Consider the following 115,343-nt stretch of genomic DNA (forward strand, 5'->3'; position numbering starts at 1 on the left):
AATAGATTGCCCGTGGGTGGGGAATTGCAGGAGAAGAACACGAGAAGGAATGCCTATACTTTGAGGGGACAGTTGAATTTTAACAAGTATTTGGATGTTGCCCGGAATCACATGATCGTGGCGGCTGTAGGTGGGGAAATGTCTTCTAACAAGTACAAGGGGCTGGAGCAGACTTATCGCGGTTTTTTGAAGGAACGCGGGTTGCAGATGGCGGAGATTGATTTGAAAAAGTACGTGAAGTACGCGGAGTGGTTGCAAACGGCAGAGGCGAAGGGGATTCGTACGGATCAGTTGACGAATATGATTTCGGGGTATTTCACGTTATCGTATAGTTACAAGGATTACTATACGTTGAATTTTAATACCCGCGTGGATGCCTCGAACAAGTTTGGTTCCCGCGCGAATGATAAGTTTTTGCCAATATGGTCGGTTTCCGGGAGGCTTAATTTGAAGGAGGCGTTTATGGAGCGTGCCAATTGGGTGAACACGTTGGCTTTGAGGGCTTCGTTCGGTTATCAGGGAAATATGCTGGATTCGGAAACGGTGGAAACTGTAATAAAGCGGGGAACGCATGACAAGTATTTTAACGAGTACGCTTCTACGATTTACAAGTATCCCAATCCTTTGTTGAAGTGGGAGAAAATTTCCAGCGTGAATACGACTTTGGATTTTGCTTTTTTGAAAAATAAGATCCGGGGTTCTGTTTCTTATTATTACAAGAAGACGAGGGATGCTTTTTTGAGCAAGAAGGTTTCGGAGGTTAACGGAATAGATGCTTACGTGGTGAACAAGGGTACGTTGACGAATCGGGGGATGGAGCTCGCGTTGAATTTTATCCCGGTGAACACGTTTGGCGGTGGTTCGAAAAACGGTTTTCGTTGGAGTTTTGATCCCCAGTTCGGTCAGGTGATTAATAAGTTGCTTAACAAAGCTATAAATAACGGCAAGAAGCAGAGTTTGCGCGACGAGGATAATATTACTTACACGGATTATTTGAATGGAAGGGTAGAAGTTGCCGGTCGACCGTTGAATAGTTTCTTCTCTTACCGTTTTGCGGGTTTGGACCCGGCGGATGGCCGCCCGATGTTCAGTGGCACAGAGGTTAATTACACGGTGAATGGAGAGGAAGTGCTGGGAGAAGATGGCGAGGTGATCACGAACAAGAGTCGTTACGCTGAGATGACGAAGGAGCAGGTGTTCCTGGAAGTGATGGATTATTCCGGTTGCCGTGTGCCGAAGTTGCAGGGAGGTGTACGTAATACATTTTCTTATAGAGGGTTTGCGTTGGCGTTGAATTTGAGTTATAGTATAGGTTCTAAGGTGCGTTTGTTGAGAATGTACCCGAATATTGCCAAGGAGAACGGAACGTTGGCTCCACAGCCGATGGAGAACGTTCGCCGGGAGTTTTTAAGGCGTTGGAAGAGCCCGGGGGATGAGGCGTACACGAATGTGCCGGGGATTATATCGGATGATGAGTTCGTGAAGTCTTTGTCTAACGGTTGGTGGCGTAAAGAAACGTATTCGTTCGGGACGAATATCTGGCAAATGTATGATTACTCGGATATTCGTGTCGTGAGCGGGAATTATCTTAAAATACAATCGGTGTCGTTGCGTTATAATGTGCCGACGAGATGGTGTAACCGGTTGTTTTTGAAAAGTGCTTACGTGAGTTTGTCGGGTACAAACCTGTACACTTGGGGGGCTAAGGCGTTGAAAGGGCAGGATCCTTCCACGCAAACGGGTAGTTCGACGAAAATTGCGCAGTCCGTGCGTCCCACGTATTCGTTTAGTTTGAATGTAACTTTTTAATCGAGTATGGTTATGAGAAAGATGATTTATGTTTTGTGGCTGTGTTGCTTGGGTGGTCTTTTTTCCGCTTGTAGCGGTTTTTTGGAAGAGTACTCGCAGGATTTGACTTATATACAGACCGTGGATGATTTGAACGAGCTTTTGGTGGGAAGCGGTTATATTTCAAACACGTCGGATTTTTTGCCTATGTTGCACGTGATGGATGATGACACGGAGTACGTGAGAAAACCCACGACGCCGGGATATTGGGGGTTCCATTATTGGTTGGCTAATCCTTTCGTGTCGAGTGCCGGGGTGGAGCAGAAGGACGGGGTGTGGTCGACGTTTTATAAATATCTGGCGGCGATTAACGTGGTGATGACTAAAGCGGAGGATTTCGCGTCGGAAGGCGAGGCGTATAGAAAAGTGAAGGGTGAAGCTTATTTCTTGAGGGGGATGGATTATTTTTATCTGGTGAATTTGTACGCGAAGCCGTATTCCGCCAAGACGGCGGCGAGTGAACCCGGTGTGCCGTTGAAGTTGACGGAGTATGTCGAGGATAAGCATTACGTGCGGGCTTCGCTGGCTGAGGTGTACGCTTCGATTGTTTCCGATTTGAAGAGTGCTGCCGTTTATCTGGAGGGAACGACACAAACGACGAAGAGAAGGGCGAACGTGGATGCGGCACGTGCTATGTTGAGCCGGGTGTACCTGTACATGGCGGGAGAGGAGAATTGGGAGAATTGTGTGGCGATGTGCGATTCCGTTTTGAAGAGTAAACGGTACGATTTGTATGATATTAACGAGCATGAGCTCAAGAAGGATTTCATTTTTTTGGATTCCCCGGAAACGATATTCACGCAGGGAAAGTGTAGTGCCCGAAACCCGATATTCATGGGACAATCTCAAGTAGCTACTTATATGCTGACACAGGATTTGCTGGGGAGGTATGATGCGGATGTCGATTTGAGGTATTCTCATTGGTTTAATAACGTGAGGAATATCGGGTGGATTTGGATGAAGTATTCGCCTTTAACGCCGGTTGTTTCGACGATGGTTTCGAGCGAGTTTTTGCTTCGGTTGCCGGAGGTGTATTTGAATAAGGCGGAGGCATTGATTATGTTGGGACGCACGGAGGAGGCGGTAGAGGTGTTGAGGGCGTTGAGAGAAAAACGTTTGGTGGAGGGGACAATGGATGTTATTCCCTCGAATCAGAAGGATTTGGTGGATTTCGTGCGGCTGGAACGCCGTTTGGAGTTGTGTGGGGAGGGGCACCGTTGGTTTGATTTGCGGCGTTACGCTGTTCACCCGACTTTCCCGGAAGAGAAGGAGATTATACACGAGTATGTGAATCAATCGGCACGTATCGGTTATTACAGGTTGGCTCCTTATTCCGAGAATAGCGGGAATTGGGTATGGCCGATACCGGAGTACGCAATTACTTTTAATGACGGTACGTTGGTCGCTAACGAGAGGGATGGTGCGCCTTTGGTTGAATATTAAAAAAGAGAGAGATGAAAAAGATTTTATTTGTATGGATGCTGTGTTGCGGGCTGATGGCTTGTAACCGGGATGATAAGGATACTCATGTTTCTTATAAGGATATGGAGTGGTACGTGGTGGAGGATAGCGACGACGAGTTAGACCATTTGATTTACGAGGTTTATAAATCTACGGGGATTCCTCTTTTTTACAAGGACACGATTCGGAGCCGTACGGAGGTGAATGAATGGGGGGGAGTGTACACGCTTTACCAGATATTGAACCCGAATTACATGATAGAGGGTATGTCTAAATTGTGGACATTCACGAAGTCGACGGACCGGGAAAAATTGAAGAAGGGGGTGGAGTTGTTTCGGGATGAGGTGTATCCCAAGCTCCCGAAAGGATATCGCTCGGCGTGTTATCTTTTGGTGGATCAGTTGCGTCAAAAGGAGTTTTATACGGATGTCGTGGGGGCTCGTAAGGGGATGAATACGACGGTTATCGGTCGGGTGGCAGAAGTGGACGAAATGTCCGAGGAGGAGCGGGAGCGTTTGGCTTGGGAGGTTGTCGCGGAGGAAGTGTATGATAGTATCCAGTTGAATTATTCCAAGGAGGTGGATGCGTTTTTTCAAGTGAGTTTCGTGCTGTGCAAGAAAAAAGACGTGTATTCGGATATTATCACGAAGTTCAAGAGTAATATTCCGAATTATAATGCCGGATCGAATGGGGCGGCGACAGACCCGAGGGAGGCCGGTTTCTTGCGCTGGTGGCAGAGTAAAAGGTATACACCGGAGTATAAGGATGATGTGTGCAGTTATCTGATAGAGGTGTTGATGGGTGATGACGAGGGGTTTGCAGAAAGGAACGCGGGGTTTAAAGGATGTCTCGAGAAATATGATATTATAAAAAGTATCGCCGTGGAGATGGGGCTTAGGAAATAAGTTTTTGTGTGGTGCATTTTGATGATGGTAAGGAGGTGTGTTTGTACACACCGCCTTACCCCTAGAATATATTATGTTGTATGTAAATGAATTGTATGAAAAATCCAATTGTAAGAGTGGAACATTTATCTCATCGTTACACGGTGCAGTGGGCGATAGAAGATATTAATTTTGAGATTGAAGCGGGAGGAATCGTGGGATTGCTGGGATCTAACGGTGCGGGTAAGTCAACGACCATGAATATTATTTGCGGGGTGTTGAATCAGACTCGCGGGGAGGTGTTTATTGATGGGGTTAATTTGAGGGAACATCCCGTGGAAGCAAAAAGGAATATCGGTTTTTTACCCCAAAAGCCACCGATTTATCCGGATTTGAATGTCGAGGAGTATTTACGGTTTTGTGCGGACTTGAGGTTTGTCGCTAAAAAAGATATTCAGTCGGCGGTGAACCGGGCAATGGCACGTTGCGGTATCACGCATTTCAAGGATCGTTTGATACGGAATTTATCCGGGGGATACCAGCAACGCGTGGGAATAGCCCAAGCTATCGTGCATGACCCTAAGTTCGTGATATTGGATGAACCGACTAATGGTTTGGACCCGAATCAGATCGTGGAGGTTCGTAATTTGATTCGAGAGATAGCCTCGGATCGTACGGTTTTGCTTTCCACTCATATTTTGTCGGAAGTGCAGGCTACATGTCGGGATATAAAGATGATCGAGTGCGGGCGTGTTGTTTTCTCCGGTACGGTGGATGATTTTGACAATTATATCAAACCTAACACGTTGTTGGCATGTTTTGAACGCCCTCCGCTGGAAGATGAATTGTTGGCCGTGGAGGGAATCACCAAGGTGAAAAAAGTGAACGAGAAGAATTATCGCCTGTGGTTTGACGGTGGACGGGATGTGTCAAAGGATGTGGTGAAGTGCAGTGTGAAGAATGGTTGGGAGTTGGAAGAGATTCGTTTCGAGAAGAGTTCTTTGGATGCCGTGTTCGCAAAATTGTCAAATAAAGAGATTCGTGAATTATAAAACGTGGAATGATGAAAACAATATATAAGATAGCGAAATTAGAGTTAGCTAACCTTTTTTATTCTCCGATCGCGTGGTTTATATTGATAATATTCATGTTGCAGATGGGTATTAATTTCGGGGAGATGATGGGGTCGTTGGGACGGTTCCAAGAGTTGGGACGGAATTTAATGAATTTGACGGCGAGGGTGTATTACGGGGGAATGGGTGGTTTGTTGCGCGGGGTGTCAAGTTCTTTGTATCTTTATATTCCTTTGTTGACGATGGGGTTGTTGAGTCAGGAGTTTAGCCGGGGATCGGTGAAATTACTTTTCTCTGCCCCGATTACCAGTTGGCAGATTGTGCTTGGAAAGTATGTCGGTATTATGATATACGGGTTCTGTTTGATGCTCGTTATCGGGGTGTATGTTGCTATCGGTTGGGTGACGATTGAAAATTTTGACTGGCGACCGGTGCTGATCGGGATGTTGGGGTTGTATTTTTTGCTGGGAGCTTACGCGGCTATCGGGCTTTTCATGTCTTCGTTGACTTCGTACCAGATTGTTGCCGCTTTGGGGACTTTTGTCGTGTTCGCGTTGTTGAATCTGGTCGGAAGGGTCGGGCAAGATATTGAATTCGTGCGGGATATCACGTACTGGCTTTCTTTGGGAGGGAGAGTGAACACGTTTTTGCAGGGCATGGTTTGTAGCGAGGACGTGTTGTATTTTATTATCGTGATCGCGATGTTTCTTTCATTCTGTTTTTTGAAGATCCAGCTGGGGCGTGCCCGTTATTCCGGTTTGTCCAAGATGATGCGTTACGGGGGAGTGTTCGCGGTGGCGATGCTTGCCGGTTACGTGACTTCTCGTCCGGTGTTGAAAGTGTATTATGACGGGACTTACACGAAGGCGAATACTATTTCCGAGGCTAGTCAGGATATCGTGAAACGACTGGACGGGGGAATGACGATCACGACTTACGTGAATCTCTTGGATAATGTTTATTCTTTTTCCCGAAAGGGTGTTTTGAGTGATATGGCTTTCTTCGAGAAATACGTGCGCTTTAAGCCGGATATTAAGATGAAGTATGTTTTTTATTATGATGAGGTGGATAATCCGAAATTGGAGCAGATGTATCCCGGTTTGAGTGCCGAGGAGAAAGCGAAAAAGGTGGTGAAGGCTGCCAATTTGAATTTGGATGATTATTTGTCCCCGGAGCAGATCCGTGAGCGTGTGGATCTCTCGGGGGAAGGGAATCATTTTGTTCGTATATTGGAAAGGGATAACGGTCAGACCGCCCGCTTGAGGATATTTACCGATATGCAGAAGCATCCTTCGGAAACGGAGGTTTCTGCAACGTTGAAACGTATGGTTATGAAGTTGCCTAAGGTCGGTTTTTTGAAAGGGCATGGGGAACGTTCTATCACGAGAAATAAGAATCGGGATTATTCTTTGTTCGCTTATGGCAGATATTTCAGGCATTCGTTGTTAAATCAAGGGTTTGATGTGGTGGAGTCCGAATTGGAACCGGAAAAGGATAATTTGCAGGATATTGATATTCTGGTGATAGCAGATCCGTTGGAAGCGTTTGAGGATTGGGAACTAGGGCAGTTGTCTGATTATATTGACCGGGGAAATAATTTGATTATAGCCGGAGAACCGAAGAACGATGAGTATTTAGCTCCTGTGTTGGAAAAGTTCGGGATTCGGTATGTTCCGGGGACATTGGTGCAACCGATGGAAGAGTTTCCTGCCGATTTGCTGGTGGTTCGTTCGACGTTGGCGGGAGCGAGATTAAGCAGGGTGAGTGCCGGTTGGCGGCGTTCGATTTTTACCATGCCGGGGGCTATGGGAATTGATTCGGTGGCAGACAAGGGATTCAGGATGATTCCTTTGTTGGTATCTCGGGATTCCGGTTGTTGGAATGAGGTGGAAACGACGGATTTCGTGAATGGAACCGTGAAGTTGAATCCCGCGGCAGGAGAGAGGGAAGCCCGGATGGTAACGGCGATGGCTCTTGAAAGGGAATGTAACGGGCGAAATCAACGGGTGTTGGTGCTGGGGGATGCCGATTGCATTAGTATGGGCGAGCTTTCTGCAGTCCGGAGAGGTATACGGGCTTCGAATTTTTCGTTGATTCAAGGGGCATTTTGTTGGTTGTCCGATGAGGAATTGCCGGTAGATATACGACACCCGAACCCGATTGACAATAAAATCTTTTTGGGAATATCTTCGGGAACATGGGTGAAAGTGTTCGTGAAATGGATTCTTCCTTCTGTTTTGTTGTTGTTGGGGATGATTTTGCTTTTGCGCAGGCAAAGGAAATAGAATAATTGATTTATACTAACAACCGGTACATTTGACTTTACGATATTATGGACTTTTAGACCTTATGGACAAGAGGGCGTGTTGCGACACGCCCTCTTGGATTTTAGGCATATTATTCGAGTTTTATTAAATAAAATTCATGTAAAAAGCTGCAACTTCATAGGTACTTTCCTCGTATTTAACAATGTTTACGTTACTATTTTCTCTAAATGAATGAAAATTGGTCTGAAAGTTATAGATTTTTATTTAAGAAGGGTGTTTAGTTTCGTTTTGTAAGTAAAATAATTAATTCATGTTAAATATTAAGTTAAAATCGAGTTTTGAGTCACCCTTTTTGCCCTTTTAGGTGTTATAAGGGTGTAAGTTGAAATTAATGTATCAAGCAGTATGTTGAAAATTGTATTAATCGTAGGAGTATTATTATTCAATCTTGTTGGAGTGGAAGCTCACGAGAAGGAGATGGATTCATTGGATAATTTAGTGAAGAGGTTCGAAGCGAATCCTGCGGACCCACAGACCACCATCAAGTTGTTGAAGGAGTTGAAGAGTCAAGGCAAACCTAGTGGTGATGTCGTGAACAAGTATTTTCAGACGCAGCAGGAAGCTGATTATCTGAAAGATTACAACTGGTCGATTATCCGTGATTTTGTGGATGACGTGAATGCGCCACAAATTAAATACGTGTTTAACAATCAATCCAAGTTCATACAGCGTTTTTCTAAAGACGATGTGTTCCAGAAATTGGATAACGTGTTCGTGGGACACTTGGAGCGGTATTATAACTCGAACCGGACGGAGTATAACAAGTACTTGGATTTCTTGAGAAATACGGGGTACGAGCATTACGACGTGGTTTCGGATTATTTTTACATCAAGCAGTTGCGCGCGGAACGGAAGTCTGAGGACTATTTCTACAAGGCTCGTAAGTTGTTCCGTTATTTCCCGGAAAACCGGAAAATGATCAAGGAGATCACCGATGGTGCGTTGGAGATCATGAATGATGTTTCCCGTTTGAAGGTTATCCAATTGTGGGCAGGCAAGACCGTAGAATCCAAAAAAGATTTTGATGCGCTTTATAATTATGTGCTGATTTCTAACAAATGTGGTTTCGGTGACGTGGCCAAGAAATATGCCCAGATCGCGACTTCTGTTGCAGAGCAGTCATCTAACCAGATGTTGCTGGAGAAAGCAAAGAAATTGAATCAGTTGATTAACTAGGTATAAATTGAAATGAATTTGAAGGGGCTGTCCGTTAGTTTCGGACAGCTTTTTTCGTGTAAGTATTATATTTTTCCTTTTAATATTTGTTTTAATAATTGCTCTTTGCTTATCTTGTCTTGTTTATTTACCTTTTCCATTTTGTTTATTTTTTCCCACTTGATGGCGTCTGCGACAACTAGATGTTCCGGATTGGCTCCTTTGTTGTTCAGAATGACTTTTACTTCCCCTTTAGGTAAATTGAATTCTCCAATGGAGAACCACCCTCTGGGTTGTAATTCCATATCAATTTCGATGTTTTCTTTCTGGTTCCCGTGGATAACGGTGTAATGGTAACGTGTATCTTTGGCATGGGTATTTATTTGTCCTATGGTCTTTTCTACTACATAGGCTTGTAGAAGATAGAGCCCCGAATCCGGGATGTTTGCATTCCATTCGGCTTCGTAATTGCCTTTGCCACAGAATTTGTAAAAAGCACTTTTAATGGTATCCCCGTAGAGTATGTCGGAAATGAGTTTGCCCCAACCTGTTATTCCCGGTTGAATATGATTACTTTCTTGCCTGATTTCCGTACGTCCCCATAATTGTTGTAGCCAACCTATCGTGGCTCCCTTCAAATGAAAATTCGAGTTTTCGTTATCTACTATAATTATCTCTTTTTCGGGGTTGAATTCGTCTGGTGAAATATCGAAAATACCACAAATACTATCTTGGGTCTTTTCGTGTGCGGTTCTCATGGAAGAGCTCCAACGGGCAGGAGTGATTATTCTTGGACGGTTGAGCGAAAGTCCCATGTGAATTTGACATTCGTCGTCCAAAAGTAATTGGATTTTTTTACTTGTCTTGGGAGGAATGTAATACGTGTACATGTTATAAAAGTCGCCAAGGGAGATGAAACCTCCGCAAGCAGACGGGTTGTATATTTTCACGGAACTTTTTATTCTTGGTCTTCCTTGGATTTTAACGAGTTTGTTACTGATATCTTTTACTAGAAATACGGGTAGTTGTTTGGAGGTGTACCATTCCTCCAGATAGCCGGATAAATCGGCATGGAGGGTTAATTTTAGGTCTTGGTTGAATTCTTCAAAAGAGACTTCATGCGGAAAACGAAGGTAGAAATCTTCCATGTAGTTGGAAAAAATAGTCCACGTGATTCCTTGTGACATAATATAGTTCCCTAATTCAAATCCTTTTTGCTTGATAATTTCGTTTAATAACCATGGGTCTAACCGGGTGTCTTTCACGGCATCTTCCAGGCTTCGTGTCGAGAGGTATTCGCATACTTCTTCGTGTTCGTAGCTGTTCATGGAAGCGGACCCTTCCTTTAGGAGTCTTTTCAAAGCAATGTTCAACACGGGGTAGTGCGGGGAGTAGATACAACCTGTAGGTTCTCTGAAAATGGGGTTGGAAGAAAGTAAGTTTCCTTCGATTTTTCGGTTATGCGTTCGAAATAATGTTTGAATGAAGGGATTGCTTTGTGGAAATTCCCACACGTCATCCAGGTTGTCCACGAGTGATGCCAAATATCGCATTTCCAAATCGGTAATGCCTTGTTGGCTTTTGTCGTGTTTTTTTAAAAAGATAAAGTCAGATAGCCAGGGTAAATAACAACCGTATTCGGGATAAAACAATATTTCAGGTTGCACGTATTCGCTTTTCCCGCGAGCGACTCTGAAGTAAGAAGCGAAGGTTAAGGGTGTTTCTACAACGAGTAGTTTGTTTGCGGGGTAAAAAAAACTACCGCCTATACCCACTTGTTTTTCTATGGTTTCCCGAACAAGTGATGTGTCAAGATGCGAGAATGACGTCGTGAAAAAATCATGCCCTTTAAAATAGTATAGTTCGATTTGGAAAGGAGATGTGATTTTTGTCTGGTCGTTGCTATACATGTTTATTTGTCTATTTTTGAAAATGGTGAAGTCACTTACTTGGATAGATTTTTTTTCGTAATGACCTATACATACCGAGAGTCCTTCTATGTTTTTATCACTGGAGAACGACCATTTGTTTCCTGCGTGTGAACACTCGCCTCGCGAAAGGGCAATTTGTTCATTTTGGGTTTCTACTTCCAGGTGAAATCGGGTGTAATCTCGATGAGGCATGATTGTTTCTGCGAGATTTACGGGAGGGATGAGAACGGGGTACCATAGGCATTCGGGGAGCAATAAGGTGAATTCTTCATCAGTAAAGATGTAGCGGCGTCCGTAGCGATAGACGTCATCTCCTCTGGTCATATTGTAGTACTCGTCGTCGGTGATGTCTAGGTAACAAATGCGTTCATCAATGTTGCCGGAATAGTCGATATTCAAGACGAGGGAATCACCGGGAAGGATTTGTCGGTCAATCACGATAGCTTGGTGATCTCTGGTAAATGGTACGGGGATGTTGTTCACGGTTAGCCGAGTGACCTGCAAATCAGGGTTCAGGTATAGTGTATAGCGTGGGATGGTATGTTTTTTTTCGTTTAGTAGTACCAGGCGATTGGAAAATTTTAGCGTGTTTTTTTCCCGGGTGAAGGTGATGTCGTGGGTTGGTATTTTTAATTCGTGTGTTTGGGTATGGTATTTTTGGTAAATAGAACGATAGGTTGCACGAACGGACTGCTCTTGTCTGAAAGGAATTGCCCGTGTATTAAGAATACCTATTGCTGCAACAATGAATAAGAGTCCGATAAGGCTGTACGAACGGTGGTCAGATAATGTATTGGAAAGACGCTTGTGAACTCGTGTCGCGAGGAATAAGCAACCTCCGGCTAATAGAATGTAGGCTAACCGATGTAAAAGATAAGCGTACAAATCTGCGTGTCCATACGTGGGTGAAAAAATATTGGCTTGATTTATAGCTAGATAGTCAAAAGTGTCCCAACGTATCCCGGGTAAATATTTGATTGTGCCGAAAAGAAAAATTAGTAAAAGAACAAGAGCCGGGAAATGGTGGCGGAAAATGTGTAGAATTAATATGGAAAAAGCCGTGATAAAAGCTATAGAAGGGATGATCCATGTAAAGTAGTAAAATATATAGAGGAAGAAGTTGAACGGGGCATTGCTTGAAAATAGATTGATACATCCTCCCACGATGATACCTAACAAACTGAGCCTGAAGAATCCAAGGCATATTCCCAGGTATTTGCCGAGCAGGTATTCCAGGTTACTTTCTGGGCGCACGAGCACAACCTCCTTGGTATCGTGTATTTTTCTCTGCACACGTTCCGGCATCACGAATATTACGGTAAAAGATAAAACCAGACAGAGGAGAAAGGCGTTTACCCATGGGATGGATGAAGCGAGGGCAACCATGCTCCAACTATAAACTCCATATGTGCTCTGTGTTGTTATGTGGAATAAAAATATGCTGCATATTACAATGAACGCTAATACCCGAAACGTCCAACTTCGACTTAATAATTTGAGTTCGTAATTCGCAATGTGAAATATGTAATGCCAGTTCATCTTCTTCCTTTTAGATTAAGTGAGAGTTGTTAAAGAGGGTTTTAATGCGTCTCCGATATTTAAGCAAAGTAAATGATTGTATTGCGTGGAGGAAGCGGGGGTTTCCTGTGCATCCCAAGATATCCTATTTATTTGGATCGGTTCGTGTGGTATAATTTTACCATTATCATTTACTGATGCATGGAAGTCAATATGTTTTGATTCATAACCAATGCCATAGAACGTGACCGTGTATAATCCCGGTTGATCGCATTCCATTTCAAAAGTTCCATTTCCGAAAGTGATAGTGGCGTTCGCTCCCGGGGGAATATTCATAAATATTGTAGCTTGAATACCGGAAGGTGGTGTGATGGATGCCGTAAATTTGACCCAGTATCCAGCCGCTGCCAAACATAAATTTGTTGTTCCGATAAAAACTACCAGAAGTAATAATGATTTTATTCGAATTTGTTTCATAAATGTAAATTTAAAATGATAAATAAATAAACCTAATGCCACTCGCGCTTATTGTTGTTTGAGGGCATGATAGAGATTGTTTTCGGGTATTATTCTTTTAAGACGACGTATTCGAAATATCGCCTGAATTCGTCATCTAATAATTTTTTGATGGCGAGTATTTTGTCCAGTTCTAATTGGCGGAATTGTAATTCAGCTGCAACGAATTGGGTGATGAATTGCTCTTGCCCGAGATTTTCGATTAGCCGGAGTTTGCCGTCAAGTTCTTGGTTATAGATTTCTCTTAATTGATTTGTTCCCTGGGCATCTAATTTTAGAAGAATGGTTTGTGCTTTGACAATACTGTCCAGGTTTGCCTTGGTTTCCTTGATGTTTGCCAGCATCATTTCTCGTACGGTGGCATCGTCTCCCAGTTGTTCTTTCAGGCTATTGATTTTTTTTAGTTGTTCTTCCGCGGGTATCTCTTTTTTGGATGCCATGGCTTCTTTCTCTTTGTTTAGTCTCTGGAGGTATCTCATGAAAGATTCCGCTATTATCGGATCCCGAGGAAGATATACCCCGTCAGGTTTACCAGCATACCTGACTCCCTGTATTTTTTTGAAACGGACAGGTTTTCCGTTTATCATAGCAGGTTCCCACTTGGGATAATTTTTGACGGCATTGAACAATAGTGAATCTAATTTCGGGTAAAAAGATTCAATAAATGTGACATTCGAAACCGAGCCATCTTTTTCTATAATGAAAGAGACTGTTACATTGCCTTTGAGGTCTTTTCCTGTTAAGTCACTAGGGTACATCGTGCGTTTACTGATCCAGCTTCGGTCGCCTGTGAAGCGAGGTTCCCGATCAGCTTTCTCGTACACGGTGGTGTCTTCTGTCGAGAATAGTTTATGGCAATTGATTGTTTTTGTCGAGCCGGATAATAAATTTGCAACTAATAGCAAGCCGAGTGTAGTTGCTGTTTTTAGTGGTAATGTCGAGGTTAATAAATATTTAATCATAGGTTTTCTTTATTTGAAATTTAACACGCACGCAATATTTTGTTCTTGTTATTTATATTAAAAACAACGCTTAAAATAACTTGTTTCTGTAAAATTAAATAAAAATGGAATAATTGTATTTTCGAGAAAGAAATAATTATATATATTTAACAAATTAATAAAATTGGAATGAATAGTATGAACGAATGTAGACGAGAATACTAAATAATATTGAAACAGATTGGATTGTAGATTTGTTTTTTGTTATCTTTGTATGAAATCAAAAAGGGATGCTTATGAAAAAAAATCTACTATTAGCAGTTTACTTGCTGACGTTGGGGAGTTTGACGGGATTGAAAGCTCAAGCAAAAGAGACGTTGGTGAAAGTAGGGGATGATGTTCCGGAGTTCGTGGTTGAGATGTTTGACGGGAAGAAAATCGATATCAAGGATTTGAAAGGGAAGATCGTGTTGATTAATTTTTGGGCGACTTGGTGTCCGCCTTGTCAGGAAGAGTTGAAACGGGTTCAGAAAGAAATTATAGACAAGTTTAAAGGGAAGGATTTCGTTTTTTTAGCGATTTCGCGGGAGGAAACGAAGGAACAGGTAGCTAAATTCCGGGAGAAGAACGGGTATACTTTTCCCATGGGATTAGATCCGGAACGTAAGATTTTCGAGAAGTTTGCCACGGCATCAATCCCGCGTAGTTTTCTTGTTGACAAGAAGGGAAAGATTGTGGCTATCGAGATCGGTTACTCGGAGAAGTCTTTTAATGAGTTAATCAAGAAGATAGAGAAGTTACTGGAAAAGGAATAACGAACAGGAAAGAGGATTTTGGAGGGTGTGTTGATCCATAAGGTCGTAAGGCCAAATGTGTAGAAATTGATAATCACGAGAGTAATTGGTATTCGGAAAAATATAATATCTTTGTGTTGCAAGATATGAATAAAGGATCGTTTATTGATATATAATGTTGGGTGATAGGAAAATAAATATACGTCAAAAAGAGGTGTTTGATAAATGCTTTCGTGGTTATTATCAGACACTTTGTTATTTTGCGTATAATTATTTAAAGGGGCAGGAAGAGGCGGAAGATGTTGTACAAGAAGTTTTTGTTAAATTGCTTGACGCGACAGAGAGTTTTGATGACGAGGAGCACTTGAAACATTACCTTTATAAAGCGGTTCGGAATGCATGTCTGAATCAAATAAAACTCTCGGGCATTCGGTCTGAAATCCTGAATAATATACAAAAAAATACCCTTCCTGACGAAAATGATTTTTTTTGTAGTGTGGTTCGGGCTGAGGTCTATGGTGAGATTATGGCTGCCATTAGTGAATTACCGAACGAGTGTGGACGTGTTTTTAAGTTGGCATATGTGGAGGGTTTTAGTAACGAGGAGGTTGCCGAGCAATTGTCTATCAGCGTGAACACGGTAAAATCCCAGAAGAATAAGGCAAAGATTCAATTGCGGGAGAAGTTGAAAGGGTTGTATCCGGTATTGTTGCTTATCTTGAATATATAGATTTTTTTTTTTTTTTGTGTGTGAGTTATTTTCTTGAAAAATAGTTGTTTGTAGAAAAAGATTGCTTTTTTACGAAAAAAACGAGTTTCGCGTAATCCTTTTTCCCGAGTTATTTGTATTAGGGTAAATTTAGAAAAAGTGATGAAGAATCCATTTAAGTTTGCAAAGGAATTATTACGGTATAGCCGGGGAGAACTTTCAGGACGAGAGAGGGAAGAGATGGAGAATGTGCTAGAGGAAACAGAGGGATTGAATGAATTAGTGCGGGAGCTGGGGGACAAGGAGCGTATCAAGGAGGAGTTGAGGGTAATCCGGACTTTTGACACGGAAAAAGCGTTGAAAGAAATAAACCGGAAGCGTGGAAAAGGACGGCGTTTATTTATACCGTGGGTGGCAGCGGCTTCTGTCGTGGTTGTTGCCGGAATAACAGCCTTGTTTTTGTTGAATCGTGTTCCGGAAAAGGCAGCGAACGTACCTGTTGTGGCAAGAGTGGAACCCGGGAAAGCGAAGGTTACTTTTGAAATGGCTTCCGGGGCTAGATTCGTGTTGGATACATTGACCTCGACGATTCGTAATGATAGGGCTAACGTGGCTTTTGAAAACAGTGACGGTACTCTTCGGGTTGAAGAGCAGGTTGATACCGTGGGGGATAATGTTCCCGAGGTAGGGAGGAATAAGATATTAGTTCCTTATGGTGGTACTTATTCATTAATTCTTGCCGATGGAACGAAGGTATATTTGAATTCGGGGACGGAGTTGGAGTTTCCCTCTCGTTTTAGTAAAGAAAAACGGCAGGTAACTTTGAAGGGTGAGGCTTATTTTGAAGTGGCCAGAAATGAGAATAAACCTTTTATAGTGCAGGTCAACGAGATGGCGGTAAAGGTGTTAGGCACATCTTTTAACGTGAAATCTTACGTTGACGAACCGGGTGTATACACGACGTTGGTAGAGGGTAGTGTTGCTATTGTTCGCGATGGGCAACCGGACAAAGTGATTGTTCCGGGCGAACAGGCTTACTATAACAAGGGCGTTGGTACATTGAGTGTTAACCCGGTAGATGTGGTTGAATTTATTGCTTGGAAGGATGGTTTCTTCTTGTTTAAGGATCTGCCTTTGGAGGAAATCCTGCGTATCGTGTCGAGGTGGTATGACGTGGATGTGTTTTACGTGAATCAGGGAGCGAGAAGCGTGGTGTACAGTGGTAAATTGCCGATGTATTCTTCTATCGAAGACGTGTTGAGGAAGTTCGAAATCTCGGGAGAGGTTAGGTTTGACTTAAAAGGAAGAGTTTTAATGGTTTATGACAAATAACAAACGGGATTGGGCAATCCCGTTTGCGATTACTCACTCGTTGGGCAACGAGTAGAATAAATGTTTAATTTAAATGTGATACAAATCTATGAAAAAAAATTGGGACTTGTTGCCAATAATATGGCAATACAGGAAAACTAAATTCTTTTTGTGTATGAGAATCTTGATGATTTTATTGCTGATCGGGTCTTTGCACCTCTCGGCAAACAGCTTTTCGCAGACAAGGGTGTCTTTAAATATGAAAGACGCTACGGTGCAGGAGGTCTTTTCCAACTTGGAGAAGATGACGGATTACACGTTCCTGTACAAGTTGGATTTGGTAGGCAAGTGTGGAAAAGTGAACGTGGAAGCCACGAATAAAGATTTCAGTCAATTATTGGAGGATTTATTGAGTCCGCTTGGTTTATCTTTCAAGATTGATGATCGGGTGGTGGTGATTACTGCTGCTAGGGTGAAGGATGAGAAGAAAGATGAAAAGAAAATGATCACAATCAAGGGACGTTTGTTCATGGCGGATAGTACCACGGTGCCGGGGGCGACGGTTATCTTGAAAGGTACGTCTACTGGTGTAATCACGGATATGGCGGGTGAATTTACTATTACCATCCCGGAAATGGAGGCTCCCGTGTTGGTGTTCTCGTTTATGGGGTTAAAAACGAAAGAGGTGAAGTACACCGGACAGAAGATTATGATGGTGTTGATGGAAGAGGACTCGAAGGCGATGGATGAGGTGGTGGTTACCGGGTATCAAAGTGTGAATCGCCGGGATATGGTGGGTGCGTATACGACGGTGAAGGCATCGGATATAATTATGCCTGCTTATAATTCTATTGACCAAATGTTACAGGGACGTGTCGCTGGTATGGTGGTTATGAATACCAGTTCCCGTGTGGGTACGAGTCCGAAAATTAAAATTCGGGGAACCACGACATTGCTGGGAAATCAGGCTCCTTTGTGGGTTGTAGATGGTATCATTCAGGAAGATCCCCTAGAACTGGAATCATCAGCTATGTTAACACAAGATTTGAAAGATATTATCGGTAGTCAGGTATCTTGGTTGAATCCTATGGATATTGAAACAATTACAATATTGAAAGATGCTTCGGCTACAGCTATTTATGGTTCAAAGGCTTCTAATGGTGTAATAGTGATTACAACAAAAAAAGGGAAAATGGATCGAATGACTATAAATTATTCAGGTAATATGTCCATTAATACCAAACCTAATTATGGTATGTTTAATTATATGAATTCTAAAGAGAGAACAATCTTTGCACAAGATATGTTTAATGCTGGGGCTTCATATCATATTGAACCAATAAAGCAACCATACACTTATGAAGGGGTGATGAAAATGTATCTTGAGGGAGAGATGAGTTATGATGATTTAGTAAAGAAAAAACATTATTTTGAAACAGTAAATACGGATTGGTTCGATTTGTTGACTCAGACAGCCGTTAGTCACAATCATAACTTGAGTCTTTCCGGGGGTACAGAAAAAGTAACGTATAATGTTTCTTTGGGATATAGTAATTCTTTGGGGCAAGAAATTGGAAATTCCAGTGAGAAGATGACAGGAAGAGTAGGGGTTGGTATACAATTGCATGAAAAGGTACGGCTAGATGCTAGTTTTAATGGAACTATCACAACGAATAAAGGGTTTGGACAAGAGGTGAATCCAATGTCATATGCCACTACGATGAATCGGGCTGTACCTGCTTATGATGAAAATGGAGAGCCAGTTTTTTATCAAAAATCATCCGGATATTATTATTCTAATATTACTTCGTTAGGGTATAATTTTATTAATGAACGGGATAATAGTGGATCGCAAGTAGAATCTTCCCATTTTGCTACTAGTTTGAATTTTAGCTGGGAGTTTCTCGATTGGTTAAAATATGAGTTCACTGGAGGATATTCTCGTTCGGATAATAATAATGAAACATGGAGTTTGGAGAAGACTCATTATATTGCAGCTAAATATCGTGGGTATGATTATGGGGCGGTGGAGCCGGGAAGTGCGGCTTTTAAAGCGGCGCAATTGCCTTTTGGCGGAGTATTATATACTTCAGATGCAATGACAACTGCTTATAATATTCAAAATAAATTATTGATATCTAAAAGTTTTAATGAAGATCATCGTTTGAATGTGATGTTGGGATTAGAGGTTCGTTCCTCGTCGGTGAAAAACAACGTGAATACTGTTTACGGGTATGTTCCCGAGCGGGGAGAGAAGTTAATTAGACCGACAATACCGGGAAATTTTGAGCCATTAAAGAATTCGAAGCCGACGGATTGGGGGATTTTAGAAGATTTGTATAGGACATCTTGGAATCGTACGAAAAATACGGATAATTTTCTTTCATTTTTTACAACGATAGCTTATTCGTTGAAAAATAGATATGTATTCAATTTTTCTCTTCGGAATGATGCCTCCAATCGCTTTGGACAAGACGTGAATAATCGTTTGGACCCAACTTATTCGTTTGGCGTGTCGTGGAGAATGATGGAAGAACCTTGGCTTGCCAACATTACGAGTTTCTTGAACTCTTTGAATTTCCGAGCAACTTATGGAATACAGGGGAATGCGATGAAAAAGTTAGGACCAGATTTGGTTCTTACTCAAGGCGATATAGCTCAAGTGTATAATCAATATCAATCTAAGATTAGTAGATTGCCTAATCCAAATTTATCTTGGGAACGGACGAAATCCTGGGATTTCGGATTGGATATGCAATTGTTTGATATGTTTAATTTAGTATTTGATTATTATTGGAGGACTTCAAATGCCGTTGTTACTCAGGATATATCGTATGAATATGGTGTAACAACGATGGATATGAATGGAGGGAGAATAAAAAATAGTGGAGTAGAGTTTACGGTTAGTTTTACTCCGATACAAAAGAAAGATTGGGCGTTAAGTATTTCTTTGAACTCATCGAAAAACTGGAATAAAGCAGGGAAAGAGCAGTATGCGGCTACAAGACAGGATTTGTTGAATGGGAGAGGAGATAAAGTGTTGAAGAAAGGTTATCCTATTTCCGGTTTTTGGTCTTATTCTTTTGCCGGATTGAGTGCGGAGGATGGGCACCCATTGTTTAACTATATTGATGTGCCGGAGGAAAATAGAGATTCTAAAATAGACCCGACCACGTTCTTGGTATACTCGGGTGAAACAGAACCAGCGTTTACGGGGGGATTAAATTTAGGTATGCGTTGGAAGAGTTTGTCGCTATCAACTAACTTCTCTTTATTGATTGGGGCTAAAAAACGTTTGCCTTCTCCTTATAAAAATTTTCCTGGCGGGGGCCAATATGTCCCTGGAGAGTTGGATAATTTGAGTCGAGATTTGAATAAGCGCTGGAAAAAGGCAGGTGATGAGGAAAGGACAAATATTCCCGGGGTAGTTCTACCCGGAATGGCTGCTTCTTCAAACTTACCGGATAATGCCACGGTAGATTGGATGACAATGTGGGAGATGTCTGATGTGATGGTAGCAAATGCTTCATTTTTTCGTTGCAATCAATTGTCATTAAGCTGGAATGTAAATCGTGAATGGTGTAAGAAAGTGGGCTTGAAAACACTTTCTTTAAGTGCGGGTGTATCAAATTTATTTTTTATTGCCAGCAAGCGTTTTAACGGTTTTGATCCAGAGTTAGGTGATAGTGTACATCCTAAGAATTATTCTTTTGGGGTTAATATTGGATTTTAATAATGAAAGAGATGAAAAAGATATTGATTATTTTAATTATAGGCATACTTGCAGCATGTTCCGATTTTTTAGAGCCGAAATCACAAAGTGAGTATATTCCCAAGGAGGCTGCAGCATTGAATGAAATGTTGTTGGGAAATGCTTATCCGGTGGCTTCTAATGGTAAACATCTTTTAGATATTGTTTCTTTATTAGATGATGATGTTATGTGTACGGATTCGGAAGGCGAAATAAGTAAAACTGCTCAGTCTAATAGTTTTATAGCATTAAAGGCATTGTTTTCCTGGCAACCGAATATCTTTAAACTATTGAAAGATAATATGATGGAAATTAATCCATGGGGAGATTATTATGCACTGATATTGGGAACTAATGCTGCCTTGGATTATATAGATGATGTGTCCGGTAGCGTAGAGGAGAAGAGTTTGGTAAAAGCACAGGCTTTGGCTTTGCGGGCGTTTTATTACTTCCAAATGGTGAATATTTTTGGAGAATCTTACAATTATAATAAAAAAGGGTTGGGGGTTCCGTTAAAAATGACGAGTGAGTTAGAAAAGCGAGATATACCTAGAAATACAGTAGAAGAGGTGTATAATCAAATTTTGGAAGATTTGGGAGAAGCTGAAAAATTGTATATTTCTTTACCAAAAACCGTGCAATTCAAAAAAGATTATAGAACGAGTTTACCTATGGTGCAATTGTTGAAATCTCGAGTGTATTTGTACATGGAGGATTGGGAGAATGCAGCTATTTATGCTAAAAAAGTGATTGATGATTGGGATTTCTCCTTGACAGATCTGAATGCTTTGCCAGAGAAATCAATCGCTAATCCATATTATAATTTTATTTCAATGGATTGTACGGAAACAATTTGGGTATTTGGAGAAATTAGTAAATACACAAATTTTTTGACAACAATCGTGGTTATTGATGATTATTGGAAGGATGATGCAACTATTGGAATTAAATTTTTTAATGTGTCAGATGATTTGTATCGTTTATATGTAGATGGAGATTTAAGGAAGGAAAATTATATAGTGCGTTCTATGTTTAAGGATTCGAAGGGGGAACGATATGATGGAGATAATATGGCATTAGGAAAATTTGCAATTAGTTCAGAACGAGAGCCGAGAAATGGAGAGAATTTTGCTCATGCTTTCAGGTTACCGGAAGCTTATTTGAATTTGGCGGAAGCCGCAGCTAAAGGTGGAGATGATGAAATTGCACTTAAAGCTCTGAATGATTTAAGAAGAAAACGTTTTTCGAATGAAGGAGAGTACAAGGATATTTCAGGCATTAGCGGTGAGAAATTGGTTGAAAGGATACGTTTGGAAAGGCGTTTGGAACTTTGTTTTGAAGGACACCGTTGGTTTGATTTGAAGCGTTATGGAATGCCTTCTATCGTACATGTGTGGAAAGATAACGGAACCCCAATACAATCTTATACTTTATCGGAAAAAGATCCGTTTTATGTTATACCTATACCGGATGATGTATTAGATAAGAACAAAAATTTGGAGCAAAATAAATTGCCCAATCCGAGATAATGAAAGTTGAATATAAAGATGAATGCTATGAAATGGATATATTATATTTTATGTTGTGTTGGGATTGTAGGAGTTTTTACGTCGTGTTATGATGAAAAAGCGTTAACTCCTACGGAGGATGGTGAAGGAATGAGCCGATATGAATTTCCTCAAGGAACAAATTCTTGGGATAAAGATATAGAAGAGATTGCGGAAGAATTTAACGTATATCTGATATATAAGAATTTTAAACCGGCAGATTTTAATCGTTCGTGGACGGGAGTTGCTGGGTCCGATTATAAAGCTCAAGATTTGACGGATGAGCAGGCAGAGTTTGCAACAAATTTTATGAAGAATCATATTTTTGCTTATCTGAATAAAGAGGTAACCAAGAAAGTTTTGCCAATGTATTACTATATGGCATCTGATTATCATTATGTGTGGAGATTGGATTTAGGTTTTATGGTAATGGAACAGAAAGTTATGATGCCAGATGTTTTTGATGGGATGGATTTCTGGGCTATTTGTTTGTTTGCGGATGATGATTCTGAAATGGACGTGAGTGAAATAATAGAAGCACCGGTGACGAAAGAAGATTATTATTACAGGAGGAGAGGAATTTTATTGCATATTCTAAGGACTGCTTATGAAAAAAGAAATATAGAAATTCCGGCAGGTTTTGAAAATGGTTTTGATTATCAATCTGATGTTAAGTATGAATATGGGCAAGAAGGAGATAAAGATTATTATGTGAGGAGAGGATTCCCTGGTATTTCCAATGGAGATGATTTAAATTCTGTAAAAAATATAGGGGAAATGAATAACGAGAAGAATTTTCAAGCATACATACATCTATGTGCATATTATACAGCAGAAGCATTGGAAGAAATGTGGCCACAAGCAGAATATCCTTTCCTATGGGAAAAAAGAAGTTTTATTTTGAATTATATGAAGACCAAATATAATCTTGATTTGGAAGCAATGGCTGAAGGACCAGAGATATAAAAATATTAATCGGGAGGAATTTTCCTCCCGATAAAAAACGAATGGTATGTTTAAAATCGGATATATACTTGTTATTTCGTTATTGTTGAGTGTTACAACTTTTGCTCAATCAGGATTGAAGATTTCCGGAAAGGTGAGGTTGTTGAAATCAACAGAAATAGAATTGAGGACGATTGAGGGAGAAAGTTTGTTGGCGGTTTTGGCAAAGAATGGGGAGGAGTTTGTTATGGGACCTTTGGAGATAGTGCCGGATGTTTACCTAATTTGTTTCGGGGAAACGAGGCAGCCGATTTATTTGACGAATACCGAAGTGACGATAAAAGGATTTTACGATTGTCAGAATGTGGGGAATAGTTCGTTGGATTTCACGGGGATTGACAAGTATTATGAATTGTTGAAGTGGTTGCCGAAGGAGCAGTTTGCGCAAGATAAGACGATAGATATGGGTGTGAAAGGGAAGTTGGAGGGGAATATGTATAGTGCCTTGGCGTATATTGCGGATATGTCAACTTATGAGCCGAATAAGTTGTTGTTGGACTGTATGGCGGGGAGAGCGTTGGAAACGGCTTCCGGGAAGTGGTTGAAGCATCGGGCGGATAGTTTGTATCATTATTCGATAGGTGCCCCGGCGTACGATTTCACATTTCAGGATGCTAACGGGAAAAAGGTGAGGTTGAGTGATTTTCGCGGAAAGTTTGTTCTCGTGGATTTTTGGGCTTCATGGTGCGGACCGTGTCGTGGGGAGATGAAGAAGTTGGTACCGATATACAACGAGTTGAAGGGGGATGATTTGGAATTTATCAGTATATCGTTGGACTCGAAAGAGAAGAATTGGAGAAAGGCATTGGAAGAGGAGAAATTGCCTTGGGTGACGTTGTGGGATGAAGAAGGTTTTGTTATAGGTAACAAGCCGAACACGATTCAACGGGCGTATGGTTTTTATAGTATCCCGTTCATTGTTTTGATTGACAAGGAAGGACGTTTGCTGGCAAAGGATTTGAGGGGAGAGCGGGTGAAGGAGGAGATTCTGAAAGCCAGAAGGGGGTGGTAATTTTAGATTTATGATTTATGATTTACGATTTTAAATTTTAGATTTTAGATTTACGATTAGAGGTTTTGATTTTGGATTAACGATTGGTGAGAACGAGTCGTATTGATATTGTATTGTAAAAAAGTAAAACTGTAAGAGATGAAAAAGTATTTTCTGTTATTAATGGCAAGTGCATGTATCAGTGTTGCTGATGCACAGTTGGTGAAACAGAATGATCAGGGTGAAAAGAAGCAGGCTGATCTGGATTGGTATAATTGTTCGTTTGAAAAGGACGGGGTGTACGGTGCGGAAATAAACAAGGCGTACGATTTTTTGAAAGGGAAAAAGATTAAAAAAAGACCGGTGGTTGCTTTGATTGTGACGGGAATGGATGTGGAACATGAAGATTTGAAGCAGGCGATTTGGTTTAACCCGAAAGAAAAGGCTAATGGAAAGGATAACGATAAAAACGGTTTGGTAGGGGATATCAACGGTTGGAATTTCTTGGGCGGTAAAGACGGTCAAGTGATGGAGAGTACGATGCGGGAAGGTGACCGGGAGTTTTTACGGTTGAAAGATAAGTATGCTGATTATATATTCGACGGGAAGGATTATTACAAGGTTATTAACGAGAAGATGACGAAGGTGGCTGCCCCGGAAAATATAGAAGAATATAATTATTTCCGTAATAAGGTGTTACCGGAATCTCCGATGGCAGGTAGTTATGCCGGGTGGCAATTGACTTATTTGATAAGGGATTATGCCGCTAAGTTTGACCGGATGATGAAAGAGCGTTTTCCGGGAAAAGAGTTGACCCAAGAAGAATTCGGGATTTGTTATGACCCGAAAGCACCTCGCGATTCTTTGTCTGAAGTGGCGTTTATGATGTGTGCTTATGCTTTTAGTGTTTATCAGTCAGATAAATGGGAAGATGTTTATAAAGGGATAAAAAGTGGTGCCCAGATTGAATTGTCTGGAAAAGAATACAGGGAGAAAGTAGAGCGTTTCGGGTCGGATGGGCGTGCTGAAATCATAGGAGATAATTATCTGGATATAAATGATAATAAATACGGGAATAATGTATTGTTGACGACAGATGCTGCGCTTGGTACTATGGTTGCCGGTATTGTTGCCGGTAAGAGAGATAATGGTTTAGGGGGAAACGGTATTATGGATGAGGCAGAGATTATGGCATTGCGGGTTATGGCAGAGGGAGAACCTTATTTGAAAGATATTGCGTTGGCCATTCGTTATGCCGTGGACCACAACGCTGATGTTATCATGTTGCCGGTTCAGAACACGCTTTACCCGGAGGAGCAGAAAAAATGGGTTAGTGATGCTTTGGAATACGCGGAGAGTAAAGGTGTTTTCGTTGTTTCTCAAGTGTGGGATGCGGCGCAGGATTTGGCAGAGGAAACTTATTTCCCGAATCGTTGGATGACGGGTAAAAAGGAATTGACGAATTTGATGATAGTTGCTTCTTCTGATAAAGCGGGGAATCCGTCCATGGATTCGAATTATGGAGCCAAAGAGGTGGATTTGTTTGCCCCGGGTAGAGATATTTATTCTACCTACACGGGAGATACCTATCAAACAGGAAACGCTATCGGTTTTGCTGCCGCAACCACGGTGGGGGTCGCTGCTTTGATGAAAGCGTATTACCCGGAGTTGACCGGAACGCAGATTCGAAATATCTTGTTAGAGTCCGTAACATCCAGAAAAGACGCGGAGGTTGAAAAGGCTATTGTCGTGAATGGGCAACATACACAAGATTTATTCTTGTTTGGAGATTTGTGCCTTTCCGGTGGGATTATTAATGCTTATCAGGCAGTAGTGGCTGCTGATAAGGTGTCTAAATAATGAGTGATGAGAATAGGAATTAAGATTATTCTCGGATTGTTGTTGTGTTTGATTGTTGTGCCGCTTTCGGCACAACAAGTCAAAAGCGTGATACCGTACCGGATGGTGGGGGGAAAGATGATTGTGGATATGAGTGTGAATGGCAAGGTGCGTTCGTTTATATTCGACACGGGGGGACAGATGGCTTTGACCGGGGAGCTTTGTGATGAGTTGAATATTCCGGTGGTGGATTCGGTGAAGGTGACGGATGTAAACGGAAAAGAGGTGGGACTTCCCCGGGTGCTAGTGTCTAGCCTGTTGACCCCGGATGAGCGAATTAATTTCTCCGGAGTTCCGGCAATGAAGTTATCAACACCTTCTCCTTTCGAATGCTTCCACGCGGATGGATTGATTGGGAGTGATTTGCTTAAGAATCTGATTGTCGAGATTGATGGTAAAACTAAAACGATAACGGTAACTTCTGCCGAGAAAGCATCGACCGTTTCTTTGCGTAAAATGCTTCCGTTTTCGGGGAAAGGATATATGCCGATTATCACGTTGCAAGCCGGAGCGGGAAATAGTTTGGTTGCCTTATTTGACACGGGGTGTCCTAGTTTTTTGTCCTTGAAGGACACGGACTACGAGGGGCTGAGTGCTAAAAGTGCTTTTGAGGTGAAGAGTGAAGGAGTCGGGGGAGGCTCTATAGGTGTCGGGGGGATGACTGAGTCAAAAGTCGCGTATCGAGTGGAGTTCCCGCTTTTGTCGGTGGGAGCGACTAAATTCAAGAATGTGACGGCAGAAACTTCAACGCCGCCTTACACGTTGTTGGGGGTGAAGTTGTTGGAATACGGTAAGGTGACGATTGATTATTCTCGTAAACGCTGGTATTTTGAGCCTTACGAGCAAGAGTTTGACATGGCAAGTAAGCATTATAACGTGAATTTGCAAGTGAAGGATGGAGATTTAGTGGTTGCTACGGTATGGACGGCTATGAAAGAAGTGGTAGAACCCGGTGATAAAGTGCTAAAGATAAATGGCAAACCCACGGGGAAATATGATTTTTGCGAGAGTATTATCACGGGAATACCGGAATTGAAAGCGAAGAAAAAGACGAAATTGACAATTCTCACGAAGGAGGGGGAGAAGGTGATAGTGTATCAAAAAGAATGAGGGGATTGGCTATTTATGATTTACGATTTATGATTTTGGATTTATGATTATGAGGAAATTGGCGATGATAGTCGGGATGTGTCTGTTGGGGATGACTACATGGGCACAATCGACGAAACGGGTGTGTGACACGATACATTACGAGTTCGTGCAGGATAAGATTATTATTCCGGTGACGGTGAACGGGGTGGCAGTGAAATATATCGTGGACACGGGAGGGCAGACCGGGACGGATTGGGAGAACGTGCAGAAGATGGAAGGTGTTGCCACGGGAGCCTCGAATCCTATTTCTGATTTGAACGGGATGAAACAATTGTATCAGGTGGCGGAAGTGAAAGACGTGCAGTTGAGCCCGAATTATAAGTTGTCAAAGATGAAAACCATGGTTTTCCCCGTGGGCGGATTGTTTCAGGCGTTGGGGGTAGCCGGAATCCTTGGAGGAGATGCGTTTGCCCAATCGGTGGTGACGTTTGACGCGAGGGAGCAAATTATGGTGATTAATTACCCGTATCGTCCCGAGCGTTTGAAGATTACAGACGGGGTGGAGATGTTCGGGGGGACGACTCACCACTCTATCGTGAAAATGGAGTTGGGGGGAGTAGAAAAAGAAGTGTTGTTTGACACGGGTGCGGGAGGCTTTTTGTTGTTGAATGATGCTGTTTTTAAAGAGATTGAGGAGAATGGAAATGGGGAAAGAGTGGCACGAGGTTGCGGAATTAATGGAATAGGATTGGAAGGATTGTGCGACCCGGTGGAGATAGAGAAAGTCAACGTGAAAGAAATGGTTGTTTTAGGGAAGAAATTCACGAATGTCGGGAGCGTGATTTCAGGGCGTAACTCTATCCTTGTTGGGGTTGATTTGTTGAAATACGGGAAAGTGGTGATTGATTATATGCGGAATCGCTTGTATTTTTTCCCTTTTGATTCAGGAGCTTCGGATATGGGCGGTGCGCCTAAAACATGGAACGTGGGTATTTTGCCCGCTAACGAGCGTTTCGAGATTACCACGATATGGGATAGCATGAAAGACGTGGTGGCTTTGGGTGAGCAAGTGGTTGATATTAACGGTACGGATATCACGGGATTCCCGATGAGTCAGGCGGTGATTGATGATTTGATGAATGCTATCGTGGAGGATACAGCCTATATTATTGTGTTGCGGGACGGAAAGAAGGAAAAGATAGAGATTAGGAGGGAGTGATTTTATTTATGATTTTGGATTTACGATTTATGATTATGAGAAAGTTAATGATGATATTGGGGTTGAGTTTGTTGAGTATAATGACATGGGCTCAATCGAAGAATACGTCCGTGGAGGTAAAGGATTACCGGGAGGTGGACGGAAAGATTATTTTGGAAATGGTGGTGAACGGGGTGATGGCTGATTTCGTTTTGGATTTGGCGGGGCATAATGCAATATTGCCGGAATACGTGGAAAAGTTGAATATTGATGCGAACGTGAAGGGAGATTTCCGTTACGATACATTTCAATACAAACGGGTTCCGGTGGAGAAATCGGTAAATATAGAAACAATTTCCTTTGGGAATAGCGTGTTCGGTAACGGGGTTGCGGCATTTGTGTTGAAAGATGAACCATATTTGCGAAAATTGGGTGTCGCTGGTATTGTCGGGGGAACGTTGTTTCGGAATGTCGTGTTGACGATAGATTCGAGAAGAAAGAAAATCACGATGAGTAATCCTTATCGTCCTGCTTATATGAAATTGGACCATCGTTCTAATATAGAAGTGGTCACGGGTTCCGGGATAGTTTGTCCCGTGGAATTGGATGGGGTATCTTACTCTTTGTTGCTGGATACGTGGAGTGATGGAATGATTGTTTTGAACTCGGCTGACTTTGCCGGATTCAGCGGGAAGGACGGGAATGGAATGAAGAAAAGCGTCGGGTATGCTGGTACTGACGTGGCAGCCTCGAGTAAGATTGCCGGGAAATGTCGTTTCGTGAAAAGCGATTTCACGGATGTGGCTGTTGTCGAGAACGAGTCTTTGCCTCGGTCGGTACTGGGAAACGGTATCTTGAAGCAAGGGTTGGTTTCCATTGATTACGGGAAACAGAAAGTGTATTTCCAACCGTTTGATTTGGCAGAGGTGAAAGATGAAGTGACGGGAAGCAATGAAGTAAAGGTGGAAGCCGGTAAATTGAACCCGATAACACGGGAGTATTTTTTGGAGCATGTTTACGATTACCGGAAGAGCAAGGAGTTTGTGTTCAAGGGAGATAAACCTGTCGTGATTGATTTCTGGGCAACTTGGTGCGGACCGTGTATGCGCTTGATTCCGGAGTTGGAAAAAATGGCGGAAAAGTATAAAGACCAAGTGATATTCCTGAAGGTGAATGCCGATAAAGAGAAGGAGTTGTGCGGTATGTTTAATGTTGTGGCGTTGCCTACATTGTTCTTTATTCCTGTCGGGGGCAAGCCGATAATAGACGTGGGGGCGACTCCGGAAAAGTACGTGGAGATTATTGAGAACCAGTTGTTGAAGAAGTAGAATTAATTGATAGATTATGAGATTAATAGGAATTGTATTCTTGTTGTTCGTGTCTTTGAGCGGGATGGCACAGCAGGCCGAAACGTTGAAAGAATACGTGACGAAGAGATGGGAAGATTTCAAGGTGCCGGAAAAAGAGGTTGCTAAAGCGATTCTGGCTGAACGGGAACAAATAGCAAGATATATAAAAGCGAATGGCGCTTCGAGGGAGGCAGTACAGGAGAACGGGGCTCAAGCTATTCGTCGGGTGGCTGATTTGTATGACGAGGGAAAAGATGCCCGGTTAAAGGCTTCCGTGATTAAGAAAGTATTGAAAGGTGTTGACTTGTCATCTAAGGAATTCGTGAAATGTTCCGGTTTAGAGTTTGTCGTGGAGGATTATTACGGCTTGAAAGCAGTCATGGAAGGTGCCCCGGCAGAAGAGGCTTGGGGAAGTATGTGGTTTAATACCACGGTAGAAACGATAGGAAATGACTATGATTACCGGAGGTATCGTCAGATACTTGAATTGAATAACCCGGAGTTGTCATTGGCTTATTTGTCTTGTTTGAGGTCTGTTTTCAGGTATAACGGGTACACGAAGGGATTGGACGAGCTCCGTCCGTTGTTCGAGAAGAATATGCCGGAAGGGGATTTGAAGGATGAAATCAATAAATTGTACGAGGGGTACGAGCATCTGAAAGAGGGAAATGTTGCTCCGGCATTCACGCTGAAGGACTTTAAGGGGAAAGAGCATTCTTTGGCGGATTATAAAGGGAAGGTGTTGGTCATTGACGTGTGGGCTACGTGGTGCGGGGGATGTATTGCCAAGTTGCCGACATATATGGCTATGAGTCAGAAGTATAAAGAACGGGATGATATTGAATTTATCACGATATCGATAGATGATAAAGGGGCTTTCAATAGTTGGAAGTATGCCTTACCTCGTTTGAAGTTAATGGGAGTGACTAATTTATTGGCATCCAAGGGTGAGTGTACTTTCCAGAAAGATTATAACATAACAGGTATTCCTCGTTATTTTCTGATTGATAAGGAAGGGAAAATCGTATCGGTTTATGCCCCGACACCCGGAAAGGCTTTTGAAGCATTGATTGATAAGACATTGGAAAAATACGTAAGAGAGTAGTGTATGAAAATAACTGTTTGGTGCGTGCTTTTGTGTATGCTGGCAACCGGGCAACGGGTAAATGCCCAAGGTAAGGTGACGGAACAACAAAAGAGTGAATACGCGAAAGGAAATCAGGACCCGAAGTTTTTAAAGGGGTATATTGATGCCTTGAAGGCTGACGGGCGGACAGACGAGTTGAATGATGCTGTCGACCGTTATCTGATGGTGCTCCCGTTGAATGAACGTTATTCGGGGGAAAACTTGCATTATTTTATAGAGGATATAAATAGTTTGAATGCGAAGTCTTTCACGGGTATTATTGAACATTGGAAAGATATTCCTCTGGCAGCGAATCAGGTGGAAGAGGTCGTGAAGAAGATTAATGACGTGTGTAAGACGACATTTTTTCAGACCTTTTTTCAAGAAGGGGACGCCAAGGGAATGCCGACCGTGGATTGTTCCTCGTTGCTGGCAGCTTTGAAAGGGGCGAAAATCCCGGTGCCGGAAACCCGTCGCCGATTGATAGAGATGTGGCAGAATTGGCGGGAGAAAAAGGTTGATAGTATGATTCGTGCTTTTGAACAATTTGTTACCGCATATGCGAACGAGGATAAGGAGGGGGCTTTGCAACTTGACCTGATGTTGGACGGTGTCGTTTTGGGGAATATATTGAATTATATATTGGAAGAATGTAATTTTGAGCAATGTTCGAAGATGTTTGAAGTTATGGAGCATGCCATCGAGAAAAACGGGCGTACCGGACTCTGGGATTTGATAGGAAAGTCAAGAGATAATTTTGAGGGGAAGAAGATGATGTTGGAACTGGGAGAGGAATGATTACGAGGATATATTAAATGAACAAGATATGAGATACTTCATTGCTTTTTTAGTGGTTTGTTGTGTAGGATGTACACGATCATCACGTTACGCTTTTACCCTGAAAGGTGATCTGGACGGGATGAAATACGGGAAGGCTTTTTTGATAGCCCCCGGGGATAGTGCAAAGATTCTGTATACGGCAGAGATTGACGGCGGGAAGTTTGAAATCAAGGGTGAGTTGGACGAACCGGGGTCGTATATATTGAAGGTGAATCGTAGGCAGTTCTATTTTTTCATGGATGGAAAGAATATGGAGGTGACAGGCGATTATTCAAAGTTGGGGAATCGTAGCGTGAAAGGCTCTCCTGCCAATGACTTGAACGAGGAATACGATAAGATTGCTCAAGAACAATTCTATACCGTGAGAAACGCACTGATAAGCGAGTACAAGGAGGCTTTGGACGCGGGGGAACAAAAGTTGGCGGACGAGAAGATGACGGAAGCGTTGAAAGCGGAAGAAATTCAATATCGTTTGACGAAAGAGTTTGTCAAGAAATACCCGGACAATATGTTTTCCGCTTATATTGCGGATAATGTAAAAGGGGAGAGCCATGAGAAGGGGAAGGCGTTGTACGACTTGCTTTCGGAAAGGAATAAATCGTCCTATTACGGGCGTTTGTTGAAGAAACACACGGATGAATTGGCGGTTTCGGCTTTGGGGGTTCCTTGTCCTAACTTCACGGCAACGGATGAGTCTGGGAATAAGGTATCTTTGGATTCCCAGAAAGGGAATATTCTGATATTGGATTTTTGGGCATCTTGGTGCGGACCGTGTCGGCAGGAGATGAAAAACCTGCGGGAGCAGTACGCTGAATTTAAAGACCAAGGGGTGCGTATCATGAGTATTTCTTTGGATGATTCCGTGGAGAAATGGAAGAAAGCTTGTGATGAGGAGCAGATACCGTGGATTAGCGTGAGGGATGACAACGGGTGGTCGAAGTCGGAGATACGGAAATTGTTCGGGATACAGGCCATTCCTTTTATCGTGTTGTTGGATAAAGACGGAAATATCGTGGCAAAGAATATCCGTCGGAATAGTTTACGGGAGAAGATTGTCGAATTGTTGCAAAAATAGTAGGTTATGAAGGCAAGAAATATTTTACTGGTTTGTATCATCTTGTGTGGTGCTTTTGGCAGTTATGCCCAACAACAGAAATCGAAGGATGAGGTTTTGCTTGAAAAGATATACGCTATTTATAATCGTATCCCTAGGGGATTGGGTAAAGATGAACTTGTCCGGAAGGTGAATGATGCGGAAAGGGAGGTGCGGCAGGCTATGGATTCTCTTTCAGGCAAGGATGCCAAGCGGAAGGCGGAGTTACTTTGTTATAACGGGATATTGTGGAGTCTGGGTGCGCAAGTTGTTGAGATGAAAGATAAGACATTACAAAATGAAGTCGCGGAACGAGTGAAAGGACTGGATTTGGATTCTCCGGTATTGGAGGTGTTGACAGACGTGGAGAGAACCAATTTGTTGAACGGGTATTTCCGTTTTTTTATGCCGGAATTGTCTGAATTGGCACGTGCTACTTATGTTTTGTATAATATCAAGAGTGAAGAGGTACGCAATCCTTACGTGTTGTCCGCTTTGGTTTCCGAGTTGAAGCGGCACGGCTACACGGATGAGGTGAAAGGTCTGATGGAGGATATAGAAATTTGTTCCAAGACCGAGTCAACCCGTCAGGCGGCGTTGGAATTGAAGGAGAGGTATTATCCCGTGCGCGTGGGGGCTATGGTTCCGGATTTCGAAATGGAAGACGAGAACGGGAAAATGATAAAACTTTCGGATTTCAAGGGAAAAGTTGTGTTTATTGATGTCTGGGCGACTTGGTGCGGGGGATGCGTGGCAGGATTGCCCGCGTTTATAGAACTCAAAAAGCAATATAAGAATCGGGATGATATTGTATTTCTGACTATTTCCGACGACGGGGTGGAAGCAAAAGCCCGTTGGAAGAACTTTCTGCAAGAGAAAAAGTATTCCGGGATTATGCCGCATCTGATTATTAATAAAGAAAAGGATAATTTCACGGGGGATTATTGTATCACGGGTATTCCCCGGTATATCCTGATTGATAAAAGTGGAAAAATCGTGAATGCATGGCATGTCGGGGCGAATCACGAGTATTTCCCGTTCTTTTTCTCCATGGAACTGGAGGGGATGAATAGGGAATAAAGGATGTTTTTCGGGTAATTTCGGTGTAATTCTAAAGTAATCCTGTTTCAGCTTCTTTATCGTATAAGTGTATTATATGTGGTTTATAATTGGAACGAGGTTGTATTACTTTAGAATTCCTTTGGGATTACCCGAAAAATATCTTGTATTGAAAAAAGATGAATGATATGTGAATTTTGTTTGTTTTCTGATTTTTAATACATATTTTTGTTTTTACTTTATAGGTCAATTGTATTATGGAGAAGGCAAACAATAATAATGGCTCATTGTTAGAACGTCTACAACGGGGAGATGAGCAGGCTTTTCAAGTATTATTTGAAGAGTTTTATGCTTCCTTATGTTTGTTTGCAACTCATTACTTGGGGGATCGGGAGGAGGCGGCTGATGTTGTACAAGAAGCATTCTTGAAGTATTGGTATCGGCATACTGATTTCGATGATTTTCGAAGAATTAAGTCTTTTCTGTACGTGGTGGTGCGCCATGCTTGTTTTAATTTACTTCGGAACAGAAATTTGCGTTTTCGTCTTTCGGATGAGTTGATTCGGGATTCGGAACAAGACTTTCAGAACCGGGTGATGGAGGAAGAGGTACATCGTGTTTTTAATCGGGCAATAGATGCTCTACCAATGCAAATGCGGACGGTTATTAATTATTCCTTGGACGGCTTGAAAAATGCGGAGATTGCTGAGAAGATGCAAATATCCGAAGGTACTGTGCATGCTTATAAAAAAGAAGCTTACAAGAAGTTGAGAGTCAGTTTAAAAGAGTATTATTATCTATTGCCTGTTATTTTATTTCTCTCGAGTGAGTGTTAATAAAAATTAAATATTTAAAGTCCAACACTCCCTAAAATAGGCTTTTTGTGTTCTAGTTGAAAATTACAGAAAAACGTATAACTGGAATACAATATGAATGACGATTTCTTTGATATAGCCGAGTTGGTTAGTAAATATCTGACGGGAGATTTGACTGTTACCGAACAGGTATATTTGGATGAATGGTTGAGTCTTGCAGAAGAGAATCGAGAGTGGTTCCGTTTGGTAACCAGTGACGAATTTGTCGTTCGTAAACGACAGGAATTGAAATCGATAGATGTTCAAGCCGGGTGGAGGGCTCTTTCTCGGAAACGAGCCCGGGAGCGTAAGCGATATTTGTGGATTGATTTCTTGAGATATGCTTGTATTTTTATCCTTGTAGTATCTCCGGTGATTTACTTTTTTATGCAACATACAAGGGAGTGCGTGGATATTAATGCTATGCGGGTGGAAATCCAGCCGGGTACTCCTAAAGCCATGTTGCATATGGCAGACGGTACTATCGTGGATTTAGCTACTCGTTCACGTGATACCTTGAAAGAGTTGGATGGTACGTTGATTGGTTTACACGGGGAGAGTATTGTTTATAAAAATACGGGTATGGCTGAAAATATAGATACGGTTGGCAAGGCAAATTTGTACAATGAGCTTGTCGTACCCCACGGAGGTGAGTTCGTGTTGACTCTTTCGGATGGAACTTTAGTATGCTTGAATGCGGGTTCCAAGTTAAAGTTTCCGGTAAGGTTTAATGGGGATACAAGACATGTTGAATTGGAAGGTGAGGGATATTTTCAGGTAGTCCGGAACGAGAAAATGCCTTTTGTTGTAAGGGCTTCCGGTATGGATGTAGCCGTGTTGGGTACGGAATTTAATATATCTAATTATCCGGAAAATGCAGAGGTCCAAGCAACTTTGATTAAAGGAGCTGTGAAAGTAATTAATTTGAAGGATGAAAATAGTTTTGTGTTGAAGCCGGGTGAACAAGCGGTGCTTGACAAGCAAAACGGAAAGATGACAGTGGCAGAAGTAGATGTCTCTTATGCCATAGCCTGGAAGGAAGGATGTCTTCGATTCCGGGATCGTCCATTGAAGGAGATCATGGATTTTATTGCCCGTTGGTATGATGTTGACGTGGTGTATGAAGATGAAGAGGTGAAAGACTATCTTTTCGGGTGTAATTTTGATCGGCATGAAACGATTGAACCTTTGCTGGGATTCTTTGAACGTACCGGGACGGTACATTTCAGAATCAAAGGTAGGAAAATTGTAGTAAGTAAATAAGTTGAACTACATAAAAATAGCGAAGAATATGCGACTATCCTTCGCTAGTTGATAAGAGCCTCTTGCCGGAGGCATAACTTAAACTTAAATCAATTTCAAAAGTATGAAAAAAAAACGTAGGTGTACTCATTTATGGGTGACAAAAGTGAAAAATTTGTTGCTTGGTGTGCAAGTAGCAGTTTGCTTATTCCTATCAGGAGGTCGAGTTGCACAAGCAATGACGGATGAGCCGTTGATTAATCTTTCGATGAAAGATGTGTCGGTAAAGGATGTCATTTGGGCAATCGAGAAACAGTCGAAGCTCGTGTTCGTGTATAACACGAGAGATTTGGATCAAGCGGGTAAAATTGATGTAGAAATCAAGGACAAAACGGTGCGAGAGGCTCTTGATATTTGTTTGAAAGGCACGGGACTGGAGTATGAAATACAACAGAATACCGTGATCGTTAAACGTAAACAGGAGAAAGCCCCGGAGATAGAGAAACTTGTGGTCAAAGGAAAGGTGGTTGACCGGGATAGCGTTCCTTTGCCGGGGGTAACAATTGTTTTGAAAGGAACTGCTTTGGGCGTTGTTTCTGATAAGGATGGAAAATTTAACTTCGAGATCCCGAAGATGGAACATCCGGTACTTGTTTTTTCGTTTGTCGGGATGCAGACACAGGAACATCAATATACGGGTAAGTCGGAGATTCGGATCATGATGGTCGAGGATGTAAAGAGTATGGAAGAGGTAGTGGTGACCGGAATCTTTACTCGGAAAGCAGAAAGTTTTACCGGGGCGGCAAAAACATTCCGAAAAGATGAGTTGAAACGGGTAGGGAATACCAATATATTTCAAAGTTTGAAAAACTTGGACCCTTCTCTTAAAATTCTGGACAATAGAACAATGGGGTCAGACCCGAATACTTTGCCGGATATGAGGTTGCGAGGAACTTCATCTTTTCCGGCAGAAGGGAGTGATATTAATCTGAAAGGGAATTATCAGTCGCAGCCTAATCAGCCTTTGTTTATTTTGGATGGTTTTGAAACAACCGTGGAAACTGTGTTTGACTTGGATATGAACCGTGTCGAGAGTATTACGATATTGAAAGATGCTGCTTCTAAAGCAATTTATGGTTCAAAAGCCGCTAATGGAGTGGTGGTTATTGAAACGGTAGGGCTCGGAGTGGAAGGTGTGCGGGTAACTTACACGGGGAATTTGGATTTGGAAATGCCCGATCTGACCAGTTATAATTTGTGTAATGCGGCAGAGAAGCTGGAAGCCGAGAGACTTGAGGGGAGTGTATATCAGGATTCGTATAACGGGATGAGCAAGTATTACGAACGATTGAAGCTCGTTAAGGACGGTTTGGACGAGTATTGGCTGTCTAAGCCTTTGCGTGTTGGGGTTGGACAGAAACATGCGCTCACGTTCGAAATGGGGAACAAGGAGATGAAAACGCTTTTCAACGTGGCGTATAGTAACGTGGAAGGTGTCATGAAAGAATCCTATCGTAATACTTTTTCGGGAACGGCACAAATATCTTATCGTAAATCGAATTTTTTGTTTCGGGATATAGCCACAATTACCCGAAATAAAACACAGGATTCTCCTTACGGTACTTTCAGTGAATACGCGAAGGCTAATCCTTATTCCCCGGCATATGATGAAAAGGGTAAACCGATGGAATATTATGCCCGGGGTACTTATTCGGAAAAGTCTCCTTTGTATAATGCTAACACGAATACTAAAGATCAGACTTCTTATTTGAATTTCACGAATAATTTCTATATCGAGTGGACAATTATTGAAGGGCTTAAAGCGACGGGACGTGTGAGTTTTACGACAAAACGGAGTGATGCTGACGAGTATTATCCTTATAATCATACCAGTCAAAGCAATTACAGTCGGGACGTGTATTACAAAAGAGGTGCTTATACTCTGAACACGGGGAAAAGTAACTCGGTATCAAGTGATATTTACTTGAATTTTTCTAGAACATGGGGAAAACATACTTTGTTTGCCAATGTGGGATGGAATATTTCGGAGAATGAATATATGGAGATTGTAAATGAGGCTCAGGGATACAAGACTGACAGTATGGACGAGTATATCTTCGGAATGATGTATAAAGAAGACGGTAAACCTTCCGGCAGCAGTTCTAAAAACAGGAATGTCGGGGTGTTGGGAGTATTTGCCTATACTTATGACGATCGATTTTTATTGGATGCTACTTTGCGTGGAAGTGCGGCGTCTGTGTTTGGGACTGATAATCCTTGGGCTACATTCTGGAGTGTCGGATTAGGCTGGAACTTGCATAACGAGAAGTTTATTCGGGATTGGGGTTTTTTGGAGCAATTTAAAGTAAGAGGTTCTATCGGTTACACGGGTAACCAGAATTTTCAATCCAATAAAGCGGTGGCAACTTATAAATATTATATGAAGGAAAATTACAATTATTATTGGAGTGGTGCTTATTTGAGTAATATGGAGAATCCGGCACTTCAATGGGAGTTGAAAAAAGATTATAACGTGGGGCTTGATTTGAGAATAAAGGGTGTTACGCTGACTTTTGATTGGTATACTTCCAACACGGAAAATCTCGTGTCACAGATCACGATACCTGCCTCAACCGGATTTACTTCTGTCAGCGAGAACCTTGGGTTGGTGCAGAACCGGGGTGTGGAGGTTTCGTTAGGGGTAAATATATTCAATCGTAGGAATTTCTTTTTGAACGTGAATGGTAATATAACAACGAATAATAATAAATTGAAGAAATTGTCAGATGCGATGAATACTTTCAACGAGAATCAGAGGGCTTTGGCTGCAAAGGAGAATCGAGTTACACCGGTGGTGATGTATTATGACGGGATGCACATGAATACGATTTGGGCTGTACCTTCTTTAGGTATTGATCCGTCTGACGGTTATGAAATTTATTTGAACCGGGACGGACAGATGACAAAGCAATGGAAAGCTGAAGATATGGTTGCCGCCGGAGTTGAGGATTCTAAATATAACGGTAATTTTGGTTTGAATGGCGAGTATAAAGGGATTGGTTTGAGTGTCGTGTTCACTTTTCTCGGAGGTGGAGAACTTTACAATCAAACGCTGGTAGATAGAGTTGAAAATGTCAATATTACTTATAATGTGGATAAACGGGTTTTATCGGGGAGATGGAAACAACGGGGGGATCAAACACAATTCCGGAGGATTAAGAATTTAGGTGATACATATATCATGGGAAATATGCAGGAATCGGATTATACGCGGGCAACGACTCGTTTTGTGCAGAAGGATAACGAGTTGAATTTGTCAGCCTTGAGCGTGTATTATGATTTTCCGCGTGCATGGATGAAGCATATCGGATTCGAGAGAGTGAGATTACAAGCAAACATGAATGATGTTTACAAGTGGTCGTCTATCAAGATCGAACGGGGAACATCCTATCCGTTTGCTCGGACGTTGAGTTTTTCTTTAACAGCAACTTTTTAACGGGTAACCTTTATGAAAACGAGATTATTAATTTTATTGACAGTGTTCAGCCTTGTCTTTATTTCTTGCGAGGACTGGTTGAAAGTAGATTCCTCAACAGAAGTATCACAGGATGATATATTTTCTTCGGATGAAGGTTTCCATGCGGCATTAACAGGGGTGTATATCGGAATGACTTCGACGGATTTGTACGGTATGCATTTAAGCTGGCATATGTTGGATTATTTAGCACATTATTATTGTATGATTTCGGGAAGTAATGATATATATCTGCATAGTCACCAATACAAGAATGCCAGGGTGTACTCGTACGTTAAGAATGCGTGGAACGGTTTGTATAATTTGATAGCGAATTGTAATAATATTTTAGCCAAATTAGAAGAGCATAAATCAGAGTTAGACCCGGTTAATTACCAGTTGGTAAAAGGTGAAGCCTTGACACTGAGAGCCTTCTTCCACTTCGATTTGATGCGGATGTTCGGGTACGGCAATTTGAGAAATCGGGATGTGTCCTCTAAGAAGGCAATCCCGTATGTGACTACGTTTAGTAAAAATGTTACGCCTCAATTGTCTTATGCCGAAACGTTTAAGTTGCTCAAAAATGATTTGTTGGAAGCTATTGAGTTACTTTATGGGGAAGATGGGAAAAATTGTTACCGGATTACAGGGGATGATGATTTTTTTGATAACGGTCCGAATGGGGATGACTACGGTTTCTTTAGTTATTTTAGTTACCAAAACTCTCCTCGGGTGGATTATTATGTGGCAAAAGCTCTTTTAGCTCGTGTTTATATGTGGGAAGGAACAGACGAGGGATATGCCAAAGCTGTGGAGATTGCTGAAGAGTGGTTCCTGACAGAGGACGATTCGGGACAGGATGCTTGGGATTGGGTTTCCCGTTCTCGGGTGACGAATTCAAATGTGCTTTATCGGGACAGAACGTTTTCACAGGAACATATTTGGCATCTTGCCGTGAGAAAGTTGAATGATATTATGGGTAAATGGTTGGATGCATCTAACCCGAATGCGACATATGAACGAGTGTTTTTAACTGAGAATGTAGCATTTACTATTTTTGAAGTGGGGCAAGGGAATGATGTCGGCGTGGATGATTATCGTTATTCTTATTTATTGCAACCCCAGGGAAGCGGTTTGAATAATTACGCTACGTTGAAGCTGGATCAATGTGACGGAGAAACGCAGTACGGGGAAATAATACCTCTGATTAGCACTCCGGAAATGTATTATATATGTGCTGAGGTATATGCAGAACAAGGCAACTTGAAAAAAGCTATTGGTTATTTAAATACGGTACGGCAGGCTCGGGGAATTACGCAGGAACTAGATGAAAATTTGGGTTATCTGGAGGTGAAAGATGAAATACTGAAAGAGTACCGAAAAGAATTCGTGAGTTTGGGACAGCTTTTCTATTTCTATAAACGTTGGGGCATGGAGAATATTGTTGGGTATGCTGGTTCGATGGGAGATGCCGAGTATATTTTGCCCTATCCGGATGAAGAAGTGGTATCGGGAAATAGAGTACAGTTTTAACATTAAAAACGTATGGTTATGAGATATTCGATAAAACAATATTTAGCCTTATTCGTTATTGCGTGCATAGGAATCTATGGATGCTCCGATAGTGACATTATGTATTACGAGGGAGGGAATGCATTGCATTTTATGAAACTTCGGCAAGGATTGTCGTTCATGACAAATATGGAAGCCGAGAAAGATACGATGTTTATTAAAGTGTTACTTGTGGGGGATCCTGTGGAGGTCGAACGGGAGTTTGCCGTGGAGGTAGTTAATGATTCTAACACGACGGCTACATCAGATCAGTATCGTATCGTGAAAGCGACGGTGCCGGCAAATGATACCATTGGGATTCTCGCTTTGGAAGTGCGTAATCCGGAATTTCTGAATATTGAAGAGTCTACTTTGATGTTGAAATTGGCTGTGAAAGATAACGAGTATTTTAAAGCTGGGGGATGGTTGAATTATGTCACGATCCAATTGACATGGACCACAGATCTAGTACAACCTGAAACATGGAATGCGATGCGTTTTTTCTTTACATCGAAATACTCTTCGAATGTTTATCGGGCGATTATTGCATCTACGGGTTTGACGGAATTCTGGTATTACGATCCGGATCCGGAAACAGGTTACAGGTTAGATCAATACGAAGGATGGGTATATGGGAAAAAATTTGCCGATTGGGTTCGGGAATATAATAGAACTCATGATGACGTGTATCGGCATGATGATGGTGCATATAAAGGTGAGGAAATTATACCTATATATTAATCTAAAAAATAGATGGATATGAAAAGATATTTATTATATATGCTGTTGACTCTTTGGAATGTGAGTTTCTTTACAGCGTGCTTTGATGATAAAAGTACGGATGCAGATCATCCGATTCCAGATATTGTGATAGATACTACTGGAATACCGGAAACATTAAAAGTCGTGCAAAATGGTCGTTTGAGTATTCCACCGAAAGTTACACGGGATAATGGGGATAATTCAGATTTGTCATATAAATGGATGTTGAACACTATCGCAGATGATAATCCGAATTCGGGTGCAAAATCTCATTATATATGTATAGGGGAGAAGCAAGCACTGGATACTACCATATTTTTGCCTCCTAACGAAACGTCTTATTTTTTATGGTACCAAGTTACGGATAATAAAACACAGTATCGGCGGGATATATTGTGGAATGTACTCGTGCAATCTGCTTATAACGAGGGAATATTAATTGTGGAAACGAAAGACGGGAGAAATACAGATTTCTCTTTGATCGAGGGAAAACAATTTACCGAGGGGTGGACTGTAGCGGATAGAATCAGCTATGGTTTATACAGTTCCGTAAACGGTAGTGCTATGGAAGGTTTGGTTAAACAAGTGTGCCATTCGTATAATTCAAATTCTCAAGTGAAATCAAAACGGTTTTATTGTATCGGGGATGATTTTTATACTTTGGTGGATGGTTTGGAATATGAATTTGTGGGACGGAATTTTGAAGTGATTTATGATAATACGCTCACTATGAAACCGGAGCAGGTATTTTATAGTGGCTCTAATGTGGTTTGGGTAAATGATGGAAATATTTATCCTTTTTCGGTTAGTTTGGCTCGGGATTATCCGAATATCCAGATTCCGATGAAGTACGCGGTGCAAGAAGGGGAGGTGCAAGTGACGAAAACTTCCAAGGTGGATAAATGTGTGGCATTTACACACCAATCTACTAATTCCAGTTCGGCTTGGGGTGTGTGGTATGATAAAGAGGGAGGGCGTTTCTTGTGCCAAAAGAGTGGTCCTTATGTAAAAAGTAATATAGAGACTTTAATATCTGATGCAGAAAGACCTTTTGATCCGAATAATGTACCGGGATTGGAAACCGTGTATGCAGCCATTGGAATGGATGATAATTTCTTTATGGTGATGAGAAATACGACCACTGGTGCTTATCAGATTTACGTGATTGAGCGAACTACTTCCAAGGCAAAATATCTCTATGATATTCCGGGAAAGGAGATGGATGATGCTGTGGGCTATGTGGTGAGTGAAGATGGAAACGTGGTATATTTTGCCACATCAACACAGATTTATGCTATTGTGTTGGGGGGAGTGTCACCCAAAGTAAATCCGCTTCATGCGATAACTTCCGGGCAAATTACTCATTTTTCGATGTTCCGGCAGGCATGGTACTTGATGAATCCTCAATTATATGTTTCCGGAGTTGGGTATAAGACGCCGATTAATACGCACGAGCATTTGTTGTTGGTGGGTGTGTGGGACGGTAACGAAGGGACTCTTTATTCGATTCCGATCGTGAGTCCTAGTGGTGGAACGATAGATGTGAATGGTATTAAACCTTATACTGGGTTTGGAAAAATTTTAACGGTCGTTTCTCAACAGTAGAATTTGTAGTGTGTTTGATTTAGAATGAATTCCCGTCGGTGTTGACGGAAGGTGTTTTTGGGACTTTCCCGAAAGACCGACGGGGTTCTTTATTTATACTCGTATCGGTTTTGACCGGTATGATATGGATGTATTGTGTTTGTGAATTACTAAAAAAATTATGGAAAAAGCAATTGTAAAAGTAGAACATTTATCCCATCGCTATAGTGCGCAGTGGGCAATTCGGGACATTAATTTCGAAATTAATCAAAAGGGTGTAGTCGGGCTGTTAGGCTCTAACGGTGCAGGAAAATCGACCACGATGAATATTATTTGTGGCGTGTTGAATCAGACGGAAGGAGAGGTGTATATTAACGGAATCAGCTTGAGTGAACATCCGGTAGAGGCGAAACAAAATATTGGTTTCTTGCCGCAAAAGCCGCCTTTGTACGGGGATCTGAATGTTGATGAATATTTGACGTATTGTGCTAATTTGAGGTTAATGGACGAAAAGCAGGTAAAGACAGCCGTGGAAGAAGCGAAACGAAGATGCGGGATCGCTCATTTTAGTCATCGTTTGATACGTAATTTATCCGGAGGGTATCAGCAACGCGTGGGAATAGCACAGGCTATCGTGCATAATCCTGCCTTTGTTGTGTTGGATGAGCCCACGAATGGATTGGACCCGAATCAGATTGTCGAGATCCGTGAGTTGGTTAAAGAGATAGCGAAAGACCGTTCTGTTTTATTGTCCACGCATATTCTTTCTGAAGTACAGGCGACTTGTGATTATATCCGCATGATTGAGAACGGGCAAGTCGTGTTCAGCGGAACAATAGATGAATTTGATAATTATATCGAACCCGATACGTTTGTGGCAGAGTTTGAAAATAAGCCTATTGCGGAAGAATTAGCTAGAGTGCGGGGAATAATTCAGGTAATTCCATTGACAGAGAGCAGATTCCGGTTCCGCTTTGAAGGGGGGCGTGATGTGATGCAGCGGGTAATTGAAACAAGCGTGGCTAATGGATGGGGATTGAGTGAGATTACCTTGGAGAAGATTTCTTTAGACGAGATTTTTGCCCAGCTTTCCGGGAAAAGAGAAAATAAATAATTTAGAAAGGAAGCGTATGAAAGTAATATTTAAAATAGCCAAGTCGGAATTGAGTATGTTGTTTTATTCTCCCGTGGCTTGGTTGATTCTGGTGATTTTTACTTTTCAGGCCAGTATGGCTTTTTCCAATTTGTTTAGTGATCTGGTGGTAGATCAGGCTATCGGGAATCGCCTTTGGGATGTGACGGAAAAAGTGTTTTCCAGTTATCGTGGGCTTTTGTCCCAAGTGCAACAATACTTGTATCTTTATATTCCTTTGTTGACGATGGGGTTGATGAGTAAGGAACGTAATAACGGGTCTATTAAACTTTTGTTTTCTTCCCCGATCACGAACACCCAGATTATACTCGGGAAGTATTTTGCCATGATGATTTATGCCTTGGTATTGATTGCAATTTTGTTCGTGTACGCCATTTTCGGGATGTGTACGATAAAGGATATGGATGTGCCTTACGTTTTATCCGGTTTATTTGGGCTTTATTTGTTGACTTGTGCTTATGCTGCTATCGGGCTTTTTATGTCGAATCTGACTTCTTATCAGGTTGTGGCGGCAATGTGTACATTAGGGTTATTAGCCGTGTTGAATTTTATCGGAGGGGTAGGACAGGATATTCCTTTCTTGCGGGATGTAACGTATTGGTTGTCTATCCGGGGACGTTCCAATGAATTGATCGGTGGTTTGATTTGTAGTGAAGACGTGCTGTACTTTATCATTGTAGTGGTTCTTTTCTTGATGCTTTCTATATTGAAATTAATGGGGGAGCGGAAAAAGACTTCCCAGAAGATTGCCATCAGCCGTTATGTCGGGGTGGTTGTGTTTGCCATGTTTTTAGGATATTTATCTTCACTTCCGGCATTGATGGGCTTTTATGATGCGACGGTTACAAAACAGAGAACGTTGACGCCTAATAGTCAGGATGTGATGAGGCAATTGAAAGGGGGATTGAAAATAACGACTTATGTCAATTTGCTGGAACCCAATTATGCAACAGGGTTGCCGCAGAATATAAACAAAGATAAACGGCTTTTCCGACAATATCTTCGTTTTAAACCTGAGATGAAGATGAAGTATGTTTATTATTACGATAAAACGGAAAATGAATCTCTGGATCAACGTTATCCTTTATTGAATGACCGGGAAAGAGCCCAAGAGATCGCGAGTGGGTTGGAGTTGAATTTTAAAATGTTTCTATCCCCGGAAGAAATAAAGAAACAGGTTGATTTGTCCGAAGAGAGGAATCGTTTTGTTCGTCTTATAGAACATGAAAACGGGCAGAAATCTTTTTTACGGATATTTGACGATATGTCTCGCCAACCGAATGAGAAGGAGATAACTGCCGCCATGAAACGTATGGTGGTTCCGGCGATGCAGGTGGCATTTCTCAGCGGTCACGGGGAAAGGGATATCGACCGGAAAGGCGACCGGGGGTATTATGTGATTTCACAGGATATTACTTATCGGGAAGCGTTGATAAATAATGGTTTTGATAGTTATAAATTATTTTTGAATGACGGGCAGAAGATACCGGAGAACACGGGTATTCTGATTATTGCAGATGTGAGGCAACCCTTCGAGCAAGAGGAGTTAGATGAGATCCAGCGTTATATCGATAGGGGTGGAAATTTGATTATAGCCGGGGAGCCTGATAAACAGGAAATAATGAATCCTTTATTAGCTTCTTTGGGAGTACGGTTCATGCCGGGGCGGTTGGTACAGGAGAGCGAGGATTTCACTCAGAATCTGGTTTTCGGGAAAATTACTCGGGAAGCGGCGGATATATATTCTCGGTTTCGTTGGATGTTGCGCTGGAATTATCGGGTGCCGATGCCTGATGTCGTGGGTTTGGAATACTCTACGGATGCTGGTTTTGACGTGATGCCGATATTGGAAACGGATTCAACCGGGTGTTGGAATGAGTTGGAAACGACTGATTTCACGGAAGGTAAAGCGGTTCTCCATGCAGAAGCGGGAGAGAAAGAGCAAACGTATGCTTTGGCTCTTGCGTTGAGCCGGAAAGTAGGAGAAAAGGAACAACGGATATTCGTTATGGGAGATGCAGATTGCTTTAGTAACGGAGAATTTTTCATGAAGCGGAGAGGTGTGAACACAGAGAATCAAATTTTACCGAATTATGTGTTCTTTTGGTTATCCGGTGGAGAATATCCGATAGATACAGCTCGTCCCAATTCTCCAGATACGAAAATTTATATGGGATTGGAGGGAATCACTTGGATGAATATCGGACTCATGGGATTGTTCCCGCTTGCGTTGGCAGTTTGTGGTATTGTAATATGGGCAAAAAGAAGGAGAAAATAATATGAAAACAATCTATAAAATAGCGAAGAACGAGCTGAGTATGCTGTTCTGTTCGCCGATAGCCTGGTTAATACTTGTGATCTTTATTTTTCAAGTCGGCATGGAGTATGCGGATGTGTTGACCTCGGACTTGCAGGCTAAGGCTACCGGGTATAGTTTGATGGATGAAACAGCCAGTGTATTTTCTGGTATATGGGGGTTGTATTCTAGGGTACAAGGCTATCTTTACTTGTATATTCCTTTACTGACGATGGGTATTATGAGCCGGGAATTCAGCACGGGGTCAATAAAATTGTTGTTTTCTTCGCCTATCACGAATAAACAGATTGTATTGGGAAAGTTTTATGCCTTGATGGTTTATGCTTTATTTTTGATCGGGGGATTGATATTAACGGTACTTTTCAGTTGTATTATTATAAAATCGATTGATTTTCCGTTGGTATTATCCGGGTTGTTAGGATTGTATTTGTTGACTTGTGCCTATATTGCCATTGGGCTTTTCATGTCGAGCTTGACATCTTATCAGGTTGTTGCGGCGATGGGAACGCTTGCCGTGCTCGCTGTGTTGAATTTTATAGGTGGGGTAGGACAGGATATTGCATTGGTGCGGGATATTACCTATTGGTTGTCTATTTCCGGACGTTCAAGGGAAATGATTAACGGTTTGATATGTAGTGAGGATGTTTTATATTTTCTGATCGTGATCGTATTGTTTATCATGTTGACAATTCTACGATTGCGTTTTGACCGGAAAAAAGGTTCTCACGCCATGCGTGTCGGATGGTATACATTGGTGGTCGGTGGTGCTATGTTACTGGGATACGTGAGTTCTCGTCCGGCTTGTATGACATACTATGATACAACGGCGATGAAGTCGCAGACTTTGACCCCGAATAGTCAGGCGGTTATGGAGAAAATGAAAGGGGGATTAACGATCACGACTTACGTGAATTTGTTAGATGATAATTATTGGAATGCTTTGCCCCGTTCCGTGAATGACGATTTCAAGCGATTTAAGCAATACGTGCGGTTTAAGCCGGAGATAAAGATGAAATACGTTTATTATTACGATAAGACGGATAATCCGACTTTAGATAAACGTTTTCCGGGATTAAGCGATAAGGAACGGGCACAGGAGATTGCCAAAGGAATTAGAATGAAGTTTGATAGATTGTTATCCCCGGAAGAGGTACGAAAACAGGTGGATTTGTCTTCTGAAGGAAACCGTTTCGTGAGGTTGATAGAAAGAGAGAACGGGCAAAAGACCTTCTTGCGGATTTTTAATGATATGTCAAAACATCCTTCCGAAAGCGAGATTACTGCCGCCTTAAAAAGGTTAGTTGAAGTTTCTCCCAAGGTTGCTTTTTTGACTGGTCATGGCGAACGGGATATTTACCGGGGTGGAGATGCCGATTATTCTACTTTCACGAAAAATCCGGCATTCCGTCATGCGTTGATCAATCAAGGGTTTGACACGGAATCTCTTTCTTTAGCAGATGGCAGAACGATACCCGAGGAGATCAGTATATTGGTTATAGCTGATCCACGAGAAAAATTGACCGAATGGGAAAAGAGCGAAATTAACCGTTATATTGCTTCTGGACGGCATTTGTTAATTGCGGCTAAACCGGGCAGACAAGCGATACTGAATGAAATAACGGAATCGCTTGGTGTTCATTTTACGGACGGCATTTTGGTTCATCCCAGTGAGGATTTTGCCCCGGATTTAATACAGGGACGTTTTACTCTTGATGCAGAGAGTTTTTCCGGTAATTTAGCTTATTTGAGCCGGAATAATTATAAAATTACCGCTCCGGGGACGGCGGGGATTGTTTGTCGTCTGCCAGAAGGTTTCGGAATGCTTCCTTTGGTTTCAACCGATAGTGTCGGGAGTTGGAATGAAAAAGAAACAACCGATTTCGTGAATGAGGTTCTTGAATTCAGTCCGGAAAAGGGAGATGAGGAATGGAATGGACAACCCATTGTGTTAGCCATGGGGCGCCATATCGGAGGAAAGGAACAGAAAATCATGATATTGGGGAATGCGGATTGTTTGAGTAATGGGGAACTGGTAAGAGCAAGAAAAGACGTGAAGTCTGCTAATTTTAATTTGATTCTTGAAACGTTCCGGTGGTTCACGAACGGGGAGTACCCTGTTAATACGAACCGTTCTTACGGAGCGGACAATGATCTTCGCATGGAATACAAGGATTTGATCTGGGTAAAGGTCGGTTTTATGGGAGTATTGCCTTTGTTGCTGGTAGCGGCGGGGATTGTCGTTTGGCTCAGACGTCGGGAAAAATAAAGAAGTATAAGGGATGTATCATATAAATCATGTAAATTTATGAAAGAACCAATCGTGAAAGTCGAGAATTTATCTCATCGCTACAGTATTCAGTGGGCGATACGAGATATAAATTTTGAGATAAATCACCACGGGGTATATGGTTTGCTTGGGTCAAACGGGGCGGGTAAATCAACCACCATGAATATCATGTGTGGCGTGTTGAAACAGACTAGCGGAAATGTTTTCATCAAAGGTATCGATTTGCGGAAAGATCCCGTGAAAGCTAAAATGCACGTGGGATTCCTTCCGCAACAACCGCCTTTGCACACCGATCTAACCGTGGAAGAATATCTGGTGCATTGTGCTTTCTTGCGTCGTCTGTCGGGAAAAGAGGTTGATCATGCCGTGCGGGAGGTCATGGGGAAATGTGGTATCTCCCACTTTAGACGTCGTTTGGTGCGTAACCTTTCCGGGGGATATCAGCAACGTCTTGGAATAGCTCAGGCAATCATTCATAATCCGGATTTTGTCGTGTTGGATGAGCCTACGAATGGGTTGGACCCGAACCAGATTGTGGAGATCCGTCACTTGGTGAAGGAGATTGCGCAAGATCGAACTGTGGTACTGTCGACACATATCTTGCCGGAAGTGCAGGCGACCTGTGATTATATTCAGATGATCGAGGAGGGGCAGATGGTATTTAGCGGAACGGTTGACGATTTCGATAACTACATTACTCCGAATTCTTTGATTGTGTCTTTGGTTGCTCCTCCGGTTTTGGATGAATTGAAGAATATTCCGGGTATTTGTGGGGCGGAAGAGTTAGGAGGACATCGTTTCCGGCTTCAGTTTATTGATGCGCAGGATATTACTGAACGAGTCGTAGAAACCAGTATGGCAAGAGGATGGCGATTGACGGAGATCAATATTGAACGTAGTTCCTTGAATGCCATATTTGCCGAGTTATCCAAAAAGTAGAACTTATAAGAAAAAAATATGAAGATGATATATAGGATTGCCCGGACGGAGATGCAAACTTTGTTTTATTCGCCCGTGGCGTGGTTGATTATTGTGATTTTCACGTTTCAAGTGGGAATGTATTTTTCCGATATATTCGGGGGAATGGTTCGGAATCAGGAATTAGGATATACATTGCGGAGTGTAACGTTGAACGTGTTCTCCGGTCGGTTCGGGCTGTTCACGGAAGTACAGCAATATCTCTATTTCTATATTCCTTTGTTGACCATGGGGTTGATGAGCCGGGAGTTGGGGAGTGGTTCCATTAAATTACTGTATTCTTCTCCGGTGACGAATATACAAATCATTTTGGGTAAATTTTTGTCCATGATGTTTTATGGTTTGATATTGATGTTCGTCCTGTTTATTTTTGGTATTTATGGCGTTTTCACGATTAAGATGATAGATTTCCCGGTAGTTCTATCCGGTTTACTGGGATTATATTTGTTGACGTGTGCTTATGCTGCTATCGGGCTTTTTATGTCGAGTTTAACTTCTTATCAAGTCGTTGCGGCAATGGGGACGTTAGCGGTATTAGCTGTGTTGAATTTTGTCGGGGGAATGTGGCAGGAGATGGAGTTCGTGCGTGATATTACTTATTGGCTGTCTATTAACGGTCGTGCGGCGGAATTTATCAATGGGTTGATTTGTAGTGAAGATGTTCTTTACTTTTTAATTGTAATCGCTCTTTTTCTCTCGTTGGCTGTATTGAGATTGAAATCCATTCGTCAAAAAAGTTCTGCAGTTATTTCTTTCGGGAAATATATGGGGGTAATTTGTCTTGCCATGTTTTTTGGGTATTTGAGTTCTCGTCCGAACTTGATGGGATTTTATGATACGACCCGTACTAAGGTGAGAACATTGACGCCTAACAGTCAGGAGATCGTGAATAAAATGGAAGGTGGGTTGACGATCACGACTTATACCAATTTGTTGGATGAGTATTACACGGTTGCTTTACCTCGTTATGTGAATCAAGATCTGGATCGTTTCAAGCAATACCGGAGATTTAAGCCTGAAATTAGAATGAAATACGTGTATTATTACGATAAGGCGAATAACCCGCAATTGGACAGGCGTTTCCCGGAACTGAACGATCGGGAACGGATGGTAAAGACGGCTAATTCATGGGATCTGGATACGAATATGTTTTTAACGCCGGAGCAGATTCGGGAACAAATAGATTTGAGTCCCGAGGGGAATCGGTTCGTGCGTCAGTTGAAGCGGGATAACGGACAGCAAACTTTCTTGCGGATATTTGATGATATGTATCGCCATCCTTTTGAGAGTGAAATCACGGCTGCTTTCAAGCGGCTAGTGATGCAACTTCCGGTTGTCGGGTTCATTAAGGGACACGGGGAACGGGATTGTGTTCGGGAAGGTGACAGGGATTATAATCGTTTTGCCCAAGATAAACCGTTCCGGTATTCACTGATTAATCAAGGATTTGATTTTGAGGAAATAACTCTTGATAAAGATATTCCGGAACATTTGGCGATATTGGTGCTTGCCGATGTAAGGACTCCTTTCTCCGGGGAAGAAATGCAGCGACTGAACCGGTATATCGAGAAAGGTGGTAATATTTTGATTGCAGGGGAACCCCGCAGGCAGGAAATCATGAATCCGATTATCCGGTCACTAGGGGTGCAATTTATGCCGGGACGATTGGTTCACCCGAGTGAAAATTTCCAAGCTGATTTTATTATCGCCAGGCCGACTTCCGAGGCGGGAGAGTTGTCTTATATTTTTAAAGATATGATCGATCGGGAAAGAGTGTTGACAATGCCCGGTTGCACGGGCTTGGAATACATGGAGGACAAAGGGTTTCATGTAACACCGCTTTTTGCCAGCGATACCGTGGGGTGTTGGAATGAAGTGGAAACAACGGATTTTGTTGATGACACGGTACGGCTTAATCCTGCTGTTGGAGAAGTGGAACGGACGTACGTCACTGCTTTGGCTCTTTCTCGGAAAGTGGGAGATAAAGAGCAAAAGATTGTCATTCTAGGCGATGCGGATTGTATCAGTAACGGGGAGATCAGTATCAGTCGTAAAAACGTCAGGGCGGCAAATTACTCGTTGGTCAGTGGGTCATTCTTCTGGATGTCCGATGAAGAAGTGCCTATTGATGTCCGGCGCCCGACGGCACCCGATAATGCTGTGAATATCGGGGATACGGGAATGTATATTTCTAAGATTGGTTTCATGGGATGTTTACCGGTAGCCTTGGCGATCTGGGCTATTTTTATCTGGGTGAGAAGACGGGGACGCTAGAGTAAACAGAAGCGAAATATTATTGTAGTGTGTTATTAAGTCTAGTGTTGCGTATAGACTTGCTTCTTGATAAGAATCGTATAAATATAAATTATTTATGCGATTCTTTTTTTGCTTATTATCACTTGATGATTTTTTCTATCTTTGTAAGCATATTAGTATTTTATAAAAGGAACATTATGGAGAAATCCTTGAGAGCATTGCAGAATGGTGACGAGAAAGCCTTTCGATTGCTATTCGATGAATTCTATACTGCACTTTGTTTGTTTGCCGAACGTTATCTTGGAGAACGGGAGGCGGCGGCAGATGTGGTACAGGAAGCTTTTGTAAAATACTGGGACCGTCACGCTGATTTTGACAATTACTATAAAATAAAGTCGTTCCTTTATGTGGTCGTTCGTCATGCTTGTTTAAATCAACTTCGAGATAGGCTCGAGAGAGTTGAGATAGAAGAGGGGATGGCTATTGAATCGGATGAATTTTTTCAAGAGCAAATGATGGAGGAAGAGGCGTATAGAGTATTTTATCGTTCTATAGAGGAATTGCCCCCGCAAATGCGGAGTGTCATTCATTATGCTCTGGAAGGATTGAAGAATTCTGAGATTGCTGAAAAAATGGGCGTATCCGGTCATGCCGTTCACGCGTATAAAAAGGAAGCGTATAAAAAACTGAAGGAGAGCATGAAAGGGCATTATTACTTGTTGGAAACTATTTTCTTTATTCTCCTGAATAGTTAATAAATAATAAAATTTCAAAGACCGACATACCCTATATCTTGTTTCTTGTGTTGTAAGGGAAAGAGTGAGATAAAAATCTTTACACGAGAAATGGATAAAATTTATTTTGATATCGCGATTTTAGTTGGGAAGTATCTGGCAGGAAATTTGACAGAGGAGGAACACGTGCGTTTGAATGATTGGCTGGTTGCTTCCGAGCGGCATAGGGAATGGTTTAGGAAAGTGACTTCAGAGGCTTACAAGCGGGAGAAAGGAAAAGTTTCCCGTGCTATAGACATAGATGCCGGGTGGAAAGGTTTACAAGCGAAACGTTTTTCCGGGCGGCGTAGGATGCGATGGATTCGCTTGGGGAAATATGCCGCTGTATTGTTGCTTCCTCTACTTGTGATTGGGGTGATGTACTTGCAGCTGTACGAGAGTGGTTCTGGAATGGAGAGTGTGGAAACAATCGCATCCGGAACTCGCAAAGCTTATTTGATAATGGGCGACGGTACTTCCGTGTTCATGGAGAATCAGCAACAGCGCCTGTTGGAAGAGAAAGACGGAACTAAAATTAATGTGCAGAAAGAGCATATCACGTATGAAAATGCGATTGATAATAAAAAGAGTGCTCTAATCTATAATGAATTGGTTATCCCGCGGGGAGGGGAGTTTTCATTGACACTGTCTGATGGTACCGTCGTTTATTTAAATGCGGAGTCAAAACTTCGTTTCCCCGTGCAATTTGATGGTAATAATCGAATCGTGGAACTCGAGGGAGAAGGGTACTTTCAAGTAGTTCATGACGAGAATGCCCCGTTTGTCGTGAAAACTGCCGGGATGAATGTACAGGTATTAGGAACGGAATTTAATGTTTCCGCTTATACTGAAGATACTGTAATTCAAACTACTCTAGTGAGTGGTTCTGTGCGGGTTTCCTCGAATGATAGTGATAAAACAGTCGTGCTGAAACCGGGAGAACAAGTTGAATGTAGTCGTCAGGGAAATGGTTTACAAGTGAGAGATGTCGACGTGAGTAGCGTGATTGCATGGAAAGACGGGCGGCTTCGTTTTGAAGAAAAACCTTTGTGCGAGGTGATGAAGAGCGTGGCTCGTTGGTATGATGTGGAGGTCGTGTATTTGGATGAAGAGGTAAAATGGTATCCTTTCGGGTGTAATTTTAATCGTCATTCTACCATAGAGCCTTTGCTGAAAGTGTTTGAAGCCACGGGAACGGTGGAAACCCGTGTCGAGGGACGAAAGATATTCATAAAGAAACAAAAATAAAACGGAAGGTGGTGGCACACCTTCCGCTCACGGCACTTCATGTTGAAGTACTGTAATTTAAATAATAAACGTTCAAAGCTATGAAAAAAAATCATTGGTTTCCCTATCCTTGGGGAATAAAAATGAAGTATGTGTTACTGTTTTGTCGAGTAACCTTATTTCTATGTTTGTTTTGTCCCGGATTGATAATGGCACAAGAGCAGAAAAGTGTTATTAATCTCTCCATGAAGGATGCTACCTTGAAAGAGGTCATCTGGAATATCGAGAAGCAATCCGGCTTCGTGTTCGCTTACAATGCCAATGATTTGGCAAAAGTGGGCAAAGTGAGTGTGGACATTAAAGAAAAAACTGTACCGGAAGCATTGGATATTTGTTTGAAAGGTACGGGACTATCTTATGTCGTGCAAGAAAACATCATCGTGATTAAGCAAAAGGAAACGAAGGCTGCCAAGATTGAAAAAGTTACGGTTCGAGGAAAGGTCGTGGATAAGGACGGTGCGCCTCTACCCGGGGTGACTATTTTAATCAAGGGTACTACCGTGGGTGTTTCCACGAACGGGGACGGACAATACGCTATAAGTGTCGCGAAACAGGATAGCCTTGTCTTCGTGTTCTCGTTTATCGGGCTGAAGACCAAAGAAGTCAAGTGGAACGGACAGGAAACATTGAATGTGGTGTTGGAAGAAGATTCCCATGTTATGGATGAGGTGGTGGTATCGACGGGGTACAATACTGTCAACCGCAGGGATATGGTCGGTTCCTACACGAGCGTGAAAGCCGCTGATGTCATGATGCCGGCGTATAACTCGATAGACCAGATGTTGCAGGGGCAGGTCGCCGGTATGGTGGTGATGAACACGAGTTCCCGGGTGGGAACAACCCCGAAAATCAAATTGAGGGGAACAACGACTATTTTTGGAAACCAAGCCCCGTTATGGGTGGTAGACGGTATTGTACAGAATGACCCTTTGGAGTTGGAAACCGCGGACGTTATGACTCAAGACCTGAAAGACATTGTGGGTAGTCAGATTTCTTGGTTGAACCCGATGGATATAGAAACGATTACCGTGCTGAAAGATGCTTCAGCCACGGCTGTTTACGGTTCAAAGGCTTCTAATGGGGTAATCGTGATTACCACCAAGAAAGGAAAAGCAGGCAGGTTGACCGTGAACTACACGGGCAACATGACTATTAACACCCGCCCTAATTACGGGATGTTCAATTACATGAACTCCAAGGAGCGCGTACAGTTCTCGCAAGACGTGTATAATGCCGGGGTGTATTACATGGAAGAACCGATAACTCAGCCGTATACTTACGAGGGAGCCATGAAAATGTATCTGGCGGGCGATTTAAGTTATGATGAATTCATGAAGAGAAAGACTTTTTTGTCGACGGTGAATACGGATTGGTTCGATTTGTTAACCCGTTCGGCTGTCAGTCATAGTCATAACGTGAGTTTGGCAGGAGGTACTGAAGCGGTAACTTACAATGTTTCTTTAGGGTATAACAACACGTTGGGACAGGAAATCGGAAACTCCAACGAGAGAATGACCGGTCGGGTAGCGGTGAATATACGTTTACACGAGAAAGTGCGTTTGGATGCCAGTTTGAATGCAACTTCCAGTACAACAAAGGCTTTTGGCGAAGAAGTGAATCCGATGTCGTATGCCACGACAACGAGTCGTTCCATCCCGGCTTATGACGAAGAGGGGAATCCGGTATATTATCAAAAACGGGCAACTTATCTATACAATAGAAATGTACAGAGCTTAAGTTACAATTTTATCAATGAACGGGATAATAGCGGCTCTACCAACAAAAATTTGCATGTATCTGCCGCCCTTAACTTCAGGTGGAATATACTGGATTGGTTGAGTTATGAATTTACCGGGGGATATACAGCCTCGAACACCAACGGGGAAACTTATAACACGGAGAGAACGTTCCGTGTGGCTTGGAGGTATCGCGGGTATGATTATGGAGCGGCGGAACCGAACAGTTCATTATTTAAAGCGGCACTTTTACCTTTCGGGGGTGTGTTGTTTACCACGGATGCCACGCAACGTGCTTATAATATCCAGAACAAAGTGTTAATATCCAAATCCTTTAACGAGGACCATCGTCTGAATGCCATGCTGGCAATGGAACTTCGTTCCTCTGCTGTTACCAACAATGCTAATAAAGTATGGGGATATATGCCCGACCGGGGAGAAACTCTGGTAAAACCCACGCCGCCGGATGAATTGCGTCCCTTGAGTAATGCTGTTTCCGGTTGGGGAATATTGGATGAGATTTACGGGAGCGGGACAGGATGGACGCGCACCAAGAATACGGATAATTACCTTTCTTTCTTCGCGACAGTGGCTTACTCGTTGAAAAATCGTTACGTCTTTAATTTCTCGATGCGAAATGACGAGTCCAATCGTTTCGGGCAGGACGTGAATAACCGGTTTGACCCGACATATTCTTTCGGTTTGTCTTGGAGAGTGATGGATGAGCCGTGGTTAGCGGGAATAAAGAATTGGTTGAACAACTTTAACGTTCGTGCCACCTATGGAATACAGGGAAATGCGATGACTAAATTGGGACCGGATTTGACATTAAGACAATATGGTATTCTTTCGGTCTATAACCAGCATTACTCGAAAATCTCCGGTTTGCCGAACCCGAATCTTTCTTGGGAAAAAACAAAGTCTTGGGATTGGGGTGTGGATATGACCTTGCTTAATATATTTGATGTTGTGGTTGATTATTATAGAAGAAATTCGAATGTTATTGTCACCCAAGATTTGCCTTCCGAATACGGAATGTCGGATATGAAAATGAACGGGGGAAAAATAACGAACGAAGGAGTTGAGTTCACGGTTAGCTTTACCCCGGTAAGGACTAAAGATTGGGCTTTAAGTATCGCGTTGAACTCTTCAAAAAACTGGAATAAAACAGGAAAAGAAGAATACGAAGCCACAAGAGATGAGTTACTTGCCGGTAATAGCGAGAAAATCTTGAAAAAAGGTTATCCGGTGGGAGGTTTTTGGTCTTATTCTTTTGCCGGGTTAAGCAGTGAGGATGGTCGCCCCTTGTTTAATTATCTTGATGTGCCGGAAGCTGAAAGAAATTCCGGGGTAGACCCGACTACTTACTTGGTGTATTCCGGTACGAAAGAACCGAATTTCACCGGGGGATTGAATTTCAGTTTACGTTGGAAGACGTTGACACTTTCATCCGGTTTCTCCCTGTTGTTAGGATGCAAAAAACGTTTGCCTTCTCCATACGCCAATATACCTAATGGAGCGAAAATCCCTGATTCGGATGTGAATTTGAGTAAGGATTTAACCAAACGTTGGAAGAAACCGGGAGATGAAAACTACACGAAAATCCCCGGATTGGTGACGACGCTGAGTAGTAATGTTGTTTTACCGAATGGTTCGGAGGAACAGTGGATGAGAGTGTGGGAACAATCTGATGCTTTGGTGGCGGATGCTTCATTCTTGCGTTGCAGGCAATTGTCATTGTCTTGGCGGATTGGCGAAGATTGGTGCAAACGGATGGGGTTGAAGACGCTTTCCTTGAACGCCACGGTTTCAAATTTATTTGTTATAGCAAGCAAGCGCTTTAACGGTTTTGACCCGGAATTGGGGGATAGTGTGCATCCGAAGAATTATTCCGTGGGAATTAATATTGGATTTTAAAAATGTAGGATGATGAAAAAGTTATTGATAATATTATGCGCGGGTTTATTAGCCGCTTGTTCGGATTTCTTGGAACCCAAATCGCAAAGTGAATATATCCCGAGAGAAGCTGCCGCCTTGAATGAAATGTTATTGGGGAATGCTTATATACAAGCGGCAGGAGGGGACGAGGTCATGAATCTGTTGTTGATGTTCGACGATGATATCATGTGTTCGGATTCGGCAGGTGCGATAAACACGATGGTGATGACGGGAGATGATTTTCTGTTATTGGAGAAACTTTACGCGTGGCAGCCGGACATTTTTATACAGGAAGGTACTTTGATGTATCAATCCCCTTGGGACTGGTTCTATTCTTATATCTTGGGAGCGAATGCGGCGTTGGATTACATTGATGGAGTTTCGGGAACCGATGATGAAAAAAATATCGTGAAAGCTCAGGCTTTCGCTTTGCGCGGTTACTATTATTTCCAGTTGGTAAATATGTGGGGAGCTCCCTATAACTATGACAAGAAAGCATTGGGGGTACCCTTGAAAGTAACCAGTGCGTTGGAAGCGAAAGAACTTCCACGAAACACGGTTGAAGAAGTGTACGCTCAGATTTTGGCGGATTTGAATGAAGCCGAGAAATCATACGAGAAATTGCCCAAGGAACAACAATACCGGAAAGATTACAGAACCAGTTTACCCATGGTGCAATTATTGAAATCCAGAGTTTACCTGTACATGGAGGATTGGAAAAATGCGGCTATTTACGCACAGAAAGTGATTGATGATTGGGATTTCATGTTGACAGACCTCAACTCTTTGCCCCAGAAAACGACGGCACAACCGTATTATAATTTTATTTCGCAAGATTGTTCGGAAGTGATTTGGGTGTTCGGGAAGATAGATAAATTTGTGAATTTAGTGAAGCAGGAAATGATATTTCCCGACCCTTATAAACCGGGACAAAACTTAGAAACTAATTTCTTTAATGCTTCTTCCGGGTTGCTTGACGCTTTCAAAGCCGGGGACCTTCGTAAAGAGAATTATATCGTGCGTTCTCCTTACACCGATTCCAAAGATAACCAGCATCTTGGTGGATACGCCCCTTACGGGAAATTCGCGGTGAACTATGCCCATGAACCTATTAGCAACACGAACTTCGCTCACGCGTTTCGGTTGGCGGAAGCCTATTTGAATTTGGCAGAGGCTGCTGCGTTGGATAAGGATGAGAAAACAGCTAAACAAGCATTGGAAACATTGTTGGAGAAGCGTTTTGTGCCGGGCACAGTTTCGGTGACGGAAACGGGAAATGCATTGATTGAACGTGTCCGTTTGGAAAGACGGTTGGAATTATGTTTCGAGGGACATCGTTGGTTTGACCTGCGTCGCTACGGGATGCCGTCCATCACCCACGAGTGGAAGAGTAACGGACAGGTTATCAAGCGTTACACGTTGAAAGAAAAAGACCCGTTCTACACGTGGCCTATCCCGCAGGATGTGATGGAAGATAACAGAAAGTTGATACAAAATCCGTTACCGGAAGTAAGAAATTAAAGAGAATATGCTATGAAATGGAGATATTATTTATATAGTTTGTTAGGCTGCGTCTTGTTTTTTTCCTGCTATAATGAAGATACATTGACAGACGACGCGAGTGGCGAAGATTTAGTTCGATTTGAATTCCCTCAAGGCACGAATTCATGGGATGATGACGTGGTAGCTATCAAGGAGAAATTCAACGTGTGTATTATTTACAAGGATTTCCAAGCCTCTGATTTGAATCGGACATGGACGGGAACTATTGGAAGCCAGACCTATTTTGGCGAGGGATTAAAGAGTGATGAACAAGCGGAGTTCATGATTAGTTTCATGAAAAACCATGTTTTTGCCTATCTGAACCCGGCGATTACTCAAAAGGTGTTTCCGATGTATTATTACATGGTTTATGATTGTCATGCTCCATTCGTGTTTGGACCTTACAATTTGAAAGCACCCATGAAAAATATTTTTGACGGGATGGATTATTGGTCGCTTTGTATGTTCTATGGGGAATCGGATGCTATGTCGGATATGCTCTATGGCAGACTTGAAGCTCCGGAAACCCCGGAAGATTTTTGGGAGTGGAGAGGAGTTATCTTGTATAAAATTTTAGAGAAAGCCTATGAAAAGGGAAATATAATTATGCCGGAAGAATTTCAAACAGGGATTGACTATAGAACAGAGGTTGAATCCGATCCGGGAACAGAGGGAAATCCCAATTATTACGCGAAGCGCGGTTTCCCCGGTTTATCGGTTACTTACACGAGGATGGATGCGCTGAAGAGTATTGGAAATACCAACCCGAGTAAGAACTTTTTCGCTTACATACATTTGGGTATGAGGTACACTTCGGAAGAACTGGAAGCAAAGCATCCGAAAGCAAATAATCCCTTGTTGTGGGAAAAGCGTCAATACGTTCTTAATTACATGAAGACTAAATACGATTTGGATTTGGAGGCGATAGCTAAAATTCCGGCTATGAATTAATTATCAAAAAAATATTTCAAATAATGGAACTGTCTAACGTTTCTCTTGTTAGACAGTTTCCACTCTAGTATTGATTAAAAAATGTATTGTATGAATTATTGGTATGTAAATTTACTGGGACTACTCTTTTTTATTTTCCCGTGCAGCGGGAATGCTCAATCCCGGACTTCATTGCAAGATGAGGTAATCAAAGAATGGAACACCTACAATCTTGAGGGAGCCACCGTAGAATCGATTTTAAAGCAGAGAGCGGCTGTGGAGAAAATGATTCTTGCCCGTGACAAGAAAGATGAAATGGCACGTCTTGCCAATCAAGTGAAGGCAATAAATCTGGTTGCCGATTATTATAGACAACACCGGGACGCCGGTGTGAATAAAAGTGCGTTACGGAAAGTATTGAAAGGCGTACGTTTTGATTCGCGGGAGTTTTTGGCACTTCCCAATCTTGAAAGAAACATAAATACTTATTTCAACGTGAAAGCCTTGGCGGACGGTTACGAGGCATCTCGGATTTTAGGCGATAAACGGGATGAATTGGAGTACGAAAAATACAAACAAATACTGGAATCCCGAAATTCCGATTTGATATTGTCTTATTTTGCAGGGATTAGGAGTGATTTTATTCTCAACTACACGGAAGCATTGAAAAAAGCCCGCCCTCTATTCGAGCAATATATGCCGGAGGGAGAATTAAGGCAGTTGGTGATGGATTTGTATGCCGCGAAGGAACGTTTGAGTTCGGGAAAGGATGCTCCTCTCTTTACTTTAATAGACTATAAAAGACAAGAGCACTCTCTTCAAGATTTCAGGGGTAAAATATTGATAATCGACGTGTGGGCGACTTGGTGTGGAGGATGTATCCGTAAATTACCTTATTTTATGAAAGTCGCAGAGAAGTATAAAGACCGTGCGGACGTGGAATTTATCACGATATCCATTGACGAGGAGGGCAAATTCAATCATTGGAAATACTCTTTGCCAAGATACAAATTGTTAGGAGTTAAGAATTTGATTGCCTTCCCGAAATCGACACCCTTTCAGGACGATTATGATATACACGGTATTCCCCGGTATATCATAATAGATAAAGACGGGAAAATAATTGATACCGACGTTCCCGGTCCGGGCGATGGTTTCGAAGAATTTGTGGATAAATTATTAGGTAGTTCAATTTAAGCGTACGAGATATGAATAATTGTGTAAAGAAAGGCGTTTTGCTAGTCGTTGCTGTTTTTGCTTTCATGAGCGGTTGGGGACAAGCGAACGTGTTGGAACAGCAAAAGAAAGAATTCGAACAGGGAAAACGTGATATCGATTTTTTAGCGTCTTATATCGCTAATTTAAAAGAGAGTAAAGAGCGTCAGGCTCTGAGTCGGGCATTGGATTGTTATATCGTGCTCTTGCCCGAGGAACAACGGTACGCGGAACAAAGTGTACAGGATTTTATCAGTTACATCGATTATCAGGAAAGTCAGGTTTGTCTGGATTATATCAAGAATTGGGATAAACTCACTTTGAGTGAAGAACAGGTGAAACAGATGAGTCCCAAGATGGAAGTGATGATTTTATGGCCGGTGTTTCATTGGATGACTTCTCCCGCCGAGAAAAAGCCGGCACAACCCGATTGTGAGGAAATCGTGTTATTATTGGAAAACAACAACGTGGCAGCAGTGTCCCCGACTTGTAAAACTTTGTTGGAAATGTGGCAATTATACAAGCGGAAAGATATTGATAAAATGGTGAAATTATTCGTTGGAATGCTACAATCCGGGGGGAGTGTAAGCGGGATAGTAGACATCGGTGTGATAGGTTATTTAGTGAATTATCTGTTGGAGGAAACAAACGTGTCACAGGCACAGGAAATACAATCTGCCTTGGAAAGCCTCTTGAAGGACGATTCATTGGAAAGAGCTAAAGCCAGTTTACTGAAAGGATGGAATGATGATTTTACCGGTAAAATCTTGCTAGGAGAAGAATAATGAAAATAGGGATTATTTTTATCATGCTGTTGTGTATCGGGTGTTCCGGTACACAACAATACTCCTTCTCGATTCGGGGAAACGTGGAAGGAGCCAAATACGGCAAAGCATTCTTGTTGACACCCAAGGAAGAAGTCATTTGTTCCACGAAAATCGATGGAGGTGATTTTGAATTGCGGGGAACTTTGGAAGAACCCGGGCAATATGTATTGAGAGTGAACCGGCAACAATTCATGTTCTTCATGGATGGAAAGAAAATGCGAATAGAGTGCCCCTATCGCTCCTTCTCGTCCAAGTACTTGAAAGGAGCTCCGGCAAACGATTTGTCCATAGAGTACGGCAAACTCCAAGAAGACTATACGGCAAAGCAAGAGCGTTTTTTAAAAGAATATAAAAAAGCGATGGATACCGGGGAGCAAAAAGCGGCAGACGAGGCGATGACTCAAGTGCTGTTAGTTGGAGAATCGGAATTTGTCCTCACGAAAGAGTTCGTGCGTGAGCATCCCGATAATATCTTTTCGGCTTACATTTCGGAGAAAGCGGGGAGAGAGAATTACACGAAGGCAAAAGAGTTGTACGAGTTGCTGACTCCCCGGGCACAACAATGTTCATGGGGACGTCTGTTGAAACAGCATCTTGACGGTTTGGCCGTGTCCGCCGAAGGACTCGTTTGTCCGGAATTTACCGTGTCGGACGAGGATGGTAATCCGGTTACAATGAATTCCTTGAAGGGAGATATTCTCGTTCTCGACTTTTGGGCATCTTGGTGTGGTCCGTGCCGTCAGGAGATGAAAAGTTTGCGAGAACAATACAAGGAGTTCAAGGATAAAGGCGTACGTTTCGTGAGCATCTCTCTGGATGCCTCTTCGGAAAAATGGAAAGAAGCGTGCAAAGAAGAGGACATTCCTTGGCTCAGTACTTTGGCGGATGGTGGATGGGATGATTCCGAGGTGCGAAAACTGTTCGGCATACAATCCATCCCTCACATCATACTGGTTGGCAAAGACGGGAAAATCGTGGGTAAAAACTTGCGTCGCAATCTTTTGCGAGATAAAATCATCGAGTTGTTGAACAAATAAATTGTACTCCAAATGGGAAAAAAATTATTGATACAATTTATGATTGTATGGGGAGTTTGTGTGTCCGCTTATGCACGGGAACAACAAGCTTCTGACACGAGTACGGTCGTGAAAATGAATCTCGACACCCCGGATTTGGAATCGTTGCGGGAACCCGAAATCATTCGCCTCGTGAATAGAGTCTTGGCTCTCAAGGAACCCAAGTTGGACGTGATGGGGCGTGCCACGTGGGTATTATATAACATCCGGAGCGAGCGAGTGAGAGAATGTTACGTCATGTGGGCATTAGCTGAAAAATTGGATCGAGGGGATAACACGTTTATCGAGCATATTTTCACGGATATGGATTTGTGTTCCGTGTCTGAAAAATTGATAAATAGAGCCCGGGAATTGGTAGCCTTGTACGAACCTTTGCAACCCGGAAAGGATGCCCCGGACTTTGAACTCGAGTCGAGCGACGGGAAAACCGTTCGTTTGCACGATTTGCAAGGGAAACCGTTATATATAGAGGTGTGGAAACTTGATTCTGCGAATTGTCGGAAAGATTTGGCACGTTTGGAAGAATTGAAGTCGGAACATAAAAATGTTCAGTTCGTGACGGTGGTCGTTGAACCTTTGGGTAAGAAAGAAGTTTGGAAACAATTTTTAAGGGACAACGGACACGAGGGCAAAGGCATTCATCTCTTTGCCGACGAGGACGCTGCTTTCTGCAAGGCATATCGTATTAAGTCCATCCCCCGTTGTATATTGTTTGATGCGAAAGGGAAATTCCTAATCCCGTGGAGTGTATCACCGGGGAACGAGTATTTCCCCTATTTCCTTTCTATGTTGAAACAGCAACAGGGGGATAAAATGAAGTAATTAATGTATTAAATAAATAGAGTGATGAAAATAAAGAAATTATTCGGGAGCGTGTTGTTCATGTGTGCCGTGTTAGTGGCAGAAGCACAAACTCCTGTCGATTGGCACTTGTTGTCGCCTGCCAAAGACAAAGTTTACGGGGCAGGTATTTTAGAAGCTTACCGCGAGCTGGAGAATACTACTCCAAAGCGAAAAGTGGTCGTGGCGTTAATTGACGCGGGCTTTGACGTGCAACACGAGGCTTTGGCTAACGTCTTGTGGCGAAACAAGAAAGAAGTTGCCGGGAATGGAAAAGACGACGATAAAAACGGGTATCGTGACGACCTGCATGGTTGGAATTTTCTAGCGTCCCCTGACGGTAAGTTAATCGAGAGGACTTCCGATGAAGCCTTCCGGCAGTTCTTGAAAGTGAAGGATCGTTTCGATGAACTTCACGGGAAGGAAAGAAGTGATGAAGAAAGCAACGAATATATCGGGTATCTTAAATTTGCAAAGAACAGTCAGTTAGTATCTTTGTACACGGGAGCAAGTTTTAATTACAATATAGCTAAAGGCGTCGAAGAATTAGATCGGCTGTTACGAGAAAAATGTCCCGATCGTGAACCTACATTGGAAGATTTTGCAGCCTTGAACCCGATAGTGCAACAATCCGGTGATACGCTTCAGAAAATCGCCTACTATACTTATAGTATAATATGGAGCTTCGGGAATCAAAATAAGAAATGGGATACCCTGTATCGAAATCGCTACAGAAGCAGTGAGGCACAGCGTCAGGAGTGTGAAAAAGCGTGGGCGGCATTGGTCGACGAGAGGAGTTTGGCGAACGATGATTTCAATACCCTGTCAAACAAATATTACGGGAATCATGACTTCCTTTCTGCTGCAGCCGACGAGGGAACAGCCGTGGCGGGCATCATTGCCGCCGCACCCGGTGTCGCCAAGGGGATAAAGGGAATTTCCGATCAAGTGGAATTGATGCTTATCCGTGCCGTCCCCTCCTCCGGTGATACGTATGATAAGGACATAGCTTTAGCCATTCGTTATGCGGTAGAACAAGGAGCGGATATCATCAACATCAGTTTTGGGAAATATATGTTGGACAACCCGAAATGGATAGATGACGCTATTGCCTATGCCGAGAAACACGATGTATTGATTGTGCATTCTGCCGGCGATAACTATCGTGACACGGAGAAAGACCCGTATTTCCCGGTGGCACAAGGTCAGGGGTGTAAACACGCGTTCTCCAATATAATCACGGTCGGAGCCTCCGATATGGAGGGAAATCCTTATATCAACAGTAATTACGGGGCAGGTAGTGTCGATGTCTTCGCTCCCGGCGTGCAATTGTACACAACGGTTCGCGGGGATAACTATCGTAAAGTGACGGGTACGAAAATAGCGGCTCCGGTAGTCACCGGTATCGCTGCCATGTTGAAATCTTATTACCCCTCGCTCAAAGCCTCACGAATAAAGGATATTCTAGTACGCACTGCCCGGCAGACGCCTTCTGCTACTGTCCCCTTCCCGCATGATCCGACCAATAGTGAAGGTGCGCCGACCGGGGGATATGACCGGTTATGTGTATCGGGAGGTATTGTTGATGCCGTTGCCGCTGTTCAACTGGCACGTGAGATTTGTAAGGGAAAGTAATTAAAAATATTCAGTATGAAATTCAAACAATTATATATTAGTCTGTTGGTCGTGAGTCTTGCTTTTTCGTGTTTCACGACCAAGGCAGAAACTCCTGCCTTTTATGTAGAAGTGCCTTACACGACCATCAACGGAAAGATTATCATTGAAGCGCGGGCAGAAGGCGTCCCGGGAAAATTTATTTTTGACACGGGTGCACCTACTTATATCACCTATTCTCTGGCTCGGCGTCTTTCTTTAGACGCCACAAGCACGCAAAATATTCTGGATGCTCACAATCAGTCGATGACTTTGGAGAAGACACAATTGAAAAGTTTGTCCATGGGGATAAAGCCGGGAATTAATATAGAAGAAATTCCGGTCACGATTATGCCTGAAGGTCATCTTATCGAACAATTCGGCGTGGATGGAATGATTGGTTGCGAGTTATTTCCGGGGGCAGTCGTGCGTATAGATTCTCGTCAGAAAAAGATAATTATAACCGATAACATTTCCCCTTTCCGTATTAATTTGAGGAATCGTTTGCCGTTGCTCCACGTGCAAGGGCAGATACCGTTTATAGAATTGAACGTGGGAGCGGGGGTGATAGAAACGGTTATGTTCGATAGCGGTTCGGGAGCTTTCTATGAAATGACCACGGCGACCGCATCGGAAGCTCTTCGGGAGAATGCCGCTGCTTTGCAATCCAAGGGATACGGTAGTAGTGGTATCGGTATGGCGGGGGCTGCCTCTGCCGGCGAACATAATTTGATTCGTTTATTTGAGTTGCGTGTCAGCACGGGACGTTTCCGGAATATTGTCACGGAATCGATGGATGCACCGTGTTCCCGTTTGGGTTCACAATTATTGGACTACGGTACGGTGACGATTGATTACGCCTCGAGTGCTTTTTATTTTGAGCCTTTTGAATCGGCACCTCAAGATTTGTACAAGAAAAGATGGAACGTGGATTTCACCGTGGCGAATGGTCACGTCGTGATTGCTTGCGTTTGGGGAGAATTGGTAGAGAAGATTTCTCCGGGAGAACGTGTTTTGAAGATAGACGGGGAACCCGTCGGGGAGGTAAATGTCGCCGATGCCTTGCAATCTTCGATAGTGAAAATTAAGAACGAGAAAGCTGTTATCACGGTTTTACGACAAGATGGAACGGAAGTGGATGTCACTATTGAAAAGAAGTAAATAGTAGATATATTTTTAAGGGGCCGCATGAATGATTTTTAATGCGGTCTCTTTTTTTTGCACTGTTTGAACCTTTTTTCTCATGACTTTCAGTAGAGGTAAGTTAAATAATTGTAATTAATGATGTATATTAATTATAGTTTATTGGTAGCATCTCCTATTCAACTCCCATTCAACTCCTATTCAACCCCTATTTTAAAGGTTAAAAAATAGGATTTAAATTAAAATTGAATAATATTTACATTATAGATAATTCCTGTGATATACATGATTGATAACCTTGAAATAACTGAATTGGGGAGTAATAATATTTTAACGGGAACTCAAAACTAATAGACGTTTTGATTTGGTTGCAAATTTTATTCAATCATTAAATTATTTCGCTACTTTTGAAATCTTGTGTAACGTGTATTATTATTTGTATGAGGAAAGTAGTTTGCAGTATTTTGTTTATCTGGCTATTCGTGAGTACTTATGGTCAGCGTCCGGAGGATATCCGGTGGAACCCGTCGAACGGGATGAACTTCGTGGAGTTTCTGGAAGTGTGGAAACCGGGAATGCCTGTTAGTGAGGATGATAATTTTTTCATTTCACGTGTGAAACTGAAGGAGCGTTTCGAGAACGTGAAGACGCAGGTGCATCCAGAATTGAGTATGGAACGGCAGTTGTGCTGGTGGACACCCATGGGGGACGGTAAGAAACAATGGAAATCGTTTCCCCGCAACCAGTTCGAGGCGGATAATTTCAGTATGTGGCAGTACGTGGATATACACGGGAATTGGGGGGACGGTTGGTTCCGGGTTCCGGGGGTATTCAATGATGCGGCACATAAAAACGGGGTGCGTACGGGATGCGTGTTGTTTATCAACTGGGGAGAATCGGTTCGGAAGCCGGGTGACCGGGTGTACGATCTTTTCGTTAAATTGACGGAGAAAGATGAATACGGGCGTTTCAAATACGCGGAGAGGTTGATTCTGTTTTTGAAGTATTACGGGATTGACGGCATCGGTATCAACCCGGAAGGAGTGTGGAGTGCCGATATCGCTTCGGAGGTACAGGATTTCTTCGCGGAATTGCATGTGCAGGCGAGAGTGCAGGGATTGAAGGGTTTTCATATTGATTGGTATGATAGCAACGATAATAACGGACGTTTGAGTTTCGGGCAAAACGCTTTGCAGAACCGTAACCGGGATTGGTTCCAGAAAGGGAATCGTGTGGTGTCGAATATGTTTATGCTGAATTATAATATTGATAATTGGGGAGGTAACAAGGACCCAATGGGTGAATCAGCCCGCAATGCCGTTGCCTACGGGAGAAGTTCGTATGACGTGTACGCCGGGTTCTACCTGAGAGGACGGGGGCTTTCCAGTTATGATTTTGAACCTCGTGAAGGAAAGGGATGGGAAGTGTTGAAAGACAAACCCGTGTCCGTCTGCCTGTGGGGAGAACATGAGCGGAATAATATTCATAACGCTTCCCGCGAGTACGGGGAAGATTCGTTTACCGTGCAACAGACTTATTTGCGTAAACTGGAGTACTTTTTCACGGGCGGGACAAGAAATCCGGTGAATGCGCCTGCCGTGACCAACACGATTACGACGGTGAACGAGAAGGATATGCAACGTTTTCACGGGATATCGACTTTCTTTCCGGCACGAAGCGCGATACGGGAACTCCCTTTCGTGACTCGTTTTAACTTGGGGAACGGGCTTTTCTTTAACAAGGAAGGGAAGACGGTCAATACATTGGCTTGGTACAACATCGGGATGCAGGATTGGATGCCTTCTTGGCGTTGGTGGGTAACGGGACGGGACGAACGTGTCCCGGAGGATGCCGTGCGATGTGATTTCGTGTTCGAGGATGCTTGGTTCGGGGGCTCGTGCTTGAAATTGCACGGGGCGACGGGGTATTCCAAGGTTCGTTTGTTCAAGACGGATATACCGGTTGACGGGCATGTAGAATTGGCTTTTACTTGTAAAGTGAAGGGAAGTGACGATAGCAGCTTGAAGGTGATTCTTTCGAGGGTAGGGACGGAGGCAGAGTTTATTGAAATTCCAGTAAGTCAAGAAGTGAAGCCGGGGCAATGGCAGACGATAAGATGTAAGTTAGGAGATTACGGGATACAGGCAGGGGAAAGAATCGCTTGTATTGGTCTGGTGGTAGAGAATACGTCGGAAGACTACGAGGTTTTTATCGGAGAGTTGTCTTTAATCGACCCGCGGGTCAAGTATAATCCTGTACGTCCGGATATTTTGGCAACAAAGGTTATTCGGGAATACAATGATTCTCTGGATTTTAAACTGGTATGGGATGTAATTCCCCTCGTGAATCGCGAGAAGGATATGCCCGTGATGAACGAGGCGGTGGACACATGGTATTATGAGGTGTACGTGAGGGAATCGCCTCGTGGGAAGGTTCGGTTGGTGGCGACGACTACTTCGTGGGCGGCGTACGTGTGTGGCGTGCCTGTTTTGCCCGGTGGCAAAGGACTTTGGTTGGGAGTACGGGCTGTGGCACCCGACGGAAAGCGCACGTCTAAGATTACATGGGAGAGAGTAAAATAGGAATCGTGTATCGATTTTAACGTAAATTTAACCTATCCCGCGGAGCAAGGAGGGGGATAGATGTTTATATTTGGAAATTAATTATTTTGTGTTTTATATATTATTAATTGCGAGATGAAACAAATTTACCGATTATCAATTTTGTTGTGTTTGATGATTTCGGTGATGCCGTCATTTGCCCAGAAGAAAAAGGGCGGCGGTAATACCCGAAACGAGTATGTTGTGTTGGCATCCAAAGACGTGCAGAATGATGCAGCTTGGATGCAGGTAGTGGATGCTTTGAAAAATAAGCATAAAGCGGAGGTCTTCTTTTACGAGAAAGCTCCCCGTGAGAATCTGGCCGATCTTCAACGGGTGCGTCCCCGTTACGTGGCTATAGTGGAGAAACCGGAGAACTTGGGACGTGATTACGTGATAGATATGCACCACGTGAGCCGGGAAGTCGACAATGATATTTTTGCCGATTTCTTGTGGGGTGTTATCACGGGCTATGACGCAGATGCGGCAATGAAAATGGTGAACAACAGCACGGAACCTTTGTTAGTGAAAGATGCCGTTGCCACGATCATGGAGTTGAATAGCGCGAAATGGTTTGATAATTACGCTTGGGTTGACGATCATAGCCGCGGGCTTTGGGGCGAGAAGAAAGGTAGAGACGGGAAAGTGCAGACCGCCCAGATAGACCCGAAGACTGTCCTGAAGAAATTCACGGACTTGTATGGCGATTACAACCCGGATTTGGTTGTGACTGCGGCTCATGCCACCGAAAGGAATTTGGAGATGCCTTTCTCTTTAGGCAATATTCTGGCGAAGAACGGAAAGCTTTACGCCAGCGATCATTATACCCGTACAACTTGGGATTTAAAGGAGAGCGGGAAGCGTAAAGTGTATTTTGCCGTGGGTAACTGTTTGATCGGAAACGTGAACAACACGAAGGAGAGTATGGCTATCGCTTGGATGAATAGCGGTAATGCCGCTACTATGATCGGCTACGTGGTAACTACTTGGCACGGTCGTAACGGTTGGGGTGGTCTGAAATATTGGGTTACCAACCCGGGACGCTATACTTTGGCTGAGGCAATATACATGAACCAACAGGATTTCCTGTACCAGCAAAACGAGTGGTATCCTTCTTTAATTAAGGAAAACTATAACTTTGACGGAAATGAATTTCAGATTGCCGCGCAAAAGATAGCCAAGGCGATGAATGATCAGAAACCGACACAAGACCAGATCGGCTTCTGGCATGACCGCGACGTGTTGGCATATTACGGTGATCCGAAGTGGGAGGTACGTTTGCAGGAAGTTCCGGGAGAAACGGATTTCACGGTAACTTCCAAGGTGAAAGGAAAGAAATGTATCATCACGATCAAGACGAACGAGAATTTCAGTCTGGAACGCATGAAAGGGGATAAGTTCAAACAGGAGCACGTGTTGGATTTACCCTTCAACTATTTCTTTCCCGCGCGTTTGAACAATCCTCGTCTGGCTGCCGGACAGGACTGGAAGGCTGTCGTGGACGAGAATTTCCTGATTATTTATAATCCGGATTTCAAACCGAATTCGACTTACGAGGTGGTACTGGATATAGATAAATAGGGATTAGAGATATTTTTGTAAATGTATGGAAGTGGCAGAATAATGAACCTTTTTGCCACTTCTCTTTTTGAGAAGGCTTTGGTATTAATTTTTTTATTACTTTTGGTGCGGGAATGGTGATCGTTTCTTGTAAAGGTTTAAAATGGAATTGACAGATGCACATATAAAGGCATTAGCCCGAGGAGATCGGAAAGCTTTCTTGTTGTTGTACGAGAATTTTTTCGCGGCACTTTGTGTTTTTGCCCGAAATTATTCCGTGGAAAAAGAAGAGGCGGAGGATATCGTGCAGGATGTTTTCTGTCGATTGTACGATGAACGGCATCGTTTCGTGAATGTTTCTTCTTTGAAATCTTATTTGTATACTTCCGTGAGAAACGGATGTTTAAATTATCTGCGGAGCGAGAAAAGGCGGAAAGACCGGGAAGCCCATTATTATGACGAGGTGGATGATGAACGCACTTTTCTTGACGATATCATGGAGAGTGAGGTATATCGCCAGTTAAAAACGCTATTGGATGAATTGCCTCCCCAGTGTAAAAATATTTTCGAGCAGGCTTTGCAGGGTGCGACTTCCGAAGAGATTGCCGCCGCTTTGCATTTATCCGTGGAGACGGTCAAGACTCAACGCAAGAAAGCGAAAAAGATATTGCGTGACCGTTATACCTTGTTGTATGATGTGTTTGGAATCTTGATATAACGGGATCGTAGACATTTTCTTGAATATTTCATAAAATAATATTGAAATTCGAATACCCACTTTTTTTGTTGGCGGTGTCTTAATAATATATAAAGTGGGAAAATATGGAAAATAATAAGATGCTATATCGGATTTCAAAGTTAATAACTGCTTATTTCAGCGGGACGTGTACAGAAGAGGGGGAGGCTGAATTAATGGCTTGGAGAAACGAGTGCGAGGAAAACGAGCGACTTTTCAAGCGGGTGATGTCGAGTGACCGTTTCAAGAAATATATTCAAGAAAGCGGGGAATTTGATTACTTGAAGTATTTTACAGTAATTGATCGAAAGATAAAACGAGATCGGAGAAAACTTGTTTTAAGAAGGGTATCCTATGCCGCGGCGTTAATACCTTTTATATTGGCAGCAATTTTGATTTTGCATAATAGGGAGATAGAGAAAATTCCGGTAAAGCATCTTCCGATAGAGCCGGGGTATGCCCAAGCAGTCTTAACAACGGAAAGCGGACGGATGATTCGGTTGGAAAAACTGGAAGTGCATGGGCGGTTGGGTTCCAACATGGTGGCAGATCACGATACTTTGCGGTATTTGGCACAGGATGGAGGAGTGAAATCAGAACTACATAAATTGTCAATCCCGAGAGGGGGCGAGTTTTTCGTGAAGTTGTCGGATGGCACGAAGGTTTGGTTAAATTCGGACAGTGAATTCGAATACCCGACAAGTTTTGCGGAAGGGGAGAGAGTGGTTTCTTTAAAGGGAGAAGCCTACTTCGAGGTGACGCATGATGAACAGAAACCGTTTGTCGTGAAGTCCGGAAAACAACGGGTACGGGTGCTGGGTACCTCTTTTGCGGTACAGGCTTATGAGGACGGAACACCCTCGTTGACCACGCTGGAAAAGGGATGTGTTGAAGTTATTTATGAAAGGGAACGAGTGGTTCTGGAACCGGGAGAACAATCTTTGGTAAAAGATGAGGAGGTGGTTGTGCGCGAAGTGAATACGTTCGAGTACACTGCATGGCGTAACGGGGTTTTCATTTTTGTCGATATGCCACTGGTGCAGATTATGAACACGTTATCCAAGTGGTATAATATCAATGTATTTTATGCTTCGTCTAGTCTAGGTGACATTCGGTTTACCGGGGAATTGAGGCGTTATGCGGATATCGAGGAACTACTGCATAAGTTCGAGGTTTTGGAGAAAGTGAAATTTCAAATTAATAATAGGACTGTGATTATAAGCGAGTATTAAAAATAATGGGAATTGCAGGTCACAATCCCCATTGTTATACAACCTGGCAGGGTTGATTTTTACTAATTAAAGTACGACAAAGTTATGGAAAAAAATGAGTTTTCTTTTCCTCCTGACAAAAAAATAGGAGGCAGGGTTCATTTCATGTTGTTTTTAGCATGGTTGCTATTCAGTGGAATGTCCAATTTGTATGCTCAAAAAGTGAACGTCGATGTTCAGGATGGGGCGTTGGCAGATGTTTTCAAGAGTATTCAGTCGCAGACGGATTATCGTTTTATGTATTCTACCCAGGATGTTGCACCTTATAAAAACATCACGGTGCAAATGAAAGGTGTAGAAGTGGAAGAGGTTTTGAAGGCGGTACTGCAAAAGACAGATTTGGTTTTTGTGGTTGAAAAAACGGTTATCTTCATTAAGAAAAGACCTGTTCAAGATCCGGTGACGGGTATCGAGGTGATTGGTAAAGTGACGGACAAGAATAAAAATCCATTGCCCGGGGTGACGGTCGTGTTGGAGGGAACGCTGTTCGGGACGACGACGAACGAACAAGGCAGTTATCTGTTGGTTATTCCCAAGCGGGATTCTATCGTGCTGGTGTATTCGTTCGTGGGGATGAAGACGCAAAAGGTGAGATACCAAGGGCAGAAGGAAATTAATGTCGTTATGGAGGAAGATGTGACCGAGATGGAAGAGGTTGTGGTTACGGGGTACCAGACAATGCGCAAAAGTGACGTGGTGGGTTCCGTAACGACGGTAAAGGCTTCGGATATTATGATGCCGGCGTATACCTCCATAGACCAGATGTTGCAGGGGCGTGTTGCCGGAATGCTGGTAATGAACACGAGTTCCCGGGTGGGAACGAATCCTAAAATTCGGGTTCGGGGAACTTCGACTATTCTGGGAAATCAAGATCCTTTGTGGGTCGTGGACGGGATTATCCAGCCAGACCCGATCACGATAGACCAGAATGATTTGATGGTAAATGATTTGAAAACTATCCTCGGTAATCAGATCTCTTGGTTGAATCCGGCGGATATCGAGACGATTACCGTGTTGAAAGATGCTTCAGCCACGGCTATTTACGGGTCGAAGGCAGCGAATGGGGTAATTGTGATTACCACGAAAAGAGGACAGCAAGACCGGATGACGGTGAATTATAACGCGACGTTTAGTTTCCGAGCCCGTCCTCATTACGGGTTGTTTAATCTGATGAATTCCCAGGAAAGAATCCAATTCAGTGAAGAGGCTTACGCTGCCGGTGCGTTATATAGCGAAGCTCCTCTACTTTCTTCCGATACCTATGAAGGCATTATGCAGTTACTTTACAAGAAAGAACTCACGAGTGACGAGGCGAAAGCTGCCATTCAGCGTCTGGAGGGTGTGAATACGAATTGGTTTAAATTGTTGACACGTAATTCATTTAGTCACAATCATAACTTGAGTGTCGCGGGAGGATCGGCAAAAGTGACTTACCGGGCTTCTCTTGGCTATAATGACCAGGCGGGAGTGGAGTTGGACAATGATGCCAAGAATTTGAGCGGACGTTTAAATATCGGAGTTCAGATGCATCCCAAGGTACACGTCGATGTTAATTTGACCGGGGCGATCAACAAGACGCGGAGTTATGCTGCGGGGGTTGATCCGGTAGGGTTTGCCACGGGAATGAGTAGGGCACTCCCGGCTTATAACGAAGACGGCAGTTACTATTTTTATCGGAAACGAGCCGGATACAGGTTGAATAGCCGGGATCCGGATTTGGGGTACAATATATTGAACGAGATGGAACATTCTTATTCGAAGAATAAATCCTCCAATTTGAATGCTTCCTTGAATTTTTCATGGGATGTGCTTCCGTGGTTGAAGTATGAGTTTGTCGGGGGATTGAATAATACTTCGTTATTCTCGGAGTCGTATGCCGGGGAGCAGACTTTTTATGTCGCTGAGAAATACAGGGGATATGACTTCGGTACGGAGGAGTATGGTTCGGAAAGATACAAGGCAGCCATGCTTCCGTTCGGGGGAGAGTTGTATAATTCCGCGCGGGATGTTTTAGGGTGGAATATCCAAAATAAAGTGAATATTCAAAAAGTGTTCAAAGAAGATCATCGGATCAATCTTTTGTTGGGAACGGAAGTCAGTTCCACGGCAACCAAAGACCGTTCCAATAAGATTTTCGGTTACGTGGCGGAACGGGGAGAACGGATTGTTGAACCGACACCCATGGATGAGATTGTGCCTATCGGGTATGGCGACGATATGAGTAGGTGGGGTATTTTGCAGGATCTTTATAATGGAAACGGGTGGACGAGGACAACAAGTACCACTACTCAATTCTCGCTTTTCGCGACACTGGCTTACTCTTATCTTGACCGGTACGTGTTGAATGCCAGCATCCGTAACGATGCTTCCAATCGGTTCGGGCAAGACCAGAACAAGCGTTTTGATCCGACTTATTCTTTCGGTCTGTCGTGGAATATTGCCCGGGAACCTTGGTTGAATAGTATATCAAAGTTTTTGAACCAGTTTACGTTACGGGCTTCTTACGGGATACAGGGTAACGCGGTAAATTCGATAAGCCCGGATTTGATACTGACTCAAGGTTCTATAAAGAATTATTACGGGAAATACCAATCTACCATCAGTCGCCTGCCTAACCCGGACTTGAGTTGGGAACGCACGAAGTCGTGGAATTTCGGTGTAGACCTGCAATTGGTGCAATGGATATCCATGAATTTTGAATATTATACCAAGAAGTCGGATAATATTGTCACTCAAGAGATCGCCTTGGAGTATGGCTTGGGATCGACGGAGATTAACGGTGGACGAGTCGAGAATTCCGGTGTGGAATATTCGTTGAATATCACGCCTGTCCGGGGAAAAGATTGGGGATGGACTGTCGGGTTGAATTCTTCAAAAAACTGGAATAAAGCACGCGTGCAATCCTTGGCTAATTTCGCGTTGGGTGATTATTTATTTGGAGGCGGAGCCAAGGGAGGAGGACAGAAAGTGGTGAAGAAAGGATACCCGTTATCTGCTTTTTGGTCGTACTCGTTCAAGGGTTTGAATCACGATACGGGGTTACCGGAGTTTAATCTGTTATACCAGTTGAATGAGGATGGAAGTGTAAAAAAAGACAACGAGGGCAACCCCGTTCTTGCCGATGCTTCGGAGTTGACGGACTTTCTGGTTTATTCCGGCAAGTTGGAACCTGATTTCACGGGAGGATTGACCACACGCGTGAGATGGAAAGGGTTAACTTTCGGGGCTAATTTCTCTTTGTTGCTGGGAGCGAAGAAGCGCTTGACGAGTCCTTATCCCGATACCCATACGATTCCTCTTTCTCATCAAAATTTGGATAAAGGTCTGCTGAAGCGTTGGAAAAATCCCGGGGATGAAGAATTCACGAATATCCCGAGTTTGTTCACGGGGAGGATATTGGAGTACGCGGAATTGCCCTTGGGTCAGAGAGAGAATTTATACACGATGTGGGCTTATTCGGATGCTTTGGTCGTGAGTGCGAATTTTCTTCGTTGCCAGCAAATGACTTTGAGCTGGAACGTGGATGATGCATGGTGTGCCCGTTTGGGACTGAAAAGTTTGCAGTTGAACGCGACAATGAATAATGTATTTGTTATAGCGAGTAAGAAATTTAATGGCTTTGATCCTGAATTGGGAAATAGTATTCAACCCAAGACTTATTCTATTGGAGTTAATATCGGATTTTAAAAGAAATGTCGTATGAATAAAGTGATAAGATATGGTTTATGGTGTTTCATGTTGGTACTGGCATCCTGTCAGGACTTCCTGGAACCTAAATCACAGAGCGAGTATGTACCTGAACTGGTACAATCGTTACAGGAATTATTATTGGGGACGGTGTACATGGGACCTGGTGACGGGGCTTTGACGAGCGTGTTGAGTTTTGCCGATGATGACGTGGCAAGGCGTCCCGATTTGACTAATTTCGAGGCTGGCAGTGAATCCACGTTTGAGCAAGTACGGTTGGCATTTTCATGGTCGGATGAGATGCAGCTTCGTTTAGGGAATTATAACGTGTATGGAACGATATACGATAAAATTGTCGGTTGTAACGCGGTTTTGGATTATATGGATGACGTGAAAGGAAGTAAGGAAGATAAAGATTACGTGCGGGCGCAAGCGTTGGCAATGAGGGCGTTTTATTATTATTACCTGGTAAATTTCTACGGGAAACCTTATGGTGCGGATAAGGATGCGTTAGGGGTTCCTTTAAAATTAACGGCAGATTTGTCCACGGAAAGCATCGCGAGAAGTACCGTGAAAAGAGTGTATGACCAAATGGTGGAAGATTTGTCAGAGGCTGAAAAATTATTTGCCAATGTATCCCGGGAGAGGCAGTTGCAACGGGAGGGGTTGGTTAACCTTCCCATGGTTGATTTGTTGCTGTCCAGAATATATTTATACATGGAAAATTGGTCGGAAGCGATGGAATATGGTGAGAAGGTGATCAACGATTTCGGTATTTCTTTATTGGACTTGAATGTCGGTATGCCCGGTGGCAGCAAGTCGAGGGACTATTTTGTTAAAGAGAATCCGGAAGTGATCTTTTTGTTCGGGGATGCTTATGGGACTTATGCCTTTGCTGCCTCTCGCGTGGATATTTACGATGGTAAAAATTATTTTATGAATTCAATTGCTGTTGCCTCCGATTCTTTGATCAAGCAATATGACAGGACGGATCTGCGACTTGACAATTATTTATATTGGGAATTTCCCATGGATGGAACACCCCCGGTTTACAGGCTTCCGTTCGGTAAAGTCGCGTGCAGTTATGGTTCGAATTTCCCTAATCAAGGTGGAACCGCGTGGGGTGGGGCATTAAGGGTGGCGGAGGCTTACCTGAATGTTGCCGAGGCGGCAGCGATGTTGTTTAAAGCTCAAAATGACGTTACTTATTTAACGAAGGCTTGTAACTTGATGGATCGGTTACGGGAAAACCGTTATAGACAAGGAACTTACCGGACTCTTGATATTACCGCCCCGGACGAGTTGATCCGTTTCGTGCGTGACGAACGGCGGCGTGAATTGTGTTTTGAGTTTCACCGGTGGTTTGATTTGCGGCGTTACGGTATGGATGAAATGAAACATCTTTGGTACGACAATTCCGGTAATCCGGTAGAATACAAACTGGAGAACAATGATCCGGGTTTCACATTATTGATCCCGCAGGAGGCTTTCAACTTGAATCATAGTTTGGTTCAGAACGAGAAAAGAGGGAAATAGTTAATAACTTCAAAAACTTACGACTATGTTGAAAAAACAAATATACGCGGTCATATTGTTTGTCGTGTTGGGATGTATGTCTTGCGGGGATGATGACAACAATCTGGGACCTCTGAGCGAGGTGGACTTCCTCTCTTTCGAATTCCCTCAAGGGAATAACGCGTGGGATAAGGAAATAGGACAGATAGCCAAGGATTGGGGTATGTATATTATTTATAAGGATGTAGACAGTACCCATTTAAGCAGAAGTTTGACGACAAGTACCGCGAATAGTCCGGTGTATACTTGTGAAACACCCGGGGATGAAGATATTCAGTTGTATTTGGGGCTTGTCAAGGAATGGATGCTGGAATCGTTGGATAAAACGAAAAAAGAGGATTTGAAAGGGTTGCCCTATTACCTTTATCTGGTAAATAATTATAAATACACGAACCCGGCGGGAGAAGACGTGCACGTGATGTTGAATAAAAATGGCTGGAACTATTGGAGTTTGAGTTTTACGACGGAGGAACTCGCGAATGGGATCGGGGCAGAGTTAATTCACACGGTTGCTTGCGCTTTCAGTTATCCCGGTTTGAAAAACCGTTTCCTTTCCGGGGAATATGTTGTGGCTCCGGAATTTGAATATATGTCGGATTACGAGAGTGAAATAGGAACAAGGTATTATCCTTTTGAGGATTTTTTGGAAGAGAACCCGTGGATAGAACAGTATTATCCGGAGGAAGCGGATCAACGTGCGCAATATGAAATGATGACTAAGTTTAGCCAGCATGAATTGGATCCCTATAACGCGTACCAGAGAAGAGGTTTTGCCCCTGAGGTGACAGAAAATTTCAAGTTGGTGGAATACCCGCCAAGTTACGGGGCTCCTACATGGATGCCGTGGCTTCCTTTTGCGAAGGGATATGACATGACACAAAACCCGAATGAAGCCAATATTCCCGATGTACCCGGGCGTGTCGTGCAGGATTTCTTGAATATGATTCGTTTGGCGATGACTTTCTCGGAAAGCACGATACGGGAGAAGTTTCCCGTCGATGTGGACGATCCGTTAGTGCAGTACGGGAATATGACCATTAATGACAAGTATGATATCGTGGTGTCGTACATGAAAGATACTTACGATGTGGATTTGCAGAAGTACGCGGCGATTTTAGATGGAGAGTAGTGGAAAGATAACAAGCAAGATGTTTGGATGTATATAAATCAATTAATTAACTTATCATGAAACAAAAGACTTTTTTATTCGTGTTGATTGCTTCTTTACTGGTGTGGAGCGTGGGGGATGCTGACGGGATGACCGGTACGCGAAAGAAGAAAAACAAAAAGGGGAAAGGTGAAATGGAGATGAAACAGGAGATGTCCAAGAAAAGCAAGTATGAACAGCTATTTGACGGGCGAAAGGTAGAAACCGCGAAAGGTTTGTTCACTCTCCACAAGATGGACGACGGTAGCCTGTATGTTGAATTACCGTTGAATCTATTGGACAAAGATATGCTGATCGCTTCTATTGTTAGTGAGATTTCCGATAATCGTTTTGCTAACGTGGGAGAGATCACGCACGAGCCGCTCCTTGTTTCTTTCACGAAGGTGGATTCTTCCATCAATCTGGTGAGCCTCGTGAATTGCCGTCTTTTGACGGATGACGAGAATGTGGCGGATCGCTTGGCGATTTCGATGAAAGCCCCCGTGATGGAGAGATACCGGATAGAGGCTTATAACCCGGATAGTACGGCAGTGGTGATTAACATGACCAATTTCTTTTTGAGCGATAACGAGGATATGGATCCTTTCTCGCCTTTTGCTCCTGCCGCGGGTAACGGTCAACGAAGAATAGAAAAGATGTTTAACCGGGATAAATCGACGATTGCCGGCATAAAGGCGTTTGCGGATAACGTGAGTATCCGGAGTTCCTTGTCCTATCGGGCGGGGAGCGTCGGTCAGATGGATCCTCGTCCGTATATCACTCAGCGTCCGTTTACCGCTTTGATGACACGGAGTATCATGTTGTTGCCGGAGAACCCGATGCGTCCGCGGTTAGCCGATCCCCGTATCGGTTTTTTCTTCCAGCAAATGATTCGTTTCAGCGAGGATAAGGGTGCAGAACCTGAAATGTACACGCTTCGTTGGAGATTGGAGCCTAAAGACGAGGCTGCTTACCGTAGGGGGGAACTGGTGGAGCCGAAACAACCGATCGTGTTTTATATCGACGACAAATTCCCGGAATTCTGGAAGCCGTATATTAAAGCCGGCATTGAAACGTGGCAGAAAGCTTTTGAAAAGATAGGCTTCAAGAATGCTATCTTGGCAAGGGACTTCCCGAAAGATGACCCGGAATTTGACCCGGACAACTTCAAGTACAGTTGTGTCCGTTATTGCCCGATCCCGATCGCTAATGCCATGGGACAACCTGTTGCAGATCCCAGAACGGGAGAGATCATTCATGCTACGGTGTATATCTATCACAACGTGTTGGATATCCTGCAGAGTTGGCGGATGATACAGACGGCTCCTGCCGACCCGGAAGTGCGAGGCGTGAAAATGCCGGAAGAGATATTGGGTGATTGTATGCGTTACGTGATCGCGCATGAAGTGGGGCATACTTTATCCATGATGCACAATATGTCGGCTTCCGCGGCAATCCCGGTAGATTCGTTGCGTTCCCCGTCTTTCACTCAAAAATACGGGACGACGTATTCTATCATGGACTATGCCCGTAACAACTATGTGGCTCAGCCCGGGGATAAGGAAAGAGGCGTGAAAATGACACCCCCGGAATTGGGACTATATGATTACTACGCGATCAAATGGCTGTACACCCCTATTTTCGACGTTAAGACGGCAAAAGAAGAAGTGCCCGTGTTGGATCGGTGGATTTCCGAGAAATCCGGGGATCCGGTGTATCGTTACGGGAAGCAGCAATTCATGTTGCGGATAGACCCTTCCAGCATGGAGGAGGATCTGGGGGACGATCCGGTGAAGGCTGCCGGGTATGGTGTGAAAAATCTGAAATATGTCATGAAACATCTGGACGAATGGGTAGCCGGGGAAGATAAGGACTATAATTTCCGTCAACGGATTTATAATGAGATCATATACCAGTATTATCGTTATTTGGGACACGTGATGGCTAATATCGGGGGCGTGTATATGTACGAGAGATATGACGGGGATGCCCGTCCGGTGGCTTACGAACCGGTTCCGAGGGAAAGGCAAAAAGAGTCCGTGCGTTTCATGGTAAACCAGATGCGTGATTTATCCTGGATCAATTCTTCCAAGCTGCAAAGGGGATATCCTTTGACCGGGAATATATCGGGTGTGTTGGAGAAATCTATTTTCGAGGGATTGATGGGTATGTTGCGAACTCTCATTATCAGCGAGAATAATAACGGGCAACAGGCTTATTCCAGGGTGGAATACTTGAGTGATATTTATAATATGATCATGCAACCTACCCTTCAGGGAAAATCATTGACGAAAACGGATATTAGTTTGCAGACACAGTTCATCGGAGCTCTGTATCAAGCGGCAGATCTGGCTCGTAAAGGGCTTGGCGGGGGGGACGTGAGTGCTTCGACAATGGGATTCGTGAGCCCGATAACTATACCGGATTTCATTAAGGCGAATAGCCGTGCGGACTACGGGGATATGCCGGAGCATTTTGCCGGTATTTATTCCAACCGGGATATGGTTGCTTCTCGCGGAACTGCCCGTGCGGAAGAATACATGGGATTCGGAGAACCTTATATCCGTCCGATGGGTTTCGGAATCGACCATAGCTGTTTTATGATGTTGAAACGGATAAACGACTTGATGAAGAGTAAAGCAAACACGGGAAACCAGGAAACCCGGGATTTTTACCAGATGATGATATTCAAGTTTAACAAGATGTTCAAGTAGTAATTTATAAATCAGATATGATGAAGAAGATTATATACGCGCTATGTGCCTGTTTCCTGTTATTGGCTGTTGGTCAAGAAACACTCACGGCGCAGCGTAAAGGCGAAGTGAAAGAGCCTTCTGGCAAGGGGGAGAAGAAGCCGATGGGAATGTTCGGTACGCCGGCAAAGAAAATGTCCTACGAGGAGGTGTTCCGGGACAAAAAGGTTCGGACTTCCAAGGGATTGATGACGATTCATGCCGTGAATGACCACGGGCGGGAGTTGGTGTACGTGGAATTTCCCAAGAGTTTGCTGGAGAAAGATATGATGTTAACCACGGCAGTGCGCGAAACCAGTGATAACGGGAGTTGTGCCGTGGGGCAATTCGGTGACTTCATTTACCTGCGGTTTTACCTGGAGAATCATAATCTGGAAGCCCGTGCCGTGGTCGGCGACGAACCGTTGAACCTTACCGGTGACGGGAGGGTAGAGGGGGCTTTGGAAGAGGCTCATAAACCGGGAATCTGGCAAATGATGCCCGTGATGGCTTTCACCCCGGATAGCAGTGCCGTGGTCGTGGATATGACTCAATTCTTTATGGATCACACGGAATATACCAATCCTTTTTCAGCCTTTAATGGCAATATTATGGGGATAAGCGGTCAAAGTATGCAACGTCTTCGTCCGGAAATGAGCAAACTCGTGCAAGTAGCGGCTTATGACAATAATGTCGCGGTAACGGGGGACTATGCCTATTTGGTAGATTACTCTTTCATGGGGACGGTTTACATGAGAAATAAGCCCGTGTCTGTCACGGCTGACCGTATTCTCGTGATGATGCCGGAGGAAGTGATGAAACCCCGTATAGCGGATGAACGGGTGGGGACGACTAAATTGCCTAGAAAAGCTATTTCGGCTAACGACGAAGGTTTCCGCCGGAAAGTGTATACCTTGCGCAGGAGAATCGAACCTTCCGATGAGGCGGCCTATCGTGCCGGGCAATTGGTGGAACCGAAAAAACCGATCGTGTTTTACATGGATACCCTCATGCCCCAAGACTGGAAAAAGGCAATAAAAGATGGCGCAGAGGCTTGGAACGAGGCGTTTGAGGCTGCCGGATTCAAAAACGTGATCCGTGTCGTGGAATTTCCCAAAAATGATCCCGGGTTCAGTGCCTTTGATATCGCGAATTCCGTGATACGCTACGTGCCGAGTTGGTCTAATGATCTTCAGAATTCGTTGCATATCGATATGAGAAGTGGTGAAATATTGAATAGTTCTATCATGATACGCGGGGGATGCCTGAAAGCTTTATCCGATCTATACAAGGTTTCGATGATGGCTTCCGACCCGGCTGCCCGCACGAATGGTGAATTGCCGGAAGACGTGCGTTACGGGATATTGAAGGCGTATATCAGCCAACTGGTCGGCAATTGTTTGGGGTTCACGAGTAATGCCCGACCGGACAGTACGTATCCCTTGGATTCCCTGCGCTCCCCTTCCTTTACCCGGAAATACGGGCTGTCACCTTCCATCATGGGGTATTATATCACATATAATTATATCGCTAGCGAGGATGACGTGGCGAAAGGAGTCCGCTTGATTCCGAAGGCTATCGGGGAAGGGGACAAGTATATGGTAAAATGGTTGTACACGCCGATATATGAAGCCTCCACCCCGGAGGAAGAAGTGCCGGTATTGGATGAATGGATTGCCAGGGAAAAGAACAATCCGGCTTGTTCTTTCGGTTACCCGAGCGGCTTGTATTTTGACCCGTCTTCTACCCCGGGAATATTGGGAAACGACCATGTGAGATCCATGAAATGTTACATGGAACGCTTGAAATATGCTTTGGAGAATCTGGATTCCTGGTACTCGCGTGATGATAAAGATTATAGCGAACGGGCAGGGTTGATGAGAGGTTTATTTAATGGCGTCGGTTTCAAAATCCGGATGGTCTTGTCACACGTGGGGGGATTCCGTTATAACCTGGGAGAAGATGGAGTGAGCTATGATTTCGCGACCAAGGCGGAAGAGAAGAAATACATTGATTTAATGTTCGAGTGGATGCGGGAAATTCCTACCTTCAGGCAAAAAGACCTCGAGGAGAAAATAGAACTGGCGGATAATCCCACGTTTATGTTCGTGTGGGATTGTTTCTCGCAGTTGTTCGGTAGGGCTGAATTGATTTATTTCGCCCAGGAGAAAGGCAGTAAAGGCTATACCGCGGAAGAATTTATAGAGGAATTAAACCGGCGGGTATGGGCACCGACGATACAAGGTAAAACCCGCTTAACGGGGATCGAAAAAACCATGCAGTTCTCGATGTTGGGAACGATGCTATTGTCTTCCGGGCTACAACCGCAACCCCCTAGAATGATGCAGGGACAGCCCCAACCTCAAGGAGGGGGCGGAAAGAGATTGGACACGGATTTATATGGAGCTGTTGCCCGGACAAAAATGAATGGAGATCGCTTTGGAAATACGGTAGACCAGTCGCTTGCGCTCGATCCGAATTTAAGTTTGCGGGTAGTACGGGAGCCGGTACAACATATTTATTACAAAATGTTGTTGCGCACGAAAGCTATGATTGAAAAAGCCCTTCCCGCTAGTACGGGAGAATTGCGTGCCCACTATGAATTTATGCTGTACAAAATTCATGACGTGATGGATAATAAATAATCTTGAAAGATATGAAATATTTAATATGGATATTGTTCCTCGGTTGCGTTGGCTGTACGCCACCAACAAAATACAACCTGACAGGTCGTGTACCCAAGGAAATCGGCAACGTAACAGCTTATTTGATCACGGTATCGAATAACATGAATGACACGATAGCCCGAACCCAAGTGGTCGACGGTGTTTTTGAATTCCGGGGAAGTTGTTCGGAAGTAACCCCGGTGTTGCTGACACTGAGTTCCGGAACCGTTGGTGCCTTGCCGATTTTTCTGGAGAACGCGAATTACGAGGTGGACATTTACCCGGGGAACATCGAATTGAGCCTCGTGAAAGGCGGGGGTGAGCCCCAGCGAATATCGAGTGAATTTCATCGCTTCGGGCGGGAATGTTGTGAAGAGATTGGAAAAGTGGGAGATGAATTTTTAAGTTTATCCCCGTCAGACGCCCGTTATCGCGAATTACAAGTTTATATCGATTCGTTGAGTTCAATCAGATCCATGAAAGAGAATGCTTTCATGCGCGAGTATGCCGACAGCTACTTGGGTATCGAGAATTTGGCTCAATACGCGGGGAAATTATCGTTGGAAGACCTGAAAAGCGAGTACGCCAAGTTTAGTCCCGTATACCGGAATAGTTTTTCCGGAAGGAACATCGCGAAATGGATTGATATTCAAGAGAAGGCGGGTATCGGCAAACAGGCCCCGAATTTCACGGTGCAAACACCCGAGGGTAAAGAGTTCACGCTCCACTCGGTGAACGCGAAAGCCAAATTGATCGATTTCTGGGCATCGTGGTGTAGCCCTTGCCGGGCAATGATCCCGGAACTGAAAAGGATGTACGAGGAATTTCATAATCATGGTTTCGAGATCGTGAGTATTTCGTTGGATGATAAAAAAGGGTATTGGCTAAAGGCGTTGGAGGACGAGAAGATGCCTTGGACACAGGGATCGGATCTGAAGGGAGCCGGTGCGGATTCTCCTTTAGTGAAATCTTATGGTTTCCTTGGAGTCCCTTACCTGGTGCTCGTGGACGAGGATAACCGGATTCTTGTAAGGGCTTCCGGTGCGAACGAACTTCCGAAAGTTCGGGAGAGGTTGGTTAATTATCTATTTAACAAAAAGATAAAATGATCATGAAACAAATATTGTATTTGTTAATTCTCGCGGGTGCTATCATTGCCGGCTGCAGCGATTCCGGCGGGTACGTCGTGAATGGTTCGGTAGGTGGACAGGTGGGTGGAAAAGCGTACGCGATCCGCATTATCGATAAGGACATTTCAGATACATTGCAAGCGGTGGATATTCGGGATGGCAAGTTTACGATGAAAGGAAGCGTGGACGAGATCACGCCCGTGTACGTGTCCGTGGAAGGAGGGATGGGTTCTATGGCATATCTCGAGAACGGGGCAACTTTCACGGTTACTTTCCGGTCGGGACAAATCCCGGTAGTGGAAGGCGGGGGCGAAACGCAACGCCTGAGTTTGGAATACGCCAAGATAGGTCTTGGACTCTCGGATAAATACGCGGGGATGCAGGAGGAAATGATGCGTGCTTTCCAGCGGGGAGATACATCGGCGATGAAGGAAATGACGGAAAGAACGCGGGTATTGGTTCTGGACTCGGAAACAAAGCAGGCTCAATTCTTGATAGACCACGGGAATACTTTCTTCGCCTTGTACGACCTTTCCCAAAAGGCACTAGGGATGACCGCGGATGACGTGAAAGCCCGTTTCGACCTGTGTAGTGATGAACTGAAAGCGACGAAACCGGGGAAATACATTCAGGAATTGCTCCCGAAACTGGGAAAGATCGCGATAGGGGCTACCGTGCCGAACTTCACCTCCCGAACTCCTGATGGTAAAGAAGTATCCTTGTATGATATCAAATGCAAGGTGAAATTGATCGACTTCTGGGCTTCCAATTGTGGGATTTGCCGGGAGGAAAATCAATTGATCAAGCCGCTTTACGAGCAATATCACGCGAAGGGGTTCGACGCCATCAGTTACTCCGTCGACCGGAAACGGGAGGCGTGGTTGAATGCCGTGGAACAGGATGCTTTGCCGTGGGTGCAAGTCTCTGACTTGGATGCCGACAAAGCAAAAGTAATATCCGAGATGTATGGCGTGTACCTGCTGCCGACCACCTTGCTCGTGGATGAAAATAACCGGGTGATCGCCCGGAATGTAAAAAGCGACGAATTGAAAGAGTTGTTGGCAAGGCTTTTATCCGGGAGTAAATAATCTCGTGATAGTATTCTTTTAATTGTTTTATTGTTGTGCAAGGAGTATTCCAGCTCTCCCTCTATAAACAGAGGAGGAGCTGGAATACCATTCCAACGTCCAATTTTTTCACCTTGTAACCGAGTATAACTATAGTTCCGGGAGAAGTCGGAATAAATTATGCTCTATTAATGTCATCTTCTCCTGAATCTCGGGAATCCCTTTTCCGCGACATACACCCCGCAGATAATCAACAAGGCTCCCCCGATGGCGATAAACGTGATATGCTCGTGCAGGACGATGGCGGAAGCGATAAGCGTGACAAGCGGGGTAAGGTAGATGTAATTGTTTGCCCGGATGCCTCCCAGCACCTTCACGGTCTTGTTCCACGCGATGAAGCAGATAAAAGAAGCGATAATCCCCAGGAACAAGAGGTTGCCCCATACTTGCGGCAAGGCAAAAAGTTCTGCGTTCCAGTGTAACGGGTAGAAGTGGAACATGGGTAGTAACGTGACCAGCCCGTAGAAAAACACTTTACGGGTGATAAACACTGTCGGGTAAGTATCCAGTTTTTTCAGTATAATCGTGTAGAACGCCCAGCACAATGCGGCGGCAAGTGTGAGTAAATCCCCGATCGGTTTTACTTGCAGCACGATGCTCCCGTTGAAAACGACAAGCACCACTCCCGCGAGAGCCACGAGGGACCCCCACGCAAATGATTTCTTCAGTTTTTCCCCCCGGATAAACACGCGTGACAGTAAGGCGGTCAGGATCGGTGCCGTGCATAGTATGATTGACACGTTGGATGCCAGCGTGTAGTCGATGGCGATATTCTCTGTCACGAAATAGAGTGAACCGCCTGTGATACCGGAAGCTATGAATAATAATTCATTTTTCACGCTGTTTGCCCACAAACGGCGATGTTCCAGCACGCAAAGAAGAATGTATGCGATGGCGAAGCGGTATAGCATAATTTCAACCGGTGTCAGTCCGTTATTTAACAGTACTTTCGTGGACACGAACGTGACTCCCCAGATAGAGATGATAAGGAAAGCGGATATATGATATAGCGTGTTAGATGTGGGTTTCATTTATTGCATAAATATTTGTATTAAATGGGTGCAAATGTATAAAAGAATATTGATTTCCCGTAATATGTGCGAAAAAATATGACGCTACTCTTTTTTGTTGTCTACATTGGGTAGTTGTAATATATTGAAAACGTGAAAAAGAATCGGATTGAGCGTTCGTGTGTGAAAAATGTTGCATCCACGGAACTTTTTCTTAACTTTGAAATGTTAAATAGAAATACCATGAAACAAATTGTTGTCGTTTACCTGTTCACGTTGCTGGTGTGCGCTTGTGAGAGGGAAGAACATTTTATAACCGATGCCGTCTACCGTGAAATGGTAGAGGTCGATTTTCAACAGAAAAAAGCCGTGTTCGGGGAGGCTGACACGGTACTGTTCGACGTGTTTAATACCGAAATGACTCTTGCGGAGCGGGAGGCGTTGACTTTCCTCTACGCTTATTCGCCGCTCATTGATATTTCCTTGTCGGGCGGGGAGTTCTTGCTTGACAACGTGCGTCTGGCATTTCGGGCACGTGAAGAGATGCCGTGGGGAGAAACGATACCGGAACATATTTTCCGGCATTTCGTGCTTCCGGTGCGGGGAGGTAAAGAGAATCTTGATACGGCAAGGGCAGTGTTTTTCAATGAACTGAAAGAACGGGTTGCCGCTTGCGGGAACATGGAGCGGGCGGCGTTGGAGGTGAATCACTGGTGTCACGAGAACGTGATTTATCGACCGACGAATGCGCGCACGTCTTCGCCTCTTGCCACGAGGCAGCGGGCTTACGGGCGGTGCGGGGAAGAGTCCGTGTTCGCTCTGGCGGCATTGCGTGCAGTGGGGATTCCCGCGCGGCAGATATACACGCCCCGTTGGGCGCATTGCGATGATAATCACGCGTGGATAGAGGTTTGGATAGACGGGGAATGGAAGTACTTGGGGGCATGCGAGCCGGAACCGAGGTTGAATATTGCGTGGTTTACCTTGCCCGTGCAGCGAGCGATGTACGTGGAGGCGGAAGTGTTCGGGAAATACGAGGGAGACGAGGAGAGCGTGTCGATGAACGAGAACAGTTCGGCTGTAAACGTGACTTCCCGTTACACTCGTGCGGCGAGAACCGTGGTGCAGGTGAAAGACACGGCGGGGAATCCCGTGGAAAACGCTAAAGTGGAATACAAGATATTTAATTACGGGGAGTTCTATCCAGTGGTGACGCTCCATTCCGATGCGCGGGGAGAAACGCACCTGACGTTGGGAGTGGGGGATGTCGTGGTTTGGGCAAGTCGGGACGCTCGCTTCGGGGTGGTGCGGTTCCCCGTGAACGAACGGGACACGCTCGTGGTGACATTGGATAAGCGGGAGGGGGAACTCTTCTCCGCTGAATTTGAGTTGGTTCCGCCCGTGCAGCGGGATATCGAGGCGTTGACTTCGGCGGGGGAGAGAGCCGAAAACGATTGTCGTTTCGTGTGCGAGGATTCTATCCGGGATGCTTATGTTGCCACTTTTATGACACCCAGAGAGGCGTACCGCGTGGCGACGGAATTGGGCGTCGACACCGCTCGTTTTGCCCGGTATATAAATGTTGCGCGAGGCAATTACCGGGAGATAGAACGCTTGTTCCGCTTGTCGGGGGATAAGGAACGGGCGATGGCGCTGCTGGATGTCGTGGCGGAGAAAGATTTGCAGGATACCCCCGCTGACGTGTGGCTCGACCATTTGGAAGGGACGAGGGATTTCGAGGAGGATGCCCTTTTCCGGGACTACGTGTTGAACCCGCGGGTTCAGAATGAATTGATAACGGCTTTCCGGCAACCGATTCGGGCGGCGTTGGCACGTGAAGGGGTACTCTCGGGCGAGGATACTCTCGGGCGACGTGCTATGGCGGAACGGTTGTTGCGATATATCGAGCGAACGCGAATCGTGAACTATCCCGCCAAGGTGGCTACCCCGCCTGTCGGGGTTTTGAGGGCGGGAGTGACTGATGGGCTTTCCCGGGATATTTTCTTCGTGGCGCTTTGCCGTACGGTGGGGATTCCGGCTAGATTGGGGGCAGTTTCCGGTAAGGCGGAATGTTGTCTGGACGATATGTGGTACACGGTGAATTTTGCCTCGGACCAAGCCATGCCGAAAGGGAAACTTATGCTCTATTACCCCGGTGCTCCTGTCGGGGACCCGAAATATTTCTTGAACTTCACGATCGGGAAGCTCGAGAACGGCGGGGTACGCGTGATTGACTTGGGAAGTAATGCCGATGTCGATATGGGGGCAGGCGCTTCTTACAGTAAGATATTCGCCGCTCCCGTGGAACTGGAAGCGGGTTATTACACGCTCTCTACCGGTAATAGACGGAGTGATGGGGCGGTGATGGCGGGATTGACAACCTTTCGCGTGGAAGCGGGTGAACAGACTGATGTCGAGTTGCGGATTCTTCCCGTGACGGAACGGGTGGAGTTGGCGGGACACGTTGCGTTGCCCTTGGCGTTCACGCCGGAGGGGGCAATGTCACCGAGGGACATATTTTTGCCCCGGCAAGGCTACACGGCTATCGCGGTGGTGGAAGCCGATAAGGAACCGACCAATCATCTGTTGCGTGACATGGGCAGTATAAAGGACGAGTTGGAACGATTGGGTGTCCCGCTCTATGTCGTGTTTAAAGATAAGGATAACTTGCAAAAATTCCGTCCTTCCGATTTTCGTCCGTTCCCCGCGGTGATACGCTGGGGGCATGACAGCGACGGGAAGTTGCTCCGGCGTCTGGCAGAAGGATTGCAACTCCGTGACACGGATAATCTTCCGTTAGTAGTTCTCGTGAATGACAAGGGAGAAGTGGCTTTCGTGTCAAGAGGGTATCGCGTGGGATTGGGTACACAGATTATGAACGTGATGAACCGGAAATGATGCAGATAAATATATGCGCTTTTGATGTAGAGGACGCGGAAGCGGTGTCCCGTTTGATTAGGAAAAATCTCGTGGAGGTGAATAGCCGGGATTATGACGGTGCGGTGATTGATTACATGTGTCGTTTGTTTTCTCCGGCGTACCTGCGGGAGTTGACCGCCGGACGTGTCATGTTCGTGGCGGAGGTGAATGGTGTCGTGTCGGGTACTGTCGGGTTGGAGGGGGATGAGGTATGTGCCCTTTACGTGGCGCCGGATGCTCACGGGCAGGGGATTGGCGAGCGGTTGATGCGACACGCGGAAGAGGTCGCCTTGGAGCGGAATATTCACGTGCTGCATTTGTCGGCAAGTCTTACGGCTGTCGGTTTTTACGAGAAGATGGGATATGTCGCCCGGGAAAGGGAGGAATCCGAGTATTTCGGTCCCGCTTATCTCATGACGAAATTAATTGAAAATTGAAAACGAGAAAACGACATCTCTTTTCGAGGCTCTCTTGTTTCAACTTTCAATTGAATTCCGTACATTAGACGCCTCTTTTGTGGAATTTTGTATGTGTTAATTTATATATTATGAAAGAAAAGTCTGTTAGTGTAAAGGCTTTATTGCCTGTGTTATTCGGGTTCTTCATCATGGGATTTTGTGACGTGGTGGGAATTTCCGTCGGTTTTGTAAAGAAAGATTTTCAATTGAGTGAAACGGTGGCGAATTTTCTTCCCTCTATGGTGTTCCTGTGGTTTTTGTTGCTGGCTGTCCCCGCGGCAATACTGATGAACCGTATCGGGCGGAAACGAACTGTGTTGGTGAGTATGTTTATTACTATCGTGGGAATGTTGATTCCTTTCGTCGATTACAACATGATTACCTGTTTCGTGGCGTTTGCCCTTTTGGGAATCGGTAACACGATCCTGCAAGTGTCGTTAAACCCGCTTTTGACAAATGTCGTTAAAGGTAATGTGCTTGCCAGTTCGCTCACGGCGGGACAAGTACTTAAAGCGGTTTCCTCGTTCTGCGGACCTTTTATCGCTGCTTTTGCCGCTTCCGTACTGGGGAATTGGCAGTATCTGTTCCCGATATTTGCGGGATTGACACTCTTGTCGACGTTCTGGCTTATGGCGGTGCATATCCGGGAAGAGGCTCCGGAACAAGCGTCTTCATGGGGTGCGACGTTCGGGTTGTTGAAGGACAGGACGATTTTCCTGCTGTTTCTCGGAATCGTGTTCGTGGTAGGTGTCGACGTGGGTACGAATATGGTTGCTCCCAAGTTATTGATAGAACGATGCGGTTTTACCGAGATCGAGTCCGCAGTGGGTCCGAGCACTTATTTCGCATTCCGTACTATCGGTGCGTTTATCGGTACGTTCTTGTTGGCACGCGTGGCGGGTAACAAGTATTTCCGGGTGAATATCCTCGTGGCTATTGCCGGATTGCTCGTGTTATTCTTTGTCAGCGGACAATACGCTATCCTCGCTTTGATCGCCTTGATAGGTTTCACCTGTTCCAGTATATTCTCGCTCGTGTTCTCCATGGCTATTCAAGCACGTCCGGAGAAAGCGAACGAAATATCGGGTCTTATGGTTACCGGAATCTTCGGGGGAGCCGTGGTGCCGCCGCTTATGGGATATCTTACCGACCTGCTCGGTAGTCAGGCTGGGTCGCTTTTCGTGATCCTCGGTTGCCTCTGCTACCTGCTTTACTGCTCGTTCGGGATAAAAACTAAATAATTTTTGATTGACGATTTATGATTTTCGATTCTCATGTTGTAGTCATAAATCGTCAGTCTTAAATCATAAATATAGAAAGTTATGTACCAGTTTGATAAAAGAATAGTGATGACGTTGGATGCCGGGGGTACGAATTTCGTGTTCTCTGCCATACAGTCCAACGCGGAAATCGTGACGCCGCTCACGTTGCCTTCCAACGGGGGGGATTTGGATAAATGCCTTGCGACGATGGTCACGGGGTTCTCCGCAATCAAGGAGAAGTTGCCGGAAGCTCCCGTGGCAATCAGTTTTGCTTTTCCCGGCCCGGCGGATTACGTGAACGGGATTATCGGTGATTTGAAAAATTTGCCGGCATTTCAAGGGGGAGTGGCGTTAAAAGCCTTTTTGGAACGGGAGTTTGGTATACCCGTGTTTATTAATAATGACGGTGATCTTTTCGCTTACGGGGAGGCGTTGGCGGGAGCCTTGCCGGAGGTGAACCGGATATTGCAGGAAGCGGGCAAAAACAAGGTGTACAAGAATCTGATCGGCATCACGCTGGGAACCGGGTTCGGGGGTGGTGTCGTGCGGGATCGGGAACTGTTTCTCGGGGATAATGGTGCTGCCGCCGAGGTATGGGTACTGCGTGACAAGCGGGAACCCCGTTACGGCGTGGAGGAGGGTATCTCCATACGGGCTATTCGGCGGGGATACGCTCGTTTGTCGGGCGACACACGTGATTTGACACCGAAAGATATATTCGATATTGCCGAGGGTACGCTTGACGGGGATGCGGAGGCGGCACGTGAGGCTTTCGCCCGTTCCGGGGAAGTGCTCGGGGAAGCTATCGCCTCGATGAACGCTGTGATTGACGGTGTTGTCGTGATCGGTGGCGGTATTATCGCGGCTCATAAGTATCTGATGCCTGCCGTCATGCGGGAGTTGAACGGAAGTTTGTGCATGTATGACGGCTCCCCGGTCGATCGCATGGAAATGAAGGCTTTCTTCTTGGATGACCCGGCGGATCGTGAGGCATTTCTTGCCCCGACGACCCGGCAGATTATCATTCCGGGTACGACGGAAACGGTGGATTACGATCCCGTGAAACGTGCTGCCGTGGTGATAACGAGATTGGGTACAAGCAAGGCAATCGCTTTCGGGGCGTATGCTTTCGCGTTGAATGAACTGGATAAATGAGTTTATAAGGTTTATAAAGTTCATAAGGTTAATAAAGTTTATAACATGACATAAGCTTGTAAATCTTATGAACTTTATAAACTTTTTTGTATATTTGGAACGAACAAGAATTGTAAACTAGAAGAGAGTACATGAACCCTGATTACTTTTTCTGACGTTACTTCCCGGGTAAAGTTGTCGTGATCCCGCGACCGCTCTTTTCATTTTTTATTCTGAATTTTAATTTCTAAATTATATATTTATGAACCCTGATTACTCGTTGAACCCGCACGTTCTGGCGCGGTATCTACAAAAAGAACCGAAGAATTTTACCAAGGAGGACATCATTCGTTACGTGAGAGAGAATGATATAGAGATGATAAACTTCCGCTACCCCGGGGCGGACGGACGATTGAAGACATTAAACTTTATTATTAACAGTATCGAGCATCTTGACAATATCCTTACTTGTGGCGAACGAGTGGACGGATCGAGTCTTTTCCCTTATATAGAGGCGGGTTCGAGCGACCTCTACGTGTTGCCCCGCTATCGCACGGCGTTCCTCAACCCTTTCAGCCAGATCCCGGCGGTAGATATTCTTTGCAGTTTTTACACGAAGGACGGCAAACCTCTCGAAATGTCGCCCGAGTACACCATGCGCAAGGCTCACGAGGCGTTACGGCAGGTAACGGGTATGGAATACGAGGTGATGGGAGAGTTGGAATACTACGTGGTAACCGAGGTGGAGAGTTATTTCGATATACCTGACCAGCGCGGGTATCACGAGTCGATGCCTTTCTGCAAAGGTCAGGAGTTGCGCGAGTTGGCAATGAAGTACATCGCTTCTACCGGGGGATTGATCAAGTACGGGCATTCCGAGGTGGGTAATTTCACGCTTGACTGCCAGTCGTACGAACAGAACGAGATCGAGTTCCTGCCTACCCGTATGGAAGACGCCGCCGATCAGTTGATAATTGCCAAATGGATACTCCGCACGCTGGCACACGAGTACGGGGTAGACTTGACATTTGCCCCGAAAATTACCGTGGGTAAAGCCGGTAGCGGTTTGCACATCCACACCCGTTTGAGCAAGGACGGCAAAAACGCCATGGTAGAAAACGGTAAGTTGACGGACAATGCCTTGAAGGCGATTGCCGGGTATCTTGAGCTTGCGCCTTCGTTGACCGCTTTCGGGAACACGAACCCGACGTCGTATCTTCGGCTGGTGCCTCATCAAGAGGCGCCCACGAATATCTGCTGGGGAGATCGCAATCGTTCCGTGCTCGTGCGCGTACCGCTCGGTTGGACTAGCGGGGCGACACACATGATGCGTGATGCCAACCCGCTGGAACGCGTGGAAGAACATGATTACAGTAACAAACAAACGGTGGAATTTCGTTGTCCGGACGGTTCGGCAGACGTTTATCTTTTGATTGCCGGACTCGCCGTTGCCGCCCGCCACGGTTTCGAGATGAAAAATGCTTTACAATATGCCCGTGAGCGTTACGTGGACGTGAATATTTTCGACGATGCCAACAAGGCGATAGCTGATAGGTTGAGCCATCTACCTACTTCTTGTCACGAGTCGGCACTCTGTCTTGAACAACAGCGCACCGTTTACGAGGAATATGGCGTGTTCGCTCCCGCTCTGATTGATGGTCTGATCGCCTCGCTTCGGAAATTCAACGATGCTGATCTCCGTGAACAACTCAAAAACGAGGATATCTCCGTGGAGGAATTGGTAGAGAAATATTATTATTGCGGGTAGAGGAGGAAAGGTAAAAACTAAAAGCTAAAAGTTGAGAATAGGAATATACTTTTAGCTTTTAGTTCTTATTTTTTAACTTAATTCAGTCCGCTACGTTCCAGCAAAGCATCAACCGTCGGTTCTTGACCGCGGAAACGCTTGTAGAGTGTCATCGGGTTCTCGGAAGCACCTTTTTCCAGTACTTCACGGCGGAACGATTCGGCAGTGGCACGGTCGAAAATACCGTGTTGTTTGAAATGCGCGAATGCGTCGGCATCAAGTACCTCTGCCCATTTGTAACCGTAGTAACCGGCAGCGTATCCACCGGCAAAGATATGGCCGAAGGCGGGACAGAACGCGGTACCTTTCACGATAGGCATAATCTCCGTGCGTCCCATGGCACGTTGCTCGAAGTCAACGAGAGGCTCGGTAACAGGAGCGGTGATCGTGTGCCATGCCATATCCACCATTCCGAAACTCAACTGGCGTTCGCTGGCGTATCCCGACTGGAAATTGGACGAACGTTTGATCTTGTCGATATATTCCTGCGGGATGGTTTCCCCGGTCTGGTAGTGGGTTGCCCATGTGTCCAGCCACTCTTTTTCAAGCGCATAGTTTTCCATGAATTGCGAGGGCAATTCCACGAAGTCACGGGATACCCCGTCCATGGAAGTCGAACCGTAAGTACATTTGCCGAAGATGCCGTGTAAGGCATGTCCGAACTCGTGGAGGAAAGTGGTTACCTCGTTGAAGGTCAAGAGTGACGGCAGCGTGTCTGTGGGTTGCGTGAAGTTCATCACGAGTGACACGAGAGGACGCTGGTCTTTGCCGTCTACCATCTTTTGCCCGCGGAAAGCTGTCATCCATGCACCGCCGCCCTTGCTTGCCCGCGGGAAAAAGTCCGTGTAAAGCACGGCGAGGAACGAGCCGTCATTATCGTAAACCTCGTAAGTCTTCACCTCGGGGTGGTAGAGCGGAATATTAGTCACTTCCTTGAACGTGATACCGTAAAGACGGGTAGCGAGGTCGAATACACCCCGTTGCACGTTTTCCAGTTTGAAATAGGGGCGCAACATCTCGTCATCGAGAGCGTATTTCTCTTGCATCAATTTATTGGAATAGTATGCCCAATCCCAACGTTGCAATTCACCTTTCAACCCCTTGGCGCGGGCGTAAGTTTCCACTTCCGCTTTATCTTGCAGCGCGTGGCGGTGCGATGCCTCGTGCAATTGATCGATAAAGTTATTCACGATAGTCGGGGTGTTTGCCATCCGGTCGGTGAGGGCATAGTCGGCGTAGGTCGGGTATCCCAGTAATTTCGCTTTTTCCAGTCGTAGCGCCGCGATACGTTTTACCACTTCCTCGTTGTTATGCTCGTTGTTGCGGTATGCACGGGAGGCGTTGGCACGGTACATCTTCTTGCGCAGGTCGCGATTGTCGGCGTATTTCATGAAAGGTCCCATGCTAGGGTAGTGGAGGGTGAATATCCAGCCTTCTTTGCCGCGCTGTTTGGCGGTCATGGCTGCCATTTCCTTCACTCCGTCGGGAAGTCCCGCGAGGTCTTTCGCATCGGTCACGTGCAACTCGAAATCATTGGTTTCCGCCAGTTCGTTTTTATCGAACGTGAGGCTTAGTTTCGACAGTTCCACGGATATTTCCTTGAACCGTTCCTTGGCATCGCCTTCGAGATTTGCGCCGCCGTCGATAAACGCTTTCCACGTGTTCTCCAGCAAGGTCGTTTGTTCCGTGTTAAGATTCAACTTCTCTTTCTGTTCGTGTACTTGTTTCACGCGGGCGAAAAGAGCGGGGTTCATGTATATGGCGTTGCCGTGAGCGGTGAGTTTGGGCGATACGTTCTGTGCGATATCCTGCATCACGCTGTCCGTCAGGCAGGCGTTCAGGTTGAAAAATATACCCGCCACGTCACCCAACCGCTTGCCGGCACCGTCCAGTGCCACGATGGTATTCTCGAATGTCGGCGCTTCTTTCGAGTTGGCGATGCGGTCGATATCCCGTTGTGCTTCCTCGATGGCAGCGTCAAAAGCGGGTTCGTAATGCTCCGCTTTGATCTTGTCAAAAGGGGGCGTCTGGTGGGGTGTGGCGAAGTCCGCCAACAGCGGGTTATCGTTCGTCTTTCCGCAAGATGCCACAAGTAAAATGATTGCAGCCATAGATAATGTTTTTCTCATGTTATATTATATTTGTTATTACTCGAATTTCGGGCACGAAGTTACGAAATAATTGAAAATTGAAAATGGAGAATTGAAAATGATTTACAATGTTTCCAGAACTACCCCAAAAAAGAGGTTTAGAGTTTAGATTGAAGACTTTATATATTTAATCATTCAATCTAAAATAGAGCCTTGGCTCGCGGGAGGCTTCATCATAGACTATTTTGTTCCATGTCTCCTTTTGAAGTGAAGTTTTCACCGAACGAGAAAATAACAGGTCTCGTGCTTGTATAAGTATAAAAAATGTATATTTGCCATATAACAACTAAAAAGAGAAGGTTATGTCAGCTTTTGTCAATCTTTTTATTCACTTTCTTGTATAATTTCCTTGCATATCCGGTGGTCAATTATGGATAAATCTTATCCGGATATGTAGGGAATCACGGGATCGGCAATCTGGTTATTTTCCCCTTGAATACTATTTTAGGCTCCACGACGAAGGGGATGATAGAAACTGTAATATCTATGGCAAGACTATCGTTCTTGATAGTTCCTTCATGCGTGTAGGACATTTTGCGAGAACCGACGCTGACGTTGCCATTTCCCTTTAAGCTAAAGATGCCGTTAGTAGAGGTAATGGTTGCCGTTGCTGCGTCTACCGTGATGCTGCGCACGGGCATAGTGAAGTCTACCAGCTTGAGGGCGAGCGTTCCGTTCGTGTCCGCCTGTATCTCGATACCGCAGGGAATGGGACCTTCCGGTATCATGCCTTTGGCTTCAGGGGGCACCATCGCTTTCACGTGGTCGGGCAGCACGATGGTTGCTTCGCCGCGGTACACCCCGGGCAGCTTATTGATATCACCGGTACGGCGATCGGAACAGCTATTACAGGAGGTAAACAAAACGGGTACCGATACGAAAACAACCAGCAAGATAGTAAAGAAAATGTTCTTGTTCATGAACTATGGATTTATTTTTGTATTTTCGAGCGCTAAAAATAGAAACTTTTAGACGAAAAACCATCAGGATTATGAAATTTATAGGACAACTTATTCTCGTTTTGTTTGTTACCGCCGGGATGGCAGGTGTTGTATCAGCGGGAGCCAAGGACAAAAAAGATCACGGGGCAGCCGTTGCCGGAACGTACGACGGGAAGGCATACATTGAGATCATGCAGCGGGAATTGCCGTTGAAATTAGAATTGAAACGGATACACCGTGATAGCGTGATCGTCGAGGTGACGGACTTCGTGCTGCCCACGGGACAGAAGTTCAGCTATCGTTCTGCGGGAGTATCCGTGAAACCGGAAGTGAAAGACGGCAAAACGGTGTACAAGTTGAACATTTCTTTTACCTATAATTATAATAGTATGCCGATGCGCGTAACTGCCACGGGAACGATCACCGACGGGGAACTGAATTCAACGGTGAAAGCGGTTATCATGGACGCCATGGAAACGAAAGTAACCTATAAAGCGAAGTGTACGACAAAGTAGTGAAAAGGCACGCGTACTGGATTTAGGGGATACGGCTAATGATACATCAGGAGGAAAAGATAATTCGTTACTTGAAAGAAAAAAACGCGGAATGCGTGAAGATGATATTTGATAATTATTATCAAGTATTGTGCTTGTTCGCTTTGCGTTTCGTGCATTCTTTCGAGGACGCGGAAGATGTGGTGCAGGAGGTGTTGGTAAACTTCTGGGAGAAGAAAAGAGGAACCGTGTTCGAGGGTTCCTTGAAGTCGTATTTGTTCGGGGCAGTACAAAAAGAAGCGCTATATATGATACGTCAATCGGGGCGTCTGGTTTTCGAGGAAATCGGGAATTACTCGGATGTATTGCTTGACGAGGTATCTGTCGAACGTGAAGAAGATATTAACGCTCGTCGGGAGAAATTACAAAAAGAAATAAAGCGATTGCCGGAGAAATGCCGGGAAGTATTCATCGCTATCGTGTTGGAAGGCTTGAGTTACAAAGAGGTTGCCGATAAACTGGGTGTTTCTGTCAATACCGTCAAAACGCATTACGCAAGAGCATTGAAACAATTGCGTGATAACCTCGATACGATTATCCTGTTGATTTTACTACGGCTAAGAAAATTGGTGATGTCCTGAGCTTTTCCCTATGCCTCCGCTTCATTACACCTATTCTTCTCTCTATCTTCATTAATTGTAATTAATGAATAAAACTTTTGTAATCCTATTGTTATTCTATTTTAATAGAATGACAATAGAACAACAATAGAACGACAATAGAATAACAGTGCTTGTAATTAAGGTGTAACACCTTGTTATATAAGGCGAAACACATTCTTGGCGAGAAATAATATTAAGTATAGAATATTCGTTAATGACGAAGATATTCAAACAAAAAAAATGTGTCCGGAGTATGAATTTTGTATCCCGTTAAATGTTTGATTCAGAATGATTAATAGCCGTTGAGATTTTTTTTACGAAAAAACTTCGTTTTCCTTTCACCCATATTCGTTAAAAGTGCAGTATGTAAGAAACGAAGGAGAGATATGCAGGAAAACATACATCAATGGATAGCTGACTACACGGAAGGTTCTATCAGCCGAGAAGATTTCAAGAGGCTGGAGGCGTGGAGCGGGCAGACACCGGAAAATAAGGCTATTTTCGAGGACTGCCTTCGGGTGTACAGGGAAGCACACGGGATCGGTTTTATGGATAGGATGGATCGGGAACGTTCATGGAAAGTGTTGGAACGTAAATTGAAACGACGTGACCGGGTAAGAATGATTCGGGTTATAGCGGCGGCTTCGGTATTGCTTGCCGTTATGATCGGGACGTGGTTATTGCTGCCCGTTAAACAGAAAACGACGGTGATTCCGGTCGCGGAAGTTATCCCCGGGAATGCTTCCGTGATACTGCACATGGCTGACGGGAAGAGTGTTAACCTGAAAAACGAAGAGGCGTTGGGATTGGTGGAGAAGGACGGTACGGAGATTACCAAGGATACCGCGAGCGCGCTCGTTTATCATGTAAACGAGAAAGTTGCCAAAAGCGTGTTGCATACCGTGGAAGTACCGGTTGGCGGGGAATTTGATCTAACCTTGGCTGACGGTACGCGGGTGTGGTTGAATTCCGACACGAAGTTCCGTTTTCCGACCTATTTCTCGGGGGAAACACGAGAGGTGTACGTGGAGGGCGAAGCCTATTTTGTCGTGAGTAAAGACGCGGAGCATCCCTTTATCGTGCACACGGGTGGAGCCCGGGTGAAGGTATTGGGTACGGAATTTAATTTATGCGCTTACCCGGAAGAGAGAGTTGTTACGACACTGGCGAAAGGGAAGGTGGAGGTTGCCGACGGAACGTGTAAAGTCTGTCTTCAGCCGGGAGAACAGGCGGTATACAACAAGAGCGTGAATAATATAGAGGTGCGTAAGGTGGATGCTGCGCTTTATTCATCGTGGTTGAAAGGCGTGTTCGAGTTCGAAAATATGTCCTTGCGGGAGATCGGGAAACAATTATCCCGCTGGTATGGTGTTATTTTCGAGTTTGATGACGTGGGGATCGGGGATCGGCGTTTCACGGGGGGAATAAAGAAATATATCCCCCTGTACCAATCCCTCGATATACTGGAAAAGACGACGAACGTGATGTTCAGGATAAAGGATAACGTGATACAGGTACAATCGAAGTAATAAAGTGAGGACGGGTGATAAAAAGCGGAGAATGGTACCAGCATCCCCCGCTCACGTGTAACTCGTTCCTCTTAACTGATAAAAGTCAAGTTGGAATAACGTAAAATTGATTTGCAAAATTATGGAAAAAAGGCGAATTATTCGCTGTCTCCTGCGACAAACTCGAGATGGTAACTCTTTTTTGATTATGAAACTAACAATTGTTTTGACAATTCTCCTGTCTATTAGTGCTTTTGGAGAAGTGGCTTCCCAGAACGTGAGTCTGAAATGCGAGAATGTCTTGTTGAGAGAGGTATTTAAATCGTTGAAACAGCAAACAGGTTACCTGTTCGTGTTCAACGAGGAGGAATTGGACAAAGCGGCCCGGGTAAGCGTGAATATCAACAATTCCACCTTGGCGAAAGCCTTGGATAGGGTGTTACGGGGATTGCCTTACACGTACGAGATTATTGACGATATGGTGGTGATAAAACCCGCCCCGGTGAAGACGACCGCACGTGATTCCGTGGGTCGGAAAGTAGAGGTGAAAGGTGTGGTGAAGGATTGCAAAGGCGAACTGTTGCCGGGTGTTACCGTGTTGATCAAGGGAACGGCTATCGGCGTGGCAACGAACGTGAACGGGGAGTACACGATAGCGTTAGATCCCAAGAAACAGTCCTTGTTGTTTTCCTTTATTGGGATGAGAACCAAGGAAGTGGTTTGGGACGGACAGAAAAGACTGGATGTCGTGCTGGACGACGACTGTGTTAGCATGGACGAAGTTGTGGTGACCGGCTACCAGACAATCGACAAACGGAAGTTGACAAGTTCGATTTCTTCCCTGACGGACAAAGATCTGGATTTTAGGGGTGCGTTGACGGTAGACCAGATGTTGGAAGGAAAGGTTCCCGGGTTACTTGCGATGACGTTGAGTACCATGCCGGGAGCCGCTACCAAGATGCGTTTGCGGGGAAGCAGCACGTTCACGGGAACACGCGAGCCGTTGTGGGTAATCGACGGGATTATTTACGAGAATCCGGTGCCCCTCTCCGCCGACGAGATTAATAGCTGGGATAATATTAATCTGATCGGTAACGCTATCACGGGTTTGAACCCGCAGGATATCGAGCGTATCGACGTGTTGAAAGATGCTTCTGCCACGGCTATTTACGGTACCCGTGCGGCGAACGGCGTGATCGTGGTGACGACGAAGACGGGAAAGGTCGGTAAGACTTCTTTGAGCTATAATTTTAACGCAGGCTTCATGCGACGCCCGACCTATGACGATTTCGAGTTGATGAACTCGAAGGAACGCGTGGAGGTTTCCCGCGAGATCATGGACAGGGGATTGTATTTCGAGTACACGCCCCAGCGCATGGGATACGAGGGGTTGATGATGGACTACTGGGACAAGAAAATATCTTTCGCCGAGTTCCAACAAGGGGTTTCCGAGATGGAAGGACGCAACACGGATTGGTTCGGGGCATTGTTCCGTAACTCTTTCAGCCAGTCGCATGATATCAGTCTTTCCGGTGGTAACGAGAATACCCGGTATTATTTCTCTTTCGGCTATTCCAATAATAAAGGTACCGAGCGAGGTACCGATTTGTCGAGGTTGACTGCCCGCATGAATTTATCGACTCGTCTGCGGGAGAATATCTTGTTGGATATACGTTTGAGCGGTTCGTTGCAGGACGCAGATTACAATCCCGGCGGGTATTCCGCCTTCGATGAAGCGTATTACACGAATCGGACAATTCCGGTGCGGAACGCTGACGGGTCACTGTATTACGTGGATAAGGACGTGAACGTGAATCGTACGGCAAACACGAACGTGTACGCCGGGTATAATATACTGAGCGAGTTCGCTAATGGTGGTAACAATATCGTGAACAAGAGTTTGAACCTGACGGCTTCCTTGAATTGGGAGATTCTGCCTAATCTGCGCTACATGGGAACGGTGGGATTGACGACGACGACAAACCTCACGGAGGAATGGATGGGAGAGAAGAGTTTTTACGTGGCTGATTTGCGCGGGTGGGATTACGGTGACAGACCCGCGGGTGACGTGCCACCGAAGAATATCATGGATGGCGGCGTGTATTCCAATAGTTCGATGAACCAGTACGATTGGACGGTGCGTAACCAGTTGAATTATAATTTCACGATAAAGGAGATACATCATTTTAACGTGGATTTCGGACAGGAAGCGAAGTCTACGATCTACAAGGGAACGGCAAGCGGGCAGTTCCCGGGATATATGAACGAGCAGGGAAAAACGTTCAGTCGTTTTCCTGTGGTGCAGAACAGGGTGGACTACGAGTACACGCAAGCTCTGAAATACTGGTTCTTGCAGAGTGGCGGCGTATTCCCCTCGATCACCGACCGTAGGGAAAATGCCTTGTCTTTTTACGCGACGATGACTTACACGTTCAAGAACCTGTATTCCCTGAACTTCAATATCCGTAACGACGGTTCCAACCGTTTCGGGCAATACAAGAACGAGAAGTTCAATCCTGTGTGGTCAGTTTCCGGTCGTTGGAACATCAATGAGGAATCTTTCATGAATTGTTCGTGGATCGAGACGCTGGCTCTTCGCGGTTCATACGGTTATCGCGGTAACGTGCCGAACGAAAGTCCTTACTTGGTTATCGATACTCCGAGGAAACAAACGGCTTCGGGAGAGTTGGGTGCACTGGTACGATCTTTCCCGAACGCCAACTTGAAGTGGGAGAAGACGTCGACGGTAAATATCGGCTTGGATTGGTCGTTCCTGCGCGGGCGTATTAGTGGTGCTTTGGAATATTATTATAGCAAATCGGTAGACTTGATCACGGATCGTCCGGTTTCCCTCGTGAACGGGATGACTTCCTTGAAGATCAATGACGGCTCGGCGACGAACAAGGGAATTGATTTCAATATTTCCACGAGAAATATTGACACGGAGAATTTTAAATGGCGGACTACTTTATCCTTCTCCCACACGAAGAATACCGTGATGCGGGGAGCGGAAGTGATCGAGGGAAGTGTCAACACGTATAGTAATTACGTGAGTGGTTCGGTGGTGAAGAAAGGGGTGTCGGTGGACGGGTTTTATTCGTACCAGTTCGACTGTTTGGACGAGTATGGGTTACCGCGTTTCAAGAACTTGACGGGTAATTCGTCCAACATGACGAAAGAAGAGTTCTTGAGCCATATATTCACTTATTCCGGTACGCGTACGCCGACGGCTTTCGGTAGTTTCTCCACGGAATTTATGTATAAGCGTTTTTCCTTGCGGGCTGAATTCTCTTATAAATTCGGCTACAAGGTGCGTATGTTGAGGCTTTACAAGGACAACGGGAATATCTTGCCTTATCCGGAGGATAACATGAATAAAGTGATGGCGAAGCGTTGGAGAACTTCCGGCGATGAAGTGACCACGAATATTCCGGCTCTCTCGAACGCAACCTTGAGTATCCCGGGAGCGGATACTTACCCGAGCGAGGCGGAGGCTTATATGTACACGATGGTAGATGTTCCGTTCCGGAGTGCCGCGGGACCGCAAACGAACGCGGGGTGGTACATGTATGATTACTCGGATTTACGGGTAGCTAAAGGCGACCATATCCGCGTGCGGGCGATTTCCTTGGGGTACAGTTTGAAGGGTGATTGGATGAAAAAAGCGGGTATCAATGGTTTGCGCGTGGATTTTCAAGTACAGAATATCGGGGTGATCGTGTTCGACAAGAAACTGAAAGGACAAGACCCGGATCAAGTGCAATCTATCGGTATGCCGACTTTACCGACGTATAATCTAAGTGTGAACGTGAATTTCTAACCGATAAAAAGAGTTTATGAAAAGGGTATATATATATTTATTGATGGGGATTCTTCTGGCTTCCGCTTGTAGTGATTTCCTGAAGGAAGAAGATAAAGATCAGGTTATCCCGCGTACCGTGGAGCATTTCTTGCAGACCTTGCACCGGGAAGCTTTTATCCAGAACATGACGAATTACACGACGGAGTTCATGACTGACGATATTGAGGAGAACCGGAAGACCTCGACGAACGAGAAGAATTTGTACAAGAGCCTATACACCTGGCAGAGGGATGTCGAGGTGGACGGGAACGGGGATAAATCGACCGTAAATCAATCTTGGGAAATATTGTATCGTCTGGTGCTGTTCACTAATTACGTGATGGAGAATATTGATAAGGCGATAGGGGAAGACAACGAGAAAGCTTTCGTTCGGGGTGAGGCGTATTTCGTTCGGGCTCGTTCTTATTTCGAGCTGGTGAACTTGTATGCCAAGCATTACGATGCTGCCACCGCCGCATCTGAACTTGGAGTGCCGAAACGCTTGGGCACGGGAGTCGAGGAAACATACACGCGTGCCTCTGTCGCCGAGATTTATAATCTGATCGAATCGGATTTGAAAATTGCTATACGGGAGTTTGAGAAAAGCGGGTTGAAGAAGTCCTTGTGGCACCCGAACGCCATGACCGCGAAGTTGTTATTGTCAAGGGTGTATCTCTATAAATGCGATTGGGATAATTGTATAGATTATACTACACAGGTTATCAACACGACGGGTGGAATGTTGTGGAATCTAAAAGAACACCAAGGTACTTTCGTGAACACGACGAATCCCGAGATATTACATGTTTACGGAGATCCGAGTTCTCTCGTCGGGTCGGGCGATTTGGCAACGCCGCATATTTACGGTTCCACGAATGTTACTTACGGTGTGTCTTCCGATATGATGGCTACATTCTTGCAGGGCGATTTGCGTGCCGACCAATACGTCAAGACGGTCATGGGGATGGGGATTCCTGCGAAATGGCTGGGGGGATTCACGGATTTGGGAGGCTTTAATTTCCGAGTGTCCGAAGCGTACTTGAACCGTGCAGAGGCGTATGCTGCGAAGGATATGGATGCCGAGGCTTACGAGGACGTGAAGAAGTTGGTCGAGAACCGGGTGAAGGACATGAGCGTGTTCTCGATACCTTCCAAGGGGTTGGAGCTGAAACGGTTTATCTTTAATGAACGCCGCCGGGAACTGTGTTACGAGGGACATCGCTGGTATGACTTGAAACGGACGAAGTTGTTTGCCAAACAGATTGACCACAAGTTCACGCTGGTGAATAGTACCGGGGGAATCACGGGTACGGAAATTTATATGCTGACACCCAACGATCCCAATTACGTGTACCCGATTCCCCAAGCGGAGATGGATCGTAACGGGGCGATGGAGCAAAACGGACGCATGGAGAAACTGCCGATAAAAGAGGACTATTAAACGGATAATTGAAAAAGATGATGAAAAGATATAGCTTGTGTTTATTGATCGGGATATTGTGTACGTTCTGGTCATGCAGTGATGACGAAGATGTTACGCCTTCGTTGAAAGACGAGGATCGGTTGGAAACGTTAATCGATAAGTCGAACGCCGATATAATGGCTTTCAAGGAAAAATACGGAACGTATATATTGTACCAGTTCGACCAGTTGCGGGACTTTGCCTATCAGTTCGAGCAAGCGAGCTCTTGGCGGGAAGCGAAATTGACTTATCTGGAAAAAGAAGATGTACCGGGTGCCGTGGCTTTTCTGGAGGAACATTTCTTTAATTGCTACCGGGATACGGTGAAGTTGAATATGTTGCCTCGCAAGTTTTTAATTTGTAGTAAGGTGTACGGCGGTGTTTTGGGAATTTCAAACCCGGATGGGGGAAAAAACGGTTTGCATGACGCCGTGGTGAACATGAATAGTTTCACTGTAGCCAGACTCGACCGGGTTACACTGGCAACCATGTCCGCGGAAAGGCGGGACGAGTTCGTGCGGCAGATACATTATATGTTCTTGGGCGGGTATATAGTGAACGTGCAACGGAATATTTTCGTGGAAGAACTATTCTTTGACCCCGCGGCTAAATTGTACGGGACGAGAGTTGAGCGGGAAAAGAACGAGATACTGCCGGATGAATATTACATGAGCCGCGGTTTCTTCCCGATTACGGATAAAGAACAGTATTATTACCCGCTTCAGATGGAGGATTTGAGCACGTTCGTGGAGCATTTGGTGAAGATGGATGAAGAAACAAAAGAAACGGTATGGAATCAATCCGTCATGCGGACTAAAATGCAATATGTTGCTAAAAGTTTAAAAGCTATGGGGGTTGATATTGTCAAGATAAACCCGCTGGCAGAGGATTTTTTATAAAGAATAGAATAGTGTAACTTAATTGAAGTACCAACTTAAAATGAATGAATTATGAAAAAGTGGAAAAATTATTTATTGTCAATCTTGGCTGTAGCCGGTTGTGTTGCTTGTTCGGATGATGATCCCGGGATGCCTCCCGTTATTGATGGAAACGACGTGAGTCTCGAGATTAAAAGGGATACGGCAGATGTTTACAGGATTAGCTTGCCGATCACCTCTGAAGAAGGTTTGGCTAAGGTGTCATTGATTGATAACGCAACGAACAAAACGATCAATGAACAAACTTCTTTCTCTAACCCGAACAATCATACTTATACCTATGATTTCGACCTTACCCCGTACACGGACAACACGATAGTGATGTTGACCTTGAAAATAGAGGATCAAGCCGGACAGATCGTGAACAAGAAAATCACGTTGACGGTGAAGAAGTTTTCGGAACTGGATGTGCGGTTTGCGGCAGAAGGGACGATTACGACTCAATTTGAGGATTGTAACTTGAAGGTAACTGTGGTACGCGGAATGATACCGTTGAAAGAGATTCAAGTGTATGTAGATACTAAGTTGTCAAGTTCTTTTGACTTAACTCTTGAAGCAGAACAGTCAAAATATGACTTTAACGTGCTTGTTGAAGGCTTGGAGATGGATGATAACACGGTGAAAGTTGTGGTAATTGACGAAAAGGAGCAAGAATTTGCCAAAGAGATAACCGTGAAACGTATAGCGGCAAAGACATGGGGTGATCTGTATGCCGCACTATATGATCCAAATCCGGCTTGGCAGGGAATGATGGCTTCTGAGATATCCTTTAATGACACGAAGCCTGGCGATCTACCCGGTACGGATAAATTGTATCGGATATCGATCTATCCGGCAATGGATAACGGTACGACGGCCGATTTTGAATATGACGGAAACAAAATCACGAAAATGACAATTCGTAGAGTTGATTCAGGAATGGGGTCATTCGATGAACTGAGTGTTGATGCTGTGTATGTTTATAGCTATAATGAAGACGGAGAATTGGTAAAAGTAGTTTATACTGATGAAAATAATGATACGAGAGATTATATTACTGATGTAATTTATGAAAGTGGAAATATAAAGAGTTATAAGATCGACGGGACGGAATACACCCCGACCTATCTGGAGAAGAACGGAACTCTTGTTCGAGTTGATTATCAGGATGCTGATTTGTCAGGTAAGACTTACGGATTTGCCACAGGAAAGGATTTACAACCTAATTCTCTGTTTATAACCGGTTTGCCTGCTGTGGTGCCGGGAACGATTGGCGGAATTGATTTCAATTATTTCTATAATCGCTATTTATTTGATACGTTAAGTGAAGGAGCTTCTGTTCTTATTGATTATGACGTTACATCGATTATGGATGGTCGTCAAGTCGTGGAATGGGTTCAAGACGGACAGGAAATGACGATGAAATACATTTTTAACGATTAGATTTTTTCACGGAAGCGAGTCAAAAGTCTTTTTACTTTAACAACTCCCTCGCTTTGCATTGCTGACCGAGGGAGTTTGAATAGACTTTTGGCATGCTTTCGTGAAATATAATAGTTTACTATATGAAAAACTTATATTATTTATCTCTTCTTCTCTTTTGCGTGGCTTGTGGCCCGAAAGCGCCGACAAACGAGCAATTGAAGGATCTATGCAGGAATGCGGCGTTTGCCGTGGCAGATCAGCAGGAAGAAGCTGGTAAAAGCAAAGCCTTTCAGGAGGTTGTCGAGAAGGGTGTAAAAGAATTTGATATAAACAAGATTGCACCGGAACAGATTCATTTTGTCTTCCAAGAGGGAGGGATTCCTTTAAATAGATATTTAAGGGATTGGTTGGCTCCGGTGTTGGAACAAAAAGCAAAATTGGAGGGCAGGGAAGGTGCTGAATATACTTTTTATCGTTGGAGATATCTGCCTTCGGCTGATAATTATAGCGAAGGTAAGGAAATGGAAAGAACGGCTTACAAGGCTGTCGTGACACATCCCTTGATGGCGGATTTCTTGTTGAGTAATAATGAAGCCATGACAGACGTGATAAACGGTGCTACCCGATTGAAAGCTGATACTTGGGTAGAACTGGGGATATTTGATCATATAAAATCCTTACTGGATTTGGCACTGTCGGACGAGTCTGTTTTCGCTTCGATGGGTGTGTTTAATACTGCTTTCACGGCGGAAAAACTCTCTGCCGGGGAAAAAGACGAAATTCGGCAAAAAGTGTTGAAGCAATATACAAACCTGTTAGATAATGAACATTATGCCAAGGGAAGAAGGCGTGTACGGGTGGAAGAAGCGATTCAGTATCTGCAAGGTCCTTATGCCACGGGTACTTTAGTGGGTAACAAAGCCCCGAGGCTGGATATTATCTGGATCAGTAGGGGAAAAGAAAAGAGCCTCGATGATTTGAAAGGAAAAGTGGTCGTGTTGGATTTCTGGGCTACAAAATGTGCTCCCTGCGTGAGTATATTCCCGAATATGCGGGAATTGGAAAAGAGGTACGCGAAATATCCGGTGGAAATTATCGGGGTGACTTCTATCATGGGCTATCACGTGGATATGAAACACGGCAAGACAATCAAGACGGAAGGAAAACCCGATTACGAGATAGAGTTGATGCAGGCGTTAATGAAAGACATGGAGATCTCGTGGCGGGTGGCTTTTACCGAACAGAACGTGATGAATATGGATTATGGAGTGACAAGTATTCCCCATATCGTGATTCTTGATGCAGAGGGGAACGTGAGATATAACGGAACGGATCCGTTTGAAGCCCCGTATCACAAGGCTGAAAAGATAGATGCGTTGTTGAAGGAAGCCGGGTTGCGTTACCCGTCAAGCCCGATGGAAACAGTAGATTATAGTAAAAATCAAAACGAATCGTTATGAGAATATATTTGTTTTTCCTGTTGTTCGTGGCGACCGTTTGGGGATGCGGTGATACCCCGAAAAAGGTGGAGTTGAAAGACTTGGTTTTCAAGTGTATGATTTCCGAGCCTCAAGAAGGAGAGAAGTTGCTCGTTACAATTAACGAGCGGGAACAGGCTTTCGATGTGCCGGCAAACGGAATTGTCGAAATAAAAGTTCCGCATATCGCCCCTCAATATTCAGGAATTACTTACGGGCGCAAATATTACCCGCTTTATCTGGCAGGGGGAGAACCGGTTATTATGGCGTTTTCTGGGAATGCAACCAACTGGAAAAGAACTTTTTCCGGTAATTGTAAGGAGATCAACGAGTATTTGTCTTCTGCCATAGCCCCTTTGGAATCTTCCAGTTTCTTGCGAGATGAAGAGGAATTGAAGAAGGAATCGGAAAAAGTGTTGGCAAGGAATATCAAGAATTTGGAAAGTAAAGTGTTACCGGAAGATTTCGTGAAAACAGAGAGAGAACGTTTGCGTTATTACGTGTACGGTTCGTGGAACACGTATCGCATGAATCATCGGTGGATGGCGGGTGACGAGAATTTCGAGCCTTCGGAAGTTTATTACGCGACCATGCGGGAATTGGCTAAAGAAAATACGGATTTGGTCGGGTTGAAGGCTTATCGCCGTTTCGTGCAGAAAGCCGTGGAAGTTATGGCGGGTAAAGGCGAATCCGATATAACGCCGGATAAACTGATCGATCGGGAAGTGAAGTATATTATTGATAATTACAAGGATTCGACGTTGTTGAGTGATCTGATACATCATTATATTTTTGACTACGTGTCCGACCACGGTGCGGGAGAGAAGGAAGAGTTGGTAACGTATTACAAACAATACGTGAAAGACAAGAAGTTACTGGAGGATTTCGATCAGGTATGTGCAACTTGGAGTAGATTGAAACCGGGAGATCCTTCACCGGAATTTAATTTTGCGGACGCGAAGGGAGATTTTGTATCATTGGAATCGTTGCGGGGCAAGTTCGTGTATATTGATCTTTGGGCATCATGGTGTGGTCCTTGTCGGCGGGAAATCCCCTATTTGAAAGCATTGGAGAAGAAATTCGAGGGGAAGCCGATCACTTTTGTCAGCATCTCGTGTGATAATGATGCGGAAGCTTGGCGCAAAGCCATGGAAGAAGAAAACGTATCGGGTATCCAATTACACATGAACGGTGATCTGACGTTCGCGAAGGCTTACGTGGTAAGCGGTATCCCTCGTTTTATCCTGCTCGATAAAGAAGGGCGAATCGTGGATGCGCATATGACGATGCCCTCTGACCCGAACACGGAGAAAACTCTTCAAAGTTTTTTGGAGATGAAGTGATATTATTACTTGGACTTTTTCGAGATAGGAAAAGTCAGAATATTTATATGTAGAATGAGTTATATTGTATTCATTTAAAAATTCAATTATGAGAAAATTATTTATCGCGTTATTAATTGCATTCGTGTTTGGTGCTTGTCAGACGAAGAAGGAAGTTGCGGTCGATGTGGTGGTGAAGGACAAGGCTTACGAGGGAGCAGGATTTTATTTATCTAAAATGGATACCGTGTTACAGTTGAATGCGGAAGGGAAAGGAAGTGTTATCTTAACGGTTGACGAACCGCAATATGCCGTTTTCCAGTATAAATGGAAAAATGTACCGGTTTACCTTGAACCGGGGAAAAACTTGTCTGTGACTTGGGATATGACCCCGTCCGGGTTGATGGTGTCCTTTGACGGCGAGGGGGGGGGGAAGAATAATTTTATTAACGGGAACGAGTTGGATATTCCCAAGATGGGAGATTTCGGTTTGCCCGAGGATGAATTTCTTGCGAAACTGGATCAATACATGGAAGACAACTACAAGGCGTTGGAAAGCAAGGGATTTGATAAAAATTTCGTTGAGAAAGAGAAATACCGTATCCGCTACAACGTGAACGGAATCATGTGGCAATATGCTCGGAGGGGTAATCCTTCGGACGAGTTTTATAACAAGATGAAATCCATGATGGAGGAGCAGGAATGGTTGCTGCAATTGAGTGGTTATACAAATTACATGCAAGGGGTTATAGAAGTTCTTTCCAATCGCGGTGTTGATCTGATGAACGCTCCGGATGAAGAGATCGTGATGAATGAATTGAATTATGTTTTGCAGAATATCAAGAACCCGAAAATTAAAGAATATTTAGTGGGGTCATTTGCCATAGATTATATCGACAGAGAAGGGATCTCCAAAGCCGACGGCGTGAAAAAGATATTTGAGGAAACGGTGACCGATCCGCTGATCAAGCAAGCCTTTGCCAAGATATACGAGGAAGGTACCTCTATCACGAAAGGAAATAAAGCCCCGGATTTCAAGTATTTGGATATTAACGGGAAAGAAGTTAAATTGTCAGATTTGAAAGGCAATCTCGTGTATATCGATATTTGGGCTACCTGGTGTGGTCCATGCCGGGAAGAAATTCCTCATTTGCAAAAACTGGAAGAGGCATTCAAGGGAACGAAAGTTCGTTTCGTGAGTATCTCGACAGATAAAGACAAAGCGAAATGGGAAGAAACCGTGAAGGGCGAGAAATTAGGTGGGATACAACTCCACACGGGAGGTGATGAAGCGTTTACGAGTGCTTTCCGCGTGAAAGGGATTCCTCATTTCATCTTGATTGACCCGGAAGGCAGGATTCTTGAAGCGAACATGAGCCGTCCCTCCGAATCGAAGACAGTTGAGTATTTGAGCATGTACGCTGAACCCGAGGAATAGTTTTTCGTGTATTATATAGTGTGTTGAAAAAGGGAGAAGCCGTGCGAACAGCCTCTCCCTTTCTTTTGTGAATATTGTAAACCTTTAACTTGCCGAAGGCAAATGCAACTTGTAGCCTGCAACTTTCGCCGCAGACGAAACCTTATCGTAAATCAATTACTTCCACTTCCGGGTGAGCGTCTTTGTCAAAGCGGAAGAATTTCACGTCAAGCTCCATGTCCGGTTTTTTCAAGCTCTTTATCGTGATGATTACATCGTTGCCGTCTTTCCCGAAGGAGGTAACCTTTTCCACCATATTCGTTTTGGTGTTGATCCATACGCCTATTTTGGTAATCTGTTTGTGTTCCTTTTTCGGGGTTAATTCGATATAGGCTGTTCCGTCTTTCTCTTCGACGAGTTTCTGGTTGAATTTCTGGTTGTGAATGTCGAAAAGGATAGAGGGATTCAACATTTCTTCCTCGTTATCATCGGGGTTTTTGATGTTTACTTCTTCCTGTTCCGGCATATAAGTGTAGATCACTTCTCCGTCAAAATAATTGATCACGTCCATGACATCAATCCGGTACATTTTGTCCTTCATGTACGCCTTCCCGTGATGCGTTTCCTTGATATCTTCCTCTTTATTGATCATCGAGAGGTCGAAAACGACTTCCACTGCGGGGTATGACTTGATGTGTTCTACTGTCTTGTCGAGAATCGTTTTCGCTTTTCCGTCTGTCTGCGCGGATGCGTATATGCCGGAGAGGGCAAGGAGCATAAGTGTTAATATGTACTTCATACTATTCATATTTTCGTGTGTTATTAATTGTCTCGCGAATATATAGAAAAAAATGCTACCTTCGTGCCGCTTTTTGAAAAACAGGAGATGGATAAGATAAAAGGGATCATATTCGCGGCATTATCCGCGGCTACTTTCGGTTTAATTCCGTTGTACGCCAATCAGGCGATAATCGACGGAGTGAACAATGAAACTATATTGGTGTATCGCTACGGGATAGCGGGTATAATCTATGCTATTTATTTACTTCTCCGGCGTGTGAACATGAGATTGTCCCGCGCAGAGATAAAAGAGGTTATTCTGGCGGGAGTCGGAGGTTACGGGATAACGGCATTTTTTCTGATGTGGTCTTATCATTATATGCCCACGGGAGTGGCGACAGCGATACATTTCTTTTATCCCGTGGTTGTGGCTATCCTTATGATGATCTTTTACAAGGAGCGACTTTCTCTCGAGGTGAGAGCGGGTATCGTGTTGGCGATATGCGGAGTCTATCTTTTATCGTGGGCGCCGGGAGAGGTGAAGTGGTGGGGATTATTTTTCGTCCTTATGTCCACGGTAACATACGGTTGTTACATCACGGCGTTGAACCGTCCCGTGCTCAAGGCAATTAATCCGGACGTGTTGACTTGCTACGTGTTATTATTCACGGCTATTTTTTACGTGGCGGTGGCTCTTCCGCAGGGGAAGCTTGAGTTCGTGACACGCCCTCGTTTTTTGTTGGACATGGCACAGTTGGCAATATTCAGCACGATCGTGTCTGCCCGTCTGCTTGTTGCCGCTGTGAAGCTGATCGGCTCTGTTCCCAGTTCAGTGCTTGGGACTTTGGAACCGATTACGGCGATAGTCGTGGGGGTGATTTATTTCAAAGAAGAATTAACTTACGTGAATTATATCGGCTTGTTTATCGTGATTGCTGCCGTCCTTGTTGTTGTCTGTCGGATGAAAAAGTGAGAACAGGAGAAACTTTATGAACTCGAGTGATGGTTTCTTTCGTATTTTGGTTAAATTTGCCGATGAAATTGACTTTTTAAGAATATAGATATGTTTTTTCATCTGAGTTTATCTGACATAGCCGATATATTACTGGTCGCTTTTATATTTTATCAGGTGTATAAACTGGTGAAAGGTACTGTCGCTATAAATATATTTGCCGGAATTTTTACATTTTACGTGGCTTGGTTACTGGTAAAGGCCTTGAACATGGAATTAATGTCCGATATTTTGGGA

The 115,343-nt window shown here is 44.2% G+C and carries 78 protein-coding genes (2 of these 78 only partly in view); 71 read left to right on the forward strand and 7 right to left on the reverse strand.

The genetic code is table 11. The features are described 5' to 3' along the window. From CS948_RS03240 to CS948_RS03265, 6 genes are all read left to right on the forward strand, one after another. Positions 1-1,809, forward strand: the end of a protein-coding gene (locus CS948_RS03240) for a SusC/RagA family TonB-linked outer membrane protein (RefSeq protein ID WP_099290313.1). The gene continues 1,875 nt to the left of window position 1, outside the view; only the last 1,809 of its 3,684 coding nucleotides appear in the window; its start codon lies beyond the left edge, outside the window; it ends in the stop codon at positions 1,807-1,809. Positions 1,810-1,821: 12 nt separating this feature from the next. Continuing rightward, the gene (locus CS948_RS03245) at positions 1,822-3,291 is read left to right on the forward strand and encodes a RagB/SusD family nutrient uptake outer membrane protein (RefSeq protein ID WP_176554890.1); all 1,470 of its coding nucleotides are present in this window, start codon (positions 1,822-1,824) and stop codon (positions 3,289-3,291) included. Between the two features lie 11 nt (positions 3,292-3,302). Continuing rightward, positions 3,303-4,214, forward strand: a complete 912-nt coding sequence (locus CS948_RS03250; RefSeq protein WP_099290315.1) for a hypothetical protein — start codon at positions 3,303-3,305, stop codon at positions 4,212-4,214. Between the two features lie 95 nt (positions 4,215-4,309). Continuing rightward, positions 4,310-5,245, forward strand: coding sequence for an ABC transporter ATP-binding protein (locus tag CS948_RS03255; RefSeq protein WP_176554891.1), 936 nt, complete (start codon positions 4,310-4,312; stop codon positions 5,243-5,245). 11 nt (positions 5,246-5,256) lie between these two features. Further along, the gene (locus CS948_RS03260) at positions 5,257-7,551 is read left to right on the forward strand and encodes a Gldg family protein (protein WP_099290317.1); all 2,295 of its coding nucleotides are present in this window, start codon (positions 5,257-5,259) and stop codon (positions 7,549-7,551) included. A 387-nt stretch (positions 7,552-7,938) separates the two neighbouring features. Then, entirely contained in the window at positions 7,939-8,769 is an 831-nt protein-coding gene (locus CS948_RS03265) for a hypothetical protein (RefSeq protein ID WP_099290318.1), read from the forward strand. Positions 8,770-8,834: 65 nt separating this feature from the next. Here CS948_RS03265 and CS948_RS03270 read toward each other — a convergent pair whose 3' ends face one another. The 3 genes from CS948_RS03270 to CS948_RS03280 form a co-directional block, all read right to left on the reverse strand. Further along, a complete protein-coding gene (locus CS948_RS03270) occupies positions 8,835-12,065 on the reverse strand; it encodes a hypothetical protein (protein ID WP_141560873.1) in 3,231 nt (1,076 codons plus the stop codon). Positions 12,066-12,233: 168 nt separating this feature from the next. Continuing rightward, the gene (locus CS948_RS03275; protein ID WP_099290320.1) at positions 12,234-12,674 is read right to left on the reverse strand and encodes a hypothetical protein; all 441 of its coding nucleotides are present in this window, start codon (positions 12,672-12,674) and stop codon (positions 12,234-12,236) included. An 89-nt stretch (positions 12,675-12,763) separates the two neighbouring features. Further along, positions 12,764-13,675 carry an energy transducer TonB gene (locus CS948_RS03280; RefSeq protein WP_099290321.1) on the reverse strand — a complete coding sequence of 304 codons (912 nt, stop codon included), beginning with the start codon at positions 13,673-13,675 and terminating at the stop codon, positions 12,764-12,766. Between the two features lie 275 nt (positions 13,676-13,950). On the opposite strand from CS948_RS03280, the gene CS948_RS03285 reads away from it, so the two are divergent. From CS948_RS03285 to CS948_RS03520, 48 genes are all read left to right on the forward strand, one after another. Continuing rightward, positions 13,951-14,469: a TlpA disulfide reductase family protein gene (locus CS948_RS03285; protein ID WP_366842313.1), complete on the forward strand. Its 519-nt coding sequence runs from the start codon at positions 13,951-13,953 to the stop codon at positions 14,467-14,469. A gap of 193 nt (positions 14,470-14,662) precedes the next feature. Then, positions 14,663-15,178, forward strand: a complete 516-nt coding sequence (locus CS948_RS03290) for an RNA polymerase sigma factor (protein ID WP_176554892.1) — start codon at positions 14,663-14,665, stop codon at positions 15,176-15,178. A gap of 141 nt (positions 15,179-15,319) precedes the next feature. After that, entirely contained in the window at positions 15,320-16,489 is a 1,170-nt protein-coding gene (locus CS948_RS03295; protein WP_099290324.1) for a FecR family protein, read from the forward strand. A gap of 154 nt (positions 16,490-16,643) precedes the next feature. Then, a complete protein-coding gene (locus tag CS948_RS03300; protein WP_255301837.1) occupies positions 16,644-20,201 on the forward strand; it encodes a SusC/RagA family TonB-linked outer membrane protein in 3,558 nt (1,185 codons plus the stop codon). 11 nt (positions 20,202-20,212) lie between these two features. Continuing rightward, the gene (locus CS948_RS03305) at positions 20,213-21,748 is read left to right on the forward strand and encodes a RagB/SusD family nutrient uptake outer membrane protein (protein ID WP_099290325.1); all 1,536 of its coding nucleotides are present in this window, start codon (positions 20,213-20,215) and stop codon (positions 21,746-21,748) included. Between the two features lie 27 nt (positions 21,749-21,775). Continuing rightward, positions 21,776-22,732 carry a hypothetical protein gene (locus tag CS948_RS03310; RefSeq protein ID WP_141560874.1) on the forward strand — a complete coding sequence of 319 codons (957 nt, stop codon included), beginning with the start codon at positions 21,776-21,778 and terminating at the stop codon, positions 22,730-22,732. Between the two features lie 46 nt (positions 22,733-22,778). Further along, positions 22,779-23,783 (forward strand): TlpA disulfide reductase family protein, encoded by a 1,005-nt coding sequence (locus tag CS948_RS03315; RefSeq protein WP_099290327.1) that lies wholly within the window; start codon positions 22,779-22,781, stop codon positions 23,781-23,783. Between the two features lie 138 nt (positions 23,784-23,921). Further along, positions 23,922-25,622, forward strand: a complete 1,701-nt coding sequence (locus tag CS948_RS03320) for a S8 family serine peptidase (RefSeq protein ID WP_099290328.1) — start codon at positions 23,922-23,924, stop codon at positions 25,620-25,622. A gap of 6 nt (positions 25,623-25,628) precedes the next feature. After that, positions 25,629-26,771 (forward strand): hypothetical protein, encoded by a 1,143-nt coding sequence (locus CS948_RS03325; RefSeq protein ID WP_099290329.1) that lies wholly within the window; start codon positions 25,629-25,631, stop codon positions 26,769-26,771. Between the two features lie 43 nt (positions 26,772-26,814). After that, positions 26,815-27,972 carry a hypothetical protein gene (locus CS948_RS03330; RefSeq protein WP_366842308.1) on the forward strand — a complete coding sequence of 386 codons (1,158 nt, stop codon included), beginning with the start codon at positions 26,815-26,817 and terminating at the stop codon, positions 27,970-27,972. Between the two features lie 35 nt (positions 27,973-28,007). After that, positions 28,008-29,279 carry a thioredoxin domain-containing protein gene (locus CS948_RS03335; protein ID WP_099290408.1) on the forward strand — a complete coding sequence of 424 codons (1,272 nt, stop codon included), beginning with the start codon at positions 28,008-28,010 and terminating at the stop codon, positions 29,277-29,279. Between the two features lie 16 nt (positions 29,280-29,295). Further along, entirely contained in the window at positions 29,296-30,405 is a 1,110-nt protein-coding gene (locus CS948_RS03340; protein ID WP_099290330.1) for a TlpA disulfide reductase family protein, read from the forward strand. 3 nt (positions 30,406-30,408) lie between these two features. Next, positions 30,409-31,224 carry a hypothetical protein gene (locus CS948_RS03345; RefSeq protein WP_141560875.1) on the forward strand — a complete coding sequence of 272 codons (816 nt, stop codon included), beginning with the start codon at positions 30,409-30,411 and terminating at the stop codon, positions 31,222-31,224. Positions 31,225-31,252: 28 nt separating this feature from the next. Continuing rightward, positions 31,253-32,341, forward strand: a complete 1,089-nt coding sequence (locus CS948_RS03350) for a TlpA disulfide reductase family protein (RefSeq protein ID WP_099290332.1) — start codon at positions 31,253-31,255, stop codon at positions 32,339-32,341. A 6-nt stretch (positions 32,342-32,347) separates the two neighbouring features. Further along, positions 32,348-33,439 carry a TlpA disulfide reductase family protein gene (locus CS948_RS03355; protein WP_099290333.1) on the forward strand — a complete coding sequence of 364 codons (1,092 nt, stop codon included), beginning with the start codon at positions 32,348-32,350 and terminating at the stop codon, positions 33,437-33,439. A gap of 236 nt (positions 33,440-33,675) precedes the next feature. After that, positions 33,676-34,254 carry an RNA polymerase sigma factor gene (locus CS948_RS03360; RefSeq protein ID WP_099290334.1) on the forward strand — a complete coding sequence of 193 codons (579 nt, stop codon included), beginning with the start codon at positions 33,676-33,678 and terminating at the stop codon, positions 34,252-34,254. A gap of 93 nt (positions 34,255-34,347) precedes the next feature. Then, complete coding sequence (locus CS948_RS03365; RefSeq protein ID WP_099290335.1) at positions 34,348-35,535, forward strand: FecR family protein; 1,188 nt, start codon at positions 34,348-34,350, stop codon at positions 35,533-35,535. A gap of 103 nt (positions 35,536-35,638) precedes the next feature. Next, complete coding sequence (locus CS948_RS03370) at positions 35,639-39,010, forward strand: SusC/RagA family TonB-linked outer membrane protein (RefSeq protein WP_099290336.1); 3,372 nt, start codon at positions 35,639-35,641, stop codon at positions 39,008-39,010. A gap of 12 nt (positions 39,011-39,022) precedes the next feature. Next, a complete protein-coding gene (locus tag CS948_RS03375) occupies positions 39,023-40,561 on the forward strand; it encodes a RagB/SusD family nutrient uptake outer membrane protein (RefSeq protein WP_099290337.1) in 1,539 nt (512 codons plus the stop codon). Between the two features lie 18 nt (positions 40,562-40,579). After that, positions 40,580-41,320: a DUF4843 domain-containing protein gene (locus CS948_RS03380; RefSeq protein WP_176554893.1), complete on the forward strand. Its 741-nt coding sequence runs from the start codon at positions 40,580-40,582 to the stop codon at positions 41,318-41,320. 18 nt (positions 41,321-41,338) lie between these two features. Then, positions 41,339-42,946 carry a PKD-like family lipoprotein gene (locus tag CS948_RS03385; RefSeq protein WP_176554894.1) on the forward strand — a complete coding sequence of 536 codons (1,608 nt, stop codon included), beginning with the start codon at positions 41,339-41,341 and terminating at the stop codon, positions 42,944-42,946. A 160-nt stretch (positions 42,947-43,106) separates the two neighbouring features. Continuing rightward, the gene (locus CS948_RS03390) at positions 43,107-44,039 is read left to right on the forward strand and encodes an ABC transporter ATP-binding protein (protein ID WP_099290340.1); all 933 of its coding nucleotides are present in this window, start codon (positions 43,107-43,109) and stop codon (positions 44,037-44,039) included. Between the two features lie 16 nt (positions 44,040-44,055). Continuing rightward, positions 44,056-46,356: a Gldg family protein gene (locus CS948_RS03395; RefSeq protein WP_099290341.1), complete on the forward strand. Its 2,301-nt coding sequence runs from the start codon at positions 44,056-44,058 to the stop codon at positions 46,354-46,356. 1 nt (position 46,357) lies between these two features. Further along, positions 46,358-48,661 (forward strand): Gldg family protein, encoded by a 2,304-nt coding sequence (locus tag CS948_RS03400; protein ID WP_099290342.1) that lies wholly within the window; start codon positions 46,358-46,360, stop codon positions 48,659-48,661. A 39-nt stretch (positions 48,662-48,700) separates the two neighbouring features. After that, the gene (locus CS948_RS03405) at positions 48,701-49,621 is read left to right on the forward strand and encodes an ABC transporter ATP-binding protein (RefSeq protein ID WP_099290343.1); all 921 of its coding nucleotides are present in this window, start codon (positions 48,701-48,703) and stop codon (positions 49,619-49,621) included. An 18-nt stretch (positions 49,622-49,639) separates the two neighbouring features. Then, positions 49,640-51,934 carry a Gldg family protein gene (locus CS948_RS03410; protein WP_099290344.1) on the forward strand — a complete coding sequence of 765 codons (2,295 nt, stop codon included), beginning with the start codon at positions 49,640-49,642 and terminating at the stop codon, positions 51,932-51,934. Between the two features lie 179 nt (positions 51,935-52,113). Then, on the forward strand, positions 52,114-52,671 hold the full coding sequence (locus tag CS948_RS03415; protein ID WP_099290345.1) for an RNA polymerase sigma factor: 558 nt from the start codon (positions 52,114-52,116) through the stop codon (positions 52,669-52,671). A 90-nt stretch (positions 52,672-52,761) separates the two neighbouring features. After that, complete coding sequence (locus CS948_RS03420; RefSeq protein WP_099290346.1) at positions 52,762-53,937, forward strand: FecR family protein; 1,176 nt, start codon at positions 52,762-52,764, stop codon at positions 53,935-53,937. Positions 53,938-54,017: 80 nt separating this feature from the next. After that, a complete protein-coding gene (locus CS948_RS03425) occupies positions 54,018-57,629 on the forward strand; it encodes a SusC/RagA family TonB-linked outer membrane protein (RefSeq protein WP_369689223.1) in 3,612 nt (1,203 codons plus the stop codon). Between the two features lie 12 nt (positions 57,630-57,641). Further along, a complete protein-coding gene (locus tag CS948_RS03430) occupies positions 57,642-59,171 on the forward strand; it encodes a RagB/SusD family nutrient uptake outer membrane protein (RefSeq protein WP_099290347.1) in 1,530 nt (509 codons plus the stop codon). 12 nt (positions 59,172-59,183) lie between these two features. Beyond that, positions 59,184-60,143 (forward strand): hypothetical protein, encoded by a 960-nt coding sequence (locus CS948_RS03435; protein WP_099290348.1) that lies wholly within the window; start codon positions 59,184-59,186, stop codon positions 60,141-60,143. Positions 60,144-60,233: 90 nt separating this feature from the next. Next, the gene (locus CS948_RS03440; protein WP_176554895.1) at positions 60,234-61,319 is read left to right on the forward strand and encodes a TlpA disulfide reductase family protein; all 1,086 of its coding nucleotides are present in this window, start codon (positions 60,234-60,236) and stop codon (positions 61,317-61,319) included. Between the two features lie 11 nt (positions 61,320-61,330). After that, positions 61,331-62,122, forward strand: a complete 792-nt coding sequence (locus CS948_RS03445; protein WP_099290350.1) for a hypothetical protein — start codon at positions 61,331-61,333, stop codon at positions 62,120-62,122. After that, complete coding sequence (locus tag CS948_RS03450) at positions 62,122-63,201, forward strand: TlpA disulfide reductase family protein (protein ID WP_099290351.1); 1,080 nt, start codon at positions 62,122-62,124, stop codon at positions 63,199-63,201. The genes CS948_RS03445 and CS948_RS03450 overlap by 1 nt, the downstream gene beginning before the upstream one ends. Before the next feature lie 12 nt (positions 63,202-63,213). After that, positions 63,214-64,062, forward strand: a complete 849-nt coding sequence (locus tag CS948_RS03455; RefSeq protein WP_099290352.1) for a TlpA disulfide reductase family protein — start codon at positions 63,214-63,216, stop codon at positions 64,060-64,062. Between the two features lie 24 nt (positions 64,063-64,086). Further along, positions 64,087-65,715, forward strand: coding sequence for a S8 family serine peptidase (locus tag CS948_RS03460; RefSeq protein ID WP_099290353.1), 1,629 nt, complete (start codon positions 64,087-64,089; stop codon positions 65,713-65,715). 15 nt (positions 65,716-65,730) lie between these two features. Further along, positions 65,731-66,894, forward strand: coding sequence for a retropepsin-like aspartic protease (locus tag CS948_RS03465; protein WP_099290354.1), 1,164 nt, complete (start codon positions 65,731-65,733; stop codon positions 66,892-66,894). 422 nt (positions 66,895-67,316) lie between these two features. Then, a complete protein-coding gene (locus tag CS948_RS03470) occupies positions 67,317-69,458 on the forward strand; it encodes a hypothetical protein (RefSeq protein ID WP_099290355.1) in 2,142 nt (713 codons plus the stop codon). A gap of 114 nt (positions 69,459-69,572) precedes the next feature. Then, complete coding sequence (locus CS948_RS03475; RefSeq protein ID WP_255301838.1) at positions 69,573-71,057, forward strand: hypothetical protein; 1,485 nt, start codon at positions 69,573-69,575, stop codon at positions 71,055-71,057. Between the two features lie 142 nt (positions 71,058-71,199). Then, positions 71,200-71,754 carry an RNA polymerase sigma-70 factor gene (locus CS948_RS03480; protein WP_099290357.1) on the forward strand — a complete coding sequence of 185 codons (555 nt, stop codon included), beginning with the start codon at positions 71,200-71,202 and terminating at the stop codon, positions 71,752-71,754. Positions 71,755-71,858: 104 nt separating this feature from the next. After that, a complete protein-coding gene (locus CS948_RS03485; protein WP_099290358.1) occupies positions 71,859-73,004 on the forward strand; it encodes a FecR family protein in 1,146 nt (381 codons plus the stop codon). Positions 73,005-73,088: 84 nt separating this feature from the next. Continuing rightward, positions 73,089-76,730 (forward strand): SusC/RagA family TonB-linked outer membrane protein, encoded by a 3,642-nt coding sequence (locus CS948_RS03490; RefSeq protein ID WP_099290359.1) that lies wholly within the window; start codon positions 73,089-73,091, stop codon positions 76,728-76,730. Positions 76,731-76,742: 12 nt separating this feature from the next. Beyond that, positions 76,743-78,266, forward strand: a complete 1,524-nt coding sequence (locus CS948_RS03495; protein ID WP_099290360.1) for a RagB/SusD family nutrient uptake outer membrane protein — start codon at positions 76,743-76,745, stop codon at positions 78,264-78,266. A gap of 25 nt (positions 78,267-78,291) precedes the next feature. Next, positions 78,292-79,434: a hypothetical protein gene (locus CS948_RS03500; protein WP_099290361.1), complete on the forward strand. Its 1,143-nt coding sequence runs from the start codon at positions 78,292-78,294 to the stop codon at positions 79,432-79,434. A 56-nt stretch (positions 79,435-79,490) separates the two neighbouring features. Continuing rightward, positions 79,491-82,166: a zinc-dependent metalloprotease gene (locus CS948_RS03505; protein ID WP_099290362.1), complete on the forward strand. Its 2,676-nt coding sequence runs from the start codon at positions 79,491-79,493 to the stop codon at positions 82,164-82,166. Positions 82,167-82,186: 20 nt separating this feature from the next. Continuing rightward, a complete protein-coding gene (locus tag CS948_RS03510) occupies positions 82,187-84,829 on the forward strand; it encodes a zinc-dependent metalloprotease (protein WP_176554896.1) in 2,643 nt (880 codons plus the stop codon). A gap of 11 nt (positions 84,830-84,840) precedes the next feature. Further along, positions 84,841-85,959 carry an AhpC/TSA family protein gene (locus CS948_RS03515; protein ID WP_099290364.1) on the forward strand — a complete coding sequence of 373 codons (1,119 nt, stop codon included), beginning with the start codon at positions 84,841-84,843 and terminating at the stop codon, positions 85,957-85,959. Positions 85,960-85,961: 2 nt separating this feature from the next. Beyond that, entirely contained in the window at positions 85,962-87,068 is a 1,107-nt protein-coding gene (locus CS948_RS03520) for a TlpA disulfide reductase family protein (protein WP_176554897.1), read from the forward strand. A gap of 173 nt (positions 87,069-87,241) precedes the next feature. On the opposite strand, the gene CS948_RS03525 is transcribed toward CS948_RS03520, so the two are convergent. Continuing rightward, positions 87,242-88,138, reverse strand: a complete 897-nt coding sequence (locus CS948_RS03525; protein WP_176554898.1) for a DMT family transporter — start codon at positions 88,136-88,138, stop codon at positions 87,242-87,244. Between the two features lie 222 nt (positions 88,139-88,360). On the opposite strand from CS948_RS03525, the gene CS948_RS03530 reads away from it, so the two are divergent. The 5 genes from CS948_RS03530 (at position 88,361) to CS948_RS03550 (ending at position 95,658) form a co-directional block, all read left to right on the forward strand. Continuing rightward, on the forward strand, positions 88,361-91,015 hold the full coding sequence (locus CS948_RS03530) for a transglutaminase domain-containing protein (protein WP_099290410.1): 2,655 nt from the start codon (positions 88,361-88,363) through the stop codon (positions 91,013-91,015). Next, positions 91,015-91,473 carry a GNAT family N-acetyltransferase gene (locus tag CS948_RS03535; protein WP_176554899.1) on the forward strand — a complete coding sequence of 153 codons (459 nt, stop codon included), beginning with the start codon at positions 91,015-91,017 and terminating at the stop codon, positions 91,471-91,473. Before CS948_RS03530 ends, CS948_RS03535 begins: the two co-directional genes overlap by 1 nt. 110 nt (positions 91,474-91,583) lie before the next feature. Beyond that, on the forward strand, positions 91,584-92,735 hold the full coding sequence (locus CS948_RS03540) for a sugar MFS transporter (protein ID WP_099290367.1): 1,152 nt from the start codon (positions 91,584-91,586) through the stop codon (positions 92,733-92,735). An 81-nt stretch (positions 92,736-92,816) separates the two neighbouring features. Continuing rightward, on the forward strand, positions 92,817-93,911 hold the full coding sequence (locus tag CS948_RS03545; protein WP_099290368.1) for an ROK family protein: 1,095 nt from the start codon (positions 92,817-92,819) through the stop codon (positions 93,909-93,911). A gap of 241 nt (positions 93,912-94,152) precedes the next feature. Beyond that, positions 94,153-95,658: a glutamine synthetase family protein gene (locus CS948_RS03550; RefSeq protein ID WP_099290369.1), complete on the forward strand. Its 1,506-nt coding sequence runs from the start codon at positions 94,153-94,155 to the stop codon at positions 95,656-95,658. 77 nt (positions 95,659-95,735) lie between these two features. Here the strand turns inward: CS948_RS03550 and CS948_RS03555 are convergent, their stop codons facing one another. After that, a complete protein-coding gene (locus CS948_RS03555; protein ID WP_255301839.1) occupies positions 95,736-97,826 on the reverse strand; it encodes a M3 family metallopeptidase in 2,091 nt (696 codons plus the stop codon). Between the two features lie 422 nt (positions 97,827-98,248). After that, positions 98,249-98,767, reverse strand: a complete 519-nt coding sequence (locus CS948_RS03560) for a calycin-like domain-containing protein (RefSeq protein WP_099290371.1) — start codon at positions 98,765-98,767, stop codon at positions 98,249-98,251. Positions 98,768-98,838: 71 nt separating this feature from the next. On the opposite strand from CS948_RS03560, the gene CS948_RS03565 reads away from it, so the two are divergent. The 10 genes from CS948_RS03565 to CS948_RS03610 all read left to right on the forward strand — a co-directional run bounded on the left by CS948_RS03565 (position 98,839) and on the right by CS948_RS03610 (position 113,335). Continuing rightward, positions 98,839-99,303, forward strand: a complete 465-nt coding sequence (locus CS948_RS03565) for a hypothetical protein (RefSeq protein ID WP_099290372.1) — start codon at positions 98,839-98,841, stop codon at positions 99,301-99,303. A gap of 38 nt (positions 99,304-99,341) precedes the next feature. Beyond that, positions 99,342-99,923, forward strand: coding sequence for an RNA polymerase sigma factor (locus CS948_RS03570; RefSeq protein WP_099290373.1), 582 nt, complete (start codon positions 99,342-99,344; stop codon positions 99,921-99,923). A gap of 407 nt (positions 99,924-100,330) precedes the next feature. After that, positions 100,331-101,473 carry a FecR family protein gene (locus tag CS948_RS03575; protein ID WP_099290374.1) on the forward strand — a complete coding sequence of 381 codons (1,143 nt, stop codon included), beginning with the start codon at positions 100,331-100,333 and terminating at the stop codon, positions 101,471-101,473. Between the two features lie 187 nt (positions 101,474-101,660). Continuing rightward, positions 101,661-105,272, forward strand: a complete 3,612-nt coding sequence (locus CS948_RS03580) for a SusC/RagA family TonB-linked outer membrane protein (protein ID WP_176554900.1) — start codon at positions 101,661-101,663, stop codon at positions 105,270-105,272. Between the two features lie 16 nt (positions 105,273-105,288). Further along, positions 105,289-106,734, forward strand: coding sequence for a RagB/SusD family nutrient uptake outer membrane protein (locus tag CS948_RS03585; protein WP_099290376.1), 1,446 nt, complete (start codon positions 105,289-105,291; stop codon positions 106,732-106,734). A 17-nt stretch (positions 106,735-106,751) separates the two neighbouring features. Further along, complete coding sequence (locus tag CS948_RS03590; RefSeq protein WP_099290377.1) at positions 106,752-107,654, forward strand: hypothetical protein; 903 nt, start codon at positions 106,752-106,754, stop codon at positions 107,652-107,654. 51 nt (positions 107,655-107,705) lie between these two features. After that, complete coding sequence (locus tag CS948_RS03595) at positions 107,706-109,115, forward strand: hypothetical protein (RefSeq protein ID WP_099290378.1); 1,410 nt, start codon at positions 107,706-107,708, stop codon at positions 109,113-109,115. A gap of 122 nt (positions 109,116-109,237) precedes the next feature. After that, positions 109,238-110,557 (forward strand): TlpA disulfide reductase family protein, encoded by a 1,320-nt coding sequence (locus tag CS948_RS03600; RefSeq protein WP_099290379.1) that lies wholly within the window; start codon positions 109,238-109,240, stop codon positions 110,555-110,557. Then, on the forward strand, positions 110,554-111,918 hold the full coding sequence (locus CS948_RS03605; RefSeq protein ID WP_099290380.1) for a TlpA disulfide reductase family protein: 1,365 nt from the start codon (positions 110,554-110,556) through the stop codon (positions 111,916-111,918). The genes CS948_RS03600 and CS948_RS03605 overlap by 4 nt, the downstream gene beginning before the upstream one ends. Positions 111,919-112,006: 88 nt before the next feature. Continuing rightward, positions 112,007-113,335 carry a TlpA disulfide reductase family protein gene (locus CS948_RS03610; protein WP_099290381.1) on the forward strand — a complete coding sequence of 443 codons (1,329 nt, stop codon included), beginning with the start codon at positions 112,007-112,009 and terminating at the stop codon, positions 113,333-113,335. Positions 113,336-113,477: 142 nt separating this feature from the next. On the opposite strand, the gene CS948_RS03615 is transcribed toward CS948_RS03610, so the two are convergent. Beyond that, on the reverse strand, positions 113,478-114,113 hold the full coding sequence (locus CS948_RS03615) for an outer membrane lipoprotein carrier protein LolA (RefSeq protein ID WP_099290382.1): 636 nt from the start codon (positions 114,111-114,113) through the stop codon (positions 113,478-113,480). Between the two features lie 87 nt (positions 114,114-114,200). Here CS948_RS03615 and CS948_RS03620 point away from each other — a divergent pair, with 87 nt between their 5' ends. Continuing rightward, the gene (locus tag CS948_RS03620) at positions 114,201-115,067 is read left to right on the forward strand and encodes a DMT family transporter (RefSeq protein ID WP_099290383.1); all 867 of its coding nucleotides are present in this window, start codon (positions 114,201-114,203) and stop codon (positions 115,065-115,067) included. Between the two features lie 90 nt (positions 115,068-115,157). Beyond that, on the forward strand, positions 115,158-115,343 hold the beginning of the coding sequence (cdaA, locus tag CS948_RS03625) for a diadenylate cyclase CdaA (RefSeq protein ID WP_099290384.1). 597 nt of this gene lie beyond the right edge of the window; 186 of the gene's 783 nt are visible here — the first part of the coding sequence; it begins with the start codon at positions 115,158-115,160; the stop codon falls past the right edge of the window.

The sequence above is a fragment of the Butyricimonas sp. Marseille-P3923 genome (assembly GCF_900184685.1).
Lineage (GTDB): Bacteria > Bacteroidota > Bacteroidia > Bacteroidales > Marinifilaceae > Butyricimonas > Butyricimonas muris.

Bases quoted from the DNA above. Each gene is read 5' to 3' on its own strand.
- CS948_RS03245 (WP_176554890.1), top strand. From the start codon at position 1,822: ATGAGAAAGATGATTTATGTTTTGTGGCTGTGTTGCTTGGGTGGTCTT.
- CS948_RS03250 (WP_099290315.1), top strand. From the start codon at position 3,303: ATGAAAAAGATTTTATTTGTATGGATGCTGTGTTGCGGGCTGATGGCT.
- CS948_RS03255 (WP_176554891.1), top strand. From the start codon at position 4,310: ATGAAAAATCCAATTGTAAGAGTGGAACATTTATCTCATCGTTACACG.
- CS948_RS03260 (WP_099290317.1), top strand. From the start codon at position 5,257: ATGAAAACAATATATAAGATAGCGAAATTAGAGTTAGCTAACCTTTTT.
- CS948_RS03265 (WP_099290318.1), top strand. From the start codon at position 7,939: ATGTTGAAAATTGTATTAATCGTAGGAGTATTATTATTCAATCTTGTT.
- CS948_RS03270 (WP_141560873.1), bottom strand. From the start codon at position 12,065: ATGGTTGCCCTCGCTTCATCCATCCCATGGGTAAACGCCTTTCTCCTC.
- CS948_RS03275 (WP_099290320.1), bottom strand. From the start codon at position 12,674: ATGAAACAAATTCGAATAAAATCATTATTACTTCTGGTAGTTTTTATC.
- CS948_RS03280 (WP_099290321.1), bottom strand. From the start codon at position 13,675: ATGATTAAATATTTATTAACCTCGACATTACCACTAAAAACAGCAACT.
- CS948_RS03285 (WP_366842313.1), top strand. From the start codon at position 13,951: ATGAAAAAAAATCTACTATTAGCAGTTTACTTGCTGACGTTGGGGAGT.
- CS948_RS03295 (WP_099290324.1), top strand. From the start codon at position 15,320: ATGAAGAATCCATTTAAGTTTGCAAAGGAATTATTACGGTATAGCCGG.
- CS948_RS03300 (WP_255301837.1), top strand. From the start codon at position 16,644: ATGAGAATCTTGATGATTTTATTGCTGATCGGGTCTTTGCACCTCTCG.
- CS948_RS03305 (WP_099290325.1), top strand. From the start codon at position 20,213: ATGAAAAAGATATTGATTATTTTAATTATAGGCATACTTGCAGCATGT.
- CS948_RS03310 (WP_141560874.1), top strand. From the start codon at position 21,776: ATGAAATGGATATATTATATTTTATGTTGTGTTGGGATTGTAGGAGTT.
- CS948_RS03315 (WP_099290327.1), top strand. From the start codon at position 22,779: ATGTTTAAAATCGGATATATACTTGTTATTTCGTTATTGTTGAGTGTT.
- CS948_RS03320 (WP_099290328.1), top strand. From the start codon at position 23,922: ATGAAAAAGTATTTTCTGTTATTAATGGCAAGTGCATGTATCAGTGTT.
- CS948_RS03325 (WP_099290329.1), top strand. From the start codon at position 25,629: ATGAGAATAGGAATTAAGATTATTCTCGGATTGTTGTTGTGTTTGATT.
- CS948_RS03330 (WP_366842308.1), top strand. From the start codon at position 26,815: ATGATTATGAGGAAATTGGCGATGATAGTCGGGATGTGTCTGTTGGGG.
- CS948_RS03335 (WP_099290408.1), top strand. From the start codon at position 28,008: ATGAGAAAGTTAATGATGATATTGGGGTTGAGTTTGTTGAGTATAATG.
- CS948_RS03340 (WP_099290330.1), top strand. From the start codon at position 29,296: ATGAGATTAATAGGAATTGTATTCTTGTTGTTCGTGTCTTTGAGCGGG.
- CS948_RS03345 (WP_141560875.1), top strand. From the start codon at position 30,409: ATGAAAATAACTGTTTGGTGCGTGCTTTTGTGTATGCTGGCAACCGGG.
- CS948_RS03350 (WP_099290332.1), top strand. From the start codon at position 31,253: ATGAGATACTTCATTGCTTTTTTAGTGGTTTGTTGTGTAGGATGTACA.
- CS948_RS03355 (WP_099290333.1), top strand. From the start codon at position 32,348: ATGAAGGCAAGAAATATTTTACTGGTTTGTATCATCTTGTGTGGTGCT.
- CS948_RS03360 (WP_099290334.1), top strand. From the start codon at position 33,676: ATGGAGAAGGCAAACAATAATAATGGCTCATTGTTAGAACGTCTACAA.
- CS948_RS03365 (WP_099290335.1), top strand. From the start codon at position 34,348: ATGAATGACGATTTCTTTGATATAGCCGAGTTGGTTAGTAAATATCTG.
- CS948_RS03370 (WP_099290336.1), top strand. From the start codon at position 35,639: ATGAAAAAAAAACGTAGGTGTACTCATTTATGGGTGACAAAAGTGAAA.
- CS948_RS03375 (WP_099290337.1), top strand. From the start codon at position 39,023: ATGAAAACGAGATTATTAATTTTATTGACAGTGTTCAGCCTTGTCTTT.
- CS948_RS03380 (WP_176554893.1), top strand. From the start codon at position 40,580: ATGAGATATTCGATAAAACAATATTTAGCCTTATTCGTTATTGCGTGC.
- CS948_RS03385 (WP_176554894.1), top strand. From the start codon at position 41,339: ATGAAAAGATATTTATTATATATGCTGTTGACTCTTTGGAATGTGAGT.
- CS948_RS03390 (WP_099290340.1), top strand. From the start codon at position 43,107: ATGGAAAAAGCAATTGTAAAAGTAGAACATTTATCCCATCGCTATAGT.
- CS948_RS03395 (WP_099290341.1), top strand. From the start codon at position 44,056: ATGAAAGTAATATTTAAAATAGCCAAGTCGGAATTGAGTATGTTGTTT.
- CS948_RS03400 (WP_099290342.1), top strand. From the start codon at position 46,358: ATGAAAACAATCTATAAAATAGCGAAGAACGAGCTGAGTATGCTGTTC.
- CS948_RS03405 (WP_099290343.1), top strand. From the start codon at position 48,701: ATGAAAGAACCAATCGTGAAAGTCGAGAATTTATCTCATCGCTACAGT.
- CS948_RS03410 (WP_099290344.1), top strand. From the start codon at position 49,640: ATGAAGATGATATATAGGATTGCCCGGACGGAGATGCAAACTTTGTTT.
- CS948_RS03415 (WP_099290345.1), top strand. From the start codon at position 52,114: ATGGAGAAATCCTTGAGAGCATTGCAGAATGGTGACGAGAAAGCCTTT.
- CS948_RS03420 (WP_099290346.1), top strand. From the start codon at position 52,762: ATGGATAAAATTTATTTTGATATCGCGATTTTAGTTGGGAAGTATCTG.
- CS948_RS03425 (WP_369689223.1), top strand. From the start codon at position 54,018: ATGAAAAAAAATCATTGGTTTCCCTATCCTTGGGGAATAAAAATGAAG.
- CS948_RS03430 (WP_099290347.1), top strand. From the start codon at position 57,642: ATGAAAAAGTTATTGATAATATTATGCGCGGGTTTATTAGCCGCTTGT.
- CS948_RS03435 (WP_099290348.1), top strand. From the start codon at position 59,184: ATGAAATGGAGATATTATTTATATAGTTTGTTAGGCTGCGTCTTGTTT.
- CS948_RS03440 (WP_176554895.1), top strand. From the start codon at position 60,234: ATGAATTATTGGTATGTAAATTTACTGGGACTACTCTTTTTTATTTTC.
- CS948_RS03445 (WP_099290350.1), top strand. From the start codon at position 61,331: ATGAATAATTGTGTAAAGAAAGGCGTTTTGCTAGTCGTTGCTGTTTTT.
- CS948_RS03450 (WP_099290351.1), top strand. From the start codon at position 62,122: ATGAAAATAGGGATTATTTTTATCATGCTGTTGTGTATCGGGTGTTCC.
- CS948_RS03455 (WP_099290352.1), top strand. From the start codon at position 63,214: ATGGGAAAAAAATTATTGATACAATTTATGATTGTATGGGGAGTTTGT.
- CS948_RS03460 (WP_099290353.1), top strand. From the start codon at position 64,087: ATGAAAATAAAGAAATTATTCGGGAGCGTGTTGTTCATGTGTGCCGTG.
- CS948_RS03465 (WP_099290354.1), top strand. From the start codon at position 65,731: ATGAAATTCAAACAATTATATATTAGTCTGTTGGTCGTGAGTCTTGCT.
- CS948_RS03470 (WP_099290355.1), top strand. From the start codon at position 67,317: ATGAGGAAAGTAGTTTGCAGTATTTTGTTTATCTGGCTATTCGTGAGT.
- CS948_RS03475 (WP_255301838.1), top strand. From the start codon at position 69,573: ATGAAACAAATTTACCGATTATCAATTTTGTTGTGTTTGATGATTTCG.
- CS948_RS03480 (WP_099290357.1), top strand. From the start codon at position 71,200: ATGGAATTGACAGATGCACATATAAAGGCATTAGCCCGAGGAGATCGG.
- CS948_RS03485 (WP_099290358.1), top strand. From the start codon at position 71,859: ATGGAAAATAATAAGATGCTATATCGGATTTCAAAGTTAATAACTGCT.
- CS948_RS03490 (WP_099290359.1), top strand. From the start codon at position 73,089: ATGGAAAAAAATGAGTTTTCTTTTCCTCCTGACAAAAAAATAGGAGGC.
- CS948_RS03495 (WP_099290360.1), top strand. From the start codon at position 76,743: ATGAATAAAGTGATAAGATATGGTTTATGGTGTTTCATGTTGGTACTG.
- CS948_RS03500 (WP_099290361.1), top strand. From the start codon at position 78,292: ATGTTGAAAAAACAAATATACGCGGTCATATTGTTTGTCGTGTTGGGA.
- CS948_RS03505 (WP_099290362.1), top strand. From the start codon at position 79,491: ATGAAACAAAAGACTTTTTTATTCGTGTTGATTGCTTCTTTACTGGTG.
- CS948_RS03510 (WP_176554896.1), top strand. From the start codon at position 82,187: ATGAAGAAGATTATATACGCGCTATGTGCCTGTTTCCTGTTATTGGCT.
- CS948_RS03515 (WP_099290364.1), top strand. From the start codon at position 84,841: ATGAAATATTTAATATGGATATTGTTCCTCGGTTGCGTTGGCTGTACG.
- CS948_RS03520 (WP_176554897.1), top strand. From the start codon at position 85,962: ATGAAACAAATATTGTATTTGTTAATTCTCGCGGGTGCTATCATTGCC.
- CS948_RS03525 (WP_176554898.1), bottom strand. From the start codon at position 88,138: ATGAAACCCACATCTAACACGCTATATCATATATCCGCTTTCCTTATC.
- CS948_RS03530 (WP_099290410.1), top strand. From the start codon at position 88,361: ATGAAACAAATTGTTGTCGTTTACCTGTTCACGTTGCTGGTGTGCGCT.
- CS948_RS03535 (WP_176554899.1), top strand. From the start codon at position 91,015: ATGCAGATAAATATATGCGCTTTTGATGTAGAGGACGCGGAAGCGGTG.
- CS948_RS03540 (WP_099290367.1), top strand. From the start codon at position 91,584: ATGAAAGAAAAGTCTGTTAGTGTAAAGGCTTTATTGCCTGTGTTATTC.
- CS948_RS03545 (WP_099290368.1), top strand. From the start codon at position 92,817: ATGTACCAGTTTGATAAAAGAATAGTGATGACGTTGGATGCCGGGGGT.
- CS948_RS03550 (WP_099290369.1), top strand. From the start codon at position 94,153: ATGAACCCTGATTACTCGTTGAACCCGCACGTTCTGGCGCGGTATCTA.
- CS948_RS03555 (WP_255301839.1), bottom strand. From the start codon at position 97,826: ATGAGAAAAACATTATCTATGGCTGCAATCATTTTACTTGTGGCATCT.
- CS948_RS03560 (WP_099290371.1), bottom strand. From the start codon at position 98,767: ATGAACAAGAACATTTTCTTTACTATCTTGCTGGTTGTTTTCGTATCG.
- CS948_RS03565 (WP_099290372.1), top strand. From the start codon at position 98,839: ATGAAATTTATAGGACAACTTATTCTCGTTTTGTTTGTTACCGCCGGG.
- CS948_RS03570 (WP_099290373.1), top strand. From the start codon at position 99,342: ATGATACATCAGGAGGAAAAGATAATTCGTTACTTGAAAGAAAAAAAC.
- CS948_RS03575 (WP_099290374.1), top strand. From the start codon at position 100,331: ATGCAGGAAAACATACATCAATGGATAGCTGACTACACGGAAGGTTCT.
- CS948_RS03580 (WP_176554900.1), top strand. From the start codon at position 101,661: ATGAAACTAACAATTGTTTTGACAATTCTCCTGTCTATTAGTGCTTTT.
- CS948_RS03585 (WP_099290376.1), top strand. From the start codon at position 105,289: ATGAAAAGGGTATATATATATTTATTGATGGGGATTCTTCTGGCTTCC.
- CS948_RS03590 (WP_099290377.1), top strand. From the start codon at position 106,752: ATGATGAAAAGATATAGCTTGTGTTTATTGATCGGGATATTGTGTACG.
- CS948_RS03595 (WP_099290378.1), top strand. From the start codon at position 107,706: ATGAAAAAGTGGAAAAATTATTTATTGTCAATCTTGGCTGTAGCCGGT.
- CS948_RS03600 (WP_099290379.1), top strand. From the start codon at position 109,238: ATGAAAAACTTATATTATTTATCTCTTCTTCTCTTTTGCGTGGCTTGT.
- CS948_RS03605 (WP_099290380.1), top strand. From the start codon at position 110,554: ATGAGAATATATTTGTTTTTCCTGTTGTTCGTGGCGACCGTTTGGGGA.
- CS948_RS03610 (WP_099290381.1), top strand. From the start codon at position 112,007: ATGAGAAAATTATTTATCGCGTTATTAATTGCATTCGTGTTTGGTGCT.
- CS948_RS03615 (WP_099290382.1), bottom strand. From the start codon at position 114,113: ATGAAGTACATATTAACACTTATGCTCCTTGCCCTCTCCGGCATATAC.
- CS948_RS03620 (WP_099290383.1), top strand. From the start codon at position 114,201: ATGGATAAGATAAAAGGGATCATATTCGCGGCATTATCCGCGGCTACT.